106 protein-coding genes, 2 tRNA genes and 2 pseudogenes (1 of these 110 cut by a window edge) are annotated in these 113,028 nt (G+C 64.7%); 38 read left to right on the top strand and 72 right to left on the bottom strand.

The annotated features are described in order from the left end of the window. A protein-coding gene (locus DFR49_RS03530; protein ID WP_030091401.1) for an MBL fold metallo-hydrolase crosses the window boundary here: on the bottom strand, positions 1 to 898 show its 5' portion. 704 nt of this gene lie to the left of the window's left edge; 898 of the gene's 1,602 nt are visible here — the first part of the coding sequence; its start codon is at positions 896 to 898; its stop codon lies off the left edge, out of view. A 216-nt stretch (positions 899 to 1,114) separates the two neighbouring features. Here DFR49_RS03530 and DFR49_RS22090 point away from each other — a divergent pair, with 216 nt between their 5' ends. Continuing rightward, positions 1,115 to 1,342: a hypothetical protein gene (locus DFR49_RS22090; RefSeq protein WP_030091402.1), complete on the top strand. Its 228-nt coding sequence runs from the start codon at positions 1,115 to 1,117 to the stop codon at positions 1,340 to 1,342. Here the strand turns inward: DFR49_RS22090 and DFR49_RS03520 are convergent. Further along, entirely contained in the window at positions 1,320 to 1,694 is a 375-nt protein-coding gene (locus tag DFR49_RS03520) for an ArsR/SmtB family transcription factor (protein ID WP_030091403.1), read from the bottom strand. The two genes, DFR49_RS22090 and DFR49_RS03520, sit on opposite strands and share 23 nt — an antisense overlap. Further along, positions 1,691 to 2,356 carry a peroxiredoxin gene (locus DFR49_RS03515; protein WP_030091404.1) on the bottom strand — a complete coding sequence of 222 codons (666 nt, stop codon included), beginning with the start codon at positions 2,354 to 2,356 and terminating at the stop codon, positions 1,691 to 1,693. The genes DFR49_RS03520 and DFR49_RS03515 overlap by 4 nt, the downstream gene beginning before the upstream one ends. 106 nt (positions 2,357 to 2,462) lie before the next feature. Between DFR49_RS03515 and trxC the strand changes: the two genes are divergently transcribed. The 6 genes from trxC to DFR49_RS03485 all read left to right on the top strand — a co-directional run bounded on the left by trxC (position 2,463) and on the right by DFR49_RS03485 (position 6,710). Next, positions 2,463 to 2,906 (top strand): thioredoxin TrxC, encoded by a 444-nt coding sequence (gene trxC, locus DFR49_RS03510; RefSeq protein ID WP_021246250.1) that lies wholly within the window; start codon positions 2,463 to 2,465, stop codon positions 2,904 to 2,906. Between the two features lie 209 nt (positions 2,907 to 3,115). After that, complete coding sequence (locus DFR49_RS03505; protein ID WP_030091405.1) at positions 3,116 to 3,760, top strand: peroxiredoxin; 645 nt, start codon at positions 3,116 to 3,118, stop codon at positions 3,758 to 3,760. A 70-nt stretch (positions 3,761 to 3,830) separates the two neighbouring features. Then, the gene (locus DFR49_RS03500) at positions 3,831 to 4,751 is read left to right on the top strand and encodes an MBL fold metallo-hydrolase (RefSeq protein WP_021246252.1); all 921 of its coding nucleotides are present in this window, start codon (positions 3,831 to 3,833) and stop codon (positions 4,749 to 4,751) included. A gap of 4 nt (positions 4,752 to 4,755) precedes the next feature. Next, positions 4,756 to 5,544, top strand: coding sequence for a sulfite exporter TauE/SafE family protein (locus DFR49_RS03495; RefSeq protein ID WP_030091406.1), 789 nt, complete (start codon positions 4,756 to 4,758; stop codon positions 5,542 to 5,544). Between the two features lie 28 nt (positions 5,545 to 5,572). Continuing rightward, positions 5,573 to 6,433, top strand: coding sequence for a class I SAM-dependent methyltransferase (locus tag DFR49_RS03490; RefSeq protein WP_030091407.1), 861 nt, complete (start codon positions 5,573 to 5,575; stop codon positions 6,431 to 6,433). Between the two features lie 25 nt (positions 6,434 to 6,458). Beyond that, complete coding sequence (locus DFR49_RS03485) at positions 6,459 to 6,710, top strand: hypothetical protein (RefSeq protein WP_030538178.1); 252 nt, start codon at positions 6,459 to 6,461, stop codon at positions 6,708 to 6,710. Here the strand turns inward: DFR49_RS03485 and DFR49_RS03480 are convergent. The 12 genes from DFR49_RS03480 to DFR49_RS03425 all read right to left on the bottom strand — a co-directional run bounded on the left by DFR49_RS03480 (position 6,704) and on the right by DFR49_RS03425 (position 19,646). Beyond that, complete coding sequence (locus DFR49_RS03480) at positions 6,704 to 7,399, bottom strand: energy transducer TonB family protein (protein WP_232037386.1); 696 nt, start codon at positions 7,397 to 7,399, stop codon at positions 6,704 to 6,706. The two genes, DFR49_RS03485 and DFR49_RS03480, sit on opposite strands and share 7 nt — an antisense overlap. Before the next feature lie 27 nt (positions 7,400 to 7,426). Beyond that, on the bottom strand, positions 7,427 to 9,619 hold the full coding sequence (locus DFR49_RS03475; RefSeq protein ID WP_119035245.1) for a TonB-dependent receptor: 2,193 nt from the start codon (positions 9,617 to 9,619) through the stop codon (positions 7,427 to 7,429). Between the two features lie 109 nt (positions 9,620 to 9,728). Further along, positions 9,729 to 10,127, bottom strand: a complete 399-nt coding sequence (locus DFR49_RS03470; protein ID WP_231746293.1) for a DUF2946 family protein — start codon at positions 10,125 to 10,127, stop codon at positions 9,729 to 9,731. A 60-nt stretch (positions 10,128 to 10,187) separates the two neighbouring features. Continuing rightward, complete coding sequence (locus DFR49_RS03465) at positions 10,188 to 11,426, bottom strand: TolC family protein (protein ID WP_021246259.1); 1,239 nt, start codon at positions 11,424 to 11,426, stop codon at positions 10,188 to 10,190. Next, a complete protein-coding gene (locus tag DFR49_RS03460; RefSeq protein WP_021246260.1) occupies positions 11,426 to 11,725 on the bottom strand; it encodes a DUF3240 family protein in 300 nt (99 codons plus the stop codon). The genes DFR49_RS03465 and DFR49_RS03460 overlap by 1 nt, the downstream gene beginning before the upstream one ends. Next, positions 11,718 to 14,789, bottom strand: coding sequence for an efflux RND transporter permease subunit (locus DFR49_RS03455; RefSeq protein WP_030538175.1), 3,072 nt, complete (start codon positions 14,787 to 14,789; stop codon positions 11,718 to 11,720). Before DFR49_RS03455 ends, DFR49_RS03460 begins: the two co-directional genes overlap by 8 nt. A 9-nt stretch (positions 14,790 to 14,798) precedes the next feature. Next, on the bottom strand, positions 14,799 to 15,911 hold the full coding sequence (locus DFR49_RS03450; protein ID WP_030093018.1) for an efflux RND transporter periplasmic adaptor subunit: 1,113 nt from the start codon (positions 15,909 to 15,911) through the stop codon (positions 14,799 to 14,801). Positions 15,912 to 15,968: 57 nt separating this feature from the next. Continuing rightward, positions 15,969 to 16,985 carry a sensor histidine kinase gene (locus DFR49_RS03445; RefSeq protein WP_021246263.1) on the bottom strand — a complete coding sequence of 339 codons (1,017 nt, stop codon included), beginning with the start codon at positions 16,983 to 16,985 and terminating at the stop codon, positions 15,969 to 15,971. Continuing rightward, the gene (locus tag DFR49_RS03440; protein ID WP_021246264.1) at positions 16,982 to 17,659 is read right to left on the bottom strand and encodes a response regulator; all 678 of its coding nucleotides are present in this window, start codon (positions 17,657 to 17,659) and stop codon (positions 16,982 to 16,984) included. The genes DFR49_RS03445 and DFR49_RS03440 overlap by 4 nt, the downstream gene beginning before the upstream one ends. Before the next feature lie 78 nt (positions 17,660 to 17,737). Further along, positions 17,738 to 18,427 carry a cytochrome b/b6 domain-containing protein gene (locus DFR49_RS03435; protein WP_030538173.1) on the bottom strand — a complete coding sequence of 230 codons (690 nt, stop codon included), beginning with the start codon at positions 18,425 to 18,427 and terminating at the stop codon, positions 17,738 to 17,740. A 72-nt stretch (positions 18,428 to 18,499) separates the two neighbouring features. Further along, the gene (locus DFR49_RS03430; protein WP_030538172.1) at positions 18,500 to 19,201 is read right to left on the bottom strand and encodes a VIT1/CCC1 transporter family protein; all 702 of its coding nucleotides are present in this window, start codon (positions 19,199 to 19,201) and stop codon (positions 18,500 to 18,502) included. Positions 19,202 to 19,394: 193 nt separating this feature from the next. Continuing rightward, complete coding sequence (locus DFR49_RS03425; protein ID WP_021246267.1) at positions 19,395 to 19,646, bottom strand: hypothetical protein; 252 nt, start codon at positions 19,644 to 19,646, stop codon at positions 19,395 to 19,397. Positions 19,647 to 19,926: 280 nt separating this feature from the next. Here DFR49_RS03425 and DFR49_RS22500 point away from each other — a divergent pair. Continuing rightward, a pseudogene (locus DFR49_RS22500) lies at positions 19,927 to 20,112 on the top strand (DUF7079 family protein); the annotation flags it as partial. 28 nt (positions 20,113 to 20,140) lie between these two features. Here DFR49_RS22500 and DFR49_RS22170 read toward each other — a convergent pair. The 3 genes from DFR49_RS22170 to DFR49_RS21825 are packed head-to-tail and all read right to left on the bottom strand — an operon-like array spanning position 20,141 to position 22,248. Beyond that, positions 20,141 to 20,941 (bottom strand): hypothetical protein, encoded by an 801-nt coding sequence (locus DFR49_RS22170; RefSeq protein WP_237233734.1) that lies wholly within the window; start codon positions 20,939 to 20,941, stop codon positions 20,141 to 20,143. Beyond that, positions 20,913 to 21,995, bottom strand: coding sequence for a L,D-transpeptidase (locus DFR49_RS03415; protein WP_081856543.1), 1,083 nt, complete (start codon positions 21,993 to 21,995; stop codon positions 20,913 to 20,915). Before DFR49_RS03415 ends, DFR49_RS22170 begins: the two co-directional genes overlap by 29 nt. Before the next feature lie 10 nt (positions 21,996 to 22,005). After that, positions 22,006 to 22,248 (bottom strand): hypothetical protein, encoded by a 243-nt coding sequence (locus DFR49_RS21825; protein WP_162180676.1) that lies wholly within the window; start codon positions 22,246 to 22,248, stop codon positions 22,006 to 22,008. On the opposite strand from DFR49_RS21825, the gene DFR49_RS03410 reads away from it, so the two are divergent. Together DFR49_RS03410 and DFR49_RS03405 are read left to right on the top strand one after the other, a co-directional pair. Further along, complete coding sequence (locus DFR49_RS03410) at positions 22,135 to 22,992, top strand: universal stress protein (protein ID WP_021690797.1); 858 nt, start codon at positions 22,135 to 22,137, stop codon at positions 22,990 to 22,992. The genes DFR49_RS21825 and DFR49_RS03410 overlap by 114 nt on opposite strands. A gap of 44 nt (positions 22,993 to 23,036) precedes the next feature. Beyond that, entirely contained in the window at positions 23,037 to 24,539 is a 1,503-nt protein-coding gene (locus tag DFR49_RS03405) for a phospholipase D family protein (protein ID WP_051743722.1), read from the top strand. 84 nt (positions 24,540 to 24,623) lie between these two features. Here the strand turns inward: DFR49_RS03405 and DFR49_RS03400 are convergent, their stop codons facing one another. The 7 genes from DFR49_RS03400 to DFR49_RS03370 all read right to left on the bottom strand — a co-directional run bounded on the left by DFR49_RS03400 (position 24,624) and on the right by DFR49_RS03370 (position 32,053). After that, the gene (locus DFR49_RS03400; protein WP_021246272.1) at positions 24,624 to 25,208 is read right to left on the bottom strand and encodes a hypothetical protein; all 585 of its coding nucleotides are present in this window, start codon (positions 25,206 to 25,208) and stop codon (positions 24,624 to 24,626) included. Positions 25,209 to 25,289: 81 nt separating this feature from the next. Beyond that, a complete protein-coding gene (locus DFR49_RS03395; protein ID WP_245968216.1) occupies positions 25,290 to 25,670 on the bottom strand; it encodes a DUF2147 domain-containing protein in 381 nt (126 codons plus the stop codon). Positions 25,671 to 25,750: 80 nt separating this feature from the next. Next, positions 25,751 to 26,323, bottom strand: coding sequence for an HdeD family acid-resistance protein (locus DFR49_RS03390; RefSeq protein WP_021246274.1), 573 nt, complete (start codon positions 26,321 to 26,323; stop codon positions 25,751 to 25,753). Between the two features lie 140 nt (positions 26,324 to 26,463). Further along, positions 26,464 to 27,687, bottom strand: coding sequence for a phospholipase A (locus tag DFR49_RS03385; RefSeq protein WP_030090399.1), 1,224 nt, complete (start codon positions 27,685 to 27,687; stop codon positions 26,464 to 26,466). Then, positions 27,684 to 28,877, bottom strand: coding sequence for an acetate/propionate family kinase (locus DFR49_RS03380; RefSeq protein WP_030090400.1), 1,194 nt, complete (start codon positions 28,875 to 28,877; stop codon positions 27,684 to 27,686). Before DFR49_RS03380 ends, DFR49_RS03385 begins: the two co-directional genes overlap by 4 nt. Continuing rightward, positions 28,874 to 30,295, bottom strand: coding sequence for a bifunctional enoyl-CoA hydratase/phosphate acetyltransferase (locus DFR49_RS03375; RefSeq protein WP_030090401.1), 1,422 nt, complete (start codon positions 30,293 to 30,295; stop codon positions 28,874 to 28,876). Before DFR49_RS03375 ends, DFR49_RS03380 begins: the two co-directional genes overlap by 4 nt. Positions 30,296 to 30,298: 3 nt before the next feature. After that, positions 30,299 to 32,053, bottom strand: a complete 1,755-nt coding sequence (locus DFR49_RS03370; protein ID WP_030090402.1) for a PHA/PHB synthase family protein — start codon at positions 32,051 to 32,053, stop codon at positions 30,299 to 30,301. A 515-nt stretch (positions 32,054 to 32,568) separates the two neighbouring features. Between DFR49_RS03370 and lptB the strand changes: the two genes are divergently transcribed. Continuing rightward, positions 32,569 to 33,318 (top strand): LPS export ABC transporter ATP-binding protein, encoded by a 750-nt coding sequence (gene lptB / locus DFR49_RS03365; RefSeq protein WP_047169120.1) that lies wholly within the window; start codon positions 32,569 to 32,571, stop codon positions 33,316 to 33,318. On the opposite strand, the gene DFR49_RS03360 is transcribed toward lptB, so the two are convergent. Beyond that, positions 33,308 to 34,132, bottom strand: a complete 825-nt coding sequence (locus tag DFR49_RS03360) for a TetR/AcrR family transcriptional regulator (RefSeq protein WP_231746292.1) — start codon at positions 34,130 to 34,132, stop codon at positions 33,308 to 33,310. The genes lptB and DFR49_RS03360 overlap by 11 nt on opposite strands. Positions 34,133 to 34,232: 100 nt before the next feature. Between DFR49_RS03360 and DFR49_RS03355 the strand changes: the two genes are divergently transcribed. The 7 genes from DFR49_RS03355 to DFR49_RS03325 all read left to right on the top strand — a co-directional run bounded on the left by DFR49_RS03355 (position 34,233) and on the right by DFR49_RS03325 (position 43,572). Continuing rightward, positions 34,233 to 35,636, top strand: coding sequence for an efflux transporter outer membrane subunit (locus DFR49_RS03355; RefSeq protein WP_051743724.1), 1,404 nt, complete (start codon positions 34,233 to 34,235; stop codon positions 35,634 to 35,636). Further along, entirely contained in the window at positions 35,636 to 36,709 is a 1,074-nt protein-coding gene (locus DFR49_RS03350) for an HlyD family secretion protein (protein WP_021246282.1), read from the top strand. The genes DFR49_RS03355 and DFR49_RS03350 overlap by 1 nt, the downstream gene beginning before the upstream one ends. Then, complete coding sequence (gene rbbA, locus DFR49_RS03345; protein WP_404950392.1) at positions 36,673 to 39,456, top strand: ribosome-associated ATPase/putative transporter RbbA; 2,784 nt, start codon at positions 36,673 to 36,675, stop codon at positions 39,454 to 39,456. Before DFR49_RS03350 ends, rbbA begins: the two co-directional genes overlap by 37 nt. Before the next feature lies 1 nt (position 39,457). Then, positions 39,458 to 40,582 carry an ABC transporter permease gene (locus DFR49_RS03340; RefSeq protein ID WP_030090407.1) on the top strand — a complete coding sequence of 375 codons (1,125 nt, stop codon included), beginning with the start codon at positions 39,458 to 39,460 and terminating at the stop codon, positions 40,580 to 40,582. Between the two features lie 294 nt (positions 40,583 to 40,876). Next, positions 40,877 to 41,668, top strand: coding sequence for a helix-turn-helix transcriptional regulator (locus DFR49_RS03335; protein ID WP_013846843.1), 792 nt, complete (start codon positions 40,877 to 40,879; stop codon positions 41,666 to 41,668). A gap of 193 nt (positions 41,669 to 41,861) precedes the next feature. Beyond that, on the top strand, positions 41,862 to 42,647 hold the full coding sequence (locus DFR49_RS03330; RefSeq protein ID WP_021690794.1) for a type IV toxin-antitoxin system AbiEi family antitoxin: 786 nt from the start codon (positions 41,862 to 41,864) through the stop codon (positions 42,645 to 42,647). Positions 42,648 to 42,651: 4 nt separating this feature from the next. Beyond that, on the top strand, positions 42,652 to 43,572 hold the full coding sequence (locus DFR49_RS03325; protein ID WP_013846841.1) for a nucleotidyl transferase AbiEii/AbiGii toxin family protein: 921 nt from the start codon (positions 42,652 to 42,654) through the stop codon (positions 43,570 to 43,572). A 213-nt stretch (positions 43,573 to 43,785) separates the two neighbouring features. Here the strand turns inward: DFR49_RS03325 and DFR49_RS03320 are convergent, their stop codons facing one another. Continuing rightward, positions 43,786 to 44,139: a hypothetical protein gene (locus DFR49_RS03320; RefSeq protein ID WP_013846840.1), complete on the bottom strand. Its 354-nt coding sequence runs from the start codon at positions 44,137 to 44,139 to the stop codon at positions 43,786 to 43,788. A 597-nt stretch (positions 44,140 to 44,736) separates the two neighbouring features. Here DFR49_RS03320 and DFR49_RS03315 point away from each other — a divergent pair. Continuing rightward, the gene (locus tag DFR49_RS03315; RefSeq protein WP_013846839.1) at positions 44,737 to 45,186 is read left to right on the top strand and encodes a hypothetical protein; all 450 of its coding nucleotides are present in this window, start codon (positions 44,737 to 44,739) and stop codon (positions 45,184 to 45,186) included. Here the strand turns inward: DFR49_RS03315 and DFR49_RS03310 are convergent. From DFR49_RS03310 to DFR49_RS03200, 23 genes are all read right to left on the bottom strand, one after another. Then, entirely contained in the window at positions 45,183 to 48,953 is a 3,771-nt protein-coding gene (locus DFR49_RS03310) for a conjugal transfer protein TraG N-terminal domain-containing protein (RefSeq protein WP_013846838.1), read from the bottom strand. The genes DFR49_RS03315 and DFR49_RS03310 overlap by 4 nt on opposite strands. A 14-nt stretch (positions 48,954 to 48,967) precedes the next feature. Beyond that, positions 48,968 to 50,392 (bottom strand): conjugal transfer protein TraH, encoded by a 1,425-nt coding sequence (locus DFR49_RS03305; RefSeq protein ID WP_013846837.1) that lies wholly within the window; start codon positions 50,390 to 50,392, stop codon positions 48,968 to 48,970. Positions 50,393 to 50,437: 45 nt separating this feature from the next. Beyond that, entirely contained in the window at positions 50,438 to 51,022 is a 585-nt protein-coding gene (locus DFR49_RS03300; RefSeq protein ID WP_013846836.1) for a hypothetical protein, read from the bottom strand. Further along, entirely contained in the window at positions 51,019 to 51,891 is an 873-nt protein-coding gene (locus DFR49_RS03295) for a conjugal transfer protein TraF (RefSeq protein ID WP_013846835.1), read from the bottom strand. The genes DFR49_RS03300 and DFR49_RS03295 overlap by 4 nt, the downstream gene beginning before the upstream one ends. Next, positions 51,888 to 52,499 (bottom strand): S26 family signal peptidase, encoded by a 612-nt coding sequence (locus DFR49_RS03290; RefSeq protein ID WP_013846834.1) that lies wholly within the window; start codon positions 52,497 to 52,499, stop codon positions 51,888 to 51,890. Before DFR49_RS03290 ends, DFR49_RS03295 begins: the two co-directional genes overlap by 4 nt. After that, positions 52,471 to 53,352, bottom strand: coding sequence for a type-F conjugative transfer system pilin assembly protein TrbC (locus tag DFR49_RS03285; RefSeq protein ID WP_013846833.1), 882 nt, complete (start codon positions 53,350 to 53,352; stop codon positions 52,471 to 52,473). Before DFR49_RS03285 ends, DFR49_RS03290 begins: the two co-directional genes overlap by 29 nt. After that, positions 53,324 to 54,442 (bottom strand): conjugal transfer protein TraN, encoded by a 1,119-nt coding sequence (traN, locus tag DFR49_RS03280; protein WP_013846832.1) that lies wholly within the window; start codon positions 54,440 to 54,442, stop codon positions 53,324 to 53,326. Before traN ends, DFR49_RS03285 begins: the two co-directional genes overlap by 29 nt. Beyond that, on the bottom strand, positions 54,439 to 56,382 hold the full coding sequence (locus DFR49_RS03275; protein ID WP_013846831.1) for a hypothetical protein: 1,944 nt from the start codon (positions 56,380 to 56,382) through the stop codon (positions 54,439 to 54,441). Before DFR49_RS03275 ends, traN begins: the two co-directional genes overlap by 4 nt. Positions 56,383 to 56,701: 319 nt before the next feature. Then, the gene (locus DFR49_RS03270; RefSeq protein WP_013846830.1) at positions 56,702 to 57,718 is read right to left on the bottom strand and encodes a TraU family protein; all 1,017 of its coding nucleotides are present in this window, start codon (positions 57,716 to 57,718) and stop codon (positions 56,702 to 56,704) included. Continuing rightward, positions 57,715 to 58,380 carry a conjugal transfer protein TraW gene (locus tag DFR49_RS03265; protein WP_013846829.1) on the bottom strand — a complete coding sequence of 222 codons (666 nt, stop codon included), beginning with the start codon at positions 58,378 to 58,380 and terminating at the stop codon, positions 57,715 to 57,717. The genes DFR49_RS03270 and DFR49_RS03265 overlap by 4 nt, the downstream gene beginning before the upstream one ends. Continuing rightward, positions 58,370 to 58,606 carry a hypothetical protein gene (locus tag DFR49_RS03260; RefSeq protein WP_013846828.1) on the bottom strand — a complete coding sequence of 79 codons (237 nt, stop codon included), beginning with the start codon at positions 58,604 to 58,606 and terminating at the stop codon, positions 58,370 to 58,372. Before DFR49_RS03260 ends, DFR49_RS03265 begins: the two co-directional genes overlap by 11 nt. Continuing rightward, positions 58,603 to 59,112, bottom strand: a complete 510-nt coding sequence (locus tag DFR49_RS03255; RefSeq protein ID WP_147373619.1) for a hypothetical protein — start codon at positions 59,110 to 59,112, stop codon at positions 58,603 to 58,605. Before DFR49_RS03255 ends, DFR49_RS03260 begins: the two co-directional genes overlap by 4 nt. Next, positions 59,109 to 59,519 (bottom strand): hypothetical protein, encoded by a 411-nt coding sequence (locus DFR49_RS03250; protein WP_013846826.1) that lies wholly within the window; start codon positions 59,517 to 59,519, stop codon positions 59,109 to 59,111. The genes DFR49_RS03255 and DFR49_RS03250 overlap by 4 nt, the downstream gene beginning before the upstream one ends. Continuing rightward, complete coding sequence (locus DFR49_RS03245) at positions 59,516 to 59,842, bottom strand: hypothetical protein (protein ID WP_013846825.1); 327 nt, start codon at positions 59,840 to 59,842, stop codon at positions 59,516 to 59,518. The genes DFR49_RS03250 and DFR49_RS03245 overlap by 4 nt, the downstream gene beginning before the upstream one ends. Further along, complete coding sequence (locus DFR49_RS03240; protein ID WP_013846824.1) at positions 59,839 to 62,355, bottom strand: TraC family protein; 2,517 nt, start codon at positions 62,353 to 62,355, stop codon at positions 59,839 to 59,841. The genes DFR49_RS03245 and DFR49_RS03240 overlap by 4 nt, the downstream gene beginning before the upstream one ends. Then, positions 62,352 to 62,954, bottom strand: a complete 603-nt coding sequence (locus DFR49_RS03235) for a TraV family lipoprotein (protein ID WP_013846823.1) — start codon at positions 62,952 to 62,954, stop codon at positions 62,352 to 62,354. Before DFR49_RS03235 ends, DFR49_RS03240 begins: the two co-directional genes overlap by 4 nt. 35 nt (positions 62,955 to 62,989) lie before the next feature. Continuing rightward, positions 62,990 to 64,303, bottom strand: coding sequence for a TraB/VirB10 family protein (locus DFR49_RS03230; protein ID WP_013846822.1), 1,314 nt, complete (start codon positions 64,301 to 64,303; stop codon positions 62,990 to 62,992). Then, complete coding sequence (locus DFR49_RS03225; RefSeq protein ID WP_013846821.1) at positions 64,300 to 65,058, bottom strand: type-F conjugative transfer system secretin TraK; 759 nt, start codon at positions 65,056 to 65,058, stop codon at positions 64,300 to 64,302. The genes DFR49_RS03230 and DFR49_RS03225 overlap by 4 nt, the downstream gene beginning before the upstream one ends. After that, positions 65,042 to 65,680, bottom strand: coding sequence for a TraE/TraK family type IV conjugative transfer system protein (locus DFR49_RS03220; protein ID WP_119034426.1), 639 nt, complete (start codon positions 65,678 to 65,680; stop codon positions 65,042 to 65,044). Before DFR49_RS03220 ends, DFR49_RS03225 begins: the two co-directional genes overlap by 17 nt. Positions 65,681 to 65,688: 8 nt before the next feature. After that, a complete protein-coding gene (locus DFR49_RS03215) occupies positions 65,689 to 65,955 on the bottom strand; it encodes a type IV conjugative transfer system protein TraL (protein ID WP_013846819.1) in 267 nt (88 codons plus the stop codon). Positions 65,956 to 66,091: 136 nt separating this feature from the next. Beyond that, positions 66,092 to 66,409 carry a hypothetical protein gene (locus tag DFR49_RS03210; protein WP_013846818.1) on the bottom strand — a complete coding sequence of 106 codons (318 nt, stop codon included), beginning with the start codon at positions 66,407 to 66,409 and terminating at the stop codon, positions 66,092 to 66,094. 181 nt (positions 66,410 to 66,590) lie between these two features. Continuing rightward, positions 66,591 to 67,361, bottom strand: coding sequence for a DsbC family protein (locus DFR49_RS03205; RefSeq protein WP_013846817.1), 771 nt, complete (start codon positions 67,359 to 67,361; stop codon positions 66,591 to 66,593). Continuing rightward, positions 67,348 to 67,653, bottom strand: coding sequence for a hypothetical protein (locus DFR49_RS03200; RefSeq protein ID WP_013846816.1), 306 nt, complete (start codon positions 67,651 to 67,653; stop codon positions 67,348 to 67,350). Before DFR49_RS03200 ends, DFR49_RS03205 begins: the two co-directional genes overlap by 14 nt. A gap of 308 nt (positions 67,654 to 67,961) precedes the next feature. On the opposite strand from DFR49_RS03200, the gene DFR49_RS03195 reads away from it, so the two are divergent. Then, positions 67,962 to 68,519 (top strand): helix-turn-helix domain-containing protein, encoded by a 558-nt coding sequence (locus DFR49_RS03195; protein ID WP_232037390.1) that lies wholly within the window; start codon positions 67,962 to 67,964, stop codon positions 68,517 to 68,519. Between the two features lie 46 nt (positions 68,520 to 68,565). Continuing rightward, positions 68,566 to 69,234 carry a MobA/MobL family protein gene (locus tag DFR49_RS03190; protein WP_013846814.1) on the top strand — a complete coding sequence of 223 codons (669 nt, stop codon included), beginning with the start codon at positions 68,566 to 68,568 and terminating at the stop codon, positions 69,232 to 69,234. A gap of 59 nt (positions 69,235 to 69,293) precedes the next feature. On the opposite strand, the gene DFR49_RS03185 is transcribed toward DFR49_RS03190, so the two are convergent. From DFR49_RS03185 to DFR49_RS03165, 5 genes and pseudogenes are all read right to left on the bottom strand, one after another. Beyond that, positions 69,294 to 70,763, bottom strand: coding sequence for an efflux transporter outer membrane subunit (locus DFR49_RS03185; RefSeq protein WP_232037391.1), 1,470 nt, complete (start codon positions 70,761 to 70,763; stop codon positions 69,294 to 69,296). A gap of 77 nt (positions 70,764 to 70,840) precedes the next feature. Beyond that, positions 70,841 to 71,977 (bottom strand): ABC transporter permease, encoded by a 1,137-nt coding sequence (locus DFR49_RS03180; protein WP_013846812.1) that lies wholly within the window; start codon positions 71,975 to 71,977, stop codon positions 70,841 to 70,843. Then, positions 71,977 to 73,104, bottom strand: a complete 1,128-nt coding sequence (locus tag DFR49_RS03175; protein ID WP_013846811.1) for an ABC transporter permease — start codon at positions 73,102 to 73,104, stop codon at positions 71,977 to 71,979. The genes DFR49_RS03180 and DFR49_RS03175 overlap by 1 nt, the downstream gene beginning before the upstream one ends. Then, positions 73,101 to 74,900: pseudogene (locus tag DFR49_RS22495) on the bottom strand (ATP-binding cassette domain-containing protein). Before DFR49_RS22495 ends, DFR49_RS03175 begins: the two are co-directional and overlap by 4 nt. Next, complete coding sequence (locus tag DFR49_RS03165) at positions 74,897 to 75,895, bottom strand: HlyD family secretion protein (protein WP_013846809.1); 999 nt, start codon at positions 75,893 to 75,895, stop codon at positions 74,897 to 74,899. The pseudogene DFR49_RS22495 and the gene DFR49_RS03165 overlap by 4 nt, the downstream one beginning before the upstream one ends. 103 nt (positions 75,896 to 75,998) lie before the next feature. Here DFR49_RS03165 and DFR49_RS03160 point away from each other — a divergent pair, with 103 nt between their 5' ends. Together DFR49_RS03160 and DFR49_RS03150 are read left to right on the top strand one after the other, a co-directional pair. Further along, a complete protein-coding gene (locus DFR49_RS03160) occupies positions 75,999 to 76,682 on the top strand; it encodes a TetR/AcrR family transcriptional regulator (RefSeq protein ID WP_013846808.1) in 684 nt (227 codons plus the stop codon). Between the two features lie 518 nt (positions 76,683 to 77,200). Then, on the top strand, positions 77,201 to 77,416 hold the full coding sequence (locus DFR49_RS03150; protein ID WP_013846807.1) for a helix-turn-helix transcriptional regulator: 216 nt from the start codon (positions 77,201 to 77,203) through the stop codon (positions 77,414 to 77,416). A 288-nt stretch (positions 77,417 to 77,704) separates the two neighbouring features. Here the strand turns inward: DFR49_RS03150 and DFR49_RS03145 are convergent. The 6 genes from DFR49_RS03145 to DFR49_RS03120 form a co-directional block, all read right to left on the bottom strand. Further along, positions 77,705 to 77,780, bottom strand: a tRNA-Lys gene (locus DFR49_RS03145). Between the two features lie 99 nt (positions 77,781 to 77,879). Continuing rightward, positions 77,880 to 78,992: a rod shape-determining protein RodA gene (gene rodA, locus DFR49_RS03140; RefSeq protein ID WP_119034425.1), complete on the bottom strand. Its 1,113-nt coding sequence runs from the start codon at positions 78,990 to 78,992 to the stop codon at positions 77,880 to 77,882. Beyond that, complete coding sequence (mrdA, locus tag DFR49_RS03135; RefSeq protein ID WP_119034424.1) at positions 78,989 to 81,079, bottom strand: penicillin-binding protein 2; 2,091 nt, start codon at positions 81,077 to 81,079, stop codon at positions 78,989 to 78,991. Before mrdA ends, rodA begins: the two co-directional genes overlap by 4 nt. Beyond that, positions 81,076 to 81,594, bottom strand: coding sequence for a rod shape-determining protein MreD (mreD, locus tag DFR49_RS03130; RefSeq protein ID WP_245968211.1), 519 nt, complete (start codon positions 81,592 to 81,594; stop codon positions 81,076 to 81,078). The genes mrdA and mreD overlap by 4 nt, the downstream gene beginning before the upstream one ends. After that, a complete protein-coding gene (locus DFR49_RS03125; protein ID WP_119034422.1) occupies positions 81,591 to 82,508 on the bottom strand; it encodes a rod shape-determining protein MreC in 918 nt (305 codons plus the stop codon). Before DFR49_RS03125 ends, mreD begins: the two co-directional genes overlap by 4 nt. A gap of 35 nt (positions 82,509 to 82,543) precedes the next feature. Then, positions 82,544 to 83,584 carry a rod shape-determining protein gene (locus tag DFR49_RS03120; RefSeq protein WP_119034421.1) on the bottom strand — a complete coding sequence of 347 codons (1,041 nt, stop codon included), beginning with the start codon at positions 83,582 to 83,584 and terminating at the stop codon, positions 82,544 to 82,546. 146 nt (positions 83,585 to 83,730) lie between these two features. Between DFR49_RS03120 and mutL the strand changes: the two genes are divergently transcribed. Then, positions 83,731 to 85,494 carry a DNA mismatch repair endonuclease MutL gene (mutL, locus tag DFR49_RS03115; RefSeq protein ID WP_119034420.1) on the top strand — a complete coding sequence of 588 codons (1,764 nt, stop codon included), beginning with the start codon at positions 83,731 to 83,733 and terminating at the stop codon, positions 85,492 to 85,494. Positions 85,495 to 85,618: 124 nt separating this feature from the next. On the opposite strand, the gene DFR49_RS03110 is transcribed toward mutL, so the two are convergent. Beyond that, entirely contained in the window at positions 85,619 to 86,242 is a 624-nt protein-coding gene (locus DFR49_RS03110; protein WP_119034419.1) for a retropepsin-like aspartic protease family protein, read from the bottom strand. A gap of 104 nt (positions 86,243 to 86,346) precedes the next feature. Continuing rightward, positions 86,347 to 86,478, bottom strand: coding sequence for a hypothetical protein (locus DFR49_RS22360; protein WP_281271728.1), 132 nt, complete (start codon positions 86,476 to 86,478; stop codon positions 86,347 to 86,349). Between the two features lie 104 nt (positions 86,479 to 86,582). Here DFR49_RS22360 and DFR49_RS03105 point away from each other — a divergent pair. The 5 genes from DFR49_RS03105 (at position 86,583) to clpX (ending at position 91,557) form a co-directional block, all read left to right on the top strand. Next, positions 86,583 to 86,667: transfer RNA gene (locus tag DFR49_RS03105), tRNA-Leu, on the top strand. Positions 86,668 to 86,724: 57 nt separating this feature from the next. Then, positions 86,725 to 88,380, top strand: coding sequence for a trigger factor (gene tig, locus DFR49_RS03100; RefSeq protein ID WP_119034418.1), 1,656 nt, complete (start codon positions 86,725 to 86,727; stop codon positions 88,378 to 88,380). 114 nt (positions 88,381 to 88,494) lie between these two features. Then, positions 88,495 to 89,427: a glycosyltransferase family 2 protein gene (locus DFR49_RS03095; RefSeq protein ID WP_119034417.1), complete on the top strand. Its 933-nt coding sequence runs from the start codon at positions 88,495 to 88,497 to the stop codon at positions 89,425 to 89,427. A 61-nt stretch (positions 89,428 to 89,488) separates the two neighbouring features. After that, positions 89,489 to 90,199, top strand: coding sequence for an ATP-dependent Clp endopeptidase proteolytic subunit ClpP (clpP, locus tag DFR49_RS03090; protein WP_119034416.1), 711 nt, complete (start codon positions 89,489 to 89,491; stop codon positions 90,197 to 90,199). Between the two features lie 92 nt (positions 90,200 to 90,291). Next, positions 90,292 to 91,557, top strand: coding sequence for an ATP-dependent Clp protease ATP-binding subunit ClpX (clpX, locus tag DFR49_RS03085; protein ID WP_119034415.1), 1,266 nt, complete (start codon positions 90,292 to 90,294; stop codon positions 91,555 to 91,557). Between the two features lie 64 nt (positions 91,558 to 91,621). Here the strand turns inward: clpX and DFR49_RS03080 are convergent, their stop codons facing one another. Further along, entirely contained in the window at positions 91,622 to 91,978 is a 357-nt protein-coding gene (locus DFR49_RS03080) for a VOC family protein (RefSeq protein ID WP_119034414.1), read from the bottom strand. A 170-nt stretch (positions 91,979 to 92,148) separates the two neighbouring features. Between DFR49_RS03080 and DFR49_RS03075 the strand changes: the two genes are divergently transcribed. Next, complete coding sequence (locus DFR49_RS03075; RefSeq protein WP_119034413.1) at positions 92,149 to 92,688, top strand: TetR/AcrR family transcriptional regulator; 540 nt, start codon at positions 92,149 to 92,151, stop codon at positions 92,686 to 92,688. Between the two features lie 8 nt (positions 92,689 to 92,696). Here the strand turns inward: DFR49_RS03075 and mfd are convergent, their stop codons facing one another. Both mfd and DFR49_RS03065 read right to left on the bottom strand, forming a co-directional pair. Then, entirely contained in the window at positions 92,697 to 96,152 is a 3,456-nt protein-coding gene (gene mfd, locus DFR49_RS03070) for a transcription-repair coupling factor (protein WP_119034412.1), read from the bottom strand. Between the two features lie 110 nt (positions 96,153 to 96,262). Then, positions 96,263 to 96,529 (bottom strand): FAD assembly factor SdhE, encoded by a 267-nt coding sequence (locus DFR49_RS03065; RefSeq protein WP_119035241.1) that lies wholly within the window; start codon positions 96,527 to 96,529, stop codon positions 96,263 to 96,265. A 73-nt stretch (positions 96,530 to 96,602) separates the two neighbouring features. Here DFR49_RS03065 and recG point away from each other — a divergent pair, with 73 nt between their 5' ends. Beyond that, positions 96,603 to 98,663 (top strand): ATP-dependent DNA helicase RecG, encoded by a 2,061-nt coding sequence (recG, locus tag DFR49_RS03060; RefSeq protein ID WP_119034411.1) that lies wholly within the window; start codon positions 96,603 to 96,605, stop codon positions 98,661 to 98,663. Between the two features lie 79 nt (positions 98,664 to 98,742). Here the strand turns inward: recG and DFR49_RS03055 are convergent, their stop codons facing one another. The 4 genes from DFR49_RS03055 to dapA all read right to left on the bottom strand — a co-directional run bounded on the left by DFR49_RS03055 (position 98,743) and on the right by dapA (position 103,143). After that, positions 98,743 to 100,818, bottom strand: coding sequence for a M13 family metallopeptidase (locus DFR49_RS03055; RefSeq protein ID WP_119034410.1), 2,076 nt, complete (start codon positions 100,816 to 100,818; stop codon positions 98,743 to 98,745). Between the two features lie 220 nt (positions 100,819 to 101,038). Next, entirely contained in the window at positions 101,039 to 101,578 is a 540-nt protein-coding gene (locus tag DFR49_RS03050) for a DUF2062 domain-containing protein (protein ID WP_425454904.1), read from the bottom strand. A 1-nt stretch (position 101,579) separates the two neighbouring features. Then, positions 101,580 to 102,062 carry an SsrA-binding protein SmpB gene (smpB, locus tag DFR49_RS03045; protein ID WP_119034408.1) on the bottom strand — a complete coding sequence of 161 codons (483 nt, stop codon included), beginning with the start codon at positions 102,060 to 102,062 and terminating at the stop codon, positions 101,580 to 101,582. Between the two features lie 199 nt (positions 102,063 to 102,261). Next, positions 102,262 to 103,143, bottom strand: a complete 882-nt coding sequence (dapA, locus tag DFR49_RS03040) for a 4-hydroxy-tetrahydrodipicolinate synthase (RefSeq protein WP_119034407.1) — start codon at positions 103,141 to 103,143, stop codon at positions 102,262 to 102,264. A gap of 92 nt (positions 103,144 to 103,235) precedes the next feature. Here dapA and DFR49_RS03035 point away from each other — a divergent pair, with 92 nt between their 5' ends. The 4 genes from DFR49_RS03035 to DFR49_RS03020 all read left to right on the top strand — a co-directional run bounded on the left by DFR49_RS03035 (position 103,236) and on the right by DFR49_RS03020 (position 106,932). Beyond that, positions 103,236 to 105,242 (top strand): lytic transglycosylase domain-containing protein, encoded by a 2,007-nt coding sequence (locus DFR49_RS03035; RefSeq protein ID WP_119034406.1) that lies wholly within the window; start codon positions 103,236 to 103,238, stop codon positions 105,240 to 105,242. Between the two features lie 12 nt (positions 105,243 to 105,254). Beyond that, positions 105,255 to 105,737 (top strand): transcription elongation factor GreB, encoded by a 483-nt coding sequence (greB, locus tag DFR49_RS03030; protein ID WP_119034405.1) that lies wholly within the window; start codon positions 105,255 to 105,257, stop codon positions 105,735 to 105,737. Positions 105,738 to 105,746: 9 nt separating this feature from the next. Continuing rightward, on the top strand, positions 105,747 to 106,493 hold the full coding sequence (locus DFR49_RS03025) for an NYN domain-containing protein (RefSeq protein ID WP_119034404.1): 747 nt from the start codon (positions 105,747 to 105,749) through the stop codon (positions 106,491 to 106,493). Between the two features lie 160 nt (positions 106,494 to 106,653). Then, complete coding sequence (locus DFR49_RS03020; protein ID WP_119034403.1) at positions 106,654 to 106,932, top strand: acylphosphatase; 279 nt, start codon at positions 106,654 to 106,656, stop codon at positions 106,930 to 106,932. A gap of 42 nt (positions 106,933 to 106,974) precedes the next feature. Here the strand turns inward: DFR49_RS03020 and ettA are convergent, their stop codons facing one another. Next, positions 106,975 to 108,654: an energy-dependent translational throttle protein EttA gene (gene ettA, locus DFR49_RS03015; RefSeq protein WP_119034402.1), complete on the bottom strand. Its 1,680-nt coding sequence runs from the start codon at positions 108,652 to 108,654 to the stop codon at positions 106,975 to 106,977. A 105-nt stretch (positions 108,655 to 108,759) separates the two neighbouring features. Here ettA and DFR49_RS03010 point away from each other — a divergent pair, with 105 nt between their 5' ends. Together DFR49_RS03010 and DFR49_RS03005 are read left to right on the top strand one after the other, a co-directional pair. Further along, positions 108,760 to 110,157 carry a M20/M25/M40 family metallo-hydrolase gene (locus DFR49_RS03010; RefSeq protein ID WP_119034401.1) on the top strand — a complete coding sequence of 466 codons (1,398 nt, stop codon included), beginning with the start codon at positions 108,760 to 108,762 and terminating at the stop codon, positions 110,155 to 110,157. A gap of 132 nt (positions 110,158 to 110,289) precedes the next feature. Beyond that, on the top strand, positions 110,290 to 110,556 hold the full coding sequence (locus DFR49_RS03005; protein ID WP_119034400.1) for a hypothetical protein: 267 nt from the start codon (positions 110,290 to 110,292) through the stop codon (positions 110,554 to 110,556). 102 nt (positions 110,557 to 110,658) lie between these two features. Here the strand turns inward: DFR49_RS03005 and DFR49_RS03000 are convergent, their stop codons facing one another. Then, a complete protein-coding gene (locus tag DFR49_RS03000; protein WP_119034399.1) occupies positions 110,659 to 112,134 on the bottom strand; it encodes a sulfatase family protein in 1,476 nt (491 codons plus the stop codon). Between the two features lie 373 nt (positions 112,135 to 112,507). Here DFR49_RS03000 and DFR49_RS02995 point away from each other — a divergent pair. Next, positions 112,508 to 113,028 (top strand): TonB-dependent receptor plug domain-containing protein (locus DFR49_RS02995; protein WP_170150898.1); only part of this gene is annotated, 521 nt, incomplete at its 3' end.

Here is a 113,028-nt window from a genome sequence, read left to right as displayed (position 1 = left end):
TGTCTTCGAGTTCCCCGGCATGTTTGGCGAACACCTCTGTCGCGCGGGTCGCAAGTGGCGAATCGATGAACACCTGCGGATGCGCCAGGCGTCCGGTGTTGATCAGGGTCGCGATATCGAGGAGCAATTCCTGGGTGCGTTCGAGCGCGAAAACGGGAATGACGAGGTTGCCGCCGCGCGTAAGCGCTGCATTGATCTCGGCTTCCAGCAAAGTCCGGCGCTGCTCGATCGTCACGTCCTCGCGGACGCGGTCGCCATAGGTGCTCTCGCAGAACACATGATCGAGTCCTGCCGGACCCTCGGGATCGGCATGAAAGGCCTTGTGGTCTGGACCCAGGTCGCCGGAGAAGAGCAAGTGCACGCCACCGACCTCGATCTCCACGGATGTGGAACCCAGGATATGGCCCGCATTCCACAAGCGCGCCCGAAAACCGGCGGCAGGTGCGAACCAGTCGTGCAGCGCTACTGTCTCGACCTGTTCATAGGCCGCTTTGGAATCCGCTTCGGTATAGATCGGTTCGATCGGCTCCTCGTCCCGGCGATCCTGCCGTCGATTGCGGCGCTCCGCATCGCCCTCCTGAATTCGTCCGGCGTCGGGCAGCATGTAATACAGAAGGTCGCGGGTTTGCGGTGTCGCGAAGATCGGCCCGCGATACCCTTCCGCCGTGAGCCTGGGCAGCAGGCCGCTATGGTCGATATGCGCGTGCGTCAGGACAACGGCGTCGATCTTGCGCACGTCGAACGCGAAGGGGTCGCGATTGAGTGTTTCCAGCGTCCGGGATCCCTGGAACAAGCCGCAATCTATGAGGATCGTCTTTCCGCCATGGCGTAGTTCCATGCAGGAACCAGTGACTGTGCCGGCAGCGCCGTGGAAGGTTATGGTGGGTACGCTACTCATCGGTCCTCTCATTCTCTCGCCGGCGGTCCAATAGGCTGGTTATGCGCGGGTCGCAGGCCAATCATCTGTAAACTCGCCGATCTTCGTCTGTCCTTACGTATGGTTCCGAATTTGATCGGTGAAGCCCGGATCGATAGTGGCGCTGAGATTGATTCCATGGAGTTCTTGCAAGGACGTGGGCGACGTCCGCGAACTGGTTGAGCTCAAGCAGGGAAAATGGAGGACGATGCCGCCCTCGAAGGCCAGACCTCGCTTCTTGACCGCGAAATTGCTCCCATGAGCCGGGCGCTGGAGCGGATCAGGCGAGGCGCTTACGGCGAATGCTTGCAGTTATGGTATTCCACAAGCCTCGAAATGCTCTCTAACGTTGCAGCGATGATGTTCAGAACTTTCTTGGAAGACATCGTCCAGGACAATATCGTCACAAAATCTTGGCGAAGGTAGCGACCGATCCCTGGGGAAAAGGTCGCTTTGTTTTCGCGGCAGTGTCTCCTCTATTTATCGGAGTTCCCGCTAGAGCGCATAGCAATTTCGCTGTTCCCTCCATATTGGCCGATACGATGCTATAGAAAACGAGTTTCGCATCGCGGCGCGTCTGAACCAGTTCCGCCTTGCGCAAAATTGCGAGTTGTTGGGACAGGCCCGGTTGACCGATGCCGGTGAGGGCTTCGAGTTCGCCTACAGACTTCTCGCCATGTTCGAGGAGCGTCCGCAGGAGCTTCAGGCGGACGTCATGGGCGATCGCCTTGAGGACGCTGGCAGCCTCTTCAAGCTGCGTATCGGTGAAAGTCATCACTTGCCTGTCTTCCCATGCTTGTCGGGCTGCGTGCGGTGGAACCAGCAGCCATCGCCCGCCGCATCGAGCGCACCGTGCTGGTCCTGATAGGGCGGAAGAAGCACGTCATCGCCGGGATGCCAGCCTTCGGGGGTCACTATGTTGTCGTTGTCGACCCGTTGCAGCGCGGTCAGGACTCGAAGCAGCTCCTCCACCGATCGCCCGATGGTGGCTGGATAGCAGAGCTTGGCGCGGACAATGCCTTCGGGGTCGATGAAGAAGGTCGAGCGCAGCGTGGCCGCGTCGGGGGCGTTGTCCGCGAGCATTCCATAGGCGCGGCCGATCACCATCGAGGGATCTTCGACGATCGGGAAAGCGATGGTCACGCCGAAATGCTCGCGGATCGCCCTGATCCATCCGAGATGGGAATAGAGGCTGTCGACCGACACCGCGACCAGGTCGCAGCCGAGCGCCTTGAACCGATCGCTGGCGCGCGAGAGGGCGACGAATTCACTGGTGCAAACCGGCGTAAAATCGGCGGGATGAGAGAACAGCAGTACCCAGCGGCCGCGATGGCCGGACAGGGTCATGTCGCCCATCGTCGTGCGGGCGCGGAAATCAGGCGCGGGATCGCCGATCTGGATAGGGGAGCACACGGCATTGTCGTCTGCGTTCGAGTTCAACTTTCTCACTCCTGCAGAGAGGCAAGTCTTGAACCCTCTCCCTTACACGGTTACATCATGCGGGTAAACGATTAAGCGGTATTGGCGTTCCACAGGAGAGAAGCGCATGTCCGATGTCCCGCTGGTAGCCTGCCCGGTTTGCGCGAGCATCAACCGCGTTCCTGCAGCGAAGATCGGCGCGGCGCCAATTTGCGGGAAATGCGGAATGCCGCTTTTCCAGGGACAGCCGGTCGATGTCGACCAGGCGGCATTCGATCGGCATGTAGGTCGCGGAAGCCTGCCGGTTCTCGTCGATTTCTGGGCGAGTTGGTGCGGACCTTGCCGCGCCATGGCGCCGGCGTTCAAGGCGGCCGCTGCGGAGCTGGAGCCGCATGTCCGGCTCCTGAAGGTCGATACCGAAGCTGAGCAGGGTATTGCCGGGCGCTACCGCATTCAGTCGATTCCGACGCTGATCCTGTTCAGGGGTGGCCGCGAGGTCGCCCGACAGGCCGGGGCGATGGACCGTGCGCGACTCGTCGCCTGGACAAGGCAGGCGCTCGTCACCGCCTGATTCGGGGTGTGATGACCCCATACTTAGCATAAACGATGCTTTGACGTGTTCGCGCCTCTGGTCCCGTGCGCTGCGAATCCGGCCTAATTCGGCCGATTGCAGAAGTGATTGAAAAATCCGATCAAAGGAATTAGATTTATCGTGTTATCACGATTAATAGAAATGTGTATTCAATGTCTGTCACTCACTCAGTCATAGGAGACGATAAAATGACAGACCAGGTCACTCCCTCCATGCCGCGGATCAACGAACCGGCGCCTCCCTTCAAGGCCAAGACGACCCACGGCGAACGCTCGCTCGACGATTACAAGGGCAAGTGGCTCGTTCTCTTTTCCCACCCCGCCGACTTCACGCCGGTCTGCACGACCGAATTCATGGGCTTCGCCAAGGCCGCCGACCGCTTCAAGGCGCTCAACTGCGAGTTGCTGGGCCTCTCCATCGACTCGGTGCATTCGCACATCGCCTGGATGCGCAGCATCGAGGAGAAGTTCGGCGTCGAGATCCCGTTCCCGATTATCGACGATCTGTCGATGAACGTCGCCAAGGCCTTCGGCATGATCCATCCCGGTGCCTCGGACACCTCGGCCGTTCGCGCCACCTTCATCATCGACCCCGAAGGCATTGTCCGCGCGATGGTCTATTATCCGATGTCGAACGGCCGCTCGGTCGATGAATTCGTCCGCCTGCTCACCGCGCTCCAGACGTCCGACGCCAACAAGGTGGCGACGCCTGAAAACTGGCAGCCCGGCGAGCCGGTGATCGTGCCGCCGCCCGCGACGGCCGAAGCCGCCAGGGCCCGCAAGGACGAAGGCTACGACTACACCGATTGGTATTTCAGCAAGAAGACCCTCTGAGGCAGCTGGGCCGGCTTCGCGTCCCAAGTGCGAAGCCGGTACGCCGGGCCAGACAGGAAAGGACAAGGCCATGGCCGACCCGCAAATCCGTGAAGCCACCCGCATCGTCGAGGCCGCGAGCAATGCGCGGCCCGCCGTCATCCGCAGCTTCTTCGACGAGGACACGTTTACCGTGACCCACGTCATCTCAGATCCCGCCACGGCCAAGGCCGCGATCATCGATAGCGTGCTCGATTTCGATCCGGCTTCGGGGCGCACCTCCTTCGCGTCGGCCGACAAGGTGATCGACTATATCCGGAGCGAAGGGCTCGAGGTCGAATGGCTGCTGGAGACGCACGCCCATGCCGACCATCTGTCGGCCGCGCCCTATCTTCAGGAGAAGCTGGGCGGCACGCTGGCGATCGGTCGCCATATTCTCACCGTGCAGGAGGTCTTCGGCAAGATCTTCAACGAGGGAACGCGCTTTGCTCGCGACGGCTCGCAGTTCGACCGGCTGTTCGATGACGGCGACCGTTTCAGGGTCGGCTCGATCGAGGCGATCGCGCTGCATGTGCCGGGCCATACGCCCGCCGACATGACCTATGTGATCGGCGATGCGGCGTTCATCGGCGACACGCTGTTCATGCCCGACTACGGCACGGCCCGCGCCGACTTCCCGGGCGGCGATGCGCGCACGCTTTATCGGTCGATCCGCCGCCTGCTGTCGCTCCCCGATCAGACCGGCCTTCATCTTTGCCACGACTACAAGGCCCCCGGGCGCGACACCTATGCCTGGGAAACGTCGGTCGGCGAGGAGCGAGAGCATAATGTCCATGTTCGCGACGGGGTGAGCGAGGACCAGTTCGTCGCCATGCGCGAGGCGCGCGATGCGACGCTCGGGATGCCGCGCCTCATTCTGCCGTCCATCCAGGTCAACATGCGCGGCGGCCACCTGCCCGAGCCGGAAGACAATGGCATGCGCTACCTCAAGCTGCCGATAAACGCGCTGTAAGGCCATGGCACTCGAATCCATCCAATATCTGCTTGGTGCCGGATCGGGCTCGCTCGTCGGATTCACGCTGGGGCTGGTGGGCGGTGGGGGCTCAATCCTCGCCGTCCCGCTCATGGTCTATCTGGTCGGCGTCGCCTCGCCGCATGTCGCGATCGGCACCAGCGCGCTGGCGGTCGCCGCCAATGCCGGGGCCAATCTCGTTCCCCACGCGCGCCAGCGGACGATCAAATGGCGTTGCGCCGGCATGTTCGCCGCTGCTGGTGTCGCCGGCGCCTATGCCGGATCGACACTCGGTAAAGCGTTCGATGGACAGAAGCTGCTGTTCCTGTTCGCTCTGCTGATGGTCCTGGTTGGCGGGCTGATGCTAAAAAGCCGGGGCGATCCCGGCAATCCCGATGTCCAATGCCGGCGCGAGAATGCGCCCAAGGTGATCGGTTATGGGGCCGCCACTGGTCTCTTTTCCGGGTTCTTCGGCATCGGCGGGGGCTTCCTGATCGTGCCGGGACTGATGGCTTCGACCGGGATGCCGATGCGCAACGCCGTCGGATCGTCGCTGGTCGCCGTCACCGCTTTTGGTCTGACGGCCGCGCTCAACTATGCCCTTTCCGGCTTGGTTGATTGGGGGCTTGCTGCGGCGTTCATCGCCGGCGGCGTCATCGGCGGCCTTGTGGGCGCGGCGCTCTCTCGGCGGCTGTCGGCGCACAAGGGGGCGCTCAATACGATATTCGCACTGCTGATCTTTGCGGTTGCCGCCTACATGCTGTGGCAAAGTACCGCCGCGATCCTGGGCTGATTCTTGAAACGACGATGGGAGTACATCGATGAACGATGCTGGCGAGAACAGGGAAGGTTTGGCCGCGCACGATTGGGCCGGCCAGGCGGGCATGCGTTGGCTCGCCCAGCTCGACCGCTTCGAAAGCATGATCGAGCCGATCGGCAGGGCGTTGCTTGCCCAGGCCGCATACAACGCCGGCGAAACGGTGGTCGATGTCGGATGCGGCGGTGGCTGGACCACGCGGCAGATCGCCACGGCCGTCGGCAACACCGGATTTGCGCTCGGCCTCGACATCTCACCCGATCTGGTGGGGATGGCCAGGGAACGGGCACAGCGCGCGGGCCTTGCCAATATCCGCTTCGAGCAGGGCGATGCCGCGACGACGATGCTGGAGGAAGCGCCGTTCGATCGGCTGTTCTCGCGCTTCGGTTCGATGTTCTTCGCTGAGCCTTATCCCGCTTTCGCCAATCTGCGCCGGATGTTGCGCGATGGCGGGCGGCTCGACATCGCTGTCTGGGCGTCCATCGCTGACAATCCGTGGCAGCTTAGTGTCATGGGCATCATCAAGGAGCATATGGACCTGCCGACGCCGCAGTCGCGCGCGCCGGGACCATTCGCGCTCGGCGAGCAGGACTATGTGATCGACCTTCTCCAAAGCGCGGGTTTCTGCGAGGTCAGATTCGATGCCTGGACAGGTGAGCAGCGCGTGGGCGGCCCCGGCAGTGATCCCGAGAGCGCCGCTCGCTTCGTGCTTGAGGGGATGCAGATCGGCGATCTTGTTCGACAGAACGGGGCAGAGGTACGCAAGGCCATTCACCAGCATCTTGTCGAGCTGTTCGAGCGCCATTGCGATGAGAATGGCGTTCATATGGGGGCGAAGGCCTGGCTGGTGAGCGCACGGGCCTGAGAGCATTCAAGAAAAGGGTGATAATATGGCGCGCAAGAAGCTATCGCTTCGGCTTCCGGGGAAAGGTTCATCCGATGGTGACGCTGCCAATTCCGAGGAAATAGCGGCGGCGCTCGCACTGATCGAGACGCATGGGCAACGTGCCGGACAGGCTCTTGTCGATGAGGCGCAGGCTGCCATCAAGGCTCGCGACGATCACCGTGTTTTGTTTCTGGAACGTGTGCGCGTCGCCCTATTGACGATCGAGCCATCCTCGTCCGCCATGCGGCCTCAATGAAAGCTGAATGGTATCGTAAAGACCAACTGCTCGCTTTCCACGCCCATAGGCGGTGTTGGAAAAGGAGCAGCATTGCGCACCGTGCGGAGCGCCAGGCGATCGAGCGCGGCATTCCCGCTGCTGCCGGCCAGCTCGACGGCAATCAGCGCGCCGTCAGCCCCGACGATGAAGCGGACCGTTGCGACCCCGTCGAGGTGGATCCCCGCGGGCTTGCGCGCGGCTATTCGCGCCCAGAGCTGGCGCTGATAGGCCGCAAGCGCGGACTGTTTCTTATCATCCTGGGCTTGCGGCGGCGCGACCTCGGGTTCCGGCGCGGGCGGTCTGCTTACCGGCGCGACAGCGAACGGAGAGGCGATTGCTGGAGCAGCGGGTATAGGCGACGAAGCTGGTCCGCCTCTTTCTCCCGTCGTAGCCAGCTCGGGCGGGTGCGCAGGGCGCCGCTCCGGCGATAGGCGGGCCTCGTCTGTCCGCGATCGCGACAACGTTGAAGGCGGTGGTGACGGTGGCGACGGGGTAAACAACCGGAAGCGGCTCACCTGCACAGGCTGCGTCATTCGCAGCCGTCCCGATAGATTGGCATTGAGCGCCACTAGCACCAGCAGGCAGCATGACGCGGCGGCAAGGCCCGCGCCCAGGCGCTGCGACCAGGCCGAGGGCTGGCCATAGCCTGCCCTCGGCTCCTCGTTCATGTCGTGCGAGTTCGGGAGCATGGGCGCTCAAAACGCAATCGTGATCCCGGCGTTGACCGATCGCCCCCGGCCCGGAACCGGGCGGCGCACGCCGGTCGCCTTCAGATCGCCGAGCGACATGCCGCTAAGCGGAGCATAATAGGCCTTGTCGAACAGATTGTCGGCGCCGAGCGTCAGGCGAACCTTGTCGATGCGATAGGCGAGCTGGACATTGAGCAGCGCGTAGCTGCCCGTCCGCGGTTCGTTGCGGGTCGGATCGGCGCGATCCTTTTCCGTCACGATGTCGAGGTCAATCCGGGTTTCGAGGCCGCCGATCCGATGCTCGAGGCTCAGCGCCGCATTGAACGGCATCTGGTGATAGAGCGGTGCGTGGTCGGTCAGATTCTGGCCGTGCAGCCAGCTCGCGCGCGCGGTCAGACGCGCGGTGCCGGCCGACGACGATGACCATAGCGGCACGGCGCCCGATATGTCGATGCCGTAGATCTCTGCCTTCTGGTTGGCGAACTGCAATTGAACGAACCCGGTCGGACTGCCCATCATGTCGGTGAAGTCCGCCAGCTTAAAGGCGTCGATATATTCGTCGACATGGGTGTAATAGGGCGCGATCTTGAACGACCAGCCATCCTTGCCGCCTCCGGAAATGGCCAGGGCGGCGCTCAGCGTATCGGCCTTTTCGGGGCGAAGGTCGAGGTTGCCGACATAGCCGTTCCCGTCGCCGAACCACCCGATCATGCGGCTCGCCATGCTGCCCCGGCCCCAGCTATAGCGCTCGTAGATATTGGGCGAGCGAACCTTGCGGGCATAGCCGATCTCGATATCCGCCCCGTCCGAAAGCGCGTAGCGGACCAGCAGGCTGCCGCTCCAATTGCTGTCGTGGCGCTTGCGGTCGGCCTTGTTGAACGCCGCTGCCGCCATGACATCGGCCATCTGCATCATGCCGGTGCCATAGGGCGCGACCTTGCCGGTGTTCATCCAGACCTGATCGTTACGGATGCCGGCGATGAGGGAGAAACCGCTATCCCAGCGCGTTTCCCACTCGAGGAAGGTGCCGAGCCGATCGCGCTTGGCCCCGTTGACGTTGATGAACGCATTCGGCCCCATCATCATATTGCCCACAACGGGCGGCCAATAGTCGTTGAGCCATTGATGCTGGAATTCGCTGCCCAGGCGCAGCGTGCCGCCGCCGAGCAATATATCCGCCTGGACGGTATAGCTCGCGCTGTGGACCTCCGTGTTCATCGGCATCCCGCCGGTCGCGGTCCCGCCCTTGTCGGCGAGGAAGTTCATGACGTGGTCGGTGTCGCGCCAGCTCGCCCGCACATCGAGATTGCCCCAATCGAAGACGCCGGCATAATGGCCGTTCAGGAACCACGACTTGTTGGACGTCATGTCCATATATTGGTTCGGGAAACCCTCATAGGGCGCGAAATGATAGCCGCCTTTCAGCTCGATCAGGCCGTTGCTGACTTGCGCTGCGAGATTGAGGCTGTGGTCGGTCTTGGCATATTCGCTGGATCGCACGACGCCCAGCGAGCCGCCGCCCTTGAAATTGTCGGCTTGAGTGTAGGAGCCATTGTAAGTCAGGCTGACCTTGTCGCTCGCGGCCGTCACTGACAGGGCGCCGCCGAACCCGTCGCCATTGCTGCGATAGAAGGCCGAGGTTTCGCCGGTCAGCAGCGTTTCCCCTTGCTTAGCAAAGCGGGGCGGAGCGCTCTCGACGCGAATGATCCCGCCGATGCTGTCGCCGCCATAGCTGACTGGCGAAACGCCGGTAATGACGTCGATCGCGCTCACGGTTTGCGGATCGGTGTAGGACAGGGGCGGATTCATATCGTTCGGACAGGCCGAGGCAATCGCCACGCCGTCGACCAGCACGGTCAAGCGCTGCGCTTCAAGGCCCCGGATCACCGGCAAGGTCGAGAAGCCCCCGGCCCCATAGCCGCTGACGCCGGGTACGCTTTGCAGGATCGCTGCGGTATCGCTCGAGCCGACCTGAAGGTCGCGCAGGCGCGAGGGGGAAAGCCGCTCACCCGAAACCGTCGACCCCGCCTCGCTCGCCGAGCTAACGTCGACCTCTGGCAGCGGCGTCCCGTCCTGGGCGAAGGCTCGCGAGATGGGGGCGCCCGCCAGCACAGCGACGAGTGCGGGAAAAGCGAAGCTCCCGGCGAGGCGAACCTTGAAAGTTGGTTGCTTGCTGGTGGAGCGAGCGAAGGCAGGCATGGTGGTTGCCGCGCAATGCGCGGAATCAAGCATAATCGTCATGTCGGAATCCTGATTCACATGCGGCGCCCCGGCGAGGGGCGCCCATCAACGGGGAATGTCGAAGGAATCAGGTGGTGGGAGGACCGATCGCCGGCGGGCGCAGATAGGTGCCGCGCCGGAGGACTAGGCGGTTTGGACGCCGAAAAACCGTTGCGAGGATGAAGGCGAGGGCGACGGCTAGGAGCAGCGCATCGACGGCCGCGAGCGATGGCGAGGACAGGCCGGTAAAGGCGCAAGGCGCTTCCGCCTTCTTGTGCTCGTCATGGTCCTGCTCGCCGCCTTTGCTCGGCAACTTGATTGCGATCTTCTGAGGCCCTTGCCCCGAGCACAGCTGGACCAGGATCACGCCATTCGAGACGACCGGCATGAAACCCGCCGGCACCAACGCCTTCACGAGCAGCGCAGCGCCTAGCAGGAGCGCGCACAGCCAATGGTGCCGGACAAGGAATTTGCGAGCTTCGGTCACGCAGCATCCTCTAAGTGCAGGCTCGTTTCATGTCGAGAATGTTTGCTTGCCGTATGTTAGCTAGTCGTGCCCCGCTTCATCTGGTGCCCAGATGCTGTGGGAATCGATCTGGATCTTGAGCAGAGCACGATCGGCTTCGGAGCGCGCCTCGATTTCCATTCGGCGCGCGTCATTGGCCTGCCGGCGGGCATAGAGCATATCGGAGAGGTCGATCTGCCCGAGTTGGTAACCGCGCACCGTCCTTTCGGCGGCGTCGCCGGCGCTGCGCGCCGAAGCGTCGGCATTGCGCCAGGCATCGAGCCGGGTGTGCGCGTTGGAAAGGTCGGCATTGGCGGTCGCCTCGATGCTGCGCTGCACGGCCGCGAGTTCCATGCGCGCGGCATTGGCCTCGGCTGACGCCTGATCGGCTGCGGCTCTGCGATAGCCACCGCCGAGCGGGATTAAAGCCACCACGCCCGCGCCGGCTTCCGCGCCGCCGCGCTCGCTGAACAGGCGGACGCCGAAGCTCGGGTCTGCGATGCGATCCGCTCGCACCCGACGCGAAGTCACGTTCAGACGCTGCGCTTCCTTGTCGGCGGCGCGGATCTCGTGACTGCGCTCGATTACCAGGTCGCGCATCGCTTCCAGCCCCTGGGCGGGCAGCATGGGGTCGGCCAGTTCTGGTGGTTCGGAGGGGAGCGGGATTTCCGGAAAGGACGCTGCGAAGGTCACGCGCGCCTGTTCGCGCAGCGAGAGTGACGATGCGGCCTGCGCGCGCGCCTGAGCCAGCGCCGCCTGCGCCTGGTCGAGGTCGAGTTGGGCGGCGTCTCGCAGCGTGACCCGCCGCTTTATGGCGGCGATTGCCTCCTCCAGCCCGCGGACGCTGTCGAGATCGTTGCGATAATGGCTTCCCGCAGTGAGCCAGTCGTGCCAATAGCCGGCCAGCAGCAGCGCGGTTTGATGGCGGACATCCTCCATCTGGTTTTCCGCGACCTCAATGCCGAGCGCACCGGCTTCGCGGTCGAGCGCGGCCTTGCCCGGCAGGCGGAATGGGCGGCTGATTGTCGTATCGAATTCGTCGAACCCGCCTTCGCGATCGACGGTTCGGCGAATGTAGCTGCCGCTCACCGTCACTTCGTGGGGGCCTTTGCGCAGCATATCGCCGCGTGCCCGTGCGGCTTCGACGCGCGCAATTGCGGCGGCGACGCTGGGGTGATTGTCGAGCGCTTCGTTGACCTTGTCGGCAGGCGGCAGATCGGTATGCTGGGCCAGGGCAGGCGCGGCCGTCAGAAGGCCGAGAGCGGCGAGTACGATCCGCATCAGGCGATCCTTCCATGATCGAGCAGGGGCGTCGTGCGCCACCGGACCGGCAGATCGCGCCGCGCGTCTTTTACGGTGCGGAGCAGGTCGGGCACCGCGTCCGCGCTCACGATCAGTTCGAGCGTCGAACGCTTCAATTCGCCCGACACGCGCTCGGCGGTTCCCGCATCGCCAAAATCGCGACCTCGCACAGCTTCCCCGCGGACATGGATTGGCGTGGGGGAGACGGCGCGGATCGCGTCCACGAGAAGCTCGGTATCGCGGGTGGCGCAATGGAGGGTGAACAGCAGGTCAGGCATTAGCGGCCTCCCCGGCGCTTTCCCCGAAGCGCTCGAACAGGATCGGCAGCAGGACCAGCGTCAGCAAAGTGGAGGTAATGAGGCCGCCGATCACCACGATCGCGAGCGGCCGCTGGATCTCGGACCCCGGCCCGCTGGCGAACAGCAGGGGGACGAGGCCGAAGGCCGTGATGCCGGCAGTCATCAGCACCGGTCGCAGCCGACGCTGCGCGCCCAGGCGCACGGTCTCGGCCATACCCACCCCGTCGGCGCGCAACTGGCGGAAATAGGCCACCAGCACCAACCCATTGAGCACGGCGATGCCGAGCAGGGCGATGAACCCCACCGACGCCGGGACCGAGAGATACTCGCCCGACAGCCACAGCGAGATCAGCCCGCCGACCATCGCGAAGGGGATGTTGGAGAGGATCAGCAGCGCGGCGCGCAATGAGCGCAGCGCCGCCAGCAGGACGAGGAAGATCAACACCAGCGCTACGGGCACCACCATCATCAGCCGGGCCGATGCGCGCTGCTGGTTCTCGAACTGACCGCCCCAGACGATGCTGTAGCCTGCCGGTAGCCGTACCTTGGCGGTGACCTGCGCCTTCGCCTCATCGACATAGCCGACCAGATCGCGGCCGGAGACGAAGGCCTGCACCAGCGCGAAGCGCGAGCCGTTCTCGTGATCGAGCTTCACCGGTCCCTGCGTGCGCTCCACCCGCGCCATGTCGCTGACACGCGCCAGCGTGCCATCGGGCGTGCGCAATTGCAGGTCGGCGAAACGGGCCGGATCGCTCCGGATGCCGTCGTCACCGCGAATGACGATCGGAATGCGTTTCTGACCTTCGGCCACGACCCCGGACCGCACGCCCTCGACCTGTCCGCGCAGCGCGTCCTGGAGCTGGTCGACCGGCATCCCGAACCGCCCCGCTGCCGCGCGGTCGATGTCGAGTTGGAGATAGTCCACATTGTCGTTGGCGACCGTCAGGACCTCCGATGAGCCGTGGATGCCGGACAGGATATGCTGGATCCGACCCGCGAGCTCGGCGAGCGTTGCGGTGTCAGGCCCGAAAATCTTGACCGCTAGATCGCCGCGCGCGCCGGTGAGCATCTCCGAGACGCGCATCTCGATCGGCTGGGTGAAACTCGATTGGATACCGGGCAGGCCGTCCAGCGCCTTGCGCATTTCCCCGACGACGAAATCCTTGTCCCCGCGCCATTGCGAGCGCGGCTTCAACTGGACGAAGCTGTCGGTCTCGTTCGGTCCCATCGGATCGAGACCGATCTCGTCGGAGCCGACGCGGGCGATCACGTCCTCCACCTCCGGCACGGTGCGGAGCGCGCGCTGCACCGCCATGTCGCCGGCCACCGATTGGTCCAGGCTGATCGAGGGCAGCTTGGTAAGCTGCACGATCACCGAGCCTTCGTCCATCGTCGGCATGAAGGTCTTCCCGGCCGCGCCATAAGCGAGGCCCGCCAGCACCAGCCCGGTGGCGGAGAGACCATAGACCAGCTTCTTGTGCGCGAACGCCGCGTCGAGCAGCGCCTGGTAGCGTGGGCCGATCTGCCGCATGATCCATGGCTCACCATGATGGCCGCTCCTGAGGCTGAAGGAGGCAAGGACCGGCACCAGCGTCAGGGCGAGCAGCAGGGAGCCCGCGAGCGCGAAGACGATGGTGAGCGCGACGGGCGCGAACAGCTTGCCCTCCAGCCCCTGCAGCGAAAGCAGGGGCAGGAACACGAGCGCGATGATGACGATGCCCGCCGACACCGGCACGATCACCTCGCTGGTTGCGCGGAATACGTGGTTGAGTCGGGGCGTGTCCTCGCCCTGGGCATGGCTCAGGCGCTCGACGACATTCTCGACCACCACCACCGCGCCGTCGACCAGCATCCCGATCGCGATGGCGAGCCCGCCGAGGCTCATGAGGTTCGCGGACAGCCCCATGCCGCGCATGAACAGGAAGGTGATGAGCGCGGCCATCGGCAGGGTCGCCGCGACGATCGTGGCCGCACGCCAGTCGCCGAGGAACAGGATCAGCAGCACGACGACCAGCACGGTCGCTTCCAGCAGCGCCTCCTCGACCGTGCCGACCGCGCGCCCGATCAGATCGGAGCGATCGTAGAAGACATGGATCTGCGTGCCTGCGGGCAAGCTGTGCTGAAGCCCGGCAAGCCGCGTCCGCACGCCATCGACCACCGCCCGCGCATCCGCGCCGCGCAGCGCGATCACCAGGCCCTCCACCGCCTCGGCCTTGCCGCCGCGCGTCACCGCCCCATAGCGGGTGAGGCTGCCGGTGCCGACTGTGGCGACGTCGCCCAGGCGGACGATGCGGCCGTCCCGGCTGGCGATGACCAGCGTTTGCAGATCCTCCACGCTGCGGATCGCGCCCACGGCTCGGACGATCAGCGATTCCTCGCCATCGGTCAGGCGCCCCGCGCCGTCATTGCGATTGCCGCTTTCGATCGCGGTGCGCAGATCGGAGATCGAGAGCTTCGCGCTCGCCAGCGCCACCGGATCAGGCCGGACCTCGAAGGTACGAACATAGCCGCCCAGCGCGTTCACGTCCGCGACGCCGGGCACTGTGCGCAGCGCCGGGCGGATCGTCCAGTCGAGCAGTTCGCGTTTCTGCTGGAGAGACAGCGGCCCTTCGATCGTGAACATGTAGACGTCGGACAGGGGCGTCGAGATCGGCGCGAGACCGCCGGTCACGGCAGCAGGCAGATCGCCCGTCACGCCCGCCAGCCGTTCGGCGACCTGTTGGCGCGCCCAGTAGATGTCGGTGCCGTCGGTAAAGTCGATGGTTATGTCGGCGATGGCATATTTGGCGCTCGAGCGCAGGATCGCCTGGTTGGGAATGCCGAGCATCTCCGTCTCGATCGGCGTGATGACGCGGCTCTCGACCTCCTCCGGCGTCATGCCGGGGGCTTTGAGGATCAGCTTCACCTGGGTCTGCGCGATGTTGGGATAGGCATCGACCGGCAAGTTGACAAAAGCCCAGACCCCGAGCCCGGCCGTGGCGGCGGCAAGGATCAGGACGAGCAGACGATAGGACAGCGCGGTGGCGACAAGCGAACGCAGCATCGGGAGAGCCTATTGCGCGGTGGCGAGCGCCTTGAGCGCGCTCGTACCGGAAACCACCACCTGTTCACCGGGCCTGATCCCGGAGAGCAGCACCGTGCGGCCATCACTGCCGCTGCCGCCGGTCACGGCGCGCACGGCAAAGCCGCCGCGCGCGGTCACGAACACAACCGGCTTGCCGTCGATCATGGTGACCGCCGTATCGGGCACGCTGACCGCGCCCGCCGGCGCCGGGCCGACGATGACGATGCTGGTTGCGCGCCCCGCGACAACACCGGGTCCGGCCGGAATCTCCGCCTTGAGGCCGGCCGAACGGGTCGCGGGATCGATGGCCGTTCCCACCGCGACGATCCGGCCGGTGAGGTTGGGAAGTAGCCGCACGCTCATGCCGGGGCGCACTTGCCCGATCAGCCGTTCGGGCAATTGGCCGACCACTTCATAGCGATCCGTCGCGTCGATCACATAGGGCGCGGTGGTGCCGTCCACCGGATTGCCGGTCTGGATGGAGGCGCTGGTGACGCGACCCGCGATAGGAGCCGTCAGCGTATAGGAGCCGCTGGCGCCATGACCGCCCACCATCGCCAGGATGCGCGACTTTTCCGAAACGTCGGCGCGAGCCTCGGCTGCGATGGCATTGGCTTCGTCAGCGCGCGCGCCTGCGATGATGCCTTCGCGGCTGAGCAGGGAGAGCCGCGCGGCATTGGCCTCGGCTACGCCACGCCGCGCGTTCGCGCGGCTGAGGTCCGCGCCGATCGTCAGCACGTCGCGGCTGGCGATGATCGCCAGCGGCTGGCCCCGCCGCACGCTGTCGCCCTCGACCACGAGAGTCCGCAACACGGTGCCGGGAAAGGTCGCGGCCACCGCCACCCGGGCGTTGGCGGGAGGCTCGATCATCGCGGGGATGGTGGCGAGCGCCGCATCCGCGGCTGCCGTCGCGGGCATAAGGCGGATACCCATCTGCGCGGCGCGGCGCGCATCCACCGCCAGGATCCCATCTGTCGGTTGGGCGTTGCTTGCCGGCGCGGAGTTGCCCGTCTCGACCGGTCGACTGGCGAACCACCACAGGCCTGATAGAATCAAGGCGATCGTCGCGGCGCCCGCAATGAGGGTGTATCGTCTGGACATGCGCTCGGGCTAGGGAGCGTTCCTGACCGAACCCTGACGGGATATGAGGATTGAAGATCAGGTCGCGGGAAAACGCAGCACCAGTTCACGGTCGGCCGGATCGGTCTCAAGCGTGCCGCCATGGGCCGCCATGATCCGGTCGACGATAGCGAGGCCGAGGCCGGCGCCATCCTTGCTCGCATGGTCGGCGCGGCGGTGGCGTTGCACAAGGTCGCGCAACCTTTCGAGCGCCAGCCCAGGGCCCTCGTCCCGCACGCCCAATAGCGCGTGGGGGCCGGCGAAGACCTGGATCGTGCCACCAGCCGGCGTCACGCGCGCGGCATTCTCGATCAGATTGCGCAGCGCTGCCGCAATCGCTTCGCGCCTGCCGTTCACGACCGCAGCCTGACCGCGGGTATCGAACGCGATCAGCTTGCCTTGTGCGATGATCCCCGGCGCCACGGCGCTGACGACCTCGCTCGCCACATCCGCGAGTGACACCTGTTCGGGAGCGGTCTGGGCGGCCTCCGCCGCGTCGATCTGCGCGAGCAGCATGAGTTGGTCGATCAGCCGGCGCATGGCCGCCACGTCTTCCTTGAGGCGCGCGGCGTCGTCATAGTCAAGCCGGTCGAGTTCGAGAGACAGGAGGGCGAGCGGCGTGCGCAACTCGTGCGCGACGTCGGCGGCGAACGCTTCCTGCCGCCGCGCGGCCTGATCGAGCCGCGCCAACAGATCGTTGACCGCATAGACGAAGGGTAGCGCCTCGGCGGGCATTTGCGACGCATCGATGCGGAACCCTCGTTCGTGGCCCTGTGCAGCCTCGATCCGGGCGGCGGCATCTTCCAGCGGTGCGAAGGCCTGGCGGATCACTCGGAGCACCATGATCGCGACGGGAACGAGCAGGACGACAAGCGGCAGAGCGACATGCTCAAGCATTTCCTTGATCGCGCGGATCATCGCCGCGCGTGCATCGAGATGTGTGAAGGTGACACTGTAGAAGAAGGCGACCGCCGCCAGCAGCAGAACGGTGCCCGCCACACCAATCAGGCCCAAACCGCGTTTGAGGCGCCGTGAGATGGAGCGCTGCACGGTCATGCCTTCCCGTCCTTCAGCATATAGCCGACACCCCGAACGGTATGGAGCGCGCCGGCCACGCCCGTGTCTTCGAGCTTGCGGCGCAGACGCGAAATGGCGGCTTCGACCGCATTGGGGGTCACCGGATCGTTGAAGCTGTAGAGCGCGTTCTCGATCACTTCGCGATGGACCACCGTGCCGGCTCGCCGCATCAGCAGTTCCAGAAGGTCCGCCTCGCGGCGCGAAAGGTCGATCTCGCGATCGCCAATGCTGGCAGAGCGGCTTGCCGTGTCGAAACGCAGCATGCCGACTTCGATGACGGGCTGGGTTCGAACGCCAGGCCGGCGCAGCAGGGCGCGGATGCGCGCGGCGAGCTCGTCGATCTCGAAGGGTTTGACGATATAATCGTCTGCGCCGGAATCGAGACCGGTGACGCGATCCTCCAGCGCCCCACGCGCGGTCTGGATGATGGCAGGCGGCATCTGCTGATATTTTCGGCGGCTCGCGAGCCAGTCGATCCCGTCGCCGTCGGGCAGGCCGAGGTCGAGTATGATGGCATCATAGCTCGCGCTGCCCATCGCAGCGTCGGCTTGTGCGAGATCATGGGCAACATCGCACACGAAGCCCCGGCGCTGAAGACCGTCGGCGATCAGTGCCGCCATTCGCTCATTATCTTCGACGATGAGAAGGCGCATGGGTTTAATGTAGACTTTCCACCAGGAACGAAAGGCAAGAAGGATTGAAGCTTTCTACCAGACCATCAACCGATGTTTTCAATCCCTTTCCTCGTGCGAACCGTGATGGGAATGGCGTTGCTGCGGCGCGAAGGCGGTCGGATCCACCATGACAATGGCGATGATTGCCAGAACGATCGCTGCGGCACCAAGTAGAGCCGCAAACAAGCCTGGTCCCCGAGCCTCACGCACATTCGGATAGAGGCTGTTCTTCTTGCGGCCGCTGATCATCGCGCGAACAAGGTTTTCGCCGGTGAGCAGCGACATCAACAGCACGGCGCCGACATGAAGCCCGATCAAAGCAAGCAGGCTGTAGGCGAGGGTTTCATGAAGGTCTTTGTCCATGCCGCCTGCCGCAACGCTGCTGCCGCTCCAGATGACGATTCCGGTCAATCCGATCAGCGCCACGACTGCGATCGCGCCCAGTGGATTATGACCCACGGAACGTCGAGGATGGCCAGCTAGAAGGTCGCGTGCATGGGTGGCGATTGCTGTTGGCCGAATGAAATTCACGAACCGGGCATGCTCGCCTCCGACGAAGCCCCAGATCAGACGGAACGCAAGCAAGGCAGCAGCAGACCATCCTGCGACCATATGCCACGATGCGATCGGACTATCGTCGTCGGAAGAGAGAAACGCGATCGAGATCGCTAGGACCAGCAGCCAATGGAATAGCCGTAGCGGCGTGTCCCAAACCTTGAATGTCCTTGTATATTCAGAATTTGTCATCACGTTCGCCTTTCCAGCTGGAAGGGCTACGGGTGTTCACTGACCGAATCCTGACGATGTGAGCAGCGTGGTTCAAACCACTGTTCCGAACAGCCTCCCGATGCCCGCGGTCGCAGCCAGGGCCAGCGCGCCCCAGAATGTGACCCGTAGGATTGATTTCATGGGGCGGGCGCCCCCGGCCCAGGCGCCAAGCGCGCCCAGCAGTGCGAGAAACAACAGGGTTGCCGCGACCTCGATTGCGACGAGGCTATCATGCGGAACGACGGCGACCAACAACAGGGGCATGAGGGCGCCTGTGCTGAAAGTTGCGGCGGATGTGAGCGCGGCCTGGATAGGGCGGGCGGTCACGACTTCGGAAATGCCGAGTTCGTCGCGGGCATGCGCGGCCAGCGCATCCTTTGCCATTAGTTCGTCGGCTACCTGCCGGGCCAGTTCCTCATTCAGACCGCGTTTGACATAGATGTCCGCCAGTTCCTGATGCTCGAGCACCGGTTGAACGGCGAGTTCACCTCTTTCCCGGGCGAGGTCGGCATTCTCCGTGTCCGCCTGAGAGCTGACCGAGACATATTCGCCGGCGGCCATCGACATGGCGCCTGCCACCAGCGCCGCCATCCCTGCGACCAGGATATTGGCCTTGCCCGCGCCGGAGGCTGCGACGCCGACGATGAGGCTCGCGGTCGAAACGATCCCATCATTGGCTCCCAGCACTGCCGCGCGTAGCCAGCCGATGCGTGACACCGCATGGCGTTCGGGATGGGATCTTAGTCGGCTCATGGTGTCCTTCGTAAAATGCCGTGAAAAAGTTCAACAGTCTTTCCTGACGAAACCCTGACGATGATTGGTAGCCGGCATAGCTCAGCAATCCCTACTTGAATCGGTCTACATTTGTCGCACCACGCTGAAATCGGCACTCGGTGAAGGGGCCGTCACGCTTGAATCCATAGAGATTGGAGAGACCCGGCCTAGTTCATGTGATCATGGCCTCCTGCAGGCGGCTCATGAGAGGCAGCGCCAATTCCAGATCATCCGGTTCGACGGCTGCCTCCAATATGGTTTCGACGTGCATGACGGCTATGTTCACAGCTTTGGCCTTCGCATGACCGCGGGGATCGATTTCGGAATCCGTCTTCTTGCGAAACTTCGGGGTGAAGAGACTGCAAAAATTACGTAACTCGCGATCGAATATGATCCAGCCCCCCGTTCGATACGGGTCGTCCACGTAATGCGAGTCCTGAACTAATCGCGACAGCGCGTGCGATTATGGGTGAGGATGCGGCCTATCAGGCCGCTTTGATCGCTGCGGAACGTCGCGTATGAGTGAGAGGCGCGTTAGAGGGGCTTACAAGCCGCATCAGCTTCCAGCCCAGGAAATAGCGGAACGGGAGCCGAACTGGGCAAGGATAACTTGCACTGCGTCGCTCAATAACTGCGGCAATCCCCATTCGGATAACGGAAACCGAGCGTATATTGCGAGATGAAGTGATACGGCCTTCCGCTCGAACATGATCGCCGTCGCTGGACAATGGAAGCCGTGGACCGAAAGGGAGGTCCACGAAATCGTAGCCCGATCACGGGAAAGGAATTATCTTTCCCGATTGCTGACCCACATGCTTGCCGTTTTTCGCTGGCGGATGATCGAACAAGATTGGCGGCGCCTCCTCTCGCTGCTTGCTCCGTCAAAGTGAGCGGTTTCGCGCGGGCATCGTCCCCAGTCTACCGTTTCGGCGCCTTTGGGCGCTGCGCGCGGATTTCCGCCAGCAGCACGCCAAGATATTTCTCAGCTTCGGCAGCTTCGCTTTCGGGATAGGCGGCCGTCATGCGTCCGCTCCAATAGCCATAGTCGACTGTCGTCAGGCTGGAACGCCATGGTTTGCCGTCGCGATAGCCGGTGAAAGTTCCGCGATAGGCCTTGAGGCGGCGATTGGTTGGGATCGTCGCCGGTCCTTCCGACACGATGGTCGGCGCGGCAAAATGGGACATCGTAGCCTGACGCATGATCATATAGTGGTCGCGTGGCGACATCTGGTCGATATGGACCACCGCCATCCGCACCACGATGCGATCGTCGCCGGTGCCGAGTGGCCGGTCGTAGCCGATGGCGATATACTCGCCGCCCGGATCGAATGCCCGTTCCCTGAGGCGGGTAAAGCCCTCGAATTCCTCCGGGAAGCGCAGGCCGCTGGCCACGTGGACAAGAGTTGTGCCGTCCGGCGCCAACTCAAATCCGTCGGGTACCGCGATTGCCGTGGCGTCGGCCGAAGGCGGCGCAGCGGGCGCGGTTTCAGCCAGTGACGGAGCCGCCGAGGACAGCCCCAGCAGGATGGCGGCGGCAAGGGAAACTGGAACGCGCAATGATCGGGACATCGAAGTCAAATCCTCTGGTGAGTATGTCGTAATTAGGCCGGTCTTCGCAATTATGGCAGGGGGCTGTTTGGAATCAGGCGGTAAGACGCTGCGATGGACGCGAAGTCGGGATTGCGCAACGTCATCGTTCGTTTGTATCCGCTTGGGCATCCTCGCCCGTGAGCACGGTCAGGGATGTGCCTGTACTCCCGCTTTCGAGGGTATCGGCCGTGACGATCAGCGTGCTTCCCGGTTTGAGCACCGACAGCAGGCCCCGTCTGAAGTCCTCGGGAAGGATTAGCCGCTCCCGGTCCTGCCGCGAGACTTCCCCCGTCTGTGCACCGCCAAATACAGGGAGGAACATCCAATGCGTCCCGTGTTCGTCGATGGAGGCGAGGTTGAAGGCCTGAAGGCCGGAGATCTTGCCGCGGATGGCGACAGGCGCCGAACCGATTTCGATGCCGTTTCGCAACACCACGGCGCGCTGGTCCGCCGCGCTGACGATTATGGAGATCGGCCCTGTGAGTGCTTTCTCTGGCTGCCAGACCGTCAAAAAGGCATTCCCGAACGACGAGCGCCGGGCCGTATCCTGCAGGATACGGGGAGCTGGGGCAAAGCGCGGAATCTCGCTTGCCTGCGTGATGATGACCGTCAGGCCAAGCTGCGTGACATCATAGAGGTGCTCGGCGAACGTCAGGGGAAACCGGATGCATCCGTGCGAGGCGGGATAGCCCGGAAGATTGCCGGCGTGCATGGCAATCCCGTCCCAGGTGAGGCGCTGCATGTAGGGCATCGGCGCGTCATTGTAGAGGTTCGATCTGTGCGCGACTTTCTTTTGGAGGATGGTGAAAACCCCGGTCGGCGTTTCGTGGCCGGCTGCGCCGGTGGAAACGGTCGAGATGCCGATCAGGACGCCGTTGCGATAGACATAGGCCCGCTGCCTGGCGAGGCTGACGATGATGACCACCGGACCATCGGGAGCCGCTTCGGGCGCCCACAGGAACTCTCCTGGCCGTAACGCTTCCACGCTCGCCGCGATCGATCCTGGATCAAGCGCCATAGCGCGGATCGGAGCGGCGGTCAGGCAGAGCGCGGCAGTCATGGTGCCGGCAAGAAGCGTTCGGCGCGAGAAGCGTGTCGATGGTGCGTGGGATGCGCCGGCCGTTGCCACGGCAGTGAGCGTCGGGGTTCGCAATATGATGTCTGGTGTTGTGATTTTATCCATCCTCTTCTGATCAGGCCATAATATCGGTCTGCTTCGCGACGGCCAGCGAATCCTTGCCGAAGAACATTTCTGTCCGTCCTGCAAATACACGGCGACACGTTCCTTGGTTGGCGGACCACTGCTGATATGTTGCGTCGATATGACCCCGCGAACGATTCTGTTTCCAACCGATTTTAGCGGTCGCTGCGACCGAGCCCGCGACCGCGCGATACAGCTGGCGAGCGAGTGGCGCGCACATCTGGTTCTTCTCCACGTTCAGAGGGATCCCGATCCCGCAGACATGCTCGACGGACTGCAGGCCGCCGAGAGTCGCCTTCATGCCCGCTTGCGGGCGGAGGTGGCGGACCCGGATATTCCGGTCGAGACACGCCTCGCCACCGGCGCCGTCTCGCAGGCGGTGCTGGAAGCGTCAACCGCATGCGGGGCGGATCTCATCGTGACCGGCATCTCGCGCCATGACGATATCGGGGATTTCCTGATCGGCACGACCGTGGAGCGCATGATACGCCATGCTCATGCGCCGGTGCTTATCGTGAAGGAAAAGACCCAGCACCACTATCGCCGGGTCTTGGTCGCAACCGATTTCTCCGGCTGCTCGGCCCAGGCGCTTCGCACGGCCATGGCCGCATTCCCCGCTGCCGAGATCACTCTCGTTCACGCCTATCACGTGCCGCTGGAGGCACTTCGGGGCCGGGAAGGGCCGGCAGCTGCGCTGCAGGCCAGGATAGCCTATGATCTGGATGCCTTTCTGGACAGGACCGATCTGCCCGCCGACGCACGCGACAGGCTGGATATCAATGTCGACTATGGCGAGGTTTGCGAGGTTGTCCGCAACCATGTGAAGCTGAGCGAAACCGACCTGGCCGTGATCGGAACGCACGGTCGATCGGCCCTGACGGTGGCGGTGCTCGGCAGCACGGCGCGGGCGCTGCTCAGCCGTCTCGATTGCGATGTCCTGCTCGTGCGCCAGCAGCCGCAGGCGGATGCTGCCGTCTGATCCGGATCGTCATCCTTGCCTGCCTGGGCTTCGTCGCGGCGTCGATGCTCGCGACTTGGGTCTACGGCCTGTTCGCCAGTCGCGCGCAGGGGGAGCCTTCCTACGCACTGTCGATCGAACGCGGCCGGACGCCGCTCGATCAGCGTATCGGCGCCACGACGGATGCGCACCCCGGTGAGAGCGGCCTGCTTTTGCTGGACGAGAATCTCGACGCCTTCGCGGCACGTGGATTGTCGGCGCGCAAGGTCGAGCGCTCGCTCGATCTGATGTATTACATCTGGCACGACGATCTGACCGGCCGCCTTCTTCTGGCCGAGGCCCTGTCCGCGGCCGATCGCGGCGTCAGGGTGCGGATCCTGATCGACGACATCGGCACCAGCCATACATCTGATGCGATGATCGCCATGGCGCATCATCCGCATATCGAGATCCGTATCTTCAACCCGACCCGGGCGCGGCAGGGCGGCTTGCGGCGCGGCATCGAAATGATGCTGCGCGCCTTCAGCGTGACCCGGCGCATGCACAACAAGGCCTGGATCGCTGATGGCCGCGTTGCCATCCTTGGCGGGCGCAATATCGGCGACGCCTATTTCGATGCCGCGACGCAAACCAATTTCCGCGACATGGACGTGCTGGTGATGGGGCCAGCCGTCGCCCAGACGGAGAAGATCTTCGACGATTACTGGAACAGCGGCCTGGCGTTGCCGGTCGATAGGCTTTCGCCCTTGAAAGATCCTGGCGCGGCGCTGACGCGGATCGCCGCCGAATTGAGCAACGCTGCCAATGAGGCTGCCGCGCGCCCCTATCTGGAGCGCATCGCCAAACGGCTCTCGCTTCTCGATCCCGAGACCACGCGGCCCGACTGGACTCGCGCCGCCCGCGTGATCGCCGATCCGCCGCGCAAGGTGCTGGGCAAGGAGGGCAAGAACTGGCTGATGCACGACCTGCTGCCGGTCTTCGATGCGGCGCGGGAAAGGCTTGAAATCACTTCGCCCTATTTCATCCCCGGCGAGGAAGGCACGGCGGCGCTCGCCGCGATTGCGGCAAAGGGGGTTTCGGTCTCGGTCCTGACCAATTCTCTTGCGGCAACCGATGTCGCCGCGGTCCATGGCGGTTATGCGCGCTACCGTGTTCCGCTGCTCGAGGCAGGGATCAAGCTCTGGGAATTGCGCCCCGAGCATCAGGAGCGGGACTTTTCCCTGCGAGGATCGAGCCGGGCAAGCCTGCACACCAAGGCTTTCACTGCCGACGGGCATATGGGGTTCATCGGCTCGATGAACCTGGATCCTCGTTCGGCTTCCCTCAACACGGAAATGGGCGTCCTCTTCGAGTCCGAGGCCCTGGCCCGGAAGATGGCTGCCATCTGGCAGCGCGATACCGCGCCCTCCCGCAGCTATGAGGTCTGTCTGACGTCGGATGGCGACGTGGCATGGGCCGGGAGCCGGAACGGCGTGCCCGTCCGATACGACCGGGAACCGGAAGCCTCGTTCTGGCGCAGACTAACCGCACAGGCCATTGGCCTTCTGCCGCTGGAATCGCAGCTTTGACCCAAGCAGGCTTTCGGCGCCGTCTTCAATTTTGCGTGTTGCCGACGAATGGACCGTCTGCGACGGGGACCTGTTTCCTTGAGATCATGCGCTTGAGCGCGGATCGTTGTCGGAGCGCAGAAATCTGCTCCAGTCGATCTGGGCGAGCGCAGCAAGCAGGATGATCATGCCGATCTGCATCGCGATGCCCCACGGACTGGTGAGGCGCTCGGTAAAGACGTCACCCAGGCTCGATTTGCGGATCACGCCTGCTGTCGCGGCATAGATCGAATAGGAGACGAGACGCCCGACGAAAAACGCTGCTGTGAACTTCCCCAGCCTGATACCCGCAAGGCCGGCCGCTTCGAACAGTTGCGCCGAGGGAAGCGGAGAGAGCGCGAACAACGCGAGCCCGAAAATCGCGCTTTTCGGTCGGTCCTCGACGACTTTTTTCGCTGCTTCGAGGTTGCGCTTTTGTTTCGCGGGCAAATAGTCCTTGAGAAATCGAAAGCCCCAGGCAAGCAGCAAACGTCCAAGAGCGGCCGCGAGCGCGCCAATGAACACGATCAAGGCGACAGGCAGATCGGTCGTCAGGCCATAGAGAACGATGATCGACCATGTCGGGGGACCGAACGCGGGCAACAGGTTGATACCAAGGACGATCAGGAAGAGAATCAGGCACGCGGTCATTTCGCCTTCGGCGTTATCGCATTTGCGCAGGGTCAGCGAGCCGGATGGGAGAGGTGTCTTTCAGCCTGTCAATCCATGCGTCTACTTCTCGACGCGCGTCCAGATCTGCGACCGGCACCCGATGCGCCCGACGAGGCAGCCGTTCGCCTCGAGCCTGTTGCTGTCGAGTACCGTGACGCGCCCGGTGAAGGTCCGGCCGATATCGGGCACGAAAACGCGGCCGCGCCACACGCCGGGCTGCTCCTGCTCGAAATCACGAAACAGCTGTGCGCCCACCAGAGGATCCGGGCTGCCCTTGCGCGCATCGGCTTTCGCCTTGTCGTTAGCCCAGACGACGACACCGCACATCCTGTCGTCGCACGGTTGCGCGCGGATATGCACACTGTTTGCAGGGTTGCGCCAGATAGTCCCGGAAATGCTCGATGCCGGAGCATTTCCGACCGTTGCCGCCAGGATGAGCAAGACCGAAAGCGGTTTGTATCCTCCGATCATCCTGGCGTTTCCTTTGTTGTTCGGGGCAGGGCACCCTTGCCGCACTAAGTCTATAGCTTACCGATGCGGCGCAGACCCATGGCGAGGATGATGAGGAAGGTTCCTCGCAGCAGGAAGCTCAGGCCGACCGCCAATGCCAGGAAGGCAAGTCCGGTCGCGGGATCGCTGAACAGGAGGAGACCGCCCAGAACAGTGTCGAGAACGCCGAGTAGCAGGCGCCAGCCCCGGTCATGCGCAGACTGGAATGCGCCGACGATTTCGAAAACGCCGATGATGAGCAACCAGGCGCCGATCAGCGCGACGAGCGTCAAGGCCCCGGCGAAGGGATTGAAGAAAGTGATGGCGGCCGCGACGAGGCTCAGCACGCCGAGGAGGATCTCGATCCAGCGTGCGCGCCGGGAGAGCGAGGACAACCCGGCCGCGATAGCCAGTATTCCGTATATGAGGAGCGCCACGGCAAGGAAAACACCTGTCGCGAAGCCCGTCGCGATTGGGTTGAGGAGCGCAAAAACGCCGATCAGGATCACGAGCAGCCCATAAGCCAGGACCCAGCCCCAACTGGTCTCCAATGCCGGGTCGGCCATACCATAGGGGCTGGAATAGCGCCTCGATTGTGACGGCATGTGAAGGGCTCCTTCTTGGTGACTCGGAACTTTTGCTGTGAGCGTGTCGACTATTGCCAGAGTGCAACCTCAAGTCGAGCAGGAAGCGCTGATGTCGCAGGAGGCGTCGCTCAAGTGCGTGATGTGCATGAAGGCGGGTTTCAACGCACCAGTGCCACGCCCAGACGAAAACGGGTCGTATGGCGATCATAGTCGAGCAGATTCTCGCCATAGCCGATGAAGCTCTGGCCGAAGAGATAGAAGTCGGGTCCCCCGCCCAATAGCCGCGAGAGCGGATAGGAAAAATCGGCGGCGAGTGCGCCTTTGCCGCTGGAGACGCTGAACCGCGTGGATGTCGTAAGGCGTAGGCCGTCATCTTTCCCGACTTCCAGGAAGAGCGAGCTATTGCCTCTGTAGCGGCGGATATCGGGATTGTCGGATTTGTCGCCGACAAGGAGGGAGAAGCGCGGAGCTACCGACAGGCGATAGCCGCCGCCGAGCGGGAAGGCGGCCATCGGCGCCACATAGAGCGTGTTGAGGCTGCGGGAATCGAGACCGGAGCGACCGTTGGATTCATGGCGAAAGCCGCCCTGTGCGCTCAGCGAGATGCCGCGTGTCAACGTAGCTGAAGGGGTCAGGTAGAAGAGTTCCGGCTGATAGTCGATGTTACGAAACGGCGAGGAATCCGCGCCAAGATCCCAGAACATGCGCTGGGTATAGGCAAAATGCAGTCCGTCGCGCCAGGAAAGTGGCAAGCCCTGGGCGCGTCTCGTTCCGAAAATCTGATATTTGAAGCTGATCTGGATGCGTGCGGCGCTGTCGGTGCCCGGACCATAGACAGCATAGATCGGTTCATAGGCCGACAGGTTGGCGAAAAAGGCGTTGCCCGCCGACCGGTCCGAGGGAGGCGGCACAGCCTTGTTTTCCAACCCCGGCGCGTTGGGAGGCCCGGATTGCGCGGAGGTGTTCGTGGCTATTTGCGCCCCTCGGTCCGCGGGCCGCAATGCCAGCGTGATCTGCCGCGTGCCCCATGCGGGAACGGAGATCGCGGCGCCTTCCAGCGACAGATTGGTCCTCCGCGCAAGCCGGTAGGTCGCGCGCGTGAAACCGCCAGGTGGAATGATCGGGTTTGGAGGCGTCGTCGCCATGCGCTCCAGCCAGGCGGTGCGAGAGACGCCGCTCTGCTCCACCTGCGCTTCGATGCGGTCCGGAAGGGCCATGCCCTGCGGATCGCCGCTGTCATTGAGCAGGCGCAGATCGACTAGGACAGCGCCGGTTTCGTCCTCCTGCCCGGCATCGCTGATCAGGATTTCGACGGGCGATGCGGCATGAGCCGCGGCAGGGACGGCAAGCGCGATGGTGGCAAGGCTTATCGCGCGCCTCATGATGGATTCTCCCCCAGCACGTGCAAGGTGTGGAGCGCGATCATCCGTTCCTCGTCGGTGGGAATGACGCGCACCGCGACATGGCTGCCGGGCGTGCTGACAAGCGGGGCGCCGGCAGCGTTCGCCTGTTCGTCGAGTTCCACGCCCAGCCATGCGAGGCGTGCGCAGATACGCTGGCGCATCGCGGCGTCGTTCTCTCCGATCCCGGCGGTGAAGACGATGCCGTCCAGCCCGCCCATCGACGAGGCGAGCGCGGCCGTCTCGCGCGCGGCGCGCCAGGCGAACAGCGCCATGGCTTCTTCCGCTTCCGGCGCATCGCTGGCCGCGAGCGCCCGCATGTCGCTCGACAGGCCGGACACGCCGAGCAGGCCGGACTGCCGGTAAAGCATGTCCTCCACATCGGCCGCGCTCATGCCCATGCGGAGCTGAAAGTGCAGGATCACGCCGGGATCGATAGTGCCGCAGCGCGTGCCCATCACCAGGCCGTCGAGCGCAGTGAAGCCCATGGTCGTATCGACGCTCCTGCAGTCCCGCATGGCGCAGAGGCTGGCCCCGTTGCCCAGGTGCGCCGCGACCACGCGGCCCGCGGCCAGCGCCGGGTCGATCTCCGCGAGACGCATTGCGACATATTCATAGGACAGGCCGTGAAAGCCGTAGCGGCGGATGCCCTGATCGTGGAACTTGCGCGGGATGGCCAGGCGCGAGGCGACGTCCGGCTTGTCGTGGTGGAAGGCCGTATCGAAGCAGGCGACCTGCGGCAGGTCGGGTTTCAGCTTCGCGATCGCGCGGATCGCCGCGAGGTTGTGCGGCTGATGCAGCGGGGCGAGGGGGCACAGCGTTTCCAGCCTGTCCAGCAGGTCGGCATCGACCAGGCGGGGCGTGACGAAGTCCAGGCCGCCATGCACCACGCGATGGCCGATGGCGATCACGTCCCGCCCTTCCAGCGGATGGTCTCCTGCCCAGGCGAAGAGGTCCATAAGCAGGTCGGCATGGCTGAGCGCGGCGCCGTCCGGCCAGTCCCGCTCGATGAGCGTTTCCCCCGTCGCGGAGCGGGCCCGCAGGCTGGGCGCGATGCCGATCTTCTCGATCTTGCCGCCTGCCGAGAGCGTCAGCCCGTCCCGGCCATCGAGCGTGAACAGCGAGAACTTGATGCTGGACGAACCGGAGTTGATGGCGACGACGGCTTTCATGCGCTCGCCGCTCCCGGCAGGCCGGGCGCGGCCTTGGTGGCGGCGCGCGCCATCAGCACCGCGACCGCGCAGGAGGCGAGGCGGGTGCGCAGGCTGTCGGCCCGGCTGGTGAGGATGATCGGCACGCGCGCGCCCATCACGATGCCCGCCGCGTCCGCGCCGCCCAGGAACGTCAACTGCTTGGCCAGCATATTGCCCGCTTCCAGGTTGGGCACGACGAGGATTTCGGCCTTGCCCGCCACCAGCGAGACGATGCCTTTCTCCTTGGCGGCGGCTTCGCTGATCGCGTTGTCGAAAGCCAGGGGCCCGTCCAGAATGCCGCCCGTGATCTGCCCGCGATCCGCCATCTTGCACAGGGCGGCAGCGTCCAGCGTGGATTGCATCGCGGGATTGACCGTCTCCACGGCGGAAAGGATCGCCACTTTCGGCTTCTCGATGCCGATGACATGGGCAAGGTCGATGGCGTTGCGGATGATGTCCGCCTTTTCATCGAGCGTCGGGGCGATGTTGATCGCGGCATCCGTGATGATGAGCGGCGTCGGATGGCCCGGCACGTCCATGATATAGGCATGGCTGATCCGCCGTTCGGTCCGCAGGCCCGTGGCGGAGCGCACGATGGCGCCCATCAGTTCGTCGGTATGGAGCGAGCCTTTCATCAACAGCTTCGCTTCGCCGCCGCGCACCAGGTCCACGGCCTTTGCCGCCGCTTCGTGGCTATGGGCGGCGGATACGATGCGGAAAGGCGAAATGTCCTTGCCGGCGTCTTCGGCCGCCTTGCGGATCTTCGCTTCCGGCCCGACCAGGATCGGCATGATGAGATTGGCTTCGGCGGCTTCAATCGCGGCCAGCATGGCGGCCGCGCTGCAGGGATGAGCCACCGCCGTCGGTTCCGGCACGCCATTGGCGGTCATCTCGATCAGCTTGCGGTAGCCGTCATGGTCGCGCAGGCTGACCTCCGGCAGCGCCGCACGGGGGCGGCGGACCTTCTCGGCCGGCGCCTTGACTTCGGCCTGGCCGCTGATGACTTCCTCGCCGTCCTGGTTGACGCAGCGGCAATCGAACAGGATATCATGGTGCGCGCGTTTTTCCGCCACCGTCACCGACGCCGTGATCGTGTCGCCAAGGCCTACCGGCCGCGTGAACTGCAGCGACTGGCTGAGATAGATCGCGCCGGGGCCGGGCAGTTCGGTGCCCAGCACGGCGGAGATGAGACCGCCGCCCCATAGTCCGTGCGCGATGACGCGGCGGAACATGTCGGTCGCGGCATAGTCGGCGTCCATATGCGCCGGGTTCACGTCGCCGGACACGAGCGCGAAAAGCTGGATGTCCTCTTCGGTCAGCGTGCGCGAGATACTGGCGGTATCGCCCACTTTTATCTCGTCGAAGGTGCGGTTCTCGATCATGGTTCCGTCAGTCATTGCTCAATGCTCCAGCACATAATGGCCGGGAGCATCGGCGATCGCCGCATAGCCCTTGTCCGCTGCGCCCATGGGCGGCGGCGCACCAGGTTCTCCCGAACGCGCGGCCAGCCATTCTCCCCACGCCGTCCACCATGAGCCTTGCTTTTGCTCGGCGCGGCTTGCCCATTCTTCGGGATCGTAGGAGGTGCCGTCGACCTCGCGGGTCAACACGCGGTAGCGGCGGCCCTTGTGGCCCGGTTCCGAAACGATGCCGGCATTGTGCCCGCCGCTGGTCAGGACGAAAGTGATCTCGGCCCCGGTCAGCAGGTGGATCTTGTGGACGGAATGCCACGGCGCGACATGATCGCGCTCGGTTCCGACCACGAACAGCGGTTTGCGGATGGAGGCAAGGTTGATGGTTCGCCCATCCACCCGGTATTTTCCTTCGGCCAGGTCGTCGTCGAGGAACAGGCGGCGCAGATACTGGCTGTGCATGGCATAGGGCATCCGTGTGCCGTCGGCGTTCCAGGCCATGAGGTCGTTCATCGGTTCGCGCTCGCCCATCAGGTAGGTGGCGAGCACACGCGACCAGACCAGGTCGTTGGAACGCAAGACCTGGAAGGCGCCGCCCATCTGGCTGCTGTCCAGATAGCCCCGGCTCCACATCATGTTCTCCAGCAGGTTGAGCTGGCCTTCGTCGATAAACAGGCCCAATTCCCCCGGCTCGCTGAATTCCGTCTGTGCGGCCAGCAGTGTGACGCTGGCGAGCCTGTCATCTCCGTCGCGCGCCATGGCCGCGGCCGCGATGGAAAGCAGCGTGCCGCCAAGGCAATAGCCCATGGCATGGATGCCCGTCGCGCCGGTGATCGCCGTCACCGCATCGAGCGCCGCCATCGGTCCGAGGTGCCGGTAGGCGTCCATGTCGAGGTCACGGTCGGCACTGCCGGGATTGTGCCACGAAATCATGAACACGGTGAAGCCTTGCGCCGTCAGCCAGCGGACCAGCGAGTTCTCGGGCGACAGGTCGAGAATATAGTATTTCATGATCCACGCGGGCACGATCAGGATTGGCTCGGGCCGCACGGTGTCCGTGGTCGGTTCATACTGGATCAGTTCGATCAGCTTGTTGCGGTAGACGACCTTGCCTTTGGCAGTGGCGACGTTTTCGCCCACGCGAAAGGCTTCGGCGCCGACCGGCGGCAGGCCGCGCGCCATGTGCTGCATGTCCTCGACCAGGTGCCGGAAGCCGTCGACCAGGCATTGGCCACCTGTTTCCGCGATCTTGTGTTGGAGAACGGGATTGGTGGCGAGAAAGTTGGTCGGCGCGAGCATGTCCAGCATCTGCCGTGCGGCGAATTCCACCATGTCTTCATGATGTTTCGAGACACCGCCAATGCCTGTCGTCGCGGCGTGCCACCATTGCTGGTTGAGCAGGAAGGCCTGAGCGACGAGATTGAAAGGTAATTCTTTCCAGGCGGGATCGGCGAAGCGCCGGTCCTGCGGCAATGGTTCGATGGCCGGTTCGGCCTCGCTGTCTTCCATGCGGCGCTGCAGATAGTCGAAAAGCCGGGCATGCTTGCGGATGGCCTTGGCGCCAAGCTGCATTTGTTTGCCCGGCGACGTGGCGAGATGAATCCCCCAATCGGCCATGGCAAGCAGGAGCGTGGCCGGCGAAAGGCCGAAAGTCGTCTGCGCGATGGCCGCCGATGCCGTGCGGTCGAGCGTTTCGCTGATTCCGTCCAGCGGATCGTCGGAAGGCGGAGGGGACGTGGCCATGACTATATACTCCGAGTTCCGCTGGAAGGTGCCTCGTCTCTCCGACAGGATTCCACAGCAGATGTTTGGGCCGCCCCTCCCGGTTCTTCTTATGCCGAACGGTACTGCATAGGTAAGATAGAATGCAAGCCGCACGGAGCTTGGTTGCGACCGGACGGCTGTCTGACGGCCAGTCGCAACCGCGGGCGCGGGGATATTCGGCCATGGCCTGCTGGAGAAAAAGGAGCCTCAATCATTGAGCGTAAAGCCACTAGGTATAGTTCACGATGGCGATGCATTGCCTGGAGATACAGTGTACGGCGGTCGTCATCCCGGGCAATTTTGCGGGAAATTGAAGGAGAATGGATGATCCGCGAGATCGCCATGATGGCAGCGGTTGCGCTGGTGCTGGCCGGCCGGGATGGAGACGCGTACTGACCCGGCTTTTGAGGGACCTTGGCGGAAATCTCGGGCATGATGCCCAACTCGTATCGCCGGCCGCGCGTTCGGAGAGCGAGCCGCTTGCGCCCGCGTCAATCGGACCGGTCGCAGTCGAGCGCGCGCCGACGGTTCTTTCGATCGCCGGGATCGAGAAGTCCTTTGGCAAGCGGAAGGTGCTTGACGATGTCGCGCTCGAAGTGCGGGCAGGCGAAATCGTGGGGCTTCTGGGGCCAAACGGGGCCGGCAAGACGCTCTGCTTCTATGCGATTGCCGGCCTGATGAGCGTGGATGCCGGCAGGATCGAGATTGGCGGTCAGGATGTCACCGCGCTTCCCATGGATCGAAGAGCGAAGCTGGGCCTCGGCTATCTTCCCCAGGAAGGATCGATCTTCCGCGGCATGACGGCTGCGGAGAATATCGCGGCCGTGCTCGAACTGCATATCGCCGATCGCGATGTAGCTGCCGCGCGGCTCGATGAACTTCTTGCCGAGTTCAATATCGCCCACATTCGCGACGTTCCCGCACAGCGGTTGTCCGGCGGGGAACGCAGGCGCTGCGAGATCGCCAGGGCCATGGCGGCAGCGCCCTCGGTCATCCTGCTCGATGAACCGTTCGCGGGCATCGATCCCATGTCGATCGCCGACGTCAAGGCGATGGTGCGAAAGCTCAAGCGAGAAGGCGTGGCGATCCTTCTGACCGACCACAATGTGCATGAGATGCTCGAACTGGTCGAGCGGGCCTATATCATCGATCAGGGCAGGATGCTGTTCGAGGGCGGCCCAGAAGCGGTACTCGACAACCCCGAAGTCCGGCATCGCTATCTTGGCGAGGGCTTCAGGATGTGAGGCGGTTACCGCGCCCTTCGTTCAGGAACGGAATGGCCTTTGCCATGAGGTCGAGCGCTCGCTCGATATAGGCAGCCTTTGTCCGGGTGGTGTTGTGCAGATCATGGCGCTGCAGGATGCGCTGGCGCGGCACGGTGACCAGCGCGTCGAAGAGAAAAGCAGCGAGGAACGGAAGATCGCCTGCTTCCTCGCTGTTCGGTTCGCTCGCCTCGGCAAGGATCGTCTGCATCAGATCGATGCCGAACTGGGTGCCGATCGCGGGCTGTGCCCGCATCATGCCCGGATTGTGGTTTGCCAGCCAGATGATGAGCGCTTCGATGCCCACGACATCGCCTTGAAGCGACAGGTCGAGCATCCTGCGAGCGATATAGGCGATTTTTTTGCGGGTGCTTCCTCGAGGGACCGATGCCGCGATCGGATCGAGATAGCGGGCAAGGCCGTGTTCCATGGCGGCGACGAGCAGGGCGAGCTTTGAGCCGAAGCGGGAATAGAGCGTTCGCTTCGATGTCTGTGCGGCGGCGGCGATAGCTTCCATACTCGTACCCTCGACGCCGCCGGCGATGAATTGGGCAAGCGCCGTCTCGAGGATATGATGTCCAAGCCGGGCTGCGACCTCCTGTGGCGGCCTTCCTCCCCTGGGATCGCGGGCAGGCAGACGCGAGCCGGTTCCCGATGCGGCGCCGTCATCTTTCATGAATCGCTCGCGGCCCATCGCTGCTTCATTCCAGCTTTCGCGCTTGATCGGCAAGTGATACCGGGCAATATCAAAACCACTAAGTGTAGATACTAATAGTCCGGAGAGGTGCTTGCCCATAGGCGTACCGCCTGTTTGAACCAGAATGGAACCGGACTAGATGGCTCGCCGCGCTCATATTACTGGCCGTTTATGCGGGTTCCGGGCCGTCATGGCGGCGATGATCGTGCCATCTTTCCTGTCCGGCTGTTCCTTCGCGCCGCCCAATGTCCGGCCGGCCCAGCCGGTGCCGCAGGACTATCCCGCGCCAGCCGCGCTGGGCGCGTCCATCGCGCGGATCGGTTGGCATGATTTCTTCCGGGAAGAGCATCTGCGTGCGCTGATCGCGGCCGCGCTGGAGAACAACCGCGATATCCGTATCGCCGCGGCCCGCGTCGATCAGGCGCGCGCGGCCTGGCGTATCGAGGGATCGGCGCTCTATCCCGAACTCAACGCCGTCGGCACCGGCACGCGGGGTCGTTCCATCATCAGCCTGCCGGGCGCAGGCACGCAGAGCTATGACATCAAGCAGGTCACCGCGCAGGTGAGCGCGAGCTGGGAAATCGATTTCTGGGGCCGTCTGCGCAACCTGAACGACGCCGCGCGCAATCGTTATCTGGCGACGGAAGAGGCGAAGCGCGCCGTTGCCACCGGCCTGATCGCGCAGGTCGCCAATGGCTATCTGCTGGAGCGCGAATATGAGGAACGCCTCGCGCTTGCCCGGCGGACGATCGTCACGCGCGAGGACTCGCTGCGGATCATGCGTCGCCGCTATGAAGTTGGTTCAGGTTCCAAACTGGAAATGACCCAGGCGCAGTTGCTGCTGGCGCAGGCGCAGGATGCGCTGCAAGCGCTTGAGCAGGACCGCGACGTGAACCGCAACGCGCTGGCGCTGCTGGTCGGGCGGCCCGTGGAGATCGTGCCTGGGCCCCTCGGTCTTGCCGAAACCGGACCGGATATCGCCCTTCCGCCGGGCTTGCCCTCCGACCTTCTGGTCAACCGGCCTGATATCGTGGCGGCGGAATATCAATTGCGGGCGGCCAACGCCGATATCGGCGCGGCGCGGGCGGCGTTCTTTCCCAATATCAGCCTGACGGGTGCCTTCGGCACGGCGAGTTCCGATCTCGACGGGCTGTTCGGCGACGGGAGCCGCGCGTGGAGCTTCACCCCGACGATCGCCCTGCCGCTGTTCAATGCGGGCCGCCTTTCCGGCAACCTCGATCTGGCGAAAGCGCGGCAGGTCGAAGCCGTGGCCAGCTATGAAAAGACCGTGCAGGGCGCGTTTCGTGATGTTTCCGACGCGCTGGTCCGGCGCCGGCAACTGGCGTTGCGGATCGACACCGCGCGCAGCTCGCTGGACGCCTTGCGCGAACGGGCTCGGCTGGCCGGGTTGCGGTTCGACAACGGGCGTTCGGCCTATCTGGAAGTGCTGGACGCGCAACGCGACCTTTTCGACACCGAACAGGCGCTGATCCAGTTGCGCCGCGCTCATCTGGCGAGCGGCATAGCCCTCTACGCGGCGCTTGGCGGGGGTCCCGCCGAAGTCGTCCACGACAGCAACGATCAAGGCGGAGAACACAGGTGATGACGGCGTCCCGGAAGACATGGCTCATCAGGGGCGGCATCGCGGCGGCGCTCGTCGTTGTAGCTCTGCTCCTTTGGCAGGTGCTCAAGCCCGGCGATTTGCCCGAAGGCATCGTCGGCGGTAACGGCCGGATCGAAGCGGTTGAAATCGACGTTTCCGCCAAATCGCCCGGCCGCATCCGCGAAATCCTGGTCGACGAAGGCGCGTTCGTGCAGGCGGGGCAAGTCGTCGCCCATATGGATACGGACGTGCTGAGTGCCCAGAGGGCCGAAGCCGAAGCGCAACTGGCGCAGGCGCTGAACGGCATCCAGATCGCGACCAGCCAGGTCGCGCAGCAGCAGAGCAACCGGGCGGCGGCTCTCGCCGGCGTCCGCCAGCGTGAGGCGGAGCTGAACGCGGCGCGCAAGCGGCTGGCGCGATCGGAAACGCTGGCGCGAGAAGGTGCGACCGCCGTGCAGGAACGGGATGACGATCAGGCCCGCGTCGAAGGCGCGGCGGCGGCAGTGGAGGCCGCTCGCGCCCAACTCGCGGCCGTCGACGCGGCGATCACGACGGCGCGCAACCAGGTGATCGGCGCGCGTTCGCAGGTCGATGCCGTGCGCGCCACCATCCAGCGGATCGAGGCCGATATCCGCGACAGCGACCTCAAGGCGCCGACGGCCGGCCGCGTGCAATATCGCGTCGCCCAGCCGGGCGAAGTCGTGGGTGGCGGCGGGCGCGTGCTCAACCTGGTCAATCTGGGCGACGTCTACATGACCTTCTTCCTGCCGGAAACGGTCGCGGGCAAGGTGGCGCTGGGCAGCGATGTACGCATCGTGCTCGATGCGCTTCCGGATCGTGCGATCCCTGCGAAAGTCAGCTTCGTTGCCGATGTGGCCCAGTTCACGCCCAAGACGGTGGAGACGCAAAGCGAGCGCCAGAAACTGATGTTCCGCGTGAAGGCGCAGATCGATCGCAAGTTGCTCGATCGCTATATCACCCAGGTCAAGACCGGCCTTCCGGGCATGGCCTATGTGCGGATCGATCCGAAATCCGAATGGCCCGCGAAACTGACCGTCAACGTGCCGCAATGACGGAAGCTGTCGCCCGCGTTTCGGGCGTGAGCCTGCATTACGGCAAGGTGCTGGCGCTCGATGATGTGAATCTTGAAATCCCCGCCGGGCGCATGGTGGCGATGATCGGCCCGGACGGCGTCGGCAAGTCCAGCCTGTTTTCCCTGATCGCGGGCGCGCGAGCCATCCAGGAGGGCCGGGTCGAGGTGCTGGGCGGCGACATGGCCGAGGCCCGCCACCGCAACGCCGTGTGTCCGCGCATCGCCTATATGCCGCAGGGGCTGGGCAAGAACCTCTATCCTACGCTCTCCATCGACGAAAATCTCGAATTCTTCGGGCGGTTGTTCGGGCAGGACGCGGCCGAACGCGAGCGCCGCATTGCCGACCTCACCGAAAGCACGGGCCTCGCGCCGTTCCGCAAGCGCCCGGCGGGCAAGCTTTCGGGCGGCATGAAGCAGAAGCTCGGCTTGTGCTGCGCGCTCATCCACGATCCCGATTTCCTGCTGCTGGATGAGCCGACAACCGGCGTCGATCCCATGTCGCGCGCGCAATTCTGGGATCTGATCGACCGCATCCGCGCGAACCGCCCGCACATGAGCGTGCTGGTCGCCACGGCCTATATGGAAGAGGCCGAACGCTTCGACTGGCTGATCGCGATGGACGCGGGAAAGGTGCTGGCCACCGGCACCGCAGCCGACTTCTATGCACGCACCGGCGAACAGTCGCTGGAACAGGCGTTTATCTCGATGCTTCCCGAGGAGCGCCGCCGCGGGCACAAGCCGGTGGAAATTCCGCCGCGCAGCGACGGCGGCGAGGCCGAGATCGCCATCGAGGCGCAGGGGCTCACCATGCGTTTCGGCGATTTCACGGCAGTCGATCATGTCGATTTTCGCATCGAGCGCGGCGAGATCTTTGGATTCCTCGGCTCCAACGGCTGCGGCAAGTCAACCACCATGAAGATGCTGACCGGCCTGCTGAAAGCCAGCGAAGGCCAGGCCTGGCTGTTCGGCCGCGAGGTCGAGAATGACGACATGGCGACGCGCCGGCGCGTCGGCTATATGAGCCAGGCCTTCTCGCTCTACTCGGAACTGACGGTCCGGCAGAACCTCGAGCTGCATGCCCAGCTCTTCCATGTTCCCGCCGAAGACGTGCCGGCCCGCGTGAGGGAAATGGCGCAGCGGTTCGGCCTGGATGGCATCATGGATGCGTTGCCCGGCGCCTTGCCGCTGGGCCAGCGCCAGCGGCTCAGCCTAGCCGTCGCCATGATCCACAAGCCGGAAATGCTGATCCTCGATGAACCGACGTCCGGCGTCGATCCGATCGCGCGGGACCAGTTCTGGCAGATGATGATCGACCTGTCCCGGCGCGACAAGGTGACGATCTTCATTTCCACGCACTTCATGAACGAAGCGGAGCGGTGCGACCGCATATCGCTGATGCATGCGGGCAAGGTGCTGGTCAGCGACACTCCCGCCGCCATTGTCGAGAACCGCGGCGCGGCGGACCTGGAAGAAGCGTTCATCGCCTATCTTCAGGATGCGAGCGGCGAGACGCCGACAGAAAAGAGGGACGATCCGGTTCCTGCGGGCGCGCCTGCCGCGGCCGATCAGGACATTTCGGCTGCACCGGCCCGCTCCCCATGGTTCATGCGGCGCCGGATGATGAGCTATGCCCGGCGCGAAGGGCTGGAATTGCGCCGTGATCCCATCCGCGCCACTCTGGCTCTGCTCGGCAGCGTCATCCTGATGTTCATCATGGGCTATGGCATCAGCATGGACGTGGAGGACTTGCCGTTCGCCGTGCTGGACCGCGACGGCACGACCACCAGCGAGAACTACGTCCTCAACCTGGCCGGATCGCGCTATTTCATCGAACGGCCGCCGATCACCGACTATAGCCAGTTGGACCGGCGGATGCGCTCGGGCGAACTGAGCGTGGCCCTGGAGATTCCGCCCAATTTCGCGCGCGACCTGCGCCGGGGCGTGCCGGTGCAGATCGGTGTATGGGTCGATGGCGCCATGCCGCAGCGGGCTGAGACCGTGCAAGGCTATGTCCAGGCCCTGCATGCCCACTGGCTCAGTGAAATGGCCGTGCAGGAAACAGGTGCGCGGCCATCGATGGGTCTCGTCAATATCGAGCTGCGCTATCGTTACAATCCGGACGTGAAAAGCCTTGTGGCCATCGCGCCGGCCGTGATTCCGATGATGCTGCTCTTGTTCCCGGCGATGCTGACGGCTTTGAGCGTGGTGCGGGAAAAGGAGCTGGGATCCATCGTCAATTTCTACGTGACGCCGATCAGCAAGGTGGAATTCCTGCTGGGCAAGCAGCTTCCCTATGTCGCGCTCGCCATGCTGAACTATGTCCTGCTGGTGTTCCTCGCCGTCACGATGTTCGGCGTGCCGTTGACGGGCAGTTTCCTCGCGATGACGCTGGGCGCTCTCTTCTATACGCTGTCGGCGACGGCCATCGGCCTGCTGTTCTCCATCTTCATGCGCAGCCAGATTGCCGCGATGTTCGCCACCGCCATCGGCACGATCCTGCCCGCCGTGCAGTTTTCCGGCCTGATCAACCCGGTGTCCTCGCTCGAGGGGGCGGGCGCGGTGATCGGATCGATATATCCCGCGACCTGGTTCGTCACCATCTGCCGCGGCGTCTTTTCCAAGGGGCTGGGGTTCGCCGACCTCTGGCCCGACCTTCTCGTGCTGTTCGCGACGTTTCCCGTCATCCTGGCGCTGTGTGTCGCGTTGCTGCGCAAGCAGGAGAGCTGATATGCGCCACGCGGCCAACATCTACCGGCTCGGCATCAAGGAACTGCGCAGCCTGTGGCGCGATCCGATGATGCTGTTCCTGATCCTCTATTCGTTCTCGGTGGGGATCTACGTCGCGGCAACCGCCATGCCGGAAACGCTGCACAAGGCGCCTATCGCGATCGTCGATGAAGACCAGTCGCAGCTTTCCAGCCGGATAACCGGCGCCTTTTATCCGCCGCACTTCACGCCCCCTTCGATCGTGGGACTGAACGAAGTGGACAAGGGGCTGGATGCCGGGCGCTATACGTTCGCTCTCGACATCCCGCCCGATTTTCAGCGAGACGTACTTGCGGGACGCCAACCCGGCTTGCAGCTCAACGTTGACGCTACGCGGATGAGCCAGGCTTTCACGGGCGGCGGCTACATCCAGCAGATCGTGCAGGGCGAAGTTGCCGAATTCATGAAAGGCACGCGTGCGAGCACGCCGGTCCCGGTCGAGCTGGCGCTGCGCGTGCGGTTCAATCCTACGCTGGCGCAAAGCTGGTTCGGCGCGGTCATGGAAATCATCAACAGCGTCACCATGCTGTCGATCGTGCTGACGGGCGCGGCCCTGATCCGCGAGCGCGAGCACGGCACGATCGAACATTTGCTGGTGATGCCGGTGACGCCATTCGAGATCATGGCCAGCAAGGTCTGGGCCATGGGGCTCGTTGTCCTGGTCGCCTGCGCTTTCGCGCTTTTCGCGATGGTGGAAGGGGTACTGTCCGTTCCCGTCGAAGGGTCGATCGCGCTGTTCCTCGCCGGAGCGGGGCTGCACCTGTTCGCCACGACCTCCATCGGCATCTTCATGGGGACGATCGCGCGCTCCATGCCGCAGTTCGGCTTGTTGCTGATGCTGGTGCTGCTGCCGTTGCAGATGTTGTCCGGCGGTTCGACGCCGCGCGAAAGCATGCCTGAGTTCGTCCAGACGGTCATGTTGGCCGCGCCCACCACCCATTTCGTGAAGATGGCGCAGGCCATCCTTTACCGGGGCGCGGGCTTTGACGTGGTCTGGCCCCAGTTCCTGGCTATCATTGCTATCGGCGCGATCTTCTTCGCCATTGCGTTGGCGAGGTTCCGGCGAACCATCGGCACGATGGCGTGAGGAGGCAGTCGAATGTCAGAACACCAAATTGCGTGGGGCATCGTAACGATGCTTCAGACTAACGATTGCCGAACGGTTCCGCGCAGGTTTCGCAGGAGAATAATACCGGCGGCGGTGTCACGGATCCTGAGCCAGGTTTTCGAAACAGCGAATCCACGATTGCCCTAGCAGCCTCACGCGTCAGCCATAGCGCTGGCTGACGGCTGTGAATGCCCCCTATCTCCCATAGGTATCACAACGGCTTCTTCTGGCACGTTTGCCGGTGCACGGCCAACACAACCCAAGGAGGATGCCATGTATGTCAATGCCAGACTGCGTGAGACACTCTCACGCTTCAATGTCGCTTCTTCAATGGAAGCGCTGCTCGCCGCCTTAGCTGATGCCGCCACGAAAATGGGCTTCCCCTATGTCGCGATGATCCAACATGGCGGCCTCCCACGCTTGGTCGAACGGGCGCTGGTTATTACCAACTATCCGGCGGAGTTCGTGCGTTTCTACACCGAGAGCCACGCGTACGTCATCGATCCAGTCTATGAGGTGAGCCAGTTGCTGGACCGCCCGTTCAGCTGGGACGAGATTCCCGGTTATGTCGATCTCACAGGCACACAATCAGCCCTGTTCGAAGAAGCGCGGCTGCATGGTCTCGTCCACGGTGTCACCGTGCCGCTCCACATACCGAGCGAATCCCATGCGTCTTGCACTTTCGCACGCGCGGAGCCGATCATGGCTTCGCCATCGCTACTGACGACGCTCCACATCGTCGCTGCCTTCGGGTTCAAGGCGGGCCTCAGACTACATCATGCCTCGCGCGGACATGACGTACCCAGGCTCACGCGCCGCGAAGCTCAATGCACGGCATTGGTCGCCGTCGGCAAGAGCGATTGGGAGATCAGCCAGATACTCGGTCTGAGCGAGACCTCGGTGCGCTATTTCGTCTCCCACGCAAAGCAGCGTTACGGCGTCTACAAGCGCTCAGAGCTTGTCGCCAGGGCGCTCATCGACGCGCAGATCCTTCGAAACGACCAAGGGATCATTGAGGCTGGACCCCGCCGCCCGCGCCACAGGGCGAAACGGCGCAGTCCTTGACAGTCCTGTCGGTGTCGCCGTGTTGCGCATCCCGTCAATTGGCCCGCGAACCGCCATGCCTAGGGCGGATAAGTGTATTGACCTACGGTCGCACGATCCAGTTTGCCGAGCTCTGATAATGCCAAGCAAGGCTTAGCTAATTTCGAAATTAATAAACTCGACAGTAGTTTCCCAATCTGTCAAAATGCATAGCATGGCTTCGCAAACATTAGGAAAATTAAACCGGCTGCAACGGGATCTCCCAGAGAGCCTGCTGGTCGACGCGGCATGGATGGAAGCCCATGGTTACTCATCATCGCTGCGGAGCCAATATGTTCGCGCGGGATGGCTCGATAGCCCGACCCGGCGCGTCTATCGCCGCTCGCGTGGACCGCTCACCTGGGAACAGGCCGTTATCTCACTGCAATCCCTGTTGGACCTGCCTTTGACAGTTGGCGGGCGCACAGCGCTCGAACAGCAGGGCTACGCTCATTATCTCTCCATAACGGTGCGCGAAGTCCATCTCTATGGGCCAAGCCGGCCGCCGACATGGCTCGACAGCCTGCCACTCGATGTCTCGTTCCGCTGGCATAACAGCCTCCGGCTGTTTCCAGTCGACGGCGAGATTCCTCCCGAGCCTGCGCCCCGGATGTCCAGCACCGCCGGCACGACCTTGCCGATCCGCTGTTCGAGCAAGGAACGCGCCGTTCTCGAACTGCTCGATGAGCTTCCCCATGAGAGCTTCCATCAGGTCGACATGCTGATGGAAGGAATGAGCGACCTCAGCCCACGTCGCCTTCAGACACTTCTTGAGGCGTGCGCGAGCGTAAAAGTGAAGCGTCTCTTCCTCTTCTTCGCGGATCGCCATGGCCATGCCTGGCGTTCGAAGCTCGATGTTTCCCGCCTGGATCTCGGATCGGGCAAACGCGTCCTGGTCAAAGGAGGGAAGCTCGACCGGCGCTACAACATCACCGTGCCCTCCGACCTGGCGGGAGAATAGCTGTATGGCGTTTCTCGACGGCTACCGGAGACAGGTCGCTCTTCTTCTGCGTGTTATGCCTCACGTCGCGAAGGAGGATATCTTCGCGCTGAAAGGCGGAACAGCGATCAATCTGTTCGTGCGTGACCTGCCGCGACTTTCGGTGGACATCGACCTCACCTATCTGCCGATCGAGGACCGCGCGACCTCGCTCGCCACGATCGATGCGGCGATGCTGCGGATCAAGGAACGCATCGAGGAAGGACTGGTCGGAGCCAGGATTCATGCGTCGCGTTCCGCTGACGAAAAAATCGTCACCAAGCTCATCGTTCGTGCGGATGATGTGCAGATCAAGATCGAGGTCACGCCAGTGTTGCGCGGGACGGTCTATGATCCCGTCGTTATGGGTGTCGTTCCCGCAGTCGAGGACGCCTTTGGTTTTGCTGAGATTCAGGTGGTGTCCTTCGCCGATCTCTATGCGGGAAAAATCGTGGCGGCGCTCGACCGGCAGCACCCTCGCGACCTCTTCGACGTCCGCGACTTGCTGGCGAACGAAGGCGTCACAGACGATTTGCGACGTGCATTTCTCGTCTACCTCGCCAGCCATAATCGCCCGATGGCCGAGGTTCTCGCTCCCGCCCGTAAACCGCTCGCCGAGGAGTTCGAGCGCGGTTTCGTCGGAATGACTCACCAGCCGATCACTCTGGCGGAACTGGAATCAGCGCGTGAAGACATCATCGCGTGCATGGTTGCCGGGATGCCTGACACTCATCGGCAATTCCTTGTCGGCTTCAAGCGTGGTGAACCGGACTGGGCGCTTGCGGGCATTGATGAGGCGAGGCGACTGCCCGCGGTTTTGTGGAAGCAACGTAACCTGGACCGGTTGGACCCTGGCAAGAGGCAGGAGCTTGTTGCCGCGTTGGAGAAGCAATTGCTGCCGGGATAGGTCAGGCGCCCCTCCGACGCCTGCAGGTCAGCCTGTTTGCGGCGAGCAGCGCGGAAGGGTGGTGGTTAGGTGAAGTGCGGGAGCAGCGAGGAAAGGGTGGAGGTGATGGGAGAGGGAGCCGCTCGCGTTTGGGACCAGCAGGTACATTGAAGGCTTACGGTTCGACATGGATTTTGGCGGAATGGCCGGGCAATGTCTTTCCGCCAGCGCTGGCTATATTCTTGGTGATGCAGGCGCGCGAACATAGCGCACAGCGTGGTCGAGGCGCTCCGCCGCGTCGGCCTCGCTGATGCGGAGGCGGCGTGCGATCTGGCCAACGGTAAAGCCGTCATTGCGATGAAGGAACAAGGCCCGCATGGTCAGGTGCGGTAGATCGGTAAAAACAGAATCCCATACCTCGCCTTCTTCCCCCATCTTGCCCGACGACCCCATGACCCTCTCAATCACATCGTGGAGATCGGCAGCAGCGGGTTCCTGCAAGGCGTATAGGATCGCCAAGGACTGCTCCATCATTTCCAGCGCTTGTTCTTTTAATTCGTCGTTGCCCGGCTCGTTACCGCTCCCCATGCTCTCACCTCCTTCTTAGTTGCAGAGGAGCATGACAGAAATCGCGGGATTTTCATCAACAACAACCCCCAACTTGGATATTGTTGTGCGCTGGCTCTTTGCGCGAAGGTGCCATGCGCTATTTTATGGTTTCCGAGCCGTTAGCCGGACTTCAGATTTTGAAAACATCATGACTGCCAGCCTTACAGGTCGCGCCGCCGCTCGCATCAGCGGAGGTGCCGAGAAGGGGGTTGCCCGGGGATGGAGATGCTCGAGATATGGAAAATGCACGGTCTCGTGCCGACCTTGTAAGTCATATGCCCAGCAGAAGCGGCTGAGACGCAGTCCGTGTTGGACACCGCAAAAGCTGTCCCAACCGCGACATTTACCGGAACTGGCAAGAACGACCGTCATGCATTGACATTGGTGACGGTTATTGCGGCGGCGCCAATACCCTCTCTCTGGAATTGACGCCGCCACATCGATCCCTGTTCGCAAAGATGGGTCAATGCCGATAGATTAGAAGCGTTGTTCCCAATCGGTTTCCAGATCGAGCCGATTCACAAATGATGGAACACCGACAGAATTCTGCTATAGTCCTCCAGTGAGGATATAGCGATGAACAACGCCGCCCATATTCAAGCGCCCGAACCGGCATCGCCTCGGCTGAAACCGGCCGATTGGCTTTGGCGTCCGTGGTACGCGAAGCTGTGGTGGTCGGCAATTCCGGTCTGGTGGATCGGCATGGCTGCATCGACCAGGATCGCGCCGCTTGAGGCGTTCTACGACAGCGCGGCGGCCGGTTTTCTCAACGTCCTGTTCTTCCCGATGATGGCGCTTATGGTGCTCGGAATCGGCTATGCACAGCATTGGCTCGCGCAGTTTCCAAAGCAGGGTGACGGAACTTCGCTGTCCGATGAAACGGTAGCTAGAATCGCCGATGTATGGGAGGAGCATGATCGGGCAATGGAGGATCTCCATGCCAGCTCCGATATTCTCGATCCGAGGTCTGGTGCATTGTGGATCGGAAATCCTTTGAGCTCTCACTGGCCTCACAAACGACTTTAACGCTTCTTGAAGCTACTGTCCCCGTCGCCGGGGCTGTTATCGAGATCGGTCGAGAACCGACCACTTTTCAGGACGGAATTCTGTTCGATTGAGGTGAGCGGACCGGTGATATCGAACGTAGCTCGCCCGGAATCCGCATCCTGCAGGTAGCGATTGCGCATCCCGTTCGGGCCAAGAATGCGTTCCGATAGTTCGCGCGAGAAGGCCGCTTCCGGGCTGCCGGAGCGGGCAGCCGCCCGTTCAGCCGCTGCTATTGCATTGCGGACGTCGTAGTTCACGATATCAATCGCTGACTGCGCCGTCTCGCTCGTGGTGCCAACGTCACGGCTCTCAAACCCAAGACTCCCACCGACACGCCCCGATGTGGAGCGTCCCTTTTGGGTGATCGGGCTTTGGTTCGATTGTTGCCCTTTGCCGCTAGGTTGTCCGCGACCGCCCGTCGCTTCCGACTCATTGGCACTGATAGTGCCGCCAACATGAGCGCCGATAGTGGTCCCCATCGTGGTCTGGTCCTGCGCGGATCGTGAGAGCCCGCGCTGCCATCCGGTCTGCGCGATGATCGCCTGGACGTCGCGCGTAAGCGTATCGGCCACCTGCGGGTTAAGCCGCCAGTTGCCATGCCGATCCATCTCGAACCCGCCGCGCAGCCAGTTCTGCATCATCGCCTGGCCCTGTTCGCCGCTGCTGAGGAAGTGTTCAATGGTGTCAGGGCCTGCCTGCTTGCCCGCCTCGAACCGCGTGGAGGTGTCGTTGCGTGCCGATTGCTGGAACCCGACCGAGCTGGAGACGAGAAGATCGTTGTCGGCGAACGAGAACCTTGCCCGCCCGCCATTGGCGACCGCGCCGAGCTGGCTTTCGTTGATGAGCCCGCCACGCCACATCTGCGCCGCCGTCTCCGGGGTAAGATTGAGGCTCAGATCGCCATTCTGCGCCATGGCGATCTCGCGCTTCGACATGTCCACCCCATGATCGGCCAGCAACTTCTGCATGCGGGTCAAGCGCTCATTGTCGATGATCCGCGTCAACCGTTCGTTGCGGGCGCGATCAGCGATGCCTGCCGCGCCGCCTTCGGCCATATCGACCTGATTGCCGGCACCCTGGCTGAGCGTGCGGATGAAGCTGTCGAGATGTGCGGCCTGTCGCACCGACATGCCCGCCGCGGCCGCGCCTTCCGCGAACCCGGCGTTGTCGGCCTGCCGCCGCTGCTCACCGATCCGGGCGGCGGACCGTGTCCCGTCGTGACCGACCTCACGCTGCGCGTCGAGCTTGCCCGACCGTTCGGCAAAATCGAAGCCCGCTGCCTCGCGGGTGCGCCCATAGACGCTGGTGCCCTCGCGCGCGGCCTCGGCGGTCGCACCGTCGGCGGTGCCGACCTGCACGGCGGCATTGTAGGTTTCGAGCGCCCGCATGACCTGCGCTTCATTTCTGCCCGTTGCGCGCGACAGTTGGGAAATGGCGGTGGAGCGAGCCTCTCCGGATAGCGCGTTGATAAAGGCGACGCGTCGGGAGGTTTCCTGAACGGAGAGGCCGAGCATGGAGGAAGCGTTGCGCTGGCCCTCATTGCTGCCGGTCCTATGCGCCTGCTCGGTCGCGACATTGCCGCGCTCGATCCGCCTTACATTGTCGCCAGCAAAATCGCGCCTGCCTTCCATCGCGCCGACCTGGATCTGCGCGCCGGTCAGATCGTTCCTCAGCATCTGCTCCTGGTCGAAGGTATTAGCGATCAGCTTGGCGAAGGTCGGATCGGCCGACGCCTGCGCGATCACCGTCGAGGCTTTGAGCGCGGCATCCTGCTGGTCGTAGCCGCTCCTCTCGAAATGCCGCTGCGCGCCGGACAGCATCATGTCATAGGCGCGCGTATCCCCGAACGCCTTCCACTGGACCATCTTCTGCGTGAAGGCCGCGAACGAACGCTCCCCGGACTGTCCCTCTCCAAAATAGCCGGTGCCAAGGCTGCGGAGCGCATCCTTCTCCGCGAAATTGTGGATCGCGCTGGTCGCGGCATTGTCGCGCACGGCGCGCACGGTCGCGGGATCGGTGAGGCTGCGGCCGGTGAGGGCAGGGGAGAGCCCGCCCAGTTCGCGCGCCGCATCGAGCTTGCCCATGCCGAATGCGGCCGTTCCGCTGGCGCCGCCGCCATGTTCGCCGAGCACGCTGCTCGCCGCACCGAACGCCCGGTTGGCGCCGAAGGTCGAGCGTTCGCCGAAGTCCCCGAAGTTCGAGGCCGCGCCCCGGCGCGCCATCGTGCCCGCGGCCCCCGCCTGCGCCTCGAGCGCGCCGGCATAGCCTTCGCTGGTGGCAAGCGGCGCGGCCGCCGCCGTGCCCTGACCCTGCACACCGAGCGCGCCGGATGTGAACGAGGTGAACACATTGCCGGAGAACCGGAAAACCGTGAACACGAAGGCCCCGGCGAGGCCCGCGGACGCGGTGCGGAAACTCCCGAAGATCGCAAGCGCCTTCATCGCGGACGACGGCGCCAGCATCCAGGCATTCGCCGCGACATGGTTGGCGCGCATCTCGGCCAGCACATCGGTCGCGCGGCCCAGCGTCAGCTGATAGATGCCGGCGTCGATCACGCCCCAGAGCGCCACGAAGACGAACAGGCCGAGGGCGAAGCTGGCGACGCGCAGGTTGATCGGGGTCAGGATGAAAAGCAGCGCGACGGGCATCATGAACAGCATGATCCCGAACACGGTCGCCCGGATCGTCGGCATCCACTCGTTCGCGGTCGACATGGTGGCGAGGCCAGACGAGACGACGGCGCGATTGGCCATGACGCGCGCCGCCGTCGCCGGACTATCCTCGAACAATACGTCGCCCACCGTGCTGCCGAGCATCACATTGGTCAGGAACTGCTGGAGCGAGAGCGGCGTATCCATCATCATCTGGCCGAGTTCGCCGATGTTGGACCGGCAGCGCTGAAGCTGTGTCGCGTTGCCGATGTCGTAGCCGGTGCGGGTGCAGACCTGCGCGACATAATTGTCGAACAGCGCAGGTTCGGAGAGGCGTGTCGAGATATGTTCCCACGCCTCGTTGCAGCTCACCGTCGTGCCGCCCTTGTCGGTGGACGTGAACACCGTGCTGAAGGTCGCCGGCCCCGCCATCGCGGCAAAGGCGGCAGGAAGATCGGTCGCCGTGCGGAACAGCTGATCGTCGTCGACGCCATAGGCGGGCGAGACGCGCGCGACCGGATAGCATTGGCGGACATAGTCCTTGATCGTTGCGTCGAGGAAGGTGTCCGTCATCGGCCCGCGCGGGGATGCGGCATTGAGGAACAGATCGAAGCTGTGCCCGCCCGCGCCGAACTCCAGCTTCGCATGGGGATCGGTGGTGTTGTCGTCGATCACTTCGGCCAGCGCGCGTTCCATCATGTTGGTCATGCCCGCGACCAGCACGATCAGGTTCGGCACATCGCCGACCGGCTGATAGGCGTTGCGGACGCGGTCGTAGACGTGGACCGTGCCCGTCGTCGCGACCAGGCCGACGAACAGCCCGACCCCGATCAGCATCTGGAACCCGAAGGCGACCAGCCCCATGCCTTGCCCGCGGATGCTCGCGAGCAGCACGCCGAGCGCGATGCCCACCACCGCGACGATCAGCACCAATGTCTCGTAACGCGAATCCCCGAAGATCATCGAGACGAGGCGGAAGGCGTCCACCGTCTCCGCAAAGCCGTCATAGGTGTGGAAACTCGCATCGATCGCCAGCGCGGGACTGGCCGAGAAGAGAGCGATCAGGACCGAGATCGCGCGAACTAAGCGGTGCATGACGCGGCCCTCCGTCAGCGGTTGCGGTTGGCGGCGGCGCCGGCGGCGTCGCGCGCATCACGGTCGCGCTGGCGCACGACCCCGGCATAGTTGGCCGAGAGGTTCGCCTGGTTCAGCGCAGCCATGTAGGACTGGCGCATCTGCGCGCGCTGGCGCAGCACCTCGTCGCGCAGCCCGCTCAATTGCTCGATGCCCTTGGCGAGGATGCGGGTCTGGCAGATCCTGGCGCTGCCTGCATCGGCCGCACCGGCGGCGGTCACGCCGCGTTCGGCATTCGACACGGCAAAATCTATGCTGCGCGTGAGGTCGTTGAGCATCTGATAGGCGAGCGTCAGCGCAACCAGCTCGTCGGTATCGCCGATCACGCTCTCGACCAGCCCCTGGCGCACGCCCCATTCGAGCAGGCGATAGACCGGCAGGGTCCGCACATTGGCGACGAACTGGCGTTCCTCCGTCGTCAGAGTGGCGCGCGTGCGGATCTTGACCGCGATCGACTCCATCCGGCCGCGTGCGAGCACCAGCGCGCCCTTACCGCTGCCGTCGGTCGAGCAGTCGGCGGCGGTCGGCGGCACCGCGATCGCGCGGGTCTGAACCTTGCCGGTCAGGAAATCGTCGACACTCTCGGTGTCCTGCCGTGCGCAGGCGGGGATGGCCGTGAACAGCGGAACCTTGTCCGCCGGGTCCCAGCGCATATAGACGTCGCCAACGCGGGCGCGCATGACGCCGGCCCAGTCGGACGCGCCGACACGCGCGGCGGCATGGGCTAGCAGCGAGCCCGTCTTGAAGATTTCCGTGACTTCCGCCGGGCAGTTTTCCAGCGCATCGCGCAAATCCTCGGTCGGATTGCCCTGGTTCGCCTGGATCTTCTCGCGGCTCTGCTGATAGCTCTTGGAGAAGCCCTCGCGGACGCTCTTGTAGCCGGTCATCTCCTCGATGATGCCCGACATATTGTCGTCGCCCCGGGCGATCTGGACCATGCGGTTGGCGAGCCGGCAATCGTTGACCTGGATCGAGTTCAGGAAATTGGTCGCCGCCTCCATCTTCGAGATGATGTTACCCATTTTTTCATCGAGGGTTTCCAACAGATACTGGAAAGCGACAGCCGGGGCAGCCTGAAGGATGCTTTCGAGCTTCTGGACGAGATAGTCGGGATCGAGGAACGACATGCCGCCCAAAAACATGTCGATTCCCCCGCAGCCCGCGCGGACCTTGGGCAGCGTGACCGACATGAGATAGTCGTTATGGACATCGATCCGGCCCGACATGCCGCCCGCGGTGATATAGCCGCGGGTCTGGTCCTCGAAGGAGCCGGGGCTGGTGTAGGTCACATTGTCGAACCAGCTTTCGGCCCAGCTTTGCGCGGACGCGGGCGAGGCGAAGGACAGACAAGCCAGCAGGGGAAGGGCGAGCAGGGTCAGGCGGCGGCGCGGGTTTGCCATGGCGGGCAGCTTTCGTTTACGCGGGCAAGGGGCTGGCTCCCCATGTCAGTTCCTTGCCCTGTTGGAGGAGGGACGCGTGGGTGCGGCCACGATTCCGGTGAACTTGGCCATGCCGCGCACGCCGACAGCGGGCTTCACCCCGGTCAGCATCTTGGCGGCGAGGTAGAGATTGCGCGCGAGGTTGGGCGCATGATCGGTGCCGATCGCGACGGGAATGACGCGATTGGAGTCGGAGACGGGCCGGACCCAGGCGACAGGGTGCCCGACCCAGGGCAGGCCGAGACGCCCGGAGCGCAGCATCGCTTCCTGGCTGCCGATCGTGCGGACCTTCCAGCCATAGCGTTGCCCCAGGGTTCCAAGCCGCGCCCAGAGATCGGCGCAGGGGATGCAACCGGGCGCCGTGCTCATCTCGACGATGAACGCGGGGGCCTGGCCTTTCATGGTTTCGGCGAAGTCGGGCGGCCAGTCGCGCGTCACCGGAACGCGGGCGAGCCACTGGCGCATCTCCGGGTCGGTGGCGACAGGGTGGATCGCCGCGCGCATCGCCTGTTCGTGCGTCGGCGCCTGCGCTTGAACAGGTGCACTCGCCATGACCAGCGCCACAAGCAGGATGGGGGCGAAGCGGATCATGGCCGGGGCTCCATCCGAACGTCCACCAGATCGCCCCCCAGCACGCGCGGATCGGTGGCCGACACCGGGCCGTTGGCGAGCGCGTCGAAGAACCCGTCTTCCTCGCCCGCACCGGTCAGGAACTGTTCGGGCCGGATATCGCCCGCTAGCAACCGGACTGCCTGGTAGGCCATCTGGATGAGGTTGGGATAGGCCTCGACTCCGCTCGCGATCACCATGCGCTGCTGGCTGCCTCGCCGGATCACCATCGTCGTGGGCGTGACCTCGACCCCGAAGCGCTGCGCGAGTTCGGGCTTGCGATCGATGTCCTGCAGCGTGACCTGCCAGCCCATCTCGTCCTGGAAGCGCTGGACGATCGGCCACTGGACACGGCAATAGCCGCAGGTCGAACGCGAGAACATGACCAGCGCGAATTCATTGGACCGGCTGCGCAGATACTGGCGGCGGACCTGATCCTTCTGCGCGGAAAGCTGATCGCGCGCCTCGCCGACCATAGGGTTCGCCGATTTGGCGTTGAGTTCGGGATTTTGCAGCATGGCGATCTGGGTGACGCCGGCGAAGGCGCGGGCCTTGCGCCGGGCGAAGTCCTGCAGGCGCCAGAAATCCGCCACCGCATCGACCGTCAGCACGGTCGCCGCGTAATCCCGTTGCTCCTCGATAAGCTTCCTGATCTTGGGCGGCGTCCATGTCGCCAGCTCGACCATCGGTGGAATGCGGGGTTTGACGAGCGCGTCGGGATCGGGTTCATCGTCGGCGGGTTTGGGCGGCGCCTGATACCACCAGTAGCCGGTGCGTTGATCGACGGTCTGCGCATGGACAGGCAGGATCGGCAGGAGCACCGCCGCGATGAGGAGGGCGGCGCGGATCACAGCAGCTTCTCCATGCGCTTCAGCCGCTCGATCTCGACCGGGCCGTAGTAGCGGCTGTCGAACCCGCTGGCGTGTGACGAGCCGACATAGATCATGCCCGCGGGGATCGTCGGATAGAACGGCCGCCAATGGTCGAGCTTCTGCCCATTGTGCCCATAGGGCTTGCTGATGCCGAGCAGCTTGCCGTTGCAATAGTACCAGCCATCCCATTCGCCGGGATGCATGGGGCCAGATGCAGACGACGGCTTCTCGATCCAGTCGATGCGGTCACCCGGCAGGCACAGAGCCATCTTGGTGACATCGACCGGCCTGGGGCCGGCGAGCGGATGCGACAGGGTGAACGATACGAAATCGCCGCGGTGGATCGGCCCCGGCGCCTTGCGGACGAGCCAGGCGTCGATCGAGGGACTCATCACGATGGTTGCCTGGGGAATCGCCCACCAGGTCAGGAGGCCGACCGGCAGGACTATGCCGAACGCCTTCCAGAGCTGTTTGGGGCGGGGTGGCTGGCCGAGGCCGGAACTGCCGAGCGCGACCGCGGCTTTCAGCGGCAGCAGCTTCAGTTCGGCCCAGCCGGATCTAGCGGCCCTGAAGGCGAGTCTGAGCATCGCTGACCTCCTGCTTGCCGCCGAGGCGGGCATATTCTTCGAGAAGTCCGGAAAGCGCCGCGTCGCCGTAGATGACATGGGCGGCACGCGGGGCATCATCCTCGCGCTCGCAATAGGGGAGCGCCGGATCGCCGGGCACCATGGCGAGCGCGGGGACGCGGGTGACGCCGTGCTGGCGGAAAATGAGCGGATCGACGATCAACTGCACGTCGCGCATCGCGCAGGCCGGGCCTTCGCAGCCGGGATCATGGCGCAGGATTTCCGCCGAGAGCTTCGCCATCGGCGCGACCTTCGTCAGCCCGCCGGGCATTCCCCGGAACGCCAGCACGCCGCCGACCCGTTCGAGCTGCCCGGCATAGGTGCGCAATGTCGTCAGCGGCATCGAGGACGAGACGAACAGGACCGGCACCCAGCCTTTGGCCTCGGGCGGTACGGTGGCGCCCGCGACCGCCTCCATGTCGGGCGCATCGAGACCGAGCGCCTGGCCGAGCCGTCTGGCCATGGCGTCGCGCTCGGCGGCCATCGCTTGCCTCCCTTTGTCGAGCGCGGTGCGCGCCCGCGCGTCCATCGCTGGCGACGGGGCGCGTTTGCGCAGTCCCTCGAAGGCGCGGCGGCGGGTCTCTTCCGATGGCGCGGGCAGCGCGGTCGGACCTCGTGTTTCCGCTTCGGCCTTTCGCGCGGCGGTGGCGCGTTCGAGCCGGTCCATCGCCGCGTCGCCTTGCGCCTGCGCGCGTTCCCTGGCGTTCACCGGTGGCGCGGCATCCTGCGCGTGGGAGGGCGCGGAGGCGGCGAGGAGGAGGGTGAGCGCGGAGAGACCGCGCAGCCTATGGCGTGACCGCACGCATATACGCATCGATCTTGTCCTTCATGTCGATCTGGATGTCGGCCTGGGCGCGGGCCTCGATCTCGGAATAATATTCGGAAAGGTCCATTTTGGAGAAATCCAGCGCCTGGAATTCCTCGGGGGTGAATCCGCGGCAGTAGGGGTTCTTCGGCGTGCCCCAGCCCAAGCCGTTGAAGCTCTTGAGCTGCGGGCGACCCTGTTCCTGGATGATGCGGCCAAGCTTGGTGTTGAAGCAGCAGTGGCCCTTGGATTTCTGCACGCAGATGCCGAGGATCTTCGAACTGCAATAGGTCCCGACTTCGTGGCACATGCCCGAGCCCCGGAGCATGCCCACTTCCATGTCTTGGCTGTCACAGCCGGACAGGAGGAAATCCATCATGAAGTTGATGGCGAGACTGATGGCGATCGAGGTCGGATCGATCCCGGCGATGATCGCGTTCGCGCCGGAGCTTGCGGCCTGGCCAGCGGTCGCGCCCGCCTTAAACGCACCATAGGCGGCCTTCATGCCGGTGAAGACGCCTTTCGCCACCGCGATCTTCGTGCCGATCGACGAGATGGATGAGCCCATCCCGTCCTTGACGATCTTGCCCTTGTCCTTGCAGCAGTTCGAAAAGGTGGTCTTGAGGCCCGCCGGGCGGCAGCGCACCGCGCGTCCCGCGAATATCTCGATATTGCCAAGGCAATGCCCTTCGGCGTCGACTTCGCCATCGGCAGGCGCGCCGGGATCGTCGACGATGGGATCGTCCTCAATTCCGGTGCCGTCGCTGCCGGTGCAGGCATTGGGCGAGCACATCGGCGTGCCGCCGCCGACCGGCGTCAGGCATGAGTGCTGGCTGCCGAGCGGGCAGCTATACGCGCCCTCGGCATCGGCCACGCACATCACTTGCTGGATCGGGCAGAGCCATTCTTCATCCGCCATGATTGTGCAGTTCGCGACCTCGCCAGGATCACCGGCATCGCCGTTGCCATCGAGATCGACCGCGCAGACCGGGAGCGTTTGCGCTTGCGCTGGCGTGACATGCCCCGCGAGCAGCAAGCCGGACAGGCCGAGCGCAAGCAGCTGTGCGCGCTTCCGCCAGGGAAGGAGGCGCCCGATCATCGCACTTCCCCCGTGCAGACCATGTCGGCCCCACCGAGGCGGACGGTCTGCATCATGACGACGGCTTCGGGAAAATCGTCGAGGCAGCCGCAGGCCGAGACGATTTCCTCGCCCGGACCCACAGGGCAGACATCGCCGCCGCCTGCCGCCGTGCAGGCATGGTAGAAGGTGTCCCACCCGACAGGCGCATTCTGTTTCGTGCCGACCACTCCGTCGAGGGTAGCCGCCGTATTGCGCGCGGGCGCGCGGGTCTTGCAGACCGGCTCGCAGGCCGGAACCGAACCGCGATCGGGCAGCGCGAAGGGCCGTGACGCGGTGGCATAACCCCCGTCCGAGGTCCTCGTCCGGTCGGCCAGCATGGTCTCGGTCGAATGGTCGATGATATAGGCGCCGCGGCTCAGATCAGGTTCCGGCATCGATCCGGTATCGACGGTACAACGATATCGGCGCTGACGCTCGAACCATGGCCGCGCGAGACGGAGCGAGCAGGCGCCGCTCTCGAACAGGCGTGCCTGGGGGAGGGGCGTAAGGCCGGTGCCGACGCCGTTGCGGAACGTCTCGACGCCATCGACGCTTTCGTCATGAAGCGCGCAATTGACGTCGCCGGCATAGCCCGCGCACAGGTCGACGATCCGCTCGGTCGGGTTGCAACTGAGATCGAGCATTGCATCGAACTGCGCGAAGGCCTCTCCTTCACCGCCGACCGCGATGCGCATGGAAATGACATGCTCGCCGCGGGTCAGCCACGGCTTGAGGTCGAGATTGGGATAGGCATGCCAGGTCCGTTTCCGCTCGCACTTGCCGGGCGGCAGGCCGGTCCCGGTCCAGTTCGCCGGATTGGACAGCACGAGCTCGCCGTCGATGCGAAGCTGGAGCCAGTCGTCGAAGAAATAGTGCGAGAGCCGGAACTGCGCGAGGCGATCGGGATCATCGATCCGCAGCCGCATGGAAAACTCGAAGATGCGGCAGCTCCCGCCTCGCAGGCTGTCGTCGCGCGGCGAGCCCATCTGCAATGTGAGCTGATCGGGTGCGGGCGCATAGATCGCATAGGCGCCGCCGAGATGCGCGATCACATCGTCCGCCTTGACGGCGTTCAACGACACCTCCCGCGTGATCGTGCAGGACCGGATCTGCTCGGCCTTGCCGACGCCGGCGGGCGAGCCCTTGAGCGCCTGGAAGATGCTGTTCGATGCGGCGACGCTCGCGGCATCGCCCTGGATCGTGGCGGGACTGGCGCGATAGGCCGTCTGCGGGAGCGCGGGGTTGGGCGAGCAGGCCGTGCTTTGGGCGCCAGTGTAACGGATGGCCGGGCCGTCGATCACCGCCTGCGCGACGCCGACGCGCGGATCGGCCGTGGTGAGCGCGCCGATGACGCCGCCGCCTAGGTCCTTCAGCACCGAGGCCATATTGCCCCAGACGAGGTTGCTGCCGCAGCTGTTGTTGATGCAGTAGCAACCGGCGAGATCGGTCAGGTCGACTTGCGCGAGCTTGAGATCGCCGCCTGACGCAACATCCCATTTGAAGCTCTTGCACTGGTTCCAGGTGCCCGGCTGACAGGAGACGACGCCATTGGCGCAAATGCCCGATACCGGCACCGGCAGGGTCAATGTCTGGTCGACCGTGCCGTCGAGATCCTTGTCGCGCGATATCCGCAGCGTGCCGATATCGCCGGTCGCCGCCGGCTGCGCGATCAGTTCGAGCAGCGTCGCCGTCTTCTGGCACGCTATATTGGGGTTGAACGTCCGGCTGTTGTCGACTGTCGAGATCGGTTGTCCGGCAAGCCCCGGCGTCAGATAATTCTGCTGGATCGCATCGCTGTCCGAGGTCTTCGCGCGGGATGCTTCGGCGGCGGCGCGGGCGCGGTCCTCGACCGTCTGGGCCGAGAGCGGCGCCGGCGCCAGAGCGCTGGCCGCGAGGAGGAGGATGCCGCGCTTCACCATGGCGTCCTCGCGCGGGTGGTTCGCGAGCCATGGGCGAAGCGCAGCATGTCTCCCGCCCGGAACGCGCTGGATCCGGGCGAGAGTATCCTGAAGACGGCCTGTCCCTCAAAAATGGTCAGCGCGGCCGCCACCGGAGATACGGCGGGAGGGGGCATTGCCGGCCCCGGCGGGGGGCTTTCGGCCGCGCTGACCGAGGGGGGAGCGGCGGTTGAAAGGCACACCGCCGCTCCTTCCGCGCGCCCGCTCACGGTGGGGAGCGTTCCGTGACGAGCGGGGCAGCTACCCGCGCGAGACGCACGGTTTGGGGGAAGCGATCTGCTCATGGCGTGGAAATCCCCGCGCAGCAGATCGCCTTCTCGAACAACATGAATTGGGCATTGTCCTTGCCCGGCGCGTGCTTGCCCGATGTCCAGAGCGCGCCGGGCCGCCCGATATTGACGCACTTACCGCCCTTGACCGGCTCCATGATCTGGAGCTTGTAGCGGGACTTGGTCCAGATCGGCTGCGCCTTGAACGAGCAGCCGTCCGCCGAATGGATCGTGAGAGCGCCCAGCCTGCCCATCATGAAGGTCGAGCGCGCGGCGAGCCCGGCCCAGGCCTCGACGCTATCGCCAAAATGAATATCGCCGGCGACCGGATAGGTCGCGCCCCAGGACCCCATGCACCAGAATAGAGGGTCAATGACCTTGCCAGCGGCCGCCGCGGCGCTGTCGGCCATGCAGGCAAGACCCGCCGCCGGATTGCCGAACAATATGCCTTCGGGCTGGATGATCGCGCCGAGCGTCCCCGACTGCCAGGTCGGCAGAACCTCGGTGATCATCGCGACGTCGAACCCGTCATCTTCGATGCACGGCAGGTCGGTGAACATGTCGAGCATCTTCCAGACCGGGCTGATGTAGTAGTGCGCCTGCGCGAACATCTTGCGGGTGTTGGTGCCGTCGGAGATCGACGACTGGCTGCCCTGGAGCTTGCCGCCGGTCGGCATGAGATCGACGCCGAGCGCCATCATGCAGCCCGGCTCGGTCACGACATCGATCATGCGGTTCGGGCTCCAGAACGAAACCTTGACCCCGAACCAGAAGGTCGCACCCTTGCGGCAGGCGCAGAGCGGTTTGGAGGCCGACTGGGCGTCCAGTTCCTTGTCGAGCTTATCGTAGGAGCCCACCCGCACGCCCCCGATCGTGATCGGGAAGATGCAGTTCCAGCGCACCTTGGTGATCGGATTGAACACCGTGCCCGCCTCGCATTTGGAGGCATGCGCAGGCGTGGCGGGCGCGACGAGCGCCAGAGCGAGGGCCGCCGCGCCGGTGCGCAGCATCGAGATGAGCCGACTCATGGGATGGCCTTTCGTACGGGAGTGCGATCGGCGCGCACCTCTGTCAGCTCCAGCTTCTGGCCGACCTGCCGGACGATCACGGGCGCGACGGTGAGGCCCAACCGCTCCTTCACGCGCTCCTCGAGAATGAAGAGGGCGCGGCCGTGCTTCTCGCCAAGCGAGAGCGCATCGTCCTTTGCGTCCCCACCGCCGGTGAGGATGATCCAGTCGGTGAGCGCGGCGGTCTTCAGCGCCCAGCCCAGATCGCGGGGATGCACGACCACCAGCTTCTGCGGCAGCGACACATAGGTCAGCGGGTTGAAGGTGAAGCCCGCCGGATAGAGCAGCTTGCCGTCCGGCAGCCGGATTTCCTGATCGAGCGTGTAGAACGGCACAACGCTGCGAACCTGGGTCTGGCGCGCGACACCGAGCGTCGCGCCTTTCAATGCGCTCCAGCCCGAACGCGGTCCGAACTTTTCCGCCATATTGGGCGGCTGCTTTGCGGCGCGCGCCTCGATCTCGGCCATCGCGTCGGGCTCGGCGATCAGCCAGGTGCGCCCGATGGTCGATGTCTCGGCGTGGGCCACCCCCGCGACGATCAGCGCGCCGGCCAGACACCCGGCGATGAGCGTGGACTGGATGGCGACGACATGCCAGCCTTGGGGGACACGTCTATCGACCACGGCGGCGCTCCCTCCAGGGAACGGCAGGCGTGCGACTCTCGCCGCAGACCGCGCAGATGAACGCGGTGACGCCCAGGAACAGCGTGAGCCAGATCAGCGCCTGGCTGCCGCCGAGGTCGGGGGCCGACCAGAGCACCAGCGAAGACTGGAGGATCATCAGCAGATGCGTGCCGACCAGCAGGCGAATGGATGACGGACAAGGCGCGCCGGAGAAGATGCCGTTCATCGGCCCCACCTTTCGGCATGTCGGGCGAGGGCATTTGCCATCCTCGACGCGCGGTGCAGGAACCAAAGTCCTCCCCGCACAAGCGCGATCGGCGTCAGGACAATAATGGCCGCCCGCATGAACAGGGGCATTTCCGGGACGAGCAGGAACAGGCCGACGATGATCGAGGCCGCCGCCGCTTCGAGGCCCACGATCTGCCGAAAGCGCAGAGCCGCGATCCTCTCGTCCCGACCGGACGTATATTCCATGGCAAGCGCGGCGCGGGCCATGATCAGGAGCACGGCTTCATTCGAGCGATGCAGGCGTTCGACATAGGCTTCCTGCGTCTCGCCCGGCAGGCGCGGCGCCATCCCTGGACGGACCAAAAGATCCTCCGGCCGTTTTCCGGGACGAGGAGGGATTTCGTCGATCCCGCCGTCGATCTGCCGGGCAAGCCAGCGGATCATGTCGCCGACCAGCGGGCGGATCGACGACGGGTCGGGCGATCCGGAGAAGCTGCCGTTCATGCCCATCTGCGTGCCCTCCGCGTGACCAGCCAATTCGGGATGCTGTCGATGATGCGGGCGATGCCGATCGCCAGCGCGGCGCCGGTGAGTCCGGCACAGGCGATCAGCCCGGCCACGAGCGGCACGGGCACGCTGTCTGCGGCCCCGCACAACCCTAGGCCGGCATAGGCCAGGGCGGCGATGACCGGCCCGGTGAAGGTCAGCAGGAGAGCATGCCGCCGCCAGCGCTGGCGCTCGCTTTCCAGGATGGTCCATTGCGCATCGCGAACGGACGCGAGGAACCGGACCCGGTCGCCCAGTTCCCACTGGCAGCGGACCAGGTAGTCGTGAAGGGATTCGTCCGGCCTGCGCACGACGAGGGTCAGGCGCTCATTGCCGCCACTGGGCGGGAGTATGTCCAGCATCATCTTTTCCTCCTGAGTTTTGCGAGCAAGCGGCCCGCGGCCCCGGTCAGGCCGATGAGGATGAGCCCGGTCAGGAAACAGCCGCCGCCAACGATCGCCGCGCCGCGAAGAACGATGCCGGCGGGCTGTTCGAGCACCAGCCCGGCCGCGAGCACGAGCGATGCGATCATCACGGATTCGATGACCACCAGGCGGAAGCGCCAGCGCAATGCGTCGGCTTCCGCCCGTGCGGCGACGCGCGCCTCGATGATCCGCTCGATATCCTCATCCGGGCTCTCCACGAGCCGGAGTGGCAACTGGTCGGGGGAGGGGGAGCGCCGCGTCATGACAGCGCACTCCGCTTCAGCGGCGCTGCGTCATCGAAGGACGTGCCGATTATCCCGGCGGGATCGACGCCGGCGAGATCGCACACCGCTTCGAGCGGCGAGCGTCCGGCGCGGACCAGCGCCTCGAACGCGGCCACGTCTTCGGGCGCGGAGGTGTTGATCCAGTAGCTGAACGGATCGACGACGAGCCGGGCGATGCCGAGGCCAAGCGGGCTGTCGATGAAGACTTCCGAATAGTTCGGTTTGTTGTTGCGGACCGATTTCAGGAGGTCGAGGACGAAACCCGAATAGTCGAGGATCTTGTTTTCGACCGCCTTGTCATAGGTCGATCCCTGCAGGAGGAAGCGCGTCGCGGCATTTTCCAGGATCACCTGTCCCGTGCCGCCGAACAGCAGCAGATCGTTCATGCTCTGGAGAATGATGCCGAAGCTGCCGCGATATTTTCGGGCGCGGCGATAGCCCTGGCTGATCGCCTCGGCGAGGCGCGACAGGTCCTGGCCCTCTTCGCGGGTCATGAACTGCGCGGCTTCATCGCACAGCACGAAGCGGGGGCGATCACGGGCGGACAGGTAGAGTTCCTGCGTTACCGCGTTGATCACCACCATGACGACCACGTTGAACAGGTCAGGCATGGCCTTCAGGCGCTCGAGTTCGAGCACCACGAATTCATCGTTCGAGATGTCGAACGTGCTGGGACCGTTGAAATAATGGCCGTAGGCTCCGTCCGACCCGAAATCACGCAGGTTGAAGGCCAATTCGCGCGCCGTGGGCACGAGGTGGTCGACCCGGTCGAGATCGGAGACGGTGTTGGCCGGATAGGAGCCGAGCCATTCGCGCACCGCATCGATCCCGGCTTCCGCGCGGCCGCTCTCGATCGCCCATTGCACGGCGGACTTGAGCAGGTTCCATTCGGACGTCGTGACGGGCTTGCGCGTCCCGGCGTTGGCCATCTCCGCGACGATCGACACCGCCATCGAGATCGCGGACTCTCGATCGTCGCCGTCGAGAGCGAGCCCCAGGTCGAACGGATTGAGGACGAGATGCTCTTCGCCCAGATCGATGTAACGGCCCGAGCAGAGCGTGCAGAGTTTCTTGTAGCTGCCGCCGATGTCGATGATGCGGATGAGCGCGTTCTGCGCGAAATACTGCTGGCACAGGTTATTGAGCAGGAAGCTCTTGCCCGCGCCCGATTCCGCCGAGACGATGAAGTTGTAGTTGTTGATACGCGGATCGAAGAGGTCGAGCGTGATGAGCTGCCCCTTGCGGCCCGTATAGAGCAGCGCCGGCCGCCCGCCGCCCCGGAAATCGGTTTGGATCGGCGACATCAGCACGCCCGCGCGCACCGGCACGCGGAAATCGCGCTGCAGCATACCGATCGTGCGTCGCTCGGGGTACAGGCCGAAGGGCAGGCTTGCCGCCAGCAGGATCGGGTTGAGGTAGGATTCCTCCTGGACCATCCACGGCAGCGGTTCGCTCTCCCACAGCCGCTTGGCGCGCGCCGCCATCTCGCGGGCCTGATGGCGGTCGCGGCCAAACACCCACATGGTGGGGATTACCGAGACGAACCGGGTGTTTCCGGCCTCGTCCAGGATCCACCCGATCTCTTCGATCTGCTTGCCGACCTCGACCGCGAAGGACCCCGCCGCCTTCTGCGCCGAGAGAATCTGCGCGCGCTTGTGGATCTCGAAGGCCGAGTGATCGAAGAGGACATTGAGCGTATAGAGGAACGGCCCGCCGATCTGGTCGCTGTCCTCGGACGACCCGCGCATGCCGCCGGTGAGACGATTGGCACGTTCGGCGGTGATCCGCCGCGGCGGCGACTTGGGCGTCAGACAGCGCGCCACCTGGTTGCCCAGATATACTTCCGGCCCGTCGAAGCGGAGCGCCGGCCCGGCATCGATGATCTGGCGGCGCAGCGGCACGTCGGCGGTCTGGGTGAAGACGCCGGGCGCGGGCGCATGAACGCCGTTGAAAATGCGCCGGTAGAGCGAGATGATCTCGCTCGGCGCCATCGGGCGGATGCCGAGCTTGGCGAGCTGCTCCTCGATCTGGCGGCGCAGGTCGCTGTCCATCGGCGCGCGCGTCTTGACCGACAGGAATGCGCGGAAATCGCGGATCGGGATGCCATGCAGGGCCTTCAAGCCCATGGTGCCGGCGCGCAGATAGTCGAAGGTGCGCCGGGCCGAGGCCTGGATGAGCGGATCGGGCCGTGTCTTGAGGTCGAGAAAGGCGTCGAGCGCATCGTCGATCAGCGGGTCGGCGAAACTCTGGAGCTGGAGGATCGTGCCTTCGGGAAAATTGACGTTGAGCAGCCCCAGCAGCGCCTCATGGACATGGGCGAACATATAGGGGGAGGGGACCAGCTCCCAGCTATATCCCCAGCCGTCGTCGATGGTGAGGAATGCCTGTTCTTCCTCGACCCAGGCAGCGAGCGGCAGGAAGTCGGAATAGCTGTCGCGCTCGACGCTGCGGCGCAGCCGCGCCAGCGTCATGCCCGATTGATAGCTGGTCATGGCCGGGGGCCCACTTCATTCTGGCCATCGTCGAGGTGGTCCCGGACCTGTTCGAGCACGTTCACGCGGGACGCGGGCGAAACCGGGGCGACAAGATAGTCGCCGACCACCCATTGCGGGCGCTCGACCAGCGAATAGACATAGCGCGGCATGTAGAGCCGGTCGGGACGCTGCCGGTCGGCATAGGGCAGGATCAGCGTGCGGACCGAACGCGGGGGCTTGAGCATCGGCGTGACCGGCTGCTCGATCAGCCCCTGCAGCTCGCGATAGACGCTGTCGCGATAACCGGCGAAGGCGCCCGATGCCGCTTTGCCAGAGCCTGATCCGCCCGAACTGCGTGCGGACTTGCCGTCCTTGAGCAGTTTCCTGTCCCTGGTGACCGCCGGATCGGACTTCGATGCGACGCCCGCAACGGCATCGGCATAGGCTTTCTCAGGATGGATGCATTGGCCATGATCGTCGTTCTTGCAGCTGAACTTCTCGCTATAGGGCGACATGACCGAACCCAGCGTGGCGCAGCCGCTCAGCATGAAGGCGGCGCAGACCGGAAGAAGCCGGGAGAGGGCGCGCGATCGGCGCGCGGGCGATAGAGGCCGCATGGGCGATACTCCCTGTTGGATGAGGAGCCGGCGCATCAGAATTTGCTCCCGGCGGTCGGCTTGATTTCGAGGGTGACGCCCTCCTGAATCACGACCACGACGTCCTTCGCCGCGCCGACCTCGACGATCGGCCCCGCCTGACGCGCGAGATCGAGATAGAAATCCGTGAGCTTCTCGGACGATCGCGACAGGCCGCCGGCGATGCCGGCCTGTGCGGCGTCGCCCGCATCGAGCGTGCGCACCGAACCCAGCGCCGAGGTCGAGACGTCACCGACGGTGTTCTGGACCGTATCGGCGACCCCGGTGATGGTGCCGGCGATGAACGCGCGGGCGAGCGCAGCCCCGGCGCGGGTGACGACCTTGCCGGAGAGGCCCTTCTTGCCGTCGGCGTCGACGAAGAAGCCCTTGATGGGCTGGTCGACGACCGAGCGTTCGTCGAAATCGACGCAGGAGAGGCTGACCAACTGGACCTCGACCCGTTCCTTCGCGAGCGACCCGGTGGCGTTGCCGATGACGAAGCAGCCGGCGAGGTTGGCTTTGACGTCATTGGGCAGGACGGCGGGGGCTTGCACCCGCGCGATCAATGGTTCGGGATTGTTGGTCGCATCCCGGCTCGCCAGCGCATCGATCCCGGTGAGGAGCCGCGCCTTCATGAAACCAGGTGGCAAATAGATGGTCCGCGTCTTTTTTTTAGCGGCCTGTGCCCCATCGGCGGCCGCGACCGGGCTGGTCGCGGCGCCGATCGCGCCCACGGTCTTCTCGACCGGCGGGGCCGGAGGCGCGGGCGGCGCGGCAGGCGGTGAGGGCGGCTTCGCGACGGACGGATCGATGTCACCGGTCGCGGGCGGTTCGGGAAAATCGGGAACCGAGCCGGGTATTGCCGGAGGCAGATCGCCGTCGAGCGCATGGGGCGGCGTGCCGGCGCCGGGCACGACCTTGCCTTCCTCGATGGCGGTGACGCGATCGCCGAGCAATTGCTGTCCGTCGAGGATCTTCTGGAGGTCGCCGCGCAGCTTGACCTCGAGGCTGTCGCCGCGAAGCCCCGCGCCCATGTCGAGCTTCGAGCTGGGCGATGGCGCGGCCTGCTCGGTCTTGTTGCCGCTCGCCGTATAGAGGCCGAGCCCCAGCACGCCGATCGCGCCGGCGACGCCAAGCTGCCTTAAGCGCAGCTGCTGGCGTGCGGTCAGCGTTTGCCACCGCGTCTTGAGATCGAGCAGCGCGGGGCCGCGCGTATTCTCGCCAGAACGAGGGCGGTCCGCCTCATAGCCGTCGAGGTCGAGTTCCTCCGCGCGATCGTCAGGACCGCGCCCGCGGGGCCCGCGACCGCCGCGAGAGTCCCCGCCGCTCATTGCCCGGCTCCCCGGCGAACGACGATCAGCCGCGCGGCTTCCCCGGCCTCGATATTGCCCCGGTCGAGCGTGATCGCGAAGATGTTGGCGCCGAGCGCGCCGTCGAGAAAACCGCGTTCGTCGAGCTGCGCGCCGCCAGCGGCAGAGACCAGATATTCCGATGCCGAGAGGCCGGACCCGTCGATCTCGATCCGGCGTCGTTCCTCCAGCGTGGCGCCCGGCAGCGCCCGGAGCCGGATCGGACCTGATCGCGGCGCGACGCTGGTGAAGCTCGCCGGGATCCGGTCCTGGAGCATCGAGAGCGTGATCGAGACCGCCCGTTCTTCTTCGACCAGGGGCCCTAGCAGTTCCTCATTGGCGCGGGCGCGCTGGGGAGCACCGGGCTGGAGCAACACCGTCTGCGCCGGAATGTCCGACGGCTCGGCATAGAGCGCATAGACCGCGCCGTTGCAGGTGATGAAGAATTCGGACGGTACGGTGACGAAGCTGCGCGTCACCATCCCGGCATCGTCGATCTCGCGAACGAGGAACTTGATCCAGGCGTCCGATCCGGCACGCTCGACGGCGATCGCCTTTTCGGCCGAAAACCTGACGTCCTCGATTTCGCCGCCCGCGCAGACGACATGGTTGATGTCGCGATTGGACAGGCGAATGGTGCTGGTTTGATCGGGCAGCGCGGTGACGGTCTGCGCCATTGAGGGCAATGGCGTGGCCAGGAGGGCGAGCGCCAACGCCCGCTTAACGGGGGTTCGCATCGAAATTTTCCTCGGTAAGGGCGGTCAGCCAGAAACGGCCATTGTCGATCACGTAGCGAATCCGCAGATTGCCCCGGAATTTGCGGATCACGCCGCCGATCACCCGGACCTTCTCGACCGGCACGAGTATCTCGGTCCGGGCCCAGGTCACGGGCTGATCGGGACGGATGTAGGTCGCGATCGAGAGCGTGGGGTTGTTGGCCAGTTCGTCGAGCAGCCGGTTGAGGCTGTCGCGCAGGCTGTTGTAGGTGGACGGATGCGTGATGCTCAGCAGTTCCTGGAACTGCCGGTCGGCCGAGTAGGCTGAATAGGTTCCCGAAAGCGACACGACATTGCGAGTCATCGAGCGCAGATAGGCCTCGGACGGCTCGCCGCCCGTGACATAGAGGTCGCCGCCCGCGCCGAAGGGGACGATGACCGTCCGGGTGTTCTGGTTGGAGGTGTAGATCACCATGCCCAGCACCGCCGTGATACCGAACAGGCCGATGACGGCGAGCTTCAGCAGTCGGTTCTCCTCGAACAGGTTGCTCGCTCCCTGCAGGTAGCGGTGGATGCCATAGCTGCCGGGCTTGCCGATCAGCGGATCGCGTGGGGGTGTGTCGGGGGATTTGCGTCCGAACATGGCCCGCCTCACTCGTAGAACCGGGTCTGGGTCGGACCCGGATAGTTGGACCAGCGGACAAGCCCCCAGCGCCAGGCCATGTGCGGGATGAAGCCGCGCGGCTTGGTGCGGAGCCAGGGAACGAAAAGGAGAAGACCCGCGACGAGCGCCCAACCGAGCATCCCGCCCACGATCACGGCGACGAAGATCACCGTGATCACGAGCACGAACTCGTCCGATCCAAACCACAGGATCTGGACAGGTTTGTGCAGATATTGGGGTAGCCGCTCGTCCACGAGCCTTCTCCTCCTTGCGTCGTGACCTCCCTGCGAAGCTGGTTGAACTTCGGGGGTTGTCCCGCCAGTGCGCCTCATGCGCCCTGGCCCGTTGAGGTCCGCCGACCGCGCCCAGGCGCGGCGGCGGACCAATCCGTCAGATGACCATTCCGAATGTCTGGAGGATCGAGTCCGCCTTGATCAGGCAGACGGCCGCCACGATGGTCGGGATGCCGATCATGATGTTCGAGAAGAGCCTGCTCACGCCGAACAGGAAGGCCGCGACGCCGCCGACGAAGCCGAGCGGGCCTTTGACCCCTTGATTGACCACGATATCGTAGATGTCGTAGCCGAGGTCGCCGGCCGCCGGCGCCGAGAAGGCGTGAGCCCCACCGGCCCCGAGCAGCGCGAGCAGGGTTACGGGAATGCCGACATTGGCGATTGAGGCGGATTGTCTGCCGAGTGTTTTCAACATGCACTTGCTCCAGGGAAGATGGGCCGCTCCGGGGACTGCTTGCCGGCATCGATGAGGATCGCTGTCGGCCGACGGCGAGGCTGGACGGCCCGGTTCGGGTCCCGCCGCCGGCATTGGGATTTGCGCGGCAGCGGCAGGGCCGATGCACCGCGCGTTCGCGATGTGAGGAGCCGGAAGGCGATCAGCGGCCGGCATTGGCGAGCGCCTTCTTACCGTCGAGGAACGCCTCGATCTCGGCCTGCCGGAAACCGGAAATCATCTGTCCGTCCGCGATCAGGGTTGGCGTGCCGGTGATGCCGGTCTTGCCGACGATTCCTGCATGCGCCTCGACCCTGGCCTTACCTTCCGCGCATGTGCGCAAAGGCGTGGGCGCGGCTCCGGCGTAGATCGCCTTGAACGCCGCTTCCTTGTCCGGGGAGCAAAGGACATGCTCGGCCTTGGCGGCGGCCTCGGCGTGGATGCCGGAGACGAAGAAGATCAGGCGCCGTACCGGCTTGCCTTCGGCGGCCTTCGCCGCCCAGAAGCGCTCGAGCGCGCGGCAATAGGGACAATCGGGATCGGTGAATTCGACAACCGTGGGCGCGCCCGCCGGACCGATGGCGAGAGCCATGCCGGTGTCGATCCCGGCGAGTTTCTTCGCTGAAGCGGTGTTCTGCGCCAGCGCGGTGAGGTTCTGGCCGTTGCGGTCGTAGATTTCCGCGAACAGCAGATGTTCGCTGTCAGGCGCATAATAGATGATGCGGCCGCCTGCCGTCGCCTGATAGATCGGGCCCTTGACGGGCGCCGGCCCGAAATCCTCGAATTGCAGATTGACGAATGTCTGCCGCAATTCGCTTTCCGCGTCGCGCGCGGCGGCGGTAAGCGGATCGGCGGCTTGCGCGAACGCCGCGCCTTGAGCGGCAACCAACAGGGGGAGAGCGAGGGTTGTGGCCCCCAACTTACGGATGCGCATGCGAAGTCTCCTGAAGAGTGCTGGCGGGGCGGGAGAGCAGGCGCGCATCGATATGCGTGCCCGTTCCCACCGGGATGTGATCGGCGGTGACGGTTGCGGGCATCGGCTCCGTCCGGTTCGTCGCGGCGGCGCGCAGAACGAACCCATCGACCGTCGCCACCACGATGCGCGGCTGCTCGGCCACCGGCGCGACAACTGTCTGTCGGCCATGTCCGCCGGGTCCGGCACAGGCCGTCGTCGTGACGATCAGTGCGCCCAGGGCAGCCGTCATCGCTTTGGCAATCGGCATCATGCACGACTCCATGCTGGCGCCCCGCGCCATGGTTGATGAATACTTAATGGTCCGAAGTATCAGGTCCGATTCGACTTGAACCCTCGGAACACGATCTGAGTGATTTGAAACGAAGAGGATTGCAACAGGACCCGGCAGCGTAGTGCCTGAAATGGCGATATTAGCCGTAAATATGCGAACTTAGCCTTATAAACTCGCTTTCGGGATCACATGGCCTGATCCGGTGCCGGTTCGACAATGAAGTTCCTGAATGATCCGATGTGGAGGAAACGGGAAATTATCTGCCCATTGCGCGTCAGAAAATAAATATGCTCGCGCATCCGTTGCAAATGAGCAGAAATATTCCTCTAAAATCATCGGCATCTATTCTTGATGCCGACCGCTTCGCGATTCTACCTTCGCCGGATAACCCACAGAGCCCGACGGGCCGAACCGGGGAGGAAGGACATATGGCATCCGATGGAAAATTCGCCGACGTCGACCTGTCGATCTTCAAGGAACTCAAGAAGCTCTCCGGCGAGAAGATCAGGCAGGCGCGAAAGGCGCTCGGTTTGACGCAGCTGGAGGTCGCCACCGAAATGGGCGGAAGCCTGCGCTGGTATCGCGCGATCGAGTCCGGCGATCCGGGGATAAGGCTGGAGGATCATCTGATCGCACTGCTCCGGCTCGGTGCATCGACCGCGCATATCGCGCTGCCTGTCCTCTATGCGGGCCAACGCATGCGGTTCCCGCGGCAACTGATCCACGGCGACCTCGCCTACATCGAGCGCAAGTGCATCGAGGCGATCTCGGACGCGGTGATCACCGGGTTGAAACAGGACCTCTTGCCGGAATGGTCGCGGAACGACGGGAAGGACCGGTCATGAAAATTGACGGTCCGGTTCGGGCGTGACGCTGGGACAGGAGGAAAAGATGGCGATCTTTCATTTCCATGTGAATATCATCAGCCGCGGCGCTGGACGCAGCATCGTCGCGGCCGCGGCCTGGCAAAACAGCTGCCGGCTGTACGATGAGCGCTACGGCCGGTTTTCCAATTTCGCGAACAAGCGGGCGGTCGCCTGGTCGGCGCTGATACTGCCGTCCGGGGCCCCCGCGCAGTGGGAGGATCGCGAGTGTTTCTGGAACGCATTGGCAGCAGCCGAAATCCGCAAGGACGCGCAGCTCGCCAGGCAGTTCGACGTCGCGCTGCCCGATGAACTGGACCTGCCGGCGTCGATCGCGGTCCTGCGGCGTTTCGCCAGCGAGATATTTTGCGTCGCGGGTTTTGCCGCCGACCTGACGCTGATCGAGATGGGCGACACGCCCAGGGGCAAGCGCCACCATGGCTATCTGCTGATACCGACCCGTCCGATCGTTGACGGGCTGTTTGGCCAGAAACCGCGCGAATGGAACAGTCGCGGGAAGCTGCTCGACATCCGTGCCGCTTGGGCGAGGGTCCTGAACGATAAGTTCGCGGCGCTGGGATATGATGTCCGCGTCGATCATCGATCCAATGAAGAACGTGGCATTAAGGCGGCACCGGTTGCGCATATCGGCGTGGCCCGCAAGCGCATCGCGGCGCGCGCCCGGCAAACATCCTGACAACACCTTACGTTGATGAACATCGGTGGCTTTGCTCATCGCCGCTTCTGGCGCCGCACTCAATTCGCTTTAGCTGCCGTCGATTCCGATGCGTTCCCGATCGCCTTGTTGAGCGCGGCATAGCGGGTTGCGAGGCGCCCATTGCTGTCCGCCAGATCGCGCGACGCCTGCAGCATCGTCCGCTGGCTGTCGATGACGTCCAGCCAGGTGATGACCCCGCCCCGATAGCGCGCGGATGCCAGATCGAACGCGGCCCGCGCGCTGTCGAGCCGCGCGGCCAGCATCGCGTTCTGCTGCTGCTCGGCGGTATAGCCATTGAGCGCATCGTCGATCTCTTGCCAGGCCTGAAGCACGGTCTGCTGGTAGGAGACCGCCGCTTCCTTCTGCTCCAGCTCGCGAAGCTGGACGACGCGCTTGCGCCGCCCGCCATCGAACAGCGGCAGGCTGACGCTCGGCCCGATCGACCAGGCGCGGCTCGCCCAGTCGAACAGGTTCTCGGCTCGATAGGATTCGAGGTTGAACCCACCGCCGAGGCGGATGCTCGGATACATGTCCGCTTTGGCGACACCGATATTGGCAGTGACGCTGTGCAACCGGGCTTCTGCCGCGCGGATATCAGGCCGGCACAACGCGATCTCGGAGGGAAGGCCGAGCGCCAGATCGGGCAGCGCGGGCTTGCCGGCATCGGCCACCGGCTTCAGCAGATCGCCTAGGGCGCCGGGCCGTTCCCCCAGCAGCAGGGCGATCTGGTTGGCCTGCGCGGCTTCCTGGGCGAGCAGCGCGGGCAGTTGCGCCTCGATCCCCTGCAATTCGCTACGCTGGCGTTCGAGATCGAAGTGATTGTTAATCCCACCCGTGGTGCGGGCCGAGAGAAGATCGGTGCGTTCCTTGAGCGCCGTGATGTCCTCCCGCGCGAGCGCAATCTTGCGCTGGGTCGCGCGCAGATCGAAATAATTGCGCGCGACGTCGCTGGCAAGGCTGAGCCGGGCATGATCGAGCAGCGCGGCCTGCTGCGCGACGCCCGCATCGGCCGCCTCGAGCGACCGCCGGACCTTGCCCCAAAGGTCGAGCTCCCAGGAGGCGTCGAGCCCGGTCTGGTAGAGCGTGAACGGCTCGCTCAATAGCTTGACCAGGGCATCCCGATCAGAACCTGACGAGGAGCTCGATACCACGTTGAGCAGCCGCGTACTGGCGCCATGTTCGCTCTGGCGCTGGCGCGACACCTGCCCGCTGGCATTGATCTGCGGCAAGCCCTGCACCGCCGCGCTACCACGCTGGACGCGCGCCTGCGCGACGTGCAGCGCGGCGGTCTGGAGGTCCGGGCTCGCGGCGAAACCGCGGCGCACCAGTTCATCCAGCACGGGATCATTGAACGCCCGCCACCAATCGGCAGGCAATGTGGCGTCCGTGCCGATGGCCCCATGCAGGCTGGCGTCGCCGCTGCGCCAACTCGTCCAGTCGGCGGGCGCGGAGGGCGCCGGCTTCGTGAAGTTCGGTCCCATGGTGCAGCCGGCCAGGGCAAGTGCCATCAGGGAAGAAGCAATTGCCTGCCGGATCGGGATGCTAGATGCGGGCGGAATGAAGGGCATGGCGAAAGTCCAGTTCATCAGGCGAGGCGGTTGCGGAAGAGCCATGCGGCGAGCGGCAGGGTAATGGCTGCCACCACCAGCATCGGCACGAAGTCGAGGGCGACATCGGCGAAGACCGCGCCCTCAAGATAGATGCGGCGCACCATATCGATGCCGAAGCGCAGCGGATTGACGTAGGTGATGAGTTGGAGGATCTGCGGCATGTTGCGCACCGGCGTCAGCATGCCCGACAACAGCATCAACGGCATCACCAGCAGGAAGGTATAGAGCATCGCCTGCTGCATGGTGAGCGACAGGGCCGAGATCGACATGCCGATGCCGACACCCGCGGCCGTGAACGTGACGAGCCCCAGATAGAGCAGCCAGTAGGAACCGTTCATCGGAATCTCGAACCAGAAGCGGATGATGAGCAGGATGATGGTCGACTGGATGAGGCCGACGAGGATCGAGGGAATAGCCTTGCCGATCAGGATCTGCATCAGACCCAGCGGCGTCACCAGCAGCTGGTCGAACGTTCCCTGTTCGCGCTCGCGCGCGACGGACAGCGCCGACAGCAGCAGGGTCTGCAAAAAGCTCAGCGCCGCGATCATTGCGGGCATCAGCGTCCAGCGCGATTCCAGGTTCGGATTATACCAGGCCCGCCGCTCGACGGTGATCGGCGGGCTGCCGCCCAACGAGCGGCCATAATCGGCAACGATCGCGCCGATCTGGCCTGCCGCCGCCCCCGCCGTCGAACTGTTGCGGCCATCAAGGATGATCTGGATCGGCGCGGTATCGCCCACGGTCAACCGATGCTCGAAGTCGGACGGGATGCTGATCGCGAGCAGCACCTTGCCGCTGTCGATGAGGTCGCCGATCTGCGCGTTGGACGCGAGCGCCGCCTCGCGCCGGAACACGCCGGTGCCGTCGAGCCGCGCAAGCAATTCGGTGGAGGCGGCGCTACGGCTCTGGTCGACCACCGCATAGGGCACATGGGTCAGGTCGTAGGTCGCGCCATAACCGAACAGCAGGGCCTGCATGAGGGCCGGGGCGAACAGGATCGTGCGGTTGGCGGGATCCTTGACCAGCGCCAGTATCTCCTTGCGGACGAGCGCGAAGGTCTGGGCGAGCCAGGCGATGAAGTCGGCGCCGAGTGTCAGTCCAGCAACGCGCATCAGTCCAGCCTCTTGCGCAAGGTGCGCCCGGTGACGAAGGCCAGCAGGACGCCGTAGGCGGCGAGAATCGCGCAATTCTTGAGGACCATTGGCCAGATCGTCCCGGCGAGGAACAGCGATTTCACCAGCTCCATGAAGTGCGTTGCGGGCAGAAGCTGGCTGACGATCTGGATCACCAGCGGCACATTGCGCAGGTCGAAGACAAAGCCCGACAGCATCATCGCCGGCATGAAGCTCGCCAGCAGCGCCATCTGGCTGGCGGCGAACTGGTTACGGGTCGTTCCCGAGATGAACAGGCCGAGCAGCAGCGCGACGATCAGGTAGAGCAGCGAGGCGACAATGATGACGAGGAGCGAGCCGCGGATCGGCACCTCGAACAGGAAGCGCGCTGATATCAGGCAGACGCCCATATCGATCGCGCCGATCACCACATAGGGCGCAAGCTTGGAGAGCACGAGCTCCAGCGGGCGAACCGGGGTCACGAACAGCGATTCCAACGTGCCGCGCTCCCATTCCCGCGCAATCAGCAGCGAGGTGAGGAACGCGCCGATCAGGGTCATCACCAGCACGAGGAGGCCGGGCACCAGATACCAGGTGCTGACGCCCGCCTCGTTGAACCAGGTGCGCTGCACCAGCGTGATACCGCCTCCCGATCCGCTACCGGATCGATCCATTATATGGCGAGAGGCTGTCTGGATCCCGCCGTTCACATAGCCTTCGATTGCGGACGCTGTCGTCGAATCCGCGCCGTTGACGATAAGCTGTATCCGCGCATCGCCCGCGGCTCGGCGCTGGGAGAAATCGACCGGCACACGCACGATGCCCTCGACCTTATGCGCGCGGATCAGCCTGACGGCCTCGTCCATGCTCGCGGCTGCGACGGGCACGAGATAGGGTGAGCCGCCGATCCCCGCGACCGCTTCCTGAGCGGCGGGGGAGCGATCCTCCAGCACGATCGCGACCGGCGCATCCTTCACGTCGAAGGACAGGCCGTAGCCGAACAGCAAGATGAGCGCGAGCGGCAGCAGCAGACCGACGAACAGGTTGCTCTTGTCGCGCAGGAGCTGGCGCACTTCCTTGCGGGTCAGCGCGATCAGCCGCCTGTGGAAGCCTGAGGCGCTGCTCATGCGGCCACCTTCTCATTGGTTTGGCGGGCACGGTTCTGTTCGACGATGGCGATGAAAGCCTCGTTCATGTCGCTTGCGTCGTCGCCGGCCTGTTCGCGCACCTCGGCAGGCGTTCCGAGCGCGAGCAGTTCGCCGGCATCCTGGATGGCGATGCGGTCACAATATTCCGCTTCTTCCATGAAATGGGTGGTGATGATGATCGTGACGCCGCCCTGCGCCAGGCTGGTGATCGTGCGCCAGAAGGCGCGGCGCGCGAGCGGGTCGATGCCGCTGGTCGGCTCGTCGAGGAAGAGGATGTCGGGCTCGTGCAGCAGCCCCGCCGCCATGGCGAGCCGCTGCTTGTAACCGACCGGCAGGATGCCGCTCTGCGCCGACGCATCAAGATCGAACTGCGCGATCACCGCCTTGACCCGCTCGCGTTTCCGCTCGCCGCGCAGACCATAAGCGCCGGCGAAGAATTCGAGATTCTCCCTGACCGAGAGGTTGCCGTAGAGCGCGAACTTTTGGCTGACATAGCCGATCCGTGCCCGCGCCTTGGCGCGTGCCGTGCGCAGATCGACACCCGCCACCTCGAGATGACCGCTGGTCGCCGGGAGCAGGCCGCACAGCATGCGAAATGTGGTGGTCTTGCCCGCGCCATTGGGGCCGAGCAGCCCGAAGATCTCACCGCGCTGCACGTCGAAGGACGTGCTGGCAACGGCAGTGAAATCGCCGAACTTGCGGACGAGATCCCGCACGACGATCACTGGCCCGTCCCGTTCCCCGGCAGATGGCGACGCGGTTTCGGCCGTACCGTACCGATCCCCGTCTTCCTTGTTCGTGTTCGCATCATCGGCTGCTTGTGCCGGCTCGTTCTCATGCTCGCGCAACAGCAGCATGAAGGCGTCTTCGAGTTCGGCGTCGCGTGGCTAGACCCTTGTGTCGGACAGCAGGTCGGCCAGCGCTGCTTCGTCGCATTGCGGCCTGCGAATGAAATGAACGTCGCCGCCCTTGGGAACCGCATCGATGATCCGGTCCGGTGCATCGATCAGGCGGGCCTGGAGAACCCGCGCGGGCCGATCCGGCAAGGCGTCGGCCACATAACCGAGGCCTTCGGCCCTCTTTCGCAGCGCATCCGGCGGGCCGTCGGCCAGTATCCTGCCGTGATGGAAAACGAAAATCTGCCCGCAGCGCTCGGCTTCGTCCATGTAAGCGGTGCTGACGATGACGCTCAATTGCTCGTCGGCGATGAGCTGGTCGATGATCTTCCACAGGTCCCGGCGCGAGAGCGGATCGACCCCGACGCTCGGCTCGTCGAGCAGCAGCAGGTCGGGCGAGCGCACCAGCGTGCAGGCTAGCCCCAGCTTCTGCTTCATGCCGCCCGACAGCTTGCCCGCCGGCCGGTCGGTGAAGCGCGCCATGTCGGTCATCTCGAGCATCCGGCCGAAGCGCTCGCGGCGCACCTCCTGCGGCACGCCGTGGAGGTCGGCGTAGAGATCGAGATTTTCCTGGACGCTCAGATCCTCGTAGAGGCCGAAGCGCTGAGGCATATAGCTGATGCGGTTCTGCACCGATTGCGGATCGGCGCGCACGTCGATGCCCAGCACATTGAGGCTGCCCTCGTCGGGGCGCAGCAGCCCCGCCATCATTCGCATGAGCGTGGTCTTGCCCGCGCCGTCGGGACCGACGAAGGCGGTCAGCTCGCCCGCGCGGACGGTCAGCGAGATGTCGTCGATCGCATCGAACGGCTTGCCGTCGGGCGCATCGAAGCGTTTTCGCAAGCCCTCGATCGCGACCGTTATGTCGGGCTCGCTCACCGCGCCGCGCCGCCATTGCCGGTATTGATCCGCACCGTCACCGGCTGCCCAAGCCGCAGGCGGTTGGCCTTGTCCTCGACCTGCACCCGGACCTCATAGACGAGGCTGGTCCGCAGTTCCTCGGTTTCGACCGACTTGGGCGTGAATTCGGCGACCGACGAGATATAGCCGATCCTGCCGGGCACCGGTTGATCGGGCATGCTGTCGCTGACCACGCTCGCCGCCATGCCCGGCTTGATGCGGCCAAGGTCGGGCTGGTTCACATAGACCCGCACCCATTTGGGATCAGCGAGGGCGATGGCGAACACCGCCTTCTGCGGCGAGGCCATGTCGCCCGGTTCGAGCAGGCGCGAGCGCACCACCCCATCGACCGGCGCGCGCAGCACGCCCTGGTCGATCCGGTGCTGGAGCAGCGCGACCTGCGCCTGCGCCGCCTTCACCTGGGCTTCACCACCCGCGACATCTTCCGCCCGCGGGCCACGCCGGGCAAGGCGGAGCGCTTCGGCCTGTTCGCGCGCCCTTGCCCGCGCCGCCACTGCCGTCTTGCTGGCATGATCGACATCCTGCGCGCTGACCCCGCGCCCCTGGGTCGAGGCGGCAATGCCGCGAAGACGCGCGAGATCACCTTCCGCGCGCGCCGCCTCGGCTTCCACCGACGTCAGGCGCGCCTGGGCCTGGGCGATTTCCTCCGGCCGGGAGCCATTGCGCAGGCGCAGCAGATTCTGCCGCTGCACCTCGCCCTGGGCTTTGGCTTCCTCGGCCTGCAGGTTGAGCGACACGGTATCGAGCGTGGCCAGGATGCTTCCCGCCTTCACGCTGTCACCTTCCTCCGCCCGCACTTGTGCGATGCGGCCGCTGTCCTCGAACGCGAGCGAAACCTGCCGCACATCGACATTGCCCTGAAGGACAAGTTCGGTCTTGCCGGCATCTTTCCCGCCACACCCACTCAGCGCCAGTCCGGCCATGCCGAGGATACTAAGGGTGCGATTGTGCATGTGACGACTCCGGACGGTGAGGACTGCGGCGAAAAGAATGTTAGTCTAAATCGGATTTAATGTTCGACTTGTCCTACAATCTGATCCGGTTCAAGAGCAAATCATGAATGGCAAACCCCTCCGAGGCCCCCGGTCGGACGGTGCGGCGACCCGCGCGCGCATATTGGAAAGCGCTGGCACATTGTTCGCGTCGCAGGGGCTGGCCTCTACCACGAGCAAGGCGATCGCCGCGAAGGCGGAAGTCGACCTTGCCTCGATCAACTATCATTTCGGCAATCGCGATGGCCTCTACCGGGCCGTGCTGGTCGAGGCGCATCGACGGTTTGTACGGCTTGAGGAACTCGAGCGGATATCTGCAAGCCAGGTGATGCCCGAAGAAAAGCTTGGCACGCTGCTCGATGCCATCGTCGGCCGCCTCGCCGGGCCCTCGCATTGGAGTACTGCCGTGCTGGTTCGGGAACTTGCGGCGCCGTCCGCGCATTTTGCCGTCCTGCGCGACGAGGAAGCGCCGCCCAAGCTTCGCGTCGCGCTGCGGATATTGAGCGACGTGAGCGGGATACCCATCGGCGCGCCGGAACTGCTCTGCTGCCTGATCAGCGTGGCCGCGCCATGCGCCATGCTGCTGATCGCCGGCGATAACCTGCCCGCACCGGGCAGGGACATATTGCGGATCGATCGCCGGGCGCTGGCGGACCATTTGCATCGTTTCGCGCTCGCGGGCCTGAACGCTGCCGGGCAGGACTATCGCGCGCGCCATGAGGAAGACAATGCCCAATTGCCAGCCTGACATTCATCCGCGCCAATCCGGGCGGACAGCCGCATTTGTCTTTGGCTTCGTCTTCCTTCTGAAGGCAGTTCTTCGTCGGCTATGGCGAGAATCTGTTCGACTATGACCGCAATGCGACACGCCTCAGGATCGGCGTGGTATTGGCGCGGTAGCCTTGGCGTCCTAGCCTCGTGTAAGGCTATAAAGCACCGAGAGCCGACAAGTAGGCACTGGATTGCCCAAAAATGCGATCTTGGCCCCTTTGGGGACTTTCCGTGAAATGCTAACCTGACATTGCGTTGTGGTCTCCCCGCGCTGCCCGACGGGTCAGCGATCCATGCACTATTTCAATCAGAATGCTTCTGGCCGAGTGTGGCGCCCTTTTGCACCCTGTGGTCGCTGCATCGTCCGATCATCTCAGAGTTATCGGAAGAGGAGGGGGAAGGGAGAAAGCGCAAGCCGTGGAGAGATCGCTGCCGGTAGCTCCATTTCCCCAATCGCGCCTCTGGAGTCAGCAGACGGTCAGATTGGATGTTACCATGCCTGACCTGCTCGCGTTCTCCGACCTGAAGGCGAAGGGCATTCCTTTCACCCGGCAGCATGTAGCACGCCTGATCAAGCAAGGGCGGTTTCCCGCGCCGATAAAGTTGGGCGTCGGGACAAACCGCTGGATATCGTCCGAAATCGACGACTGGATCGATCTGCGTAAAGCCGATCGCGACGCATTATTGAAAGCGCGTGAGGCACGCGCCTAGGACCGCAGGGGCAATTCGCCCATCGCCAACGGTGTAGAACAGCCTCTGGCTGAACTCCGCGCGTTATCTGAACACGCGAATCGCCCGTACCCGCGGTGCATCCATGCGGGTGCCAGTCATGTCGTGACGGGATGCGGCCCCCGGGCATCAGCTGTGCCGGCACTTTTTTGAACATCCTGGAGCCGCGCATCACATGGAATCTGTAGCGCAGTTTGTAGCGCAAAACGCAAAAAGAGAAAATCACCTTGCGGCGATTTCCTTGCATACTATTGATTTCACTAGAGAATTTGGTGGACGCACTTGGGCTCGAACCAAGGACCCGCTGATTAAGAGTCAGCTGCTCTACCAACTGAGCTATGCGTCCATGCCCGGGATCGCGTTCGTCGTGCGAGCGCTATGCCGTTGCGGAAGGCGGCCAACTAGCATCGCTTCTGCTGGTTGCAAACCCCCTTCGCGCACTTTTTCAGAGGCGCGGGGACTTGCGGTTGTTGCGGTCGATCGACATCAGGATGCCGAGGCACATCAGCACCGTCATCTGCGCCGATCCGCCATAGCTGAACAGCGGCAGCGGAATGCCCACCACCGGTGCCAGGCCCATCACCATCGCGAGGTTGATCGCGACGTAGAAGAAGATCGTCGAGGCAAGCCCCGCCGCGGCGAGTTGCCCGAAACGGCTGCGGGCGCGCAACGCGACGTTGATGCCCCAACCGATCACCAGGAAGAAGGCGAGGATCAGCAGGCAACCGCCGACGAGGCCCCATTCCTCGGCCATCGTCGCGAAGGCGAAGTCGGTCTGACCCTCGGGCAGGTAATCGAGATGGCTCTGGGTGCCGTTGAGATAGCCCTTGCCGAAGATGCCGCCCGATCCGATCGCGATCTTCGACTGGCTGATGTGATAGCCCGCGCCCAGCGGATCGCTTTCGGGGTCGAGGAAGATCAGCACGCGATCGCGTTGGTAATCGTGGAGGAGGAAGTTGACCGCGAGCGGCGCGGCGATCGCAAACGCCAGCGCGCCGCCGATGAACAGCCGCAACGGCACCCCGGCGAGGAACATCACCGTCGCCCCGCTCGCGCAGATCATCAGCGCCGTTCCGAGATCGGGCTGGAGCATCACCAGCACCGCGGGAACGCCGATCAGCACCGCGGCGGGGACGAGTGAGGCATATCGGCGTGTTTCGTTGGGCGGCAGCATGTCGTAGAATTTCGCCATTGCCAGCACGATGCACGGCTTCATCAGCTCGGACGGCTGGAGCCGGATGGGGCCGAGATCGAGCCAACGCTGGCTGCCGCCGCGAACGGCGCCGAGCAGTTCGACGAGGATCAGCAGCACGACCAGCCCGACATAGGCCGGGAGCGCGCCCATGCTCCACACCTGTTCCCTGATCCGCGACATCACCATCGCGCCGACCAGGAAGACGATCAGCCGTATCCCCTGCGGGATCACCCACGGGCGCACGCTGCCGCCCGCGGCCGAATAGAGCATCATCAGGCCGAAGCCGCCGATCATCAGCGTGAGCAGGATGACCTTCCACGGCAATTGCGCAAGCGGTTCGGGGACGACGTCGAGCGGCCTCATCGCGCGTCCCCGCCGCTGCCCGCCTCAGGGGAGCCCGTTTCCGCGGGTGAATCGCCGGCGGCGGTGTTGGCGACGGCTTCCGCGCGGGCATCGGCCTGGGCGGTGGCCTGTTCGACCGCATCGGAGCTTGTCGGCGCGGCGGCGTCGAGTTCGGTGCCGGCGGGGATCAATTCGGCGTGTGCGGCGCGATAGGCGGCTTCCTGCGTCGCCATGCGGGTGCCGATATCGCCGCCCCAGGTCTTTTCCGCGACGTCGAGCGCGGTGATCGCGCGAGGGCGGTCGAACAGATAGGTGAAGACGTCGCGGGCGATCGCCGGTGCGTCGAGATTGCGGATGAGGTGGGCGTTGTGTTCGAGCACGATCGCCAGCGCATAGCGCGGATTGTCCGACGGCGCGAAGCTGATGAACAGCGCGTGGTCGCGCAGCTTGAAGGGAAGCGCGGCGTTGTTGAGCACCCCCGTCCGTCGCTCGGCCATCGTGATCCGCCGTACCTGCGCGGTGCCGGTCTTCGCCGAAACATCGATACCGGGAAGGTAAAGCCGTGCCGCACCGGCGGTGCCGCCGTCGTTGACCGCAGCGTACATCGCATCGCGCACGATCGCGAGATGCTGGGGGTCGAACGCAAGCCCGGGCGCAGCGCCGTGGGGCTGATCGATGATCATGCGCGGCACGACCTTGCGCCCCGAGCCGAGCCGAGCCGCCATCACCGCGAGCTGGAGCGGATTGGCAAGGACGTACCCCTGGCCGATCGAGGCGTTGATCGAATCGGCCACCGTCCATTTGGTGTGATATTTCTTCAGCTTCCAGGCGCTGTCGGGGACTGTGCCGTAACGCTGCGACGGGAAGGGTATATCGAATTCCTGCCCCATGCCCAGCATCCGGGCGGTGGGCGCGAACGCGTCGTACCCCAGATCTCGCGCCATCTGGAAGAAATAGACGTCGCAGCTTTGCGCGACCGCGCGGCGCATGTCGACATGGCCATGCCCGCCACGCCGCCAGCAATGGAACAGCCCGGTGCCGACCCGCAAGGCGCCGCCGCAAAACACTGTCTGTTCGGGCTTGATCCCCGCACGAAGCAGCGCCAGCGCATTCATCGGCTTGACGGTCGAGCCCGGAGGATAGAGCCCTTGCAGCACCTTGTTCATCAACGGAACGTGATCGTTTTCCGACAGCATGTTCCATTCAAGATGGCTGATCCCGTCCGAAAAGGCGTTGGGGTCGTACGACGGCATCGAACACATCGCGAGCACGTCGCCGGTCAGGCAATCGAGCACCACCGCCGAGCCCGAATTGGTGCCGAGCCGCCGCGCGGTATATTCCTGAAGGCCCGCATCGATCGTGAGGCGCACCGTCTCTCCGGGCTGGTCGGGCCGGGTCGCGAGTTGACGCACGAGCCGGCCGCGCGCCGTCACTTCCTCTCGCTTGGCGCCCGGTTTTCCGCGCAGCCGATCCTCTAGCGAACGCTCCAGCCCGTCCTTGCCGATCTTGAAGCCGGGGGTGACGAGCAGGGGATCCTTGGTCTTTTCGTATTCCTCGGCCGAGGCGGCGCCGACATAGCCGGTGAGATGCCCGACCGCGGGGCCGGCCGGATAGTTGCGGGCGAACCCTTGCGTCCGTGCGACGCCGGGTAGTTCGGGCATCCGCACGCTGACCGCGGCGTAGCGTTCCCAAGGCAGGTTCTCCGCCACCTGAACCGGCTGAAACCCCGCGGCCTGCTTCAGATCGGCCTGGATGCGATCCATGTCTTCGGGCGTGAGTGCGAGCAATTCCTGGAGGAGCGCCAGCGTGCGTTCCTTGTCTTCCAGCCGATCGGGGATGATGTCGACGCGGAAATCGGTGCGGTTATCGGCGATTGGATGACCGTTGCGATCGACGATCCAGCCCCGGCGCGGCGGGATCACCGTATTGTTGATGCGATTGCTTTCGGAAAGCAGTTGGTAATGCTCGTTCTCTGCGATCGACAGCCACGCCATCCGCCCGGCGAGGACGACGCCCATCGCGGCCTGCGCGCCGCCGAGCATCATCGCCCGCCGGCTGAAGCTGAAGTTCTGCTGCGCCTGGTTGATCGTGCGCGTCAGCTTGGTCATGCGCGCAGGCGAACGCGATCGAGCCGCCCGACAAATCGCGCGATCAGGGGAAACAGAAGGATCGACACCAGGATCTGCAACGCCAGGATCGTATCGACATGCGCCGCGATTGGCGAGGCCAGCGCGCGGCCCGCGAGCAGGACAAAGCCGATCGCCCCCGCCGCGATCAGCCAATCCTGCCAGAAATCACGGAAGACGAGGCGGATTTCGATCAACTCGATGACGAAGAAGCATATCGTCCACAACAGTATCGCGCTTCCGAAGGGCTGGCCGCTCAGCAGATCGTCGAACAGGCCGAGCAGCACCGGCGACCATATCTTGAGCGATTCGGGGCGTAGCAGCCGCCACGCCAGCAGCATCATCAGCCCGAACGGCGGCAATAGCCCGCCGGGGAAGATCACCGGGATGATCGTGACGAGCGATCCCAGCATCACCGATACGGCCGGGATGATCCAGGTGCGCGGCGAGACACGCCTCGCGTCCGGATCGACTCCCATAGGGACGATCGCGCTCATGGCGTCGGCGCCGGTGTTGGGGGCATGGCCCCGGCAGCGGGCGCGTTCTGCGAGGGCGGCAAGGGCGGCGGCAACGGGAAGAAGGCACGCTGGACCATCGCGACGTCGAGCGTGCCGGGTTGAGCGAACGGGCGGGCGATAGCACTGTCGCGCCCGACCCGCAGCACGCGCGCGACGGGAATATCGGGCGGGTAGATGCCCCCGGTGCCCGAGGACATCAGGACGTCGCCCGGCTTGGGCAACGGATCGCCCATGCTGACCGGCTTGATCTCGACCAATCCGTCGCCGCGGCCGGTCGCGATCGCGGGCAGGCCGTCGCGCGTGCGGCGCACGGGAACGACGCTGTCGGGATCGGTGATGAACAGGATGCGGGCGACATCCGGTCCGGCTTCGAGCACGCGCCCGATCAATCCTTCCGGCCCGCGCACGGGCTGGCCTTCGCGCACGCCCTGGCTGCGGCCCGCGTTGAGAAGGCCGAACCGCCGGGTGCTCGATGCCGATGAGCTGACGATCCGCGCCACCGCGACCGCGTCGCTCGTCCGTTCGCGCAGGGCCAGCAGCGTCTTGAGCCGACGATTGTCATAGGCGAGCGTTCGCGCGCGCATCAGCAACTCGCGATTGTCGGTGATCTGCTTCTTGAGCCGCCGGTTCTCGCTCACCGTGCCGAAATGATCGCCGATCGCTTGCGGAATCGAGACGAGGCCGCGCGTTACCGAGGAAAATGCCGTCGACACCGGCGCGGTCGCTTCCGCCGCCGCCATCCGCAGCGAGGCGAAGCCCGTCGGATCGATCGCCGAGACGACGAGCAGGATCGCACCGACGAGCGCGCCCGCGGCGGCGATCACATAGCCGAGGAAGAGACCGTATTGCGCCCGCCGTGAAAATCCCGGGCGCCGGTTCTTTGGCGGCGCCATGCCTCGTATCCCCCGTCCCGCTGGAACGATATCGATCAGGCGTTCACCAATACGCCGCGATAGACCGGGTCTTCAAGCGCGCGCCCAGTGCCCAGCGCGACGCAGGTGAGCGGTTCCTCCGCGATCGTCACCGGCAGGCCGGTCTCGTCGCGCAGCACCTCGTCGATGCCGTGGAGCAGCGCGCCGCCGCCGGTGAGCACGATGCCCTGATCGACGATGTCGGCGGCGAGTTCGGGCGCGGTATTCTCGAGCGCGATCCGCACGCCTTCGACGATCGTGCCGACCGGTTCGGAAAGCGCCTCGGCGATCTGGCCCTGGTTGATCTGGATTTCCTTGGGCACGCCGTTGACGAGATCGCGGCCTTTGATGTGGATCGTCTCGCCGATCCCGTCGTCGGGCGCCTTGGCGACGCCGACTTCCTGCTTGATCCGCTCGGCGGTGGCTTCGCCGATCAGAAGATTGTGGTTGCGGCGCACATAGCTGACGATCGCCTCATCCATCTTGTCGCCGCCGACGCGCACCGAAGTGGTGTAGGCAAGGCCGCGCAGGCTGAGCACCGCGACCTCGGTGGTGCCGCCGCCGATATCGACGACCATCGACCCGATCGGCTCGGTGACGGGCATGTCGGCGCCGATCGCTGCGGCCATCGGTTCCTCGATCAGGAAAACCTGGCTGGCACCCGCATTCTGCGCGGCATCGCGGATCGCGCGGCGCTCGACCGAAGTCGAGCCCGACGGCACGCAGATCACGATCTGCGGCCAGCGCATGAATTTGCGGCCGCCATGCACCTTGCGGATGAAATGCTTGATCATCTCCTCGGCGACGTCGATGTCGGCGATCACGCCGTCGCGCAGCGGGCGAATCGCCTGGATGCTGTCGGGGGTCTTGCCCATCATCAGCTTGGCGTCGTCACCAACTGCCTTGACCCGCTTGACGCCGTTCAGCGTTTCGATCGCGACCACCGACGGTTCGTTGAGCACGACGCCGCGCCCCCTCAAATACACCACGGTGTTCGCGGTGCCGAGGTCGATCGCCATATCGTGCGACATCATCTTGAAGAAGCGGGAGAAGAACATCGGTCGAGTTGGTCCGTCGCTGGCCGGGGTCAGTCCGGCGGTTCGCACAAGTGATCACGTCTGCCGCGCGAGCCTGGAAATCCACGCGCGGGCTCTGGGGTCGATGCGGCTCGCGGGACGCCGCCGCTTGGGCTAGGACGGGTGTCATGTCAATACGTCGCCTGCCCGAACATCTCGTCAACCGGATCGCCGCCGGTGAAGTGGTCGAACGCCCCGCCAGCGCGTTGAAGGAACTCGTCGAAAACGCGATCGATGCGGGGGCAACCCGGATTGCGGTAACGCTTGCTGCTGGCGGGATCGATCTGATCGATGTGGCCGATGACGGCTGTGGAATGGCGCCGGCCGAGATGCGCCTCGCGCTCGAACGCCATGCAACCTCCAAGTTGCCCGACGACGCGATCGATCGGGTGACGACGCTGGGCTTTCGCGGCGAGGCATTGCCCTCGATCGCGAGCGTCGCGCACGTCACGCTCGAAAGCCGGGTGCGCGGGGCCGAAGGCTGGCAGCTCGTGATCGACAACGGCCGGATTGCGAGCGAAGGACCGGCAGCGCTGCCGCCCGGCACGCGGGTGCGGGTCGAGCGGCTGTTCGAACGCGTGCCCGCGCGGCGCAAGTTCCTGCGCACCGCGCGCTCCGAATATGGCGCCTGTCTCGATGCGCTGCGGCGGCTGGCGATGGCGCGGCCCGATATCGCTTTCAGCCTCGAGCATGACGGGCGCCGGGTGTTCTCGGTCGCCGCGGTCGAGGGGCGGCCCGATCGGGTGGCCGCGCTTACCGATAGCGCGCTGGTCGACAATTGCGTCGCGATCGATCTCGATCGCGAGGGGCTCAGGCTGGGCGGGATCGCGAGCCTGCCGACCTTCAACCGCGGCGTCGCCGATCACCAATATCTGTTCGTCAACGGCCGGCCGGTGAAGGACCGGCTGCTCGCCGGGGCGGTGCGCGGCGCCTATGCCGAATTGCTCGCGCGCGATCGGCACGCGGTGGTGGCGTTGTTCCTCGATGTGCCTGCCGATGCGGTCGACGTGAACGTCCACCCGGCCAAGACCGAGGTGCGGTTCCGCGAGCCCGGCATGGTGCGCGGGCTGATCGTCAGCGGGCTCCGTCGTGCCCTCGATGCCGAGGGTTTCCGCAGTGTGCAGCGGCCGAGCGAGGCAGCGCTCGGCATGTGGCGGCCCGAACCGGCCGCGCCCCCGGCGCCGACCTTGTGGGGCGAGCAGGGCGGGGCGGCTGGCACCCCCGCGATGGTCGCCGATCGCCGATCGTCGTTTGCGCCGCCGCCGCAGGCGCGCGCCGAGCCGGCTTATGCGCCGCCGCCCGAATCGACGAGCTTCCCGCTCGGGGTCGCGCGCGGGCAGGTGGCCAAGACCTATATCGTCGCCGAGGCCGAGGACGGGCTGGTGATCGTCGATCAGCACGCCGCGCATGAACGGCTGGTGCTCGAACGGTTGCGGGCGGGTATGGCGGGGCAGGGCGTGTCGAGCCAGGCCTTGCTGCTGCCCGAGGTCGTCGAGATCGACGAAGCGGGGTGCGACCGGCTCGAGGCGCGCGCCGGGGAATTGGCGGAGCTGGGGCTTCAACTCGAACGGTTCGGCCCACGCGCGATGCTGGTGCGCGGCGTGCCGGGGCCCCTGGGGCAGAGCGACGTCCACGGCCTGATCGCCGATCTCGCCGACGAACTCGGCGCTTATGACGATGCGCTCAGCCTCAAGGAGCGGATCGATCACGTCGCCGCGACGATGGCGTGCCACGGTTCGGTGCGTGCGGGGCGCGTGCTGTCGGTCGCCGAGATGAACGCGCTGCTCCGCGAGATGGAGGCGACCCCGCATTCGGGCCAGTGCAACCACGGCCGCCCGACCTGGGTGAAGCTGGCGCACGGCGATATCGAGAAGCTGTTCGGGCGGCGCTGATTTTCCCTCTCCCATTTGGGAGTGGGAGGGTGAGGTCGATGCCCCGCACGCGTCTCGCCCTCACCAAGCTGCGCTAGCCGCTGGCGCGGCAAGCTTTGCTATCCTCTCCCGGTGGGAGAGGAATTCAGCTCGTCTCTCGCTCTTGCGGGTGATGCGGCACGAGGATCAGCGTGCGGCCCTCCACGCGCCACGAGGCCAGCCGCGACAGGAAATTCATACCCAGCACATTGGTGTCGCCGAACGCGGGCGAGGTCACCACCGGGAGATCGCGCGCGACGATCGTGCCGAAGCGCAATTCGGTGACGGTGGCCGCCCGGGCGGAGATCGAGCCGTTGGCAGTCTTGAGCACGATCGGGAACAGTTCGTCCTCTACTTTGATTCCGCTGGCCCCAACCGTATCGATCGAGAGCGCGGTGATCGTGGCCCCGCTGTCGATCAGCAATCGCCGCGGCACGCCGTTGATCGTCGCGCGCGCCCAGAAATGGCCATCGGGCGACATCCGGATGCGCACCTCGTCGCCCACCACCTGCTGATCGCCGATATCGAGCAGTTCGGCGACGCGCGCGAAATACGGGTCGAAGCGGCTGCGCTGATCGAGCACGATCAGCAAAACCCCCACCATCAGCAGCGTGATGGCGATGTTCACCGCGATGCGGATCGCGCGCACCCGCCGCGCGGCGAGCAGGACGACGAAGACGATCGCGAGGACGATATAAAGCGCGGGATGCGACGCCGGATCGGGGATCATGCCGCCAATCTAGAGACTATCCCGGCGAATTGAAGCGCGACCGTTCACGGCTTGCTCCATCACCACCGCGCTCGAACTGCGGCGCCTCGGCAAGGACTCTCTGTCTAGGGCATCGGCAGTGGGGGCGGTTGCGGTGCGGGATCGGGCACGTCGATATCGGGCCGGGGCGGATCGATCTCGGGCGGGGGCGCCGGCGGATTGACCGGAGGGGTCGGTTGCGGGGGCTGGGTAGCCATGTCGCTTCTCCTTGTCGCTTCCCAACGAAACAAGCTTGCTCCGGTTGCCTCTGGACCATGCGCGTATGGCTGCTATAGACGCCGCCGACCTCGCGCTGACCGATGCGGGCGTGGCGGAACTGGTAGACGCGCCGGATTTAGGTTCCGGTATCGCAAGATGTGGGGGTTCGAGTCCCTTCGCCCGCACCAGATTCGTCGTCCGAACGCGGCGCACATCCGATTCTTCCAAGCAAGGGCTTCGAGCGAATGCAGACTGTCGAGACGTTGAACGAGGGCCTGAAGCGCGCCTATACGTTGACCATCACCGCCAAGGACATCGACAAGCGCGTCGATGCCGAGGTCAAGCGCGTTGCCCCGCAGGTGCGCATGCCCGGCTTCCGCCCCGGCAAGGTGCCGACCAACCTCATCCGCCGGATGCACGGCGAGGCGCTGATGCAGGACGCGCTCAACAGCTCGATCCAGGAAGGCGTGCAAAAGGTGATCGCCGATCACAAGCTGCGCCCGGCGATGCAGCCGTCGGTCGAACTCGGCGACGGTTATGAGGCCGGCAAGGATGCCGAGATCAAGATCGCGCTCGAGGTGCTGCCCGATGTGCCCGCGCCCGCGATCGACGGGATCACGCTCGAACGGCTCACCGTGCCCGTCGACGACGCCGCGGTCGACGCGCAGCTCGAAAAGTTCGCGAGCCAGCAGAAGCGCTGGGACGACGCCGCCAAGACCCACAAGGCGAAGACGGGCGACCTCGTCGTGATGGATTTCGTCGGCAAGGTCGACGGCACGCCCTTCGACGGCGGCACCGGCGAGGATATGTCGGTCGAGATCGGCTCGGGCCGCCTCATCCCGGGCTTCGAGGACCAGATCGTCGGCGTCAAGGCGGGCGACGAGAAGACCATCGAGGTCACCTTCCCCGAGGATTACAATGCCGAGCATCTCCAGGGGAAGCCGGCCACGTTCGATCTGAAGATCAAGACCGTGCGCACCGCCAAGGATGCGGTGATCGACGAGGAACTCGCGACCTCGCTCGGGCTCGAAAGCCTCGATCAGTTGAAGGGGCTGCTCAAGGGCCAGATCGAGCAGGAGCACAACAACCTCACGCGCACGCATATGAAGCGCAAGCTGCTCGATCAGCTCGCCGCGGGCCACGATTTCCCGGTGCCGCCGTCGATGGTTGAGGCCGAGTTCCAGCAGATCTGGGCGCAGCTCGAGCATGAGGCGAGCCATGAGGAAGACCCCAAGGCCGCGCTCGCCGAAATGGAGGCCGAGCGTGACGAATATCATGCGATCGCCGAACGCCGCGTGCGCCTCGGCCTGCTGCTCTCCGAAATCGGCCAGGCCAACGGCGTCGAGGTGACGCAGCAGGAAATGAGCCGCCTGATCATGCAGGCCGCGCAGCAATACGGCCCCGAGGATCGCGAGCGCTTCATCCAGTACGTCCAGCAGGAGCCGATGGCCGCCGCCCAGCTCCGCGCGCCGCTGTATGAGGACAAGGTCGTCGATTTCCTGTTCGAGAAGGCCGATGTGACCGACCGTGACGTGACCCGCGAGGAAATCGAGGCCGCGATCGAATCGGAAGAGGGTTTCTCGACCGGCACCCACAGCCACGATCACGACAACCACAAGCCCGGCCAGAAGTCCGCGGCGAAGAAATCGGCGGCCAAGAAGTCCACCGCCGCCAAGCCCAAGGCCGAGGAGCCCGCGAAGAAGGCCCCGACCAAGGCGGCGCCGTCGAAGGACGACAAGCCCGCCAAGAAGCCCGCCGCCAAGGCGAAGGCCGAGGCGCCGGTAAAGGATGCTGCACCGAAGAAGGTGCCCGCGGCGAAGGCGGCGACCAAGGCGGAAGCGACCGAGAAAAAGCCGGCCGCCAAGAAGCCTGCCGCCAAGAAGGCACCGGCGAAAAAGTAAACGGGATCGTCATGCCGGACTTGTTCCGGCATCCGCGGTGGGGCAGGAATCGCGATTGCGGCGTCTGCCGCCCGTTGGGCCCCGGAATCGGCTCGGGGTGACGAAGGGGGCGACGTGACGGATCCGACCATCGCAGTCCTGCTGCCCTGCTACAACGAGGAAGCCGCGATTCGGCAGACGATCGCGGGTTTTCGCGCCGCACTGCCGCACGCGGCGATCTACGTTTACGACAACAACAGCCGCGACGGCACGGTGGCCGAGGCGCGCGCAGCGGGCGCGATCGTCCGCACCGAGCGGATGCAGGGCAAAGGCCATGTCGTGCGCCGCATGTTCGCCGACGTCGACGCCGACATCTACGTCATGGCCGATGGCGACGCGACCTATGATGCAGCCTCGGCGCCCACGCTGATCGCGCGCTTGCGCGACGAGCAACTCGACATGGTGGTCGGCAGCCGCGTCGGCGAGGCGGCGGAGGCATATCGGCGCGGACATCGCTTCGGAAACCGGCTGCTGACGGGGATGCTCGCGCGATTGTTCGGGCGAAGTTTCGGCGACATCCTGTCGGGCTATCGCGTGTTCTCGCGACGCTTCGTCAAGAGCTTCCCGGTGCTGTCGACCGGGTTCGAGATCGAAACCGAGATCAGCGTCCATGCGCTCGAACTCAAGATGCCCGTCGCCGAAATCGACACGCCCTATTTCGCGCGGCCTGAGGGCTCCGAATCGAAGCTCTCCACCTATGGCGACGGTCTGCGCATTCTGCGCACGATCGTCAGTCTCTACCGGATCGAACGGCCGATGCTGTTCTTCGGGGCGATCGGCATCCTGTTCGCGCTCGCCGCGGTGATCCTGGCGGCACCGCTGGCGGTGACGTACATGCATACGCATCTGGTGCCGCGCCTGCCCACCGCGATCCTCGCCACCGGGTTGATGATCCTCGCCTGCCTCAACGTCTTCGCCGGGCTGATCCTCGACACCGTCGTGCGCGGCCGGCGCGAGGTTCGCCGCCTCGCCTATCTCGCCCAACCGGCGCCGAAAGGCGGGGGTTGAACTCATTCGCGGCAGCGCCGATGTAGGCACTCCATAGGGGCATAAGGACCTGAGATTTTCCATGCACAATCCGTTTGAAACCGGCGATTTCGCAAATCCGCTCGCCCAGGCCGGCGTCGGCCTGCGCCAGACCAGCGCAGGGCTCGTGCCGATCGTGATCGAGCAGTCGAATCGCGGCGAGCGCAGCTTCGACATCTTTTCGCGGCTGCTGCGCGAGCGGATCGTGTTCGTGACCGGCGGCGTCGAGGACCAGATGGCCTCGCTCATCACCGCGCAGTTGCTCTTTCTGGAGTCCGAGAACCCCAAGAAGGACGTCTATATGTACATCAACTCGCCGGGCGGGGTCGTCACGGCGGGGATGGCGATCCACGATACGATGCAATATATCCGCCCGCGCGTCGGCACGGTGTGCATCGGCCAGGCCGCCTCGATGGGCAGCTTCCTGCTCGCGGCCGGCGAGCCCGGCATGCGCGTGGCGCTCAGCAACGCGCGGATCATGATCCACCAGCCCTCGGGCGGCGCGCAGGGTATGGCGAGCGATATCGAGATCCAGGCCCGGGAAATCCTGCGCATCCGTGCGCGGATGAACGAGCTCTACGCCAAATATACCGGCAAGCCGCTCGAGGAGATCGAGAAGGCGATGGATCGCGACAAGTTCATGTCGTCGGACGAAGCGAAGGAATTCGGCCTGATCGACGAGGTGTTCGACAAGCGGCCCGCACCCGCCGACGATGCGTCGGATGTGGCGAAGCTGCCGAGCGACAAGGCGTAACCGCGTATTTATGTGATTGTGGTAGGGAGCGTTGCCGGTTTAGAATACCGGCCGCTCGAACGCGCCCAGTAACTGGCGCAAGGATGGATTGAATGACGAAACTCAGCGGCGGCGATTCGAAAAGCACGCTCTATTGCTCGTTCTGCGGCAAATCGCAGCACGAGGTGCGCAAGCTGATCGCCGGGCCGACGGTGTTCATCTGCGATGAATGCGTCGAACTGTGCAACGACATCATCCGCGAGGAAACGAAGTCGGCGCTGGTCTCGAAGAAGGACGGCGGCGTCCCCACGCCGCAGGAAATCTGCGACGTGCTCGACGATTATGTGATCGGGCAGAAGCAGGCCAAGCGCGTGCTCTCGGTCGCGGTCCACAATCATTACAAGCGGCTCAACCACGGCGCCAAGGGGGCCGATGTCGAGCTTGCCAAGTCGAACATCCTGCTGGTCGGCCCCACCGGCTGCGGCAAGACGCTGCTCGCGCAGACGCTGGCGCGCATCCTCGATGTGCCGTTCACGATGGCCGATGCGACGACGCTGACGGAGGCGGGCTATGTCGGCGAGGATGTCGAAAACATCATCCTCAAGCTGCTCCAGGCGTCGGACTATAATGTCGAGCGGGCGCAGCGCGGGATCGTCTATATCGACGAGATCGACAAGATCAGCCGCAAGGCGGAGAATCCCTCGATCACCCGCGATGTATCGGGCGAGGGCGTCCAGCAGGCGCTGCTCAAGATGATGGAGGGCACGGTTGCCTCGGTTCCGCCGCAGGGCGGGCGCAAGCATCCACAGCAGGAATTCCTCCAGGTCGACACGACCAACATCCTGTTCATCTGCGGCGGCGCGTTTTCGGGGCTGGAAAAGATCATCGGCGATCGCCTGCAAGGCAAGTCGATCGGTTTCGGTGCCTATGTCGCGGCGCCCGAGGAGAAGCGCACCGGCGAGGTGCTGCGCCAGGTCGAGCCCGAGGATTTGCTCAAGTTCGGGCTGATTCCCGAATTCGTCGGGCGTCTGCCCGTCATCGCGACGCTCGAAGATCTCGATATCGATGCGCTGGTGAAGATCCTGACCGCACCCAAGAACGCGCTGGTCAAACAGTATCAGAAGCTGTTCGACATGGAGGAAGTGGGGCTCGGCTTCACCGACGACGCGCTGGTGATGGTCGCCAAGAAGGCGATCGACCGCAAGACCGGCGCGCGCGGGTTGCGCTCGATCCTCGAGGGCATCCTGCTCGATACGATGTTCGAGCTGCCGGGCATGGACGGCGTCGACGAGGTGATGATCGACAAGGACGTGATCGAAGGCCGCAAGGAACCGATCCGCGTCTATGCCAAGAAGGAAAAGGCCGGCGACGCCGCCTGACGGAGCGTTACCGAACGAGAGATGGGGAGGGCGTCGATCTCACGGGATCGGCGCCCTTCGCATGTCAATCGATGATCCGCCCCACCCGCACGAGCAATCCGCTGGGATCGCTCACGGCGAACTCGTAGGTTCCCCAGGGTTTTCGGGCGGGCGTGCCTTGTTCGATGATTCGATCGCGGACGCGCTCCGCTATCGCATCGACGTCCTCGACATAGAGGTAGAGCCCAAACGGGTTGTCCTCGATAGTCTTCGGCCAGCCTGGTGCCCGGGTAAGGTGCAGGTGCCAGCCGCGGCCGTCGGCAAGAATACGATAATGGTCGTAATCGCTGACCACGTCGAAGCCGAGCTTTCGATAGAAGGCTTCGCTGGCGTCGATGTCGCTGGTCGGCACGATTGCGACTGCCTGGTGTGTGTCGCCCATGAATGTGCTCCCGATGGCCTGTTCCGAAGCGCATCATGCCGATCGCAGCTTGGCTGAGCGAGACAGAAAGCGCAGGCTATGCGGGGTTTTCGGACAATGACGGGCAGAAGTCCGGGAGATGGATCGGCGCGCGTCTTCCCCGGTGATGCCGATGCTATAGGGTCGATATCATGCAGGGACGGCCGCAGAATTCGGACCCACGTGTTCGACACACGCGCGATGCGGTGATCGGGGCGCTCGTGCATCTCGCTTTCGAACGGCGATATGATGCGATCCGTGTCGCCGACCTCATCGCTGCCGCGGGTGTCGGGCGCGCGACTTTCTACGAGCATTTCCATAGCAAGGACGATGTGCTTCTCGCGGCGATGGAGCCGATATTGGTTCCATTGGCCAACGCGGCTTCGGGACGTGCGGCGAAAGATCATGTCCGAATGATGCTCACCCATATCTGGGAGAAACGTGCGATCGGCAGGATCATTCTCGATTCGAGGGCGAGCGCGAGGATCCATCGCGCGCTTGCGGCGATGATCGAGGATCGGGCCAATCGGGGAGAAAACGGCGAGGGCTCGATCTCGATCGAGGCGGCCGGCGCAGCGGCCGCGCAGCTCGCCATGCTGCGGCACTGGGTGGCGGGCGGGGCGCCTTGCTCTCCCGACGTTCTGGCCGATCGGATGATGCGCTGTTTGGTGCTGCTTCAGCGTACGACCTGACTACGCCTTCACCCGATCGCTTTCGCCAGCCCCTTCGACAGTTGCAACGCGCCGTTCAATCGGCTCTTGGGATCGTTCCACGCCTTGGTGATCACGAGCTTGCTGTCGGGGCGCAGCTTGGCGACGCCGTCGAGCCGCGCGACATAACCGAGCAGTCCTTCGATATTGGGCGGCCGATCGTCGTGGAACGAGACGAGCGCGCCACGCGGGCCGAGTTCGATACGCGCGATGCACGCCTTCTTGGCGTTGAGCTTGATCTCGATCAGCCGGATCAGATTCTCGGTGGGATCGGGAAGTCTGCCGAACCGATCGATCAGTTCGGCGGCGAAGGCTTCCAGACCGGCCTTGTCCTCGACCTCGTTCAGGCGGCGATAGAGGCCCATGCGCAGATCGAGATCGGGGACGTAATCGTCGGGGATCAGGATCGGCGCGTCGACCGTGATCTGCGGCGAGAAATCGCGCGGCCGATCGAGCGTGCCGCCGGCCTTTGCCTCCAGGATCGCTTCTTCGAGCATCGATTGATAGAGTTCGTAGCCGACTTCCTTGATATGCCCCGATTGCTCGTCGCCGAGCAGATTGCCCGCGCCGCGAATGTCGAGATCGTAGCTGGCGAGTTGGAACCCCGCCCCGAGATTGTCGAGATCGCTGAGCACCTTGAGCCGCTTTTCCGCGCCTTCGGTCATCAGCCGATCGGGGGTGGTGGTCAGATAGGCATAAGCGCGTGTCTTGGCGCGGCCGACGCGACCACGGAGCTGATAGAGTTGCGCCATGCCGAAGCGGTCGGCGCGATTGATGATCATCGTGTTGGCGGAAGGGATATCGAGCCCGCTTTCGACGATCGTGGTCGAGACGAGCACTTCATAATGCCGGTCGTAGAAGGCGGACATGCGTTCCTCGACCTGGCTCGGCGCCATTTGACCGTGCGCGACGACATAGCGCACCTCGGGCACCGTTTCGCGCAGGAATTCCTCGATATCAGGCAGGTCGGCGATGCGCGGGGTGACGATGAAGCTCTGCCCGCCGCGATAATGTTCGCGCAGCAATGCCTCGCGGATCACCACCGGATCCCAGGGCATGACATAAGTGCGCACCGCGAGGCGATCGACCGGCGGCGTCTGGATCACCGACAATTCGCGCAAGCCCGACATCGCCATCTGGAGCGTGCGCGGGATCGGCGTCGCGGTGAGCGTGAGGACGTGGACGTCGTTCTTGAGTGCCTTCAATCGCTCCTTGTGGGTGACGCCGAAGCGCTGCTCCTCGTCGACCACGACGAGCCCCAGGCGCTTGAACTCGACCGACTTGGCGAGCACGGCGTGAGTGCCGATGACGATATCGATCGTGCCGTCGGCAACGCCCTCGCGCGTCGCTTTCGCCTCATTGCCCGGGACCAGCCGCGAGAGCCGGCCGATCTTTAACGGCAATCCTTCAAATCGTTCGGTAAAGTTCTGATAATGTTGGCGCGCGAGCAAGGTCGTCGGGCAGACGATCGCGACCTGCAATCCCGCCATCGCGGCGACGAAGGCGGCGCGTAGCGCGACCTCGGTCTTGCCGAAGCCGACATCGCCGACGATCAGCCGATCCATCGGCCTGCCCGCGCCGAGATCGGCGAGAACGTCGGCGATCGCGCGATCCTGATCGTCGGTTTCGGCGAAGGGGAAGCGATCGACGAAGGTGGCATAGCCCTGCGCATCGGGTTCGGCGACCTCGCCCGGGCGCAACGCGCGTTCGGCGGCGACGGCGATCAACTCGCCGGCGATCTCGCGGATGCGCTCCTTCATCCGCGATTTGCGGCGCTGCCATGCCTCGCCGCCGAGGCGATCGAGGCCCGCGCCTTCCTCGCCCGATCCGTAGCGCGACAGGACGTCGATATTCTCGACGGGCACGTACAGCTTGTCGCCGCCGGCATATTCGAGCGCGACGCAATCGTGCGGGCTGCTGCCCACCGGGATCGAGGTCAGCCCTTCATAACGTCCGATGCCGTGATCGAGATGGACGACGAGATCGCCGGGCGAAAGCGTCGCCAGTTCGGCCAGAAAGGCATCGGCGGACTTGCGGCGCCGGGCGCGGCGCACGAGGCGGTCGCCGAGCATGTCCTGTTCGGTGAGCAAGGCGACATCGGGGGCGGTGAAACCGTGATCGAGCGGCAGCACGATCAGCGCGACGTGGCTTTCGGCCTTGCCGAGTGCTTCCTGCCAGCTATCGGCTTGCCGCACGGACTTGAGACCGTGATCGGCAAGTAATCCTGAGAGTCGCTCGCGGGCACCGATCGAATAACTGGCGAGAACGACTTTTTCCCCGTCTTTCCGAAGATTGCCGACGTGTTTGACCACCGCTTCGTAGATATTTCCGCCGCTCGCCCGCTCGGGGCCGAAGTCACGCGCGCCGTCGACCGCGAAGTCAAGCACGCTCGCGCTCTCCGGTTCGTGGAAGGGCGTGGCGAGATGGGCGCGTGAGGCCTCGATGCCTGCGGCCATCTCGTCGGCGGTCAGATAGAGCGCGTCGGCGGGAAGCGGGCGATAGCTGCCCGGATCGCTCGATTGCGCGCGAACGCGGTTGGCGTGGTAATCGGCGATCGCCTCGAATCGCGCCTCGTTGGCGGCGGCGACGCCGATATCGCGCACGATTACCGCGCCGGTGCCGAGATGGTCGAACAGCGTCGCCATCTTGTCTTCGAACAGCGGCAGCCAGTGCTCCATTCCCGCGAGACGGCGCCCGTCCGAAATCGCCTGATAGAGCGGGTCGCCGGTCGCGGTCGCGCCGAAGCGCTCGCGGTAGCGGCTGCGGAAGCGCTTGATGCTGTCCTCATCGAGCAGGGCTTCGGAGGCGGGCAATAGCGTGAAGCCGTCGATGCGACCGGTGGTGCGCTGGTCGCCCGGATCGAAGGTGCGCACGCTCTCGATCTCGTCGCCGAAGAAATCGAGTCGCAGTGCGTGTTCCTCGCCGCTCGGAAACAGATCGACCAGCCCGCCGCGCACGGCGAACTCGCCCGAATCGGCAACCGTCTCGACATGGACATAGCCGTTCGCCTGCAACCGTTCGGCGAGCCGGTTGCGGCCGATCCTCTCGCCCGGTGCGAGCTTCGCCACGAGTTGGCGGATGCGGAACGGCGTCAGCGTGCGCTGGCCGACGGCGTTCGCGGTGGTGACCATCAGTTGCGGCGCGCCGGCGGGCTGCTGGAGCCGGTGGAGCGCGGCGAGCCGCTCCGCCATCACCCGGAGCGTGGGCGAGGCGCGGTCGTAGGGCAGGCAATCCCATGCGGGATAGGAGAAAACGTCGAGTTCGGGCGCGAACCAGGCCGCGGTTGCGGCCACCGCGCGCATGTCCACCTCGTCGGCGGCGATGAAGATCGCGCGCTTGTCCGCTGCGCGCGCGAGATCGGCGAGCAGCCAGGGCATGAAACCGGCGGGGACGCCGGACAGGGTCAGGGGCTGCTTGGCGGAAAGGATACGGGAGAGATCGGGCATTTGCTTCTCGTCATGCCGGACTTGTTCCGGCATCCAACATGCCGCGTAAGCCGAAAGGTAAGGTGCAAGCGGAGAGTTGGACCCCGGAACAAGTCCGGGGTGGCTAATAGCTATTCAGCCACTTGCACGTAGCCGACAGCTTTCATCTGCGTCATCATCGGTCCCCGGAAATGCGCCGGCACCGCGATCGAGCCGATCGCCCATCCCATGATATCGACATCCTGTTCTTCGAGCAGCGTCTCGAACCACGCGATCTGATCGTCGCTCCAATCCGCCGCATGCGCATCGAAGAAGCCGCCGATCAGCAGATCGGCCTCCTTGGTGCCGCGGTGCCAGGCGCGGAAGCGCAGGCGTTTGAGCCGGTGTTCTCGATCCATCTCGGTTCCATAGGCAATCGGCCGGCGGGCGCTGGCGGCGGCCGTCGGCTCAGGGTAGAGCGTGGAGATAGTCATGCGGCCCGAAATCCTCAATCCACTGTTCGCAGAGATCACCGCGCTCAAAGGCGTGGGGCCAGGGCTCGCCAAGCCGCTCGACCGGCTCGGGATCGCGCGGGTGGTGGACGCAGCGTTCCACTTGCCGACCGGTTTCGTCGATCGGCTGCCGCGCGAGAAACTCGATCAGGCCGATGTCGGCCGCACGATCGCGATCACGCTGACCGCGGTCGATTACCGCCAGAGCGCCGGACGCGGGCCGACGCGCGTCCACGCGACCGATGCATCGGGCAATTACATGAGCCTCGTCTATTTCGGCGGCAGTTCGGGCTGGGTGAAGAAGCTGCTGCCCTTGAGCGAGCCGCGCCGCGTATCGGGACGGCTGGAGCAATATGGGCAGGAGTTGCAGATCGTCCATCCGGACTATGTGCTGACGCCCGAGGAAGCCGCCGACCAGCCCGAGCGCGAGGCGATTTACCCGTTATCGGAAGGGTTGACCGCAAAGCGGATGGGGCAACTCGCGCGTGCGGCGGTGGAGCGAGCGCCCACGCTTCCCGAATGGATCGAGCCGGGACTGAAAGCGCGGCACGGCTGGCCTGATTGGCGCGAGGCGCTGGCACGGATCCACGCCGACCCTTCCGACGCCAAAGCGCGCGAGCGACTCGCCTATGACGAGGTGTTCGCCAACCAGCTCGCACTGATGCTCGTGCGCGCGGCGTCGCGCGGGCGCAAGGGCAGGGCGTTGGTCGGCGATGGGCGGCTGAGCGCCAGGCTCGCCTTGCCCTATGCGCCGACAGGCGCGCAGGCGCGGTCGATCACCGAGATCCAGGGCGATATGGCGCAGACGCAGCCTATGCTGCGGCTGCTCCAGGGCGATGTCGGATCGGGCAAGACCCTGGTCGCGGCGTGCGCGATACTGACCGCGGTCGAGGCCGGCGCACAGGCCGCGTTCCTCGCGCCGACGGAAATCCTGGCACGCCAGCATTATGAAACGCTGCGGTCACTGCTCGCCGGGGTGCCGGTCAACCTTGCGATCCTGACCGGGCGCGACAAGGGCCGCGCGCGCGAAGCGACGCTGATGGGGCTCGCCGACGGCTCGATCGATGTATTGATCGGCACCCACGCGATCTTCCAGCAGGCGGTGACGTACAAGGCGTTGGGGCTGGTGGTGGTCGACGAGCAGCACCGCTTTGGGGTCGCGCAGCGCATGCTGCTGACGCAAAAGGCCGAACATCCGCCGCACCTGCTGGCGATGACCGCGACGCCGATCCCCCGCACCCTGACGCTGACCCAATATGGCGAGATGGACCAGAGCCGCCTCGACGAGATGCCGCCGGGGCGCCAGCCGATCGAGACGCGGGTGATCGCCGAGGACCGGCTCGGCGATGTCGTCGACGCGCTCGGCCGGCACCTCGATGCTGGCGGGCAGGCCTATTGGGTGTGTCCGTTGGTCGAAGAGAGCGAGAAATCAGACCTCGCCGCCGCCGAGGACCGCGCGGCAACACTGCACGCGCGCTTCGGCGACAAGGTCGGGCTGATCCACGGCCGGATGAAGGGGCCGGAAAAGGATGCGGTGATGGAAGCGTTCGCGGGCGGACGGACTGGCGTCCTCGTCGCGACGACGGTGATCGAGGTCGGGGTCGATGTGCCCAATGCGACGCTGATCGTGATCGAACATGCCGACCGTTTCGGGCTCGCCCAGCTTCATCAGTTGCGCGGGCGCGTGGGCCGGGGGAGCGGTGCATCGAACTGCTTGCTGATCCGCGGCAGCCAGTTGGGCGAGACGGCGCGCGCGCGGCTCGCGCTGCTGCGCGAAACCAACGACGGCTTCCGCATCGCCGAGGAGGATTTGCGGTTGCGCGGGGGCGGCGAACTGCTCGGCACGCGGCAATCGGGCGAGGCGGCGTTTCGGCTCGCGAGCGTGGAGATGCTGGGCACGTTCCTGCCGATCGCGACCGATGACGCGCGGCTGCTGATCGATCGCGACGGCGGGCTCGCCGGAGAGCGCGGGCAGGCCGCCCGCATCGCGCTCTATCTGTTCGAGCGCGATGCGGGGGTGGGATTGCTGCGATCGGGGTAGACGTTCGCCCTCACCCTTCCGGCGCTGCGCGCCTCCCTCCCTCTCCCGCTGGGAGAGGGAAGGGTGAGGGTGTCGGACCTTACCAGATCCGTACGCGCTGCTCGGGCGTGAGGTACATTTTCTCGCCGGGCTTGACGTCGAACGCCTTGTACCAGGGATCGAGGTTGCGCACCGTCGCCGCACGCTGCTCGCCGGGCGAGTGCGGGTTGGCGAGGAGCTGCGAGCGCAGCGCGGGCTCGCGATATTTGGTGCGCCATACCTGCGCCCAGCCTTCATAGAAGCGCTGGTCGCCGGTCGTGCCGTCGATCACCGGCGCGGGCTTGCCGCCCAGCGAACGATGATAGGCGTCGAGCGACACCGTGAGGCCAGCGAGATCGGCGATATTCTCGCCCAGCGTCAGCCCGCCCTTGATGTGCAGCCCCGGCAGCGGTTCATAGGCGTCATATTGCGCGACGAGCTTGTCGGTGAACGCCTTGAAGCGCGTCACGTCCTGCGGGGTCCACCAGTCGGTGAGCGCGCCGTTCTTGTCATACTTGCGGCCCTGATCGTCGAAATGGTGGCTCAGTTCGTGCCCGATGACCGCGCCGATGCCGCCGTAGTTCACCGCCGGATCGGCTTTGGGATCGAAGAAGGGCGGCTGGAGGATCGCGGCCGGAAAGACGATCTCGTTCATCGTCGGGTTGGCGTAGGCGTTGATCGTCATCGGCGTCATGAACCATTCGCCGCGATCGATCGGCCCACCGAGTTGGTTGAGCTTGCGTTGATATTCGAACGCGTTCGATCGCGCGATGTTGCCGACGAGGTCATCACGCTTGATCTGGAGCGCCGAATAATCGCGCCAGGTGTCGGGATAGCCGATCTTCGGGGTGAAGGCGGCGAGCTTTTCGTGCGCCTTGGCCTTGGTCTCGGGCGCCATCCAGTCGAGCTTGTCGATCCGCGCGCCCATCGCCGCGATGATGTTCTTGACGAGCTGGTCGGCCGCCGCCTTGGCCTCGGGCGGGAAATATTTGGCGACATAGACCTTGCCGATCTCCTCACCCATATTCTCGCTGACGGCGGAGACGCCACGCTTCCAGCGCGCCTGCTGCTCGGGCGTGCCCGACAGCACGGTGCCGTAGAAGGCGAAATCGGCTTCGTCGAACGGTTTCGAGAGATAAGACGCGTAGGCGCTCAGCACCTTGAGCATCGCATAATCCTTGAGCGCCGCGAGCGGCGCCGCGGCGAACGCCTTGGCCTCGCCCGAAAACGCGCTGGGCTGGCCCACCAGATATTCGGCCTGGCCCGCGACGCCCGCCGCATCGAAATAGGAGCCCCAAGGGAAGTCACCCGCCTGGCCGGTGAAATCGGTGGGCTTCCAGATATTGTAATTGAGGTCCGCGTCGCGGGTCTTCACATTGTCCCAGTGCGCGGTCGCGAGCGCCTTTTCAAAATCGAACACCGCGTTTGCGCGTGCCTCGGCATTGCTCTCACCGGCGAGCGTCAGCATCTTGGCGAGATACGCCTTGTAGGCGGTGCGCGTCTGATCGAGCTTGGGATCGGCCTTCAGATAATAATCGCGGTCGGGCATGCCGAGGCCCGATTGGTACATGGTGACGATGTAGCGATCGGGATGCTTGTCGTCCTGGCCCACGCGCAGGCTGAACAGGTCGCCGACCCCGACGCGCGACAGCTTGCCCATCTCGGTGGCGAGCGCGTTCTTGTCGTTCACCGCCTTGATCTCGGCGAGCCAGGGCTTGATCGGTTCGGCGCCCTTCGCGTTCACCGCGGCCTCGTCCATGAAGCTTGCGTAGAAATCGCCGATCTTCGTGCCGGACTGCTGCTCGGCCGCCTCCAGAATGCCGCGCGTACGCTCGAGCGAAAGATCCTGGAGTGCATGGAACATGCCGTAGCTCGAACGGTCGGCGGGGATCGTCGTCTTCGCCTGCCACGTGCCGTTGACATAGCTGTAGAAATCGTCGCCCGGCTTCACATTCGTGTCCATGCCGCCCTGATCGATGCCGAACGCGCCAAGCTGGGCTTCGTCGGCCGAGGCCGGATGGACCGGGCCGATCGCCGCCTTGGCGAGCGGGTTGGCGGCGGGCGTATCCTGCGCGACAGCGATGCCGGCAAGGGCGGCGGTAGCGAGAAGCGAGGTGACGATCAGGGAAGTGCGCATGGGTCGTCCTGACTGAAAATGATGATGGCCGTGTCTTAGCCGGATGACACGCGCAGTCAAACCGGTAACAGATGCAATCATTTCAGAGTCTGATTCGAAATTCGGCACCGGCCCGCTCCCCCACCCGGCCACCCATAGAATATCCTGTTGGGTGGCCGGGTGGGGGAGCGGGCCGGTGCCGCCTCTGAAATCGCTCTTTCGCGATTTCCCAAACAACCTCTCAGCCGTGGTGGCGCGCTTGCCATTTGCGCATCACCCACCAGCGCCAGCCGAGCGCGGTGGCGGCATAGCCGATCGCGGCGAGCACGATGGCGATGATCAGCAGCCCGACCATCGTCGCCGGCCCGCCTTGGGCGATCAGCCAGTGCAGCCAGCCCGCCTGGGCCACCTGATGTGTGATCGGCTGGCCGGGGACGATCGCGTCCCACCGCAGCACGAAGCGGCCGATATGATAGGCTTCGTACCAGAGCGGCGGCACCGTGAGCGGGTTGTTGAGCAAGGTCACCATCACCGCGGTCGGCACGTTCGCGCGCGCCGGAAACGCAAACAGCGCCGCGAGCGGCATGTGCGCGAACGGGAACAGGGTGCCCGTCATGATCCCCAGCGCGACCCCGCGCGGCACCGATCGGCGCGTGAAGCGCCATAACGACGGGGCGAGGATACGGTGCGCCACCGGCCTCAGCAGGCGATTGCGCGCGATGTACTCGCGCGTGGGAATGTGCCGGCGTACCCAGGCGCCCATCGCCGAGGATGCCCCCACCTCAGCCGCGATCCCTGAGCAAGCGCCCCTGTTCGCGCTTCCAGTCGCGTTCCTTGATCGTCTCGCGCTTGTCGTGCGCCTTCTTGCCCTTGGCGAGCGCCAGTTCGACCTTGGCGCGGCCGCGCGCGTTGAAATAGATCGACAGCGGCACCAGCGTCATGCCCTCGCGCGCCACGGCGCCGTGCAGCTTGTTGATCTCACGCTCATGGAGCAGCAGCTTGCGCGGGCGCTTGGGCTCGTGGTTGAAGCGGTTGCCGTGGCTGAACTCGGGGATGTTCGAGTTGACGAGCCACACCTCCTCGCCCTTCACCTCGGCATAGCTTTCGGCGATCGATCCTTCGCCGAAGCGCAAGCTTTTCACCTCGGTGCCGGTGAGCGCGATCCCCGCCTCGTAGACGGTCTCGATCGCATAATCGAACCGCGCGCGCCGGTTCTCGGCGACGGTCTTCACTTTCTCGAAGGTGGCGGGCTTGGGGCGGGACATGGGTGGGCGGGATGTAGAGGGGGAGGGGCGGTTAGGGAAGGGGCGTCCGATCACGCAATAGGCGGTATGGTGTCCGTGCCGCCATCCCATTCGTCACCCCGGACTTGTTCCGGGGTCCAACCATCCACCAGCGATACCGCCTGTTGAAATTTGGATGCCGGAACACGTCCGGCATGACGGTTGTGATACAAGAGCTACCTCACATAAGCCCTGCATGCGCTAGCGCGGCATCCACCGCTTTCCGGCTCGCCTCGCTCGGCCAGGTCATCGGCAGACGCAGCGTTTCGGGGAAGCCGGGGCGGACCCTGGTCATCGCATATTTGACCGGGCCCGGCGACGCATCGGTGAATAGCGCGGTGTGAAGCGGAAAGAGCTTGTCCTGCAACGCGAGCGCCTTCCCAAAGTCGCCCGCAAAGCATGCGGCCTGGAAGTCGGCGCACAGGCGCGGGGCAACGTTGGCGGTTACCGAGACGCAGCCGCGCCCGCCCATCGCGTTGAACGCGAGCGCCATGTCGTCATTGCCCGAGAGCTGGCAGAAATCCTGCCCCGCCGCCGCACGCTGCGCGGAGACGCGCGCGATCGCGCCGGTCGCATCCTTGATCCCGACGATGCTCGGGAAGGCATGGGCGAGCTTGCCGATCGTCTCGACGGCGATGTCGGTCACGGTGCGGCCGGGGACGTTGTAGAGCACGATCGGCAGGTCGCACGCGGCGACGATCGCCTCGAAATGGCGGAAGATGCCCTCCTGATTGGGGCGGTTGTAATAAGGCGGCACCATCAGCGCGGCGTCGGCGCCGGCCTCTTTCGCAGCCTTGATGTTATCGATCGCGACGCGGGTGTCGTTCGAGCCCGCGCCCGCGAGCACGAGCACCCGACCCCGCGCCTGATCGGCGCAGGTGCGCACGACGCGGAAATGCTCGTCCTTCGGCATCGTCGCCGCCTCGCCGGTGGTGCCGCACGGTACCAGCGCCGCCGATCCTTCGGCGATCTGCCATTCGACGAGATCGCGAAAGGCTTTCTCCGCGAAATCGCCCGATGCGCCGAAGGGGGTGACGAGGGCGGGGATCGATCCGGAGAACATGATAACTCCTCGGCGCGGAATCGCACGCGATTCGGCGCTTTGCGGTGAAGATGGGGGGAGACAAATAGGAGCGGATGGCATAGCCTGTCCACATGGTAGCCGCGTTGAAGATCAGCTTGCTCGCCGCCGCTCTGTCCGGTGCCGCGCTTTCCTCCCAACTCACGCCCGAGCAGATGCGCTGGTACGCGACCCAGCTCAACAGCGTGATGCCGCAATCGGCGCCCGCGGGCATCCCGGCCGATCCGCTCGCTGAGGCGGTGCTCCAGTGGAAAAGATTCCAGCAATCGGACAATTTTCCGTTCGAGAGCTATGCCGCCTTTCTGACGGCGCATCCCGGCTGGCCGGGCGAGACCGCGATGCGCAAGGCGGCGGAGAAGGCGCTGAACCCCGCGGGCGGCTGGTCGCCGACGACGGCGGCCGCCTTCTTCAAGAAATACCCGCCGCTCTCCAGCGCGGGCAAGGTGCGCTATGCCGAGGCGCTGATGGCGACCGGCGACCGTGCAGGCGCGATCGCCGCCGCGCGCGATGCCTGGACCTCGGGATCGCTCTCGACGATCGACGAAACCAAGGTGATCGGCGGTTTTTCGACAGCATTGACGCCCGCCGACCAGGACGCGCGGATGGACATGCTGTTGTGGCAGGGCGCGACCGGCGCGGCGCAGCGCCAGTTCGCGTTCGTGTCGCCCGCCAACCGCGCGGTGTTCGCGGCGCGGCTCGGCTTCCAGACCAACGCGAGTAACGCGGCCGTGCTCGCAGGCTCGGTATCGGACGTCCAGCGCAACGATCCCGGCTTCATCGCCGACCGCGCCTCGTGGCTGCGCAACAATGCGCAAAGCCCGGCGGCGCGGGCGCTGCTCGCGCAGCCGCATCGGCTGAGCAAGCGGCCGGCGTCGGTGGCGTCATGGTACAAGGTGCTGCTCACCAACGCCCGCGCGGCGGCGGCGGATGGGCAATATGCGCTCGCCTATCAGATCGCGAGCCAGGTCGACGACGCCTATCCCGACGGCGTCGATCTCGAGGCGCAATCCTATGCCGAAAAGGATCGCTATACCGATCTGGTGTGGCTCGCCGGGCGGACGGCGTTCGATCAGCTTCGCCGCTATACCGACGCGCAGGCGATGTTCGATCGCTACGCCAAGCCCTTCCCGACAGCGCACACGCGCTCGAAGGGGTTGTACTGGGCGGGCCGTTCGGCCGAGGCGGCGGGCGATGCGCAGGCGGCGAACGTTTATTACACGCGGGCCAGCGGGTTCGGAGACGCGTTCTACGGCCAGCTTGCCACCGAGCGGCTCGGCAAGCCGCTCGCGGCGCCGGTGCAATTGTCGGCGGTGACGGTGCCGATGACCGATCGCGCCACCTTCTATAATCGCGAGATCGTGCGCGCGGCGCAGTTTCTGGGGCAGGCGGGTGACCACGAGGACCAGACCGCGTTCATCCGCCAGATCGCCGCCGATGCCGCGACACGGACCGACCACCGCCTGACCGACGAGCTGTCGCGAACGCTGGGCCGTCCCGACCTGGCGGTGATGGTAGGCCGCAACACGCTGGCCGACGGATCGAACGATTTCACCGTCGTGGGTTATCCGAGCGTCAAGCTGCCCGCCGCGCATCAGGGCGATTTCACGATCGTCCACGCGATCGCACGGCAGGAAAGCCAGTTCGACCGCGCAGCGGTAAGCCATGCGGGTGCCCGCGGGCTGATGCAGCTCATGCCCGGCACCGCACGCGAGGTCGCCAACCGGATCGGGCTCGATTACCAGCCGTCGTCGCTGACGGTCGATACCGATTACAACATCCAGCTCGGATCGAGCTATTTCAAGCGGATGTTCGACCGCTACGGCAGCTATCCACTGGCGATCGCGGCGTATAACGCGGGGCCGGGCAACGTGAACAAGTGGCTCGCGGCGAACGGCGATCCGCGCACGGGGGCGGTCGATATGGTGGGCTGGATCGAGGCGATCCCGTTCACCGAGACGCGCAACTACGTGCAGCGCGTGCTTGAAAATGCCGTGGTCTACGACCTGCTGGCACCGGAAAAGGCACGCTCGCGCGGGCCGGCGCGGTTGAGCTGGTATCTTGGCAAGGCGACGCCGGGCTAGGATTGCACGGTCGTGGATCGTCCAAATTATATCACGCCCGCCGGGCTCTCCGCGCTGCGCGCCGAATATGACGCTCTGTTCGCGACCGAGCGGCCGCAACTCGTCGAGACGATCGCCTGGGCCGCTGGCAATGGCGACCGCTCCGAAAACGGCGATTACATCTATGGCCGCAAGCGGTTGCGCGAGATCGACCGGCGGCTGGGCTGGCTGTCGAAGCGGATGAAAGCGGCGAAGGTCGTCGATCCCGCGCGCGCGCCCGACAAGGCCCGCGTCTTCTTCGGCGCCACCGTCACGATCGCCGACGAAGACGACAATCACCGCACGCTGACGCTGGTCGGGGACGACGAGGCCGATGCGGGCGCGGGCCGGATCGGCTGGAATGCGCCGATCGCGCGAGCATTGCGTGGGGCCGCGGTGGGCGATGTCCGCCGAGTGGTGTTGCCCGCGGGCGAACGCGATTATGAGGTGATGGCGATCACCTATCCCGACAGATAAGGAACCCACATGGCGGACGATACCAAGGCCGGCAACATCGCGCTGCTGATCGATGCGGACAACGCCTCGCCACACGCGCTTGATCCGGTGCTGACGGTGCTGGCTGAACTCGGCACCGTCAATATCCGGCGCGTGTACGGCAACTGGCGCAAGCAGGCGCTCAAGACCTGGGCCGATCTCACGCTGAGGCACGGCATCGAGCCGCACCAGCAGTTCGACCTCACCAAGGGCAAGAACGCGACCGACATGAAGATGACGATCGACGCGATGGACCTGCTCTACACGCGCCGCGTCGACGGCTTCGGGATCATGTCGTCGGACAGCGATTTCATGCCGATCGCGACGCGCATTCGGCAGGACGGGTTGCCCGTCTATGGCTTCGGGACGAGCAAGACCCCCGAGGCGTTCAAACAGGCATGCACGCGCTTCATCGACGTCGCGGCGCTCGGCAAGGCGGGGGAGGGCACTCCCGCCGCAGAAACCACCCCCGCCGCCACGCGTGAAAACGAGCCGCGGGGCAAGCACGAACCGATCGATCCCGATCTCGTCAAGCTGCTGATCGACGCCTACAACGCGGCCAAGCGCGACGAGCGCGGGTTCGTCAGCCTCACCGATCTCGGCCGTCGCGCGGGCAACCGATCGAGCTTCGATGCGCGCAGCTATGGCTTTTCGCGCCTGTCGGAATTGATCGATGCCGTCCCCAATTTCCAGGCCGAGCGCCGCGACGGCCAGACGTTCGTGAAGCGCGTGCGGTGAAAAAGCCGCAACGGCTCGTCGTCGTCAGGGCTCACCTGACGCCGAACGCCCCTGAAATCACGACGAACGGCGCATTTACCATGTGCCGCGGTTTCGCCGGATCGCTAGGGTTTCCGCGGCCGAGCGGGTTGCCGGCGGGTTTTGCAAAAACAGAGGGTAAATGACGGTAACGCAGCGTATCGTGGTATCCGGGCGCGTTCAGGGTGTGGGCTATCGAAACTGGACGATGGGCGCCGCGCGCGACCTCAGGTTGCGCGGCTGGGTGCGTAATATCAACGGCACCGCGGTGGAGATCCTCGCCACCGGCGACGAAGAAGCGATGGCGATCCTCGTCGAAGCCTGCCACCAGGGGCCGCGGCTGGCGCAGGTCGACCATGTCGACGTCCAACCCGCCGAGGATACCGGGTGGAAGGGCTTCACCAAACGCTTCGGGAGCTGAGCGGGCGGCGCAGTAAATGCGCCACCCCGCGGCAGCCCAGGTTCAGCGCGTCAGCTTCTTGTACGCCAGTCGCGTCGGGCGGTCGGCCGCGTCGCCCATGCGGCGGCGCTTGTCTTCCTCATACGCCTCAAAATTGCCCTCGAACCATTCGACATGGCTGTTGCCCTCGAACGCCAGGATGTGCGTGCACAGCCGATCGAGGAAGAAGCGGTCGTGGTTGATCACCACCGCGCAGCCGGCGAAGCTTTCCAGCGCCTCTTCAAGCGCGCGCAGCGTTTCGACGTCGAGGTCGTTGGTCGGCTCGTCGAGCAGCAGGACGTTGCCGCCCTGTTTGAGCATCTTGGCGATGTGGACGCGGTTGCGCTCGCCGCCTGAAAGCTGGCCGACCTTCTTCTGCTGGTCGGTGCCCTTGAAGTTGAACGCGCCGACATAGGCCCGCGTGCCCAATTCCTGCTTACCGAAACGGAAAACTTCCAATTTATCCGAGATTTCTTCCCAGACGTTATTATTGGGATTGAGGTCGTCACGGCTCTGATCGACATAGCCGAGCTTGACCGTCGAGCCGACGTTGATCTCGCCGCTGTCGGGCTGTTCCTGGCCGGTGATGAGCTTGAACAAGGTCGATTTGCCGGCGCCGTTCGGTCCGATCACGCCAACGATGCCGCCGGGCGGCAGGTTGAAATCGAGATCCTCGAACAGCAATTTGTCGCCGTACGCCTTGGACAGCCCCTTGGCCTCGATCACGTTGTTGCCGAGCCGTTCGGGAATCTGGATCAGGATCTGCGCCTTGCCGACCGCGCGATTTTCCTGCTTTTCGACCAGTTCGTCGAACGCGCGGATGCGGGCCTTGGACTTGGTCTGGCGCGCCTTGGGGGTTTGGCGCATCCATTCGAGCTCGTCGCGGATCGCCTTCTGGCGCCCGGCCTCTTCGCGCTCTTCCTGTTCGAGCCGCTTGGCTTTCTTTTCCAGATAGCCCGAATAATTGGCTTCGTAGGTGTAATAGCGCCCGCGGTCGAGTTCGAGCACCCAGTTGACGACGTTGTCGAGGAAGTAGCGATCGTGCGTCACGAGGATGACGTTGCCGGTATATTCCTTGAGGAAATTTTCGAGCCACTGGACGCTTTCGGCGTCGAGATGGTTGGTCGGCTCGTCGAGCAGCAGGATGTCGGGCTTTTCGAGCAGCAGCTTGCACAGCGCCACGCGGCGCTTCTCGCCACCCGAAAGGTTGGTGACGGGCGAATCGCCGGGCGGGCAGCGTAGTGCCTCCATCGCGATCTCGAGCTGGTTGTCGAGGCTCCAGCCGTCGACCGCGTCGATCTTGGTCTGAAGCTCGCCCATCTCCTCCAACAGTGCGTCGAAATCGGTATCGTCCTTCGGATCGCCCATTTCGGCCGAAATCGCATTGAAGCGCTCGACCATGTCGGCGACCGGGCCGGCGCCCTCGCGCACGTTTTCGAGCACCGTCTTGGACGGGTCGAGCTGCGGCTCCTGCGGCAGATAGCCGACCTTGATCCCCTCGGCCGCCCAGGCCTCGCCGGTGAAATCGGGATCGATCCCGCCCATGATCTTCATCAGCGTCGACTTGCCCGAGCCGTTGGGGCCGATGATCGCGATCTTGGCCGAGGGCAGGAATTGCAGATGGATGTTGTTGAGAACGGGCTTGCTCGCGCCCGGGAAGGTCTTGGTCAGACCCTTCATCACATAGGTGTACTGGACGGCCATCGCCGGGGAACCTCGTCGCGTTTCGTGGGTGTGGGAAAGTCGCCGCGCACATAGCGATTGGCTGATGCGTTGGCAAACCCGCGCCCGTTCGTTACGCCTTCGTCCATGACCAGAATCGCCTTGCTCGCGATCGCCGCCGCGATCGCCTCGCCCGCCGCCGCGCAGACCCTGCCCGCCGGCCTTGTCACCCCCGTTGCCGATGATGTCGCCGCGCTGCGCGACGCCGCGCTCAAGGACGATATAGCCTGGGATATCGTCGAAGGGCTGACGACCGAAATCGGCCCACGCCTCGCCGGCACCGAGGCCGAAGCGCGCGCGCGCGCCTGGGGCGCCGCCAAGCTCAAGGCGCTCGGTTTCCAGAATGTTCGTATCGAGACATACCAGATGCCCGTCTGGGTGCGCGGCGAGGAGCGGGCGGAGGTCATCTCGCCTTTCCCCCAACCGCTGCGGCTGACCGCGCTCGGCAATTCGGGGGCGACGCCCGCCGCCGGATTGACCGCGCCGATCGCTTATTTCCCGACCTTCGGCGATCTCGCCCGCGCGCCCGACGGCAGCTTGAAGGGCAAGATCGCCTTCGTCTCGCACGCGATGGAGCCGACGCAGGACGGCAGCAGCTATGGCGCCTACGGCGTGGCGCGTTTCGTCGGGCCGGCGGTGGCGGCGAAGAAGGGCGCGGCCGCGATCGTGATCCGATCGATCGGCACCGATCGCGGCCGCGGGCCGCATGCCGGCGTCACCAACTTCCCTGACGGCGTGGCGCCGATCCCCGCCGCCGCGCTCTCGGTCGCCGATGCCGAGAATCTCGAGCGGATGGTGAAGCGCGGCAAGCCCGTGACGCTCAAGCTGGTGCTCACCCCGCGCCAGACCGGCACTCACGAATCGGGCAACGTCATCGCCGAAGTGCCCGGCAGCGATCCCGATGCGGGAATCGTGCTGGTCGGCGGCCATCTCGATAGCTGGGATCTCGGCACCGGCGCGATCGACGACGCCTCGGGGGTCGCGATCACGGCCGCGGCCGCGAAGCGGATCATGGCGGCAGGCCAGCCCCGCCGCACGATCCGCGTCGTCTGGTTCGGTGCGGAAGAAGTGGGCGGGTTCGGCGGCGAAGCCTATGCCAAGGCGCACGGCGATGAACGCCATGCCGCCGCGGCCGAATCGGATTTCGGCGCCGATCGCATCTGGCGTTTCGAAACCAACCTGCCCGGCAGCGCCACAGCGGTGGGTGATCGGCTCCAGGCCGCGCTCGCGCCGCTCGGCATCGTGCGCGGGACGGGGATCGCCGGCGACGGAGCGGATGTCGGCCCGATGATGGCGAAGGGAGTCGCCGCAATCGACCTCAACCAGTCGGGCCTGCGCTATTTCGACTGGCATCATACGCCCGAGGACACGCTCGATCGCGTCGACCCCGAACAGCTCCGCCAGAACGTTGCCGCGTGGACGACGATGCTTGCCGTCGTCGCCAATGCGCCCGAGGAAATCGGGGCCGTAACCCCGCGGAAATGAGGCAGGCCGATGGCCGGAACATTGCCGTCAGATGAATTTGCGATTGACGCGAGGGTGAAGGGCGCTATTTGCGGGACCTTCGCGACGGCGCGGGCCGGGTGCGAAACGTTATTTATGCTTGGGAGCATTCGGATGAAGAAGATTGCCTTTGTCGTCGCTGCCGCCGGCCTGATGACCCTGGCCGCCTGCAACAACAACCCGGCCGCCGACGCGGTCGAGAACAATGCGGATGTGGTCGCCGACAACCTGGAAATGCAGGCCGACAACATGGACGCGATGGCTGACGACGCCTCGAACGCGGCGGTTGCCGACACGCTCGAGAACGCCGCGGACAATGCCAACGCGGCTGCTGACAATGTTCGCGACAGCGCGGATGCGGTTGCCGACAACCTCCAGTAAGCCGGTTGGGCTTCGGCCCGATTGCTGATCGAAAAAAGGGCGTCCCCTTGGTGGGGGCGCCCTTTTTCCTTATCTCGCGCCGATCCGTAAGATGCGGATGCGCTATTGGTCCGCCTGATATTTCGGCAGTTTCGCCATCCAGGCCTTGAGCTTGCCGAGCAGGCGATCGCGGACTGGCGCGTTTCGGCTTGATACGTCGGTCGTCTCGCGCGGGTCGCTTGCCAGATCGTAGAGCTGAATGTCGGTGGAACCGGCATTGGTGAGCAGCTTCCAGTCACCGTCGCGGATCGCATAGCGCGGCGAGACGTCGTGCGGTTGCGAAGGGACGCCTGGCTGCTTTGGGGCGCCCTGCTTTCCATACGCCCAGAAAAGCGGCGGTCGCGAGGTAATCGGATGACCGGTGAGTACGCGCGACAGATCGATCCCGTCGCCGCCCGCCGGCGCCTTGACGCCGGCGATGCTCGCGATCGTCGGCAGCAGATCGACCCCCTGGCCCACGGTTTGCTCGTCGCGCGTGCCGGCCTTGGCATGGCCTTTCCAATAGAGGATCAGCGGCTGGCGGATGCCGCCTTCGTAGAGGCTGAACTTGCGGCCGCGTAAATGCTCGGTGCTGCCCGGTGCGGTGTGGCCCTTCCCATAATAGCGCTGGAGTGATGAGGGGCCGTTGTCGGCGGTGACGATGACGAGCGTGTTGTCCATTTCGCCCATCTGATCGAGGCGGTCGAACAGTTTGCCGAGCGTTTTGTCCATCTTGACGATCGTCGCGAGATAGCGATCGTCGTCGCTGTCCGAACCGTGGCCCATCACCTCCGACAGTGAATCGTCATCGGGTGCCCAGGGGTCATGGACGTCGTTCAGCCACATATTGACGAACCAGGGCTTGTCGGCGTGCTGCGCGACGAAATCGACCGTCATGTTGCAATAGAGCTGGGTGAGGTTGGTCTTGATCTCCCAGAAGCGTGGCCCCTGGCCGAGCTTGTCCGATTGCAGAGCGAGATCGCGCTCCCAATCCGACACGAGCACGCGCGGGCCGAGGCCCTCGAAGGTGGTGAAGCTCTGGTCGAAGCCGTAGGCGGTGGGCCAGGGAGCGTCGCCGATGTCGCGGCCACCGCCCAGATGCCATTTGCCGATATGCGCGGTCGAATAGCCGGCTCCCTTGAGCACGCGCGCGATCGTCGGGAGCTTGGGGTCGAGCCAGTCGGCCTGGCCGAGTTGGGCATTCTTCGCGCGGGATCCGGTGATGCCGACGAAGTTGACCGTCGCCGGGAAATGGCCGGTCATGAAGCCCGCGCGCGACGATGAACAGATCGGCGCGGCATCGTAGAATCTGGTCATCAGCACGCCCTCGCGCGCCAGCTTGTCGAGGTTGGGTGTCCGAATCTTGTCGTTACCCATGATCGACAGGTCGCCGTAGCCCATGTCGTCCACGAGCACGAACAGGATGTTGGGCGGCCCCTGATCGCCGGGTGCGGGTGCGGGCGCGGATTGCGCGCGCGCCGGCGCAAGGCTCGTCGTGGCACTCAGCGCGGCGAAGATGCCCGCAACGAGAGTGGAACGCAGTCGACGGGAATGAAGCATTTCGGAAATCCTCGACAGGGTTTTCAAGAATGGAGATGGCCGGCTTCGCGGGTCAAGGCAAATGGAGCTTCGCCTTGATCATATATGATAATATTGCTCCGTCTTCTGGGGCCATTTCCCGCGCGCAATGCGGCATACCCCCGAATTTTTGCGCTTCGTTACGGCTTATCGTCGAAATTACGCGATGTATATATCATATATATATTGACTCAAATCTACCCATCGTTAGCTGTGGCGTTACGCATTTCGTATGCGGCCCTTTTCCATGAAGGCGCGAAGACGCCTCGGGCGCCCCGCTATCGACAATGCGGATCAAGGATGTGGACGATTGGAGGTGGCTCCCACCTCGGCGTCCGCACAGAGGGAGGGAAAAATGAAAAATCTGAATTGCTTTTCGGCTGCGGTGTCGGCGCTGGCCCTGATCGCGAGCGATGGGGCACTGGCCCAGGCGGTGGCGGATCAACAGACGGTCGTGCCTGCGCAGAGCGACGCTATCACGGATACGTCAGACGCCGACAATCAGATCGTGGTGACGGGTATCCGCCGGTCGCTGGAACGCGCGGCCGATATCAAGCGTGAGTCGGTTCAGGTGGTCGATGCGATCGTCGCGCAGGATATCGGCAAGCTGCCCGACCCCACGACCGCCGCCGCGCTGCAACGCGTGCCGGGCGTGCAGGTGTCGACCAACCGCAACAACGAACTGGGCGATGTGCGCGTGCGTGGCCTGCCCGACGTGCTGACGACGGTGAACGGTCGCGAGGTCTTCACGACGACGGGTCGCAGTTTCGATCTTCAGGACATGCCCGCCGAAGCGTTGTCGCGGGTCAACGTCTATAAATCGCAGACGGCGGATATCACCGAGGGCGGGCTCGCGGGCGTGATCGACCTTGAACT

The sequence above is a fragment of the Hephaestia caeni genome, assembly GCF_003550065.1.
In the GTDB taxonomy this organism is placed as follows: domain Bacteria; phylum Pseudomonadota; class Alphaproteobacteria; order Sphingomonadales; family Sphingomonadaceae; genus Sphingomonas; species Sphingomonas caeni_A.
This window is presented reverse-complemented; position numbering and strand designations above follow the sequence as displayed.

Excerpts from the sequence above, each read along its gene's own strand:
- DFR49_RS22090 (WP_030091402.1), top strand. The coding sequence starts at position 1,115 with ATGGAGGACGATGCCGCCCTCGAAGGCCAGACCTCGCTTCTTGACCGC.
- trxC (WP_021246250.1), top strand. The coding sequence starts at position 2,463 with ATGTCCGATGTCCCGCTGGTAGCCTGCCCGGTTTGCGCGAGCATCAAC.
- DFR49_RS03505 (WP_030091405.1), top strand. The coding sequence starts at position 3,116 with ATGACAGACCAGGTCACTCCCTCCATGCCGCGGATCAACGAACCGGCG.
- DFR49_RS03500 (WP_021246252.1), top strand. The coding sequence starts at position 3,831 with ATGGCCGACCCGCAAATCCGTGAAGCCACCCGCATCGTCGAGGCCGCG.
- DFR49_RS03495 (WP_030091406.1), top strand. The coding sequence starts at position 4,756 with ATGGCACTCGAATCCATCCAATATCTGCTTGGTGCCGGATCGGGCTCG.
- DFR49_RS03490 (WP_030091407.1), top strand. The coding sequence starts at position 5,573 with ATGAACGATGCTGGCGAGAACAGGGAAGGTTTGGCCGCGCACGATTGG.
- DFR49_RS03485 (WP_030538178.1), top strand. The coding sequence starts at position 6,459 with ATGGCGCGCAAGAAGCTATCGCTTCGGCTTCCGGGGAAAGGTTCATCC.
- DFR49_RS03480 (WP_232037386.1), bottom strand. The coding sequence starts at position 7,399 with ATGAACGAGGAGCCGAGGGCAGGCTATGGCCAGCCCTCGGCCTGGTCG.
- DFR49_RS03475 (WP_119035245.1), bottom strand. The coding sequence starts at position 9,619 with ATGCCTGCCTTCGCTCGCTCCACCAGCAAGCAACCAACTTTCAAGGTT.
- DFR49_RS03465 (WP_021246259.1), bottom strand. The coding sequence starts at position 11,426 with ATGCGGATCGTACTCGCCGCTCTCGGCCTTCTGACGGCCGCGCCTGCC.
- DFR49_RS03460 (WP_021246260.1), bottom strand. The coding sequence starts at position 11,725 with ATGCCTGACCTGCTGTTCACCCTCCATTGCGCCACCCGCGATACCGAG.
- DFR49_RS03455 (WP_030538175.1), bottom strand. The coding sequence starts at position 14,789 with ATGCTGCGTTCGCTTGTCGCCACCGCGCTGTCCTATCGTCTGCTCGTC.
- DFR49_RS03450 (WP_030093018.1), bottom strand. The coding sequence starts at position 15,911 with ATGTCCAGACGATACACCCTCATTGCGGGCGCCGCGACGATCGCCTTG.
- DFR49_RS03445 (WP_021246263.1), bottom strand. The coding sequence starts at position 16,985 with ATGACCGTGCAGCGCTCCATCTCACGGCGCCTCAAACGCGGTTTGGGC.
- DFR49_RS03440 (WP_021246264.1), bottom strand. The coding sequence starts at position 17,659 with ATGCGCCTTCTCATCGTCGAAGATAATGAGCGAATGGCGGCACTGATC.
- DFR49_RS03435 (WP_030538173.1), bottom strand. The coding sequence starts at position 18,427 with ATGACAAATTCTGAATATACAAGGACATTCAAGGTTTGGGACACGCCG.
- DFR49_RS03430 (WP_030538172.1), bottom strand. The coding sequence starts at position 19,201 with ATGAGCCGACTAAGATCCCATCCCGAACGCCATGCGGTGTCACGCATC.
- DFR49_RS22170 (WP_237233734.1), bottom strand. The coding sequence starts at position 20,941 with ATGCCCAAGCGGATACAAACGAACGATGACGTTGCGCAATCCCGACTT.
- DFR49_RS03415 (WP_081856543.1), bottom strand. The coding sequence starts at position 21,995 with ATGGATAAAATCACAACACCAGACATCATATTGCGAACCCCGACGCTC.
- DFR49_RS03410 (WP_021690797.1), top strand. The coding sequence starts at position 22,135 with ATGACCCCGCGAACGATTCTGTTTCCAACCGATTTTAGCGGTCGCTGC.
- DFR49_RS03405 (WP_051743722.1), top strand. The coding sequence starts at position 23,037 with ATGCTCGCGACTTGGGTCTACGGCCTGTTCGCCAGTCGCGCGCAGGGG.
- DFR49_RS03400 (WP_021246272.1), bottom strand. The coding sequence starts at position 25,208 with ATGACCGCGTGCCTGATTCTCTTCCTGATCGTCCTTGGTATCAACCTG.
- DFR49_RS03390 (WP_021246274.1), bottom strand. The coding sequence starts at position 26,323 with ATGCCGTCACAATCGAGGCGCTATTCCAGCCCCTATGGTATGGCCGAC.
- DFR49_RS03385 (WP_030090399.1), bottom strand. The coding sequence starts at position 27,687 with ATGAGGCGCGCGATAAGCCTTGCCACCATCGCGCTTGCCGTCCCTGCC.
- DFR49_RS03380 (WP_030090400.1), bottom strand. The coding sequence starts at position 28,877 with ATGAAAGCCGTCGTCGCCATCAACTCCGGTTCGTCCAGCATCAAGTTC.
- DFR49_RS03375 (WP_030090401.1), bottom strand. The coding sequence starts at position 30,295 with ATGACTGACGGAACCATGATCGAGAACCGCACCTTCGACGAGATAAAA.
- DFR49_RS03370 (WP_030090402.1), bottom strand. The coding sequence starts at position 32,053 with ATGGCCACGTCCCCTCCGCCTTCCGACGATCCGCTGGACGGAATCAGC.
- DFR49_RS03360 (WP_231746292.1), bottom strand. The coding sequence starts at position 34,132 with ATGGGCAAGCACCTCTCCGGACTATTAGTATCTACACTTAGTGGTTTT.
- DFR49_RS03355 (WP_051743724.1), top strand. The coding sequence starts at position 34,233 with ATGATCGTGCCATCTTTCCTGTCCGGCTGTTCCTTCGCGCCGCCCAAT.
- DFR49_RS03350 (WP_021246282.1), top strand. The coding sequence starts at position 35,636 with ATGACGGCGTCCCGGAAGACATGGCTCATCAGGGGCGGCATCGCGGCG.
- rbbA (WP_404950392.1), top strand. The coding sequence starts at position 36,673 with ATGGCCCGCGAAACTGACCGTCAACGTGCCGCAATGACGGAAGCTGTC.
- DFR49_RS03340 (WP_030090407.1), top strand. The coding sequence starts at position 39,458 with ATGCGCCACGCGGCCAACATCTACCGGCTCGGCATCAAGGAACTGCGC.
- DFR49_RS03335 (WP_013846843.1), top strand. The coding sequence starts at position 40,877 with ATGTATGTCAATGCCAGACTGCGTGAGACACTCTCACGCTTCAATGTC.
- DFR49_RS03330 (WP_021690794.1), top strand. The coding sequence starts at position 41,862 with ATGGCTTCGCAAACATTAGGAAAATTAAACCGGCTGCAACGGGATCTC.
- DFR49_RS03325 (WP_013846841.1), top strand. The coding sequence starts at position 42,652 with ATGGCGTTTCTCGACGGCTACCGGAGACAGGTCGCTCTTCTTCTGCGT.
- DFR49_RS03320 (WP_013846840.1), bottom strand. The coding sequence starts at position 44,139 with ATGGGGAGCGGTAACGAGCCGGGCAACGACGAATTAAAAGAACAAGCG.
- DFR49_RS03315 (WP_013846839.1), top strand. The coding sequence starts at position 44,737 with ATGAACAACGCCGCCCATATTCAAGCGCCCGAACCGGCATCGCCTCGG.
- DFR49_RS03310 (WP_013846838.1), bottom strand. The coding sequence starts at position 48,953 with ATGCACCGCTTAGTTCGCGCGATCTCGGTCCTGATCGCTCTCTTCTCG.
- DFR49_RS03305 (WP_013846837.1), bottom strand. The coding sequence starts at position 50,392 with ATGGCAAACCCGCGCCGCCGCCTGACCCTGCTCGCCCTTCCCCTGCTG.
- DFR49_RS03300 (WP_013846836.1), bottom strand. The coding sequence starts at position 51,022 with ATGATCCGCTTCGCCCCCATCCTGCTTGTGGCGCTGGTCATGGCGAGT.
- DFR49_RS03290 (WP_013846834.1), bottom strand. The coding sequence starts at position 52,499 with ATGCTCAGACTCGCCTTCAGGGCCGCTAGATCCGGCTGGGCCGAACTG.
- DFR49_RS03285 (WP_013846833.1), bottom strand. The coding sequence starts at position 53,352 with ATGCGTATATGCGTGCGGTCACGCCATAGGCTGCGCGGTCTCTCCGCG.
- traN (WP_013846832.1), bottom strand. The coding sequence starts at position 54,442 with ATGATCGGGCGCCTCCTTCCCTGGCGGAAGCGCGCACAGCTGCTTGCG.
- DFR49_RS03275 (WP_013846831.1), bottom strand. The coding sequence starts at position 56,382 with ATGGTGAAGCGCGGCATCCTCCTCCTCGCGGCCAGCGCTCTGGCGCCG.
- DFR49_RS03270 (WP_013846830.1), bottom strand. The coding sequence starts at position 57,718 with ATGAGTCGGCTCATCTCGATGCTGCGCACCGGCGCGGCGGCCCTCGCT.
- DFR49_RS03260 (WP_013846828.1), bottom strand. The coding sequence starts at position 58,606 with ATGAACGGCATCTTCTCCGGCGCGCCTTGTCCGTCATCCATTCGCCTG.
- DFR49_RS03255 (WP_147373619.1), bottom strand. The coding sequence starts at position 59,112 with ATGAACGGCAGCTTCTCCGGATCGCCCGACCCGTCGTCGATCCGCCCG.
- DFR49_RS03250 (WP_013846826.1), bottom strand. The coding sequence starts at position 59,519 with ATGATGCTGGACATACTCCCGCCCAGTGGCGGCAATGAGCGCCTGACC.
- DFR49_RS03245 (WP_013846825.1), bottom strand. The coding sequence starts at position 59,842 with ATGACGCGGCGCTCCCCCTCCCCCGACCAGTTGCCACTCCGGCTCGTG.
- DFR49_RS03240 (WP_013846824.1), bottom strand. The coding sequence starts at position 62,355 with ATGACCAGCTATCAATCGGGCATGACGCTGGCGCGGCTGCGCCGCAGC.
- DFR49_RS03235 (WP_013846823.1), bottom strand. The coding sequence starts at position 62,954 with ATGCGGCCTCTATCGCCCGCGCGCCGATCGCGCGCCCTCTCCCGGCTT.
- DFR49_RS03230 (WP_013846822.1), bottom strand. The coding sequence starts at position 64,303 with ATGAGCGGCGGGGACTCTCGCGGCGGTCGCGGGCCCCGCGGGCGCGGT.
- DFR49_RS03225 (WP_013846821.1), bottom strand. The coding sequence starts at position 65,058 with ATGCGAACCCCCGTTAAGCGGGCGTTGGCGCTCGCCCTCCTGGCCACG.
- DFR49_RS03220 (WP_119034426.1), bottom strand. The coding sequence starts at position 65,680 with ATGTTCGGACGCAAATCCCCCGACACACCCCCACGCGATCCGCTGATC.
- DFR49_RS03210 (WP_013846818.1), bottom strand. The coding sequence starts at position 66,409 with ATGTTGAAAACACTCGGCAGACAATCCGCCTCAATCGCCAATGTCGGC.
- DFR49_RS03205 (WP_013846817.1), bottom strand. The coding sequence starts at position 67,361 with ATGCGCATCCGTAAGTTGGGGGCCACAACCCTCGCTCTCCCCCTGTTG.
- DFR49_RS03200 (WP_013846816.1), bottom strand. The coding sequence starts at position 67,653 with ATGATGCCGATTGCCAAAGCGATGACGGCTGCCCTGGGCGCACTGATC.
- DFR49_RS03195 (WP_232037390.1), top strand. The coding sequence starts at position 67,962 with ATGCTCGCGCATCCGTTGCAAATGAGCAGAAATATTCCTCTAAAATCA.
- DFR49_RS03190 (WP_013846814.1), top strand. The coding sequence starts at position 68,566 with ATGGCGATCTTTCATTTCCATGTGAATATCATCAGCCGCGGCGCTGGA.
- DFR49_RS03185 (WP_232037391.1), bottom strand. The coding sequence starts at position 70,763 with ATGGCACTTGCCCTGGCCGGCTGCACCATGGGACCGAACTTCACGAAG.
- DFR49_RS03180 (WP_013846812.1), bottom strand. The coding sequence starts at position 71,977 with ATGCGCGTTGCTGGACTGACACTCGGCGCCGACTTCATCGCCTGGCTC.
- DFR49_RS03175 (WP_013846811.1), bottom strand. The coding sequence starts at position 73,104 with ATGAGCAGCGCCTCAGGCTTCCACAGGCGGCTGATCGCGCTGACCCGC.
- DFR49_RS03165 (WP_013846809.1), bottom strand. The coding sequence starts at position 75,895 with ATGCACAATCGCACCCTTAGTATCCTCGGCATGGCCGGACTGGCGCTG.
- DFR49_RS03160 (WP_013846808.1), top strand. The coding sequence starts at position 75,999 with ATGAATGGCAAACCCCTCCGAGGCCCCCGGTCGGACGGTGCGGCGACC.
- DFR49_RS03150 (WP_013846807.1), top strand. The coding sequence starts at position 77,201 with ATGCCTGACCTGCTCGCGTTCTCCGACCTGAAGGCGAAGGGCATTCCT.
- rodA (WP_119034425.1), bottom strand. The coding sequence starts at position 78,992 with ATGAGGCCGCTCGACGTCGTCCCCGAACCGCTTGCGCAATTGCCGTGG.
- mrdA (WP_119034424.1), bottom strand. The coding sequence starts at position 81,079 with ATGACCAAGCTGACGCGCACGATCAACCAGGCGCAGCAGAACTTCAGC.
- mreD (WP_245968211.1), bottom strand. The coding sequence starts at position 81,594 with ATGAGCGCGATCGTCCCTATGGGAGTCGATCCGGACGCGAGGCGTGTC.
- DFR49_RS03125 (WP_119034422.1), bottom strand. The coding sequence starts at position 82,508 with ATGGCGCCGCCAAAGAACCGGCGCCCGGGATTTTCACGGCGGGCGCAA.
- DFR49_RS03120 (WP_119034421.1), bottom strand. The coding sequence starts at position 83,584 with ATGTTCTTCTCCCGCTTCTTCAAGATGATGTCGCACGATATGGCGATC.
- mutL (WP_119034420.1), top strand. The coding sequence starts at position 83,731 with ATGTCAATACGTCGCCTGCCCGAACATCTCGTCAACCGGATCGCCGCC.
- DFR49_RS03110 (WP_119034419.1), bottom strand. The coding sequence starts at position 86,242 with ATGATCCCCGATCCGGCGTCGCATCCCGCGCTTTATATCGTCCTCGCG.
- DFR49_RS22360 (WP_281271728.1), bottom strand. The coding sequence starts at position 86,478 with ATGGCTACCCAGCCCCCGCAACCGACCCCTCCGGTCAATCCGCCGGCG.
- tig (WP_119034418.1), top strand. The coding sequence starts at position 86,725 with ATGCAGACTGTCGAGACGTTGAACGAGGGCCTGAAGCGCGCCTATACG.
- clpP (WP_119034416.1), top strand. The coding sequence starts at position 89,489 with ATGCACAATCCGTTTGAAACCGGCGATTTCGCAAATCCGCTCGCCCAG.
- clpX (WP_119034415.1), top strand. The coding sequence starts at position 90,292 with ATGACGAAACTCAGCGGCGGCGATTCGAAAAGCACGCTCTATTGCTCG.
- DFR49_RS03080 (WP_119034414.1), bottom strand. The coding sequence starts at position 91,978 with ATGGGCGACACACACCAGGCAGTCGCAATCGTGCCGACCAGCGACATC.
- DFR49_RS03075 (WP_119034413.1), top strand. The coding sequence starts at position 92,149 with ATGCAGGGACGGCCGCAGAATTCGGACCCACGTGTTCGACACACGCGC.
- mfd (WP_119034412.1), bottom strand. The coding sequence starts at position 96,152 with ATGCCCGATCTCTCCCGTATCCTTTCCGCCAAGCAGCCCCTGACCCTG.
- DFR49_RS03065 (WP_119035241.1), bottom strand. The coding sequence starts at position 96,529 with ATGGATCGAGAACACCGGCTCAAACGCCTGCGCTTCCGCGCCTGGCAC.
- recG (WP_119034411.1), top strand. The coding sequence starts at position 96,603 with ATGCGGCCCGAAATCCTCAATCCACTGTTCGCAGAGATCACCGCGCTC.
- DFR49_RS03055 (WP_119034410.1), bottom strand. The coding sequence starts at position 100,818 with ATGCGCACTTCCCTGATCGTCACCTCGCTTCTCGCTACCGCCGCCCTT.
- smpB (WP_119034408.1), bottom strand. The coding sequence starts at position 102,062 with ATGTCCCGCCCCAAGCCCGCCACCTTCGAGAAAGTGAAGACCGTCGCC.
- dapA (WP_119034407.1), bottom strand. The coding sequence starts at position 103,143 with ATGTTCTCCGGATCGATCCCCGCCCTCGTCACCCCCTTCGGCGCATCG.
- DFR49_RS03035 (WP_119034406.1), top strand. The coding sequence starts at position 103,236 with ATGGTAGCCGCGTTGAAGATCAGCTTGCTCGCCGCCGCTCTGTCCGGT.
- DFR49_RS03025 (WP_119034404.1), top strand. The coding sequence starts at position 105,747 with ATGGCGGACGATACCAAGGCCGGCAACATCGCGCTGCTGATCGATGCG.
- DFR49_RS03020 (WP_119034403.1), top strand. The coding sequence starts at position 106,654 with ATGACGGTAACGCAGCGTATCGTGGTATCCGGGCGCGTTCAGGGTGTG.
- ettA (WP_119034402.1), bottom strand. The coding sequence starts at position 108,654 with ATGGCCGTCCAGTACACCTATGTGATGAAGGGTCTGACCAAGACCTTC.
- DFR49_RS03010 (WP_119034401.1), top strand. The coding sequence starts at position 108,760 with ATGACCAGAATCGCCTTGCTCGCGATCGCCGCCGCGATCGCCTCGCCC.
- DFR49_RS03005 (WP_119034400.1), top strand. The coding sequence starts at position 110,290 with ATGAAGAAGATTGCCTTTGTCGTCGCTGCCGCCGGCCTGATGACCCTG.
- DFR49_RS03000 (WP_119034399.1), bottom strand. The coding sequence starts at position 112,134 with ATGCTTCATTCCCGTCGACTGCGTTCCACTCTCGTTGCGGGCATCTTC.